This is a genomic window from Mesorhizobium sp. B2-4-17, from assembly GCF_006441275.1.
Lineage (GTDB): Bacteria > Pseudomonadota > Alphaproteobacteria > Rhizobiales > Rhizobiaceae > Mesorhizobium.
Window position 1 is genome coordinate 173,015 of the sequence record NZ_VFUX01000001.1, and the last position, 115,343, is coordinate 288,357.

Consider the following 115,343-nt stretch of genomic DNA (forward strand, 5'->3'; position numbering starts at 1 on the left):
AAGGCGCTCGAAACGGCCATTGTGCGCGGAGACGAGCGGAACGACGATTCACAGGCGCTCGAAGCGCGCATGAGCGAAGCCATCGCGACGCTGAAGCGGACGAGCGGCAAGCGCAACTTCCTCTATGATATTCCCTGGTACATCATCATCGGCCCGCCAGGCGCCGGCAAGACAACGGCCCTGGTCAATTCCGGGCTGAAATTTCCGCTTGCGGGCTCCGGCAATGCCCAGCCGGTGGCCGGCGTCGGCGGCACGCGGTCATGCGATTGGTGGTTTACCGATGAGGCGGTGCTGATCGACACGGCCGGCCGCTACACGACGCAGGAATCGGACCGCGAGCGCGACAAGGCAAGCTGGCTTGCTTTCCTCGGATTGCTCAAGAAGAACCGCACCAGGCAACCGATCAACGGCGTGATCCTCGCCATCAGCCTCGCTGATCTCATTGGCCTCGACGACCAGCAAATCGAGGCGCATGTCGCCGAGATAAGAAACCGCCTGCGCGAATTGCACGAGGTGCTGAATATCCAGTTTCCCGTCTATCTGCTTTTCACCAAAGCCGATCTCGTCTCCGGCTTCATGGATTATTTCGGTGAATTCGACGAGGCGCGCAGGCGCAAGGTGTGGGGCGCGACGTTCCAGACCGCCGATCGCACAAGGAACATGGCCGGCGAGGCACCGGCCGGATTCGACGGGCTGGCGAAGCGCTTGGCAGAAGAAGTTGTCGATCGCCTGCAGGAAGAGGCCGACCCTGTGGCGCGCATAGCCATCTTCGGCTTCCCGGCGCAGTTTGGCGCACTCAGGAACCGGATAACGCATTTCATCGGCAGTTTGTTCGATGCCTCTCGATTGCGGGTGAATGTCAGCCTGCGGGGTCTCTATTTCTCCTCCGGTACTCAGGAAGGAACACCGTTCGACCAGGTGTTGGGCACAATCGGCCGCAGCTTCGGCAGCGCCGCGCAGGCGCATCTTTCCGGCACCGGCAAGAGCTTCTTCCTGTACGATCTCCTGACCAAGGTGATCTTCGCGGAATCGGGCTGGGTATCCTTCGACCGGGCGGCCGAGCGGCGCGCCAGGCTCGCGAGACTTTGCGGGCTCGCCACGATAGCGGTGGCGGCCTTGGCGGCGCTCGGCGTGCTCGGCCTCAGCTTCTTCGCCAACAAGTCGCTGATCGCCTCCACCAGGCAAGCCATGGCGCACTATCGCGACAGCGCGGATTCGCTGCTCAAGAGCACGACGGTGACCGATGTCGACCTGGAAAACGTCATCGGCCCGCTCGACCAGCTGCGCAACCTGCCGGCCGGGTTCGAGAACGGCGATCAGGGAAAGCCGATCGAGGAGACGTTCGGGCTTAGCCAGCGCGAGAGGCTGCTGTCGGCCTCCAGGGCTGCCTATCGGCAAGCGCTCGAGCGGACATTCCGCTCCCGGCTCCTGGTGCAGGCGGAGCGGACCATCCAAGCCAGGATGGCCGATCCCATCGCGCTCTACGAGCCGCTGAAGATCTACCTGATGCTGGGCGGCAAGGCTCCCAAGGTCGATGAAGAGCTGATCGTTTCCTGGATGAGGCAGGATTGGGAAGAGAACCGCTATCCCGGCGAGAACAACCGCCAGGGCCGCGCACAGCTCGAAAAGCATCTGCGCGCAATGCTTGCACTCGACGACGCCTATGATCCCGTCTTCGAACTCAACCAGCCGCTGATCGAAGCCGCGCAACGCTCGCTTGGGCGCATGAGCCTTGCCGACCGCGCTTCGGCGCTGATCAAGTCGGCGATCTACGCCGCAAGGCTGGAGAACTTTTCCGTCGAAGCGAAAGCCGGCCCTGAGGCGCAGCTCCTGTTCGAACGCGTGGATGGCAGCGACCTCGCTGATCTCAACATTCCCGGGCTTTACACGCGCGCCGGCTTCAACCGCTTCTTCCTGCCGCAACTCTCGCGCATCGCGCAGATGCTCGTCAACGACCAGTGGGTGCTTGGTGGCGGCGGCGAGCAGGGCGGCATCGATCAGGACCTGCCCAAGCTCGGTCCCGAACTGATCGACCGCTACGGCAAGGAATTCTCCTCCGCATGGAACGGCGTACTCGACCAGCTGAAGTTCAAGGCGTTGCTCAAGGACAGGCCTCAATATCTGGCGCTTTCCGCCCTCGCCGCGCCGGACTCGCCTCTCGATCAGCTCTTCACGGCGGTCGCCGATGAGACCGCATTGACGAAGGACAGCACCATGGCCGAAGGCGAGAGCAGCGCGGCGCGGGAGGACCCCGCCAGCATGGCCAAGGGTCTGGCACGCATCGGCCTGCAGATCGCCAGTGGCAAGTCACAGGGCCGTGCCGGCTCTGGCTCGGCTGTTGCGCAGAATGCCGGCGCGAGCGTCGAGGCACAGTTTCGATCGTTCCAGTCCCTGGTCAGCGGCGCCAGCGGACGGCGGCCGCTCGATGCGTTGACGCGGAATTTCCGCGACATCTTTCAAAGCCTGAAGCTGTCCGCCGATGTCCCTTCACAGACCGAACGCTTCAACGCCAACCTGCAGCTGCAGATCTCCACGCTGCGCGCCAATGTCTCGCGCCTTCCGAAGCCGCTTGCGCACATGATCAACGCGGCAGCGGACGAGTTTGAGGGCAATGTCGCCGAAGCCTCGGTGGCCAACCTCAACAAGAATCTCGACCAGACGGTCACACAAGTCTGCGAGCAGGTGGTCAACGGTCGCTATCCCTTCGCCAGCGACGGCACGGAAGAGATATCGATAGGGGATTTCGCCAAGCTTTTCGCGCCGGGCGGGCTGATGGACCGCTTCTTCGCGCAGAACCTTGCGCCGCTGATCGACATGACCGGCCAGGAATGGACCTGGAGACAGGATGCCCGCACCAGCCGCGACCTGGCGAAGTCGACCCTGAAATCATTTGAGTCGGCCGCCGAAATCCGCAGCGCCTTCTTCCCTTCCGGCGGCTCGGCGCCGTCGGTTTCGATCACCATCACGCCTTTTTCGCTGAATGGCGACGCAGACAACGCGGTTCTCGATATTGACGGCCAGACCGTCCAGAGCAGCCAGACGGGGAACGCGCCAGGCACAGTGACGTGGCCGAACAGCACGGCCTCTGCTTCCGCCAGTCTCACCCTGTTGCCGGAAATGCCAGGCCGCGACTCCGCTCTTAAATTCGAGGGACCGTGGGCCTTGAAGCGCCTGTTGGACAAGGCGACCATCACCGCCAATGGCGCCAACACCGAAGCCCGCTTCGTGATCGGCGGACGAGATGTCGCTTACACGATCCAGGCCGGACCGGGGACCAATCCCTTCCTGCTGCCAGCCCTGTCCAGCTTCAGCTGTCCGAAGGCGTTCTGACAGGCCTGTGTTCCAGCGCACCGCCAGCTTCAGCCTTCATTTTGGTACTCTAATCTATGCGGTTGTGGCAAAGTAGCGTGGGCGCGCTGCCCATGCTTGGTCGCAGAGGACGCTCGCGAAGCGCTTGGTGGCAAATTGAGCACTGCCGTCCTTCCCATCGAAAGCTTCGGCGTGAGCCATAAGGGCTGCGTGCGCGAGCACAACGAGGACAACTACCTGATAGAGCCGCAGACCGGTCTCTGGGTGGTGGCCGATGGCATGGGCGGGCACGAGGCCGGCGAGGTCGCGTCGGCCAGCATCGTCGATCATCTGGCGACGATCGGCATCGCGAGCTCGGCACCGGACCTTCGCGCGCGCTTCGAAGACCGGATGAGCCGCGCCAATTCCGAGATCCGCAACATCTCTCGATCCCGCGGCATCACCATCGGCTCCACCTTCGCGGCCTTGCTTGCCATGGACGGACGGTTCGCCGGCCTGTGGGCCGGCGACAGCCGCATCTATCTGGTCCGCAACGGCGTGATCCTTCAGGTCTCGAAGGATCACACCGAGGTCCAGGAACTGCTGGACCGCGGCATGATCAGCGCTGAGGAAGCACTTACCTGGCCGCGCCGCCATGTCATCACCCATGCCGTCGGCGTCAGCGATGAGCTCGAGATCGATTTCCAGCAGGGCGAGCTGATGCCGGGGGATGTTTTCGTTCTGAGCACCGACGGGCTGACGGCGCATGTCAGCGATGCCGAGATCGAAGCCGCAGTGAGATCCGCAACACCGCAGGCGGCGTGCCGGCACCTGCTGGAGACTGTGCTGGCGCGCGGCGGAACCGACAATGTGACCATCGTACTCGTGAAGATCGGCGGCGGGCGCAACGATGCGCCCCATTCGGATCAGCCCGGAGCGGAGAGCCTGGCGAGATGAGCGACGACGACAAGACCCGGATATCGACGGACGTCACCTATGCTGGCGTCGGCACGCAGCTCAGCGGCATTTACGAACTCGACGAGAGGATCGCATCCGGCGGCATGGGAGAAGTCTACCGCGGCCACAACATCCAAACCGGCGACCATGTGGCGATCAAGATCGTATTGCCTGAATTCGCCCGCGACCAGACGATCCTGTCGCTGTTCCGCAAGGAAGCCTCGATCCTCAACCATCTGTCGCATGACGCGGTGGTGCGCTATCACGTCTTCACCATCGATCCGAGGATTGGCCGGCCCTATCTCGCGATGGAGTTCGTGGACGGCCAATCATTATTCGACGTAATGCGTCGCGGGCCGATGCCGGGGGAAGAAGTGCGGCGGCTTTGCCATCGCCTGACGTCGGGGCTCGCCGCGGTGCACCAGGCGGGCGCGGTTCACCGCGATCTCTCGCCGGACAACATCATCCTGCCTGGCGGGCGGGTGGAACGTGCCAAGATCATCGATTTCGGCATCGCTCGGTCGGCGGCCGCAGGCGGTGAAACGCTGATCGGCGGAAAGTTCGCTGGCAAATACAATTACGTTTCGCCGGAACAGCTCGGCCTCTATGGCGGTGAGGTTAGCGAGCAGTCCGATATCTATAGCCTCGGACTGGTGCTCGCCGCCGCGTTGCGCGGAAAGCCGCTCGATATGAGCGGCACGCAATACGAGGTCATCGAGAAACGCCGGACCGTGCCGGATCTGTCCGACATCGATCCCGATTTCCACGAGCTCATCGGCGCGATGCTGCAGCCGGATCCGCGCGATCGGCCGGCCAGCATGGCCGAGATCGCCAGGGCAACGCGTAGCGAGGATGTCGACGCGACATTGCCGCCGGCATCGTATGGTTCGCGTGAACGCTCGGGCTTGCCGCGCGCCGGCTGGACGGCGCTGTCCGAGTCCAGGCCCCAGCCTTCGGCGTCTCCGGGCGAACAGCGCTTCGTCGAACATGTGCGGCCGGCGCATCTGTCGCAGCCAAGGCCCGCGCCAGCGCCCGCGCCGGCCAGCCCGCCAGTGCCGGCCGCGCCGCGAAAGTCCTCGCGGATGCCGGCTATCGCTGGCGGCCTCCTGACGCTGGCGCTCCTGTTGGGGGGCGGCTTTTACTTCAGTGGGATCCTTGCGCGCCCGCCGGCCGAACAGAGACCCAAACCGCTGACGCCGAAGCCGGTGCCCGAACCCGCTGTGGAGGCCCCCAAGCCGGTGGCCCAAACGCCGCAGCCGGAAACATCGAAACCTCAGCCGCAATCACCGATACAGCCTCAGCCAGAGCCGTCAAAACCTGACAACGCTGCCCCTGTCGAGGCAATGAAGCCACCTGCCCTACCGGATGCACAGGTGAAGTCCCCGAACCAGGCGGACGCGGCGGGCGAGCAGAAAACGGGGGCGGCCAAGCCCACCGAAATCGCCGTGCCGACCTCCACGCCCGAGGTGCCGCCCGCAACAGAACCAAAACAGCCGGCCAGCAAGCAGGAGCCTGTCGCGCCGCCCGTAGGGAGGCCGACGCCGGCGGCCCAGCCCGAATTCACGGCCAACAACAATCAGGCGCAAATGCCACCGGTCGAGATCAAGCCTGCCCAAACGCCGCCCGTGTCGGTGCCGAAGGCTGGGGAAAGTGCAAACCCGCCGGCGACAAAACCCAGCGCAACGGATCTCGTCGACATGCTTTCCAAATTGGCCAAGCCTAAGGCTTCCTCGCCGCCGACTTCGGAGAGCCAGTTGCCGGCGCAGCCGACCAGCCCGCCGGCTAGACCGGCGGCTTCGACCCCGACCGCCAGCCAGCCGACGCAACCAACCGCGCCACCAGAGCCGGCACCCACAGCGCAGCCATCCCGGCAGCCGCAGCCGCAGCCCCTGGTGACCACGCAGCCCGGAAATACCGAAGTCGCGATCAATATGCCCAAGCCGGTGCTTCCGCCGGCGAAAGCGGCCGACGGGACGGCGCAACGCGCTTCATGGGTGCGCGATTTCAGCGGCGGCGACTGTTTCTATGCGTCGCTGACATCGGCAACAGACAGCTCCGCCGCTATCGAAGGCTTTGCAACAGCCGTGCAGCCCTTCGAGCAGATGCTCAATGATTTTAAGACGAGGTTTCATCTCGAGCCGGACATCAGCGTCCGTCTCATCGAGCAGCCCCAGTGTGAAGTGACCAACTTTCTGCGCTTCCTCGACCGGAACCAGGTGGAAAGGCCTGAGCTCGTTCTCGACCGGACGTCGGTGGCGGATGGCGCGCCGATCACCGGCGCGCTGGTAACGCATGGCGGGCTCGTTTCCAACGTCATGCTGATCGACCACAGGGGCATCGCCTTCAACCTCGATGACCGCATGGTGGCGCAAACCGACAAGGCGACCTTCAGCATCCCGATCGGTCTAGGCGCCGCCGACAAGGCGGCCGGAAAGGCCCTGCCGCAGATCATGCTGGTGATCACCGGGCCGCGGGACATCCAGGCGGCAATGTTCTCGATACCGACACCGGCCTCCGAGCTTTTGCCAAAGATCCTCGGGGAGATCGAGGCCGACGGTTCGCAGTTTTCCGCCACCGCCAAGTATTTCCGGCTCGGCGGATAGATATAAAACGCCGATGGACCCTCGCTACCTGCATTCATTTTGCCAGGCTTTGACGCGCATAGACTGGTTTCGATTCTTGCTGGGCTTCTCCGCCCGCGTGGCATTTTCCGCGCTGTTCGGCGCGGCGCTGCTCTTTATCCTCTCGACCAACAGCGCGCACGCCGAATTCACCGTCTGCAACCAGACGCTCGATGTCGTCAATCTCGCCGTTGGACAGAAGGTCGACAATGCCGACCAGACCGACGGCTGGTGGACCATCGGCGCCAACCAGTGCGTGAACGTCATCCGCGAGGAGCTGACCAACCGGTACATCTACCTGTACGCGACCGATGTGTTCGGCCATGCGATCCTCGACGGATCGACTGAGATGTGTGTCGATCGGCGCCGCTTCTCTATCCGTGGCATCGAAGAGTGCTGGCAGCGAGGTCATATCGCGGCGCGTTTCGTCGAGGTCGATACCCTCGAGCAGGTGCGCTGGACCTATTTTCTGACCGGAAACAGCCCGTGACGCACAGCATCGACACGAGCTTCAAACAGAAGAAGCTGGCGCGCCAGAGCGAGCGCAGACGCAAATTTTGGCGCCGCTTTCTTGCCGGCATTGCTGCGCTCACCATCATCGCGATCGCGACCGGCTTCTATCTGACCAAGGATGACTGGTCGTTCGGCGACGAGGATGAAGACCTGCATCCGGTCGAAGGTATGGAAGACGTGCCGCCCGACGCCTCGGTCTATGTGCCGGCCATCATCGACCTTGCCGGCGACCCGATGTGGATCACGCTGGCGCCCGATGCCGACACCGCCTCGAAGGGCCATACGGTTGCGCGCCCGGCCGAACTCGACACTTCCGGGGCTTCGCCGCAAATCGAGATTCTGTCCGACGTGATGCTGAGCACCAGCGAGAAATTCATGACGACGATCCCCTCAACGCAGGAGGATTTTGCCTTTTTCCAGGCGCAGCGGCAGGCTGCTCCGAAGCCTTCCGCCGCAGCACCGGACGAGCAGCAACCGACTTCGCCCGCACCTGCCGTGGCGCCCAACGATGAACGAAGCGATCTGGCGAACGACCTGCAGGCGCCGCCGGAAGGGGGCGAGATCCCCGCCAGTTCCGCACCCAAAGCCGACGCAGACGATCCTGAGGCCGGCTGGGGCGAGACCATCGACCAAGGCGAGGCAGCGCTCCCCGCCTTCAAGAAAACCGCGATCGAGAACAACACCACCGTCGAGACCGTCATCAGCGAATATCAGCGCTTCGAGGCCACGGAGGATACTTTCGTGAAAATCCTCAACGACCGCAGCCTGGATGGCGTGGTGCTCGACGCCCATTTCTCCGCGGACGATGCCAGGCTTGCGGGCGAGGCGCTGAAAGCGCTGTTCAACCGCGACGGACTCGAACCCGGTTTTGTGGTCGCGTTGCGCGGTTTCCGGCCGAACCGCGAGACGACGACCATGTCGCTGATGCAGGTCTCCGTCTACGCAAGGAACGTCTATGTCGGTACGCTGACGCGCAATGCGGCCGGCGCCTTCGTTTCAGGCGTCGACCCCTGGGTCCGCGAAGACCTCTTCAACTATTCCGGTGCCTCGGATCAGGGCGGGCCCAAGCGGCAGTATCGCCTGCTCGACGCAATCTACTCGACCGCGGCGCGCAACAAGGTGCCGACCAGCGTGATCGGCGAAGCGATCATGTATCTGTCGAGAGGACAGGATCTGGACGCTTTCGCCAGCGAGGACCAGCGCTTGGTGCTGATCTACTCGCAGACACCGCGCGGCCAGGGCGATATCTCCGGACGGGTGCTTTACGTCGGCGTCCTGGGTAAGGACAAGAACCTCGACTGCTTCGTCTTCCAGCAAAGCGACGGTCAGTATGCCTGCGTGACCGGCGATGATCAGGTTCGTTCGCTGACCGTCATCAACGGCATGGTCACGCCGGTGAGCGGGGTGATGACGTCGACCTTCGGCCCCCGTAAGCATCCGATCCTCGGCACGGTTAGAATCCACAATGGCGTCGACTGGGCGGCTCCAATCGGCACGCCGATCCTGGCCGCCTTCGACGGCGAGATCAGTTTCCAGGGCGATGGCGGCAGCTATGGCAATCTGGTCAAGATCGCCCATTCAAACGGGCGCGAGACGCGCTACGCGCACATGCAGAAATTTGCCATAGCCAGCGGCGTCGGCACCAAGGTGAGGGCCGGCGACGTCATCGGCTATATTGGCACCACCGGGCTCTCGACCGGACCGCATCTGCATTTCGAGCTTTATCAGAACGGCGAAGCGATCGATCCCCTCGGGACGGTCACCACGGTTGCCAGCGCTGATTCCGCCAATCCCGGCGGGGCCGGCAGCTCTGGCGATTCTGCCGTCGAGACGCTAACCGACCGGATCGTGCATGTCGAAAGCGGCGGCAGCGCCCGTGCCAAGAACCCCAACTCGTCAGCAACCGGCGCCGGCCAGTTCATCACCAAGACCTGGATCCGGATGATGAACACCTATCGTCCCGATCTTGCCCGTTCGCTCTCGACCGCTGACCTGCTCGCGCTTCGCTATGACTTGACTTTGTCGCGCGAGATGGTGCGTAACCTCGCGCGCGAAGGCGAGGCCTATCTGCGCGCCCGCGGCCACCAGATAACGGCAGGACGCCTTTACCTCTGCCACTTCCTTGGCATGGAGGGAGCGCACCAGGTGCTGGCCGCGCCCGGCTCGTCGCAATTGAGCGCCGTTCTGGGCTCGGCCGTGATCGAGGCCAACCCGTTTCTCATCGGCAAGACCGCCAGCTATGTCGTTGACTGGGCCGAACGGAAGATGGGACAGAAAGCGCCGCGCGTTTTGACGGATGTAAGCCAGCCGGCGACGACCACGACCGAACTCAGGCAGACATCGCCGGAGTTCGAAAAATACAAGCAGGCAATAGCGACCCTGCTCAATTCAATCCAGGATACGCCTGGGCCAGGCTAGCGCATTTCACCGCTTCGAGGAAACGGTGAACCGCTCTATCTCTTTGTTTTGAGGCAACTCCCAAGGGAAGGCGCGATGCGCTTTTCCCGGGAAAGCCGTTTCACGATTTTCCTGGAGTTGGACTCCCGTTTGACTGTATCGCCTTTAACGGATCGGCCTGGCGCCAGTCGCCTATTCGGTCCTGATGCGCATTTCCACGCGGCGGTTGACAGGATCGTAAGGATTGGCGACGCGCGGATGCGATTTGCCAAGGCCGATTGCTTCGAGCCTGGTAGATTCCACGCCGTTCGCCGTCAGGAAGGCCGCCACCGACTGCGCCCTTCGCTCCGAAAGGTCCTGGTTATAGCGATCCGAGCCGGTTGCATCGGTGTGACCTTCAACGACAAAGCTGAACGTTTTCAGCCGATTGTCCTTCAGCGCCTTGGCGAACTCGTCGAGTTCGGTGCGCGCGATCTGGTCGAGTTGCGCGGAATCAAGGGCGAAATTGATCATCATGTCGAGACCGGTTTTTTGTGAAGCCGAGCCAGTCTTCTCAGCCTTGCTCTTGCACTCTTCCTCCGTGCCGACGCAGATGCCCCGCGAGGCGCCCAGATTGCCTGGCTGGCCGGCGAAGAACTTCACGATGTCTTCCGACTTCTGAAGCGGATCGGCGGAGACGTGCGTTGAAAGAAGCATGGCCGCCAATGCCAAGGCTGAACTGCCCCATCGCATGACCGTTACTCCTGTCCGAGAGGATTTCGCTGGCGCGTACCATATCAAATCGGCAAGCGATTGTCTGCGAACAAACGCGTGCTGCTCGCGGCTGCCGACCTGCCAACACTGACGCTTGACCGGCGCCCGGCCACAGGCTTCAGTGCTATTCCGCTGGCTTTCGGGGTGTGGCAGCCATGGCCAATGAACTCGGATACAGAACGGCACGGGATCTGTTTCTTGCTTGTCCCGCCATCGCCAGGGACATGAAATCGCTGGCTACCGGTCAGCCGCCGCTTGATTTTTGCCGTGCCTTGCTTGCCGGGCGGGTGCCGGAAGAAGCCGTCACGTTCTGCGCCTATCTCCTGCCCGAGCGAGCCGCCGTCTGGTGGGGACATGAATGCCTGAGCAATCTTGTTGAGCTCCTCGCGGAGCGGGATCTCGAATTGCTGGCGCTTGTCCACGACCGCGTCGGCGAACCCGACAATCCTCACCATCAAGCCGCCCTGAGCAATGCCTTGGACCTGCCGCCGGCGACGCCGGCCGCCTGGATCGCTTTGGCAGCGGTGTGGCGTGAGCCGACCCTCAACATGGTGTCGACCGGATTTCCTGCCGCCCATGCCGTCAATGCCGGAATTCTGGCCGGGCTCGCCCGCGCCTCGCAGGCAGACCGGTTTACCGTGCTTTCCGCCTTTGTCGAAATGGGCATCCAGATGGCGGAAATGGAGGCGTAACGGCTTTCGCCGATCCGCCGTCATCGCTGGCATCGGGCCAGCATCACCGGCAACCGCCTTGTGCCCATCTGGCCAGAGCGACCTTGAAGCGGGTACCGAGCGGATGCTGCAGGCGCAGGACCGAGACGTCGTTGGCGGCGAAATTCTTCGCCTGCTCGCACAATCTTGCTTCGTTCCACTCATGGCAGGTGTCGCAATGCTTGCCTTCCCAAACCGACTTGTCGAGGCCTTCCACCGGACTGAAAAGTGGTTCGCTCCTGATCAACTGGGCGATGCTCTTGCCGTCGATCGCCGGGTCGCCGAACTTGACGGGACGATCGAAAAGAATCGGGCCGTCAGTCGCGAGCTTAGGAATTTTCGCGCGTAGAAGATCGAGCGCAAGCTGGTCGTCGGCCTGGCCGGACGACGCGCCGGTGTTGCGGGTTCCGGAGCCGGCTTCAGCCGGCGGAACGCTGGCCTCGCCGACGATCAGCGGCGCGTTGAGATCGACCTTGTGCAGGACAACCTCGGTGGTCAAAGAAACATTGATCCAGGGCCGTTGCTTGCCGGCGGTCGCCTTGAAGACGTCGCTGGTCACCCTGTTCATCGCTTCGGTGATGGAGACATTTGATTCTCCAATGTGCTGGAGCAATGCCGTCGTGAAGGGCGAGTGGTCGCCGGAGCCATCATAGGCGAGCTGGTTGGGACTGGCCGCGAAGGCGACAAGCGTTCCCGCGCCGCCATTCTCGATCGGAATTTCCGCAAGCCCGCTGCTTGCACCTTTGATGCCCGCGGTCTTTGCCAGCACATCGGCCAGGGGATTGTCGCGGCATGCGTCCAGGAACACCAGCCTTATGCTGGTCTCACGAGACATCTGGCGCAGGATGAAATCGACAGACACGGTCTCAAAGTCGAGCGAGGTCTCGTCCTCGAGCGCGGCATCCACCGGAAGCAGATAGTTCTTACCTGAAACCTGCAAGCCGTGGCCGGCATAGAAGAAAAGCGCCACATCGGCGCCGCGCACCTGCTTGGCGAACTGGGCGACCGTGGCCTGGGTCTGCTGCTTGGTAAGGTCGAAGCCGGAGATCACCTCGAAACCAATGTTCCGCAAGCGCTCGGCCATCGCCTGGGCATCGCGCACAGGGTTGGCGAGCGGCGCGGCGTGCTGGTACTGCGAGTTGCCGAGCACGAGCGCGACCCGGCGCTCGGCGCTGGCGACCGTCAAAGTCAAAAGCAAGACAAGGGCGGCAAGACCAGCGCCGCGAAGCAAGCCGGCGCAAAACGCGATTGGACGGGAGCCCACCCCGACCTCAGTTCGCGAGCTTCGTGGCGGAGAATTCGATCCGCCGATTGAGCGCCTTGTTCTTTGGCGTGTCGTTGGCGGCAACCGGCCGATCCTCGCCATAGCCGGCGGCACTGATCTGGCTGCGCGGCACGCCGTCGGCGACCAATGCATTGGCAACCGCCTGGGCGCGCCGTTCCGAAAGCGTTTTGTTTGCCTCGGGCGATCCATCGGAGTCGGTGTGGCCGGACACTTCGACCTTGAGCGTCGGACACTTGCCGACGACACCTTCGACCTCCGCCAGCAGCGGACGGCTCTTGGCATCGAGCCTGACGCTTGCCGGGCGGAAGTAGATGGCGCCGGTGCGCGACAGTACGGCAAACCGGTTGAGGCACTCCTCATCGCTGAAATTGGTCTTCGCGGCATCGGTGGCCACCGGACCGACATCGGCGGCGCCGGCAGCGACGGTCTGCACCGCAGCCGGCTTGCTGCCGTCGGCAATGAAGACGAAGTCAAAGGACACCGAGGCGGTGGGCACTATGTTCGTCACATTGGCAGCCTGCTGCAGCTTGTCGACGTTCGGCAGCAGGCCGAAGTCCTCGACATGCACCGCGACGGGAGCCTCGGAAGCAACGGAGACCTGAGTGTCGCTGATCATGGTCACGACGACGCTCGCCTCCAGGTCCTTGTCGACACCGTGCAGGCTCAGCCGGAATGGCAAGGTCGCCTTGATCCGGCGTTTGACCGGCAAGTCGGCAAATGCGGCCGGGTCCACCTTGGCCGTCAGCTCGGCCGTCGGATACTTGAATGTCTCGAAGAACAGGAAGCGCATGCGCACATTGCGGAGATCGACACCCGTGTCGACGGAATTGAGATCGAAGCTGATCTTGGCGTCACCGGCGGAACTCAGCGTGCCGGTGATGTTCCTGATCTTGTTGGTCTCGACGATCGTGTTCTTCTTGACCGACTGGTAGGTGAGCACCGAGGCGGCAGGATCGAGCGTCCAGTTCGCCGCGGCGCTTGCCTTTGCCGTTCCGAAGACCAGCAATCCAACGATCGCTGCAGCGATCAGGCCAATGTGCTGTGCGGCAGTCCCCGCCCGCACCTTACGCCAAAATGCGACGACTTCGAACATGGAACGCCCCCGCAGGACAACCCTATCTCGATACCGGCACGAGCCGGAACAATAAAGCACTTGCATCCGCTTGGCGAGCGGTTCAAGGCGAAGTGAGAGCGGACCAACTATTTTGCAAGATCGACGGTCTTCATGACTCTCGTCACCAACTGTGACCGCTTCCTGCAGTGCCGCCGCCTCCTCCTCCTCCTAAAGGCGTAATGACAGGCGGAGTTTCATTCTGAACGGGTTTGATCAGTTTCTTAACGGTCACCTGTTTCCGTCTGATGACCTTTGGCGCGGTCGTCGTACGAACGACCTTGCTTCGATGTTTCGTTGTCGATGCCGGCTCAACCGTAGGGGTCACGGTGGTGCATCCAGTGGTCGCCAAAACACCGGATAGGATCGTTGCGATGATTGCCTGTTTCAATGCCCTGCCCACCACCTTATCTCCCTATTGATCAGAACAAGTCCCGACGCGGGTTGGCTTGCTCCCAGACAGCTCTCGCCGCCTTGATCAATTGGTCGTCGACCGAGCCGCCCGCCGGGATTTTCGATTTGAGTTCCGAGCGCAACTGCTTGAGGGCAGCCGTCTTCGGCTTTGCGCCAAACTGCGCCAATGTTGTCTGTGCACTCGGCAGCTCATCACGAAGATCTAGCCCGACCGCGAATGCGAGATACCGGACAGCTACAACCTGGTCGGCCTTGTTGCCCTTCTGCATCTCAAGAGCTGCACGATCATACGCACCGGAGTAGTCCCCTCGGGCAGTAGCCAATTCGAACAATCTTTGCGCTTCTGCAAGATCCTGCGCCACACCAACACCATCCCGGTACATGCGTGCAAGACTGGCAGGAGCATAGGGCTGACCAAGATCCATCGCCTTCTGGAAAAGCGCCTGCGCCTGTTTCGGATCCTTTTCTACGCCCCTGCCGGTGAGATAGTTGCGGCCCAAAAGGTTCATCGAATACATGTCCTGCCGCTCGACGCCCGCCTTGAGAAAGGCTACCGCGCGAGCATAGTCCGCAGGCACGCCATGGCGGCCATCCGTGAAAATCGAAGCGAGCTCGTTCATGGCATAGGTGTGCCCCATCGCCGCGCCCTTGAGCAGCAAGTCCAATCCCTTGCTCGTATCACGCTGCCCCCCGAAACCATTGAACAGAGCGCGGCCCCACGCGGTCATCCCGTAAGGATCTCCCTTGTCGGATGCAGCGGAATAGAAGACGTTTGCTTTCGTTGGATCGACAGCCGATCCTATTCCCGTCGCGTTGAGGTAGCCAAGCTCGAACACCGCGCGGACGTGCCCCTTGTCGGCAGCCTCCTGGATCGCCTTCTTGGCCTCATCGACCTTGCCGACCGCAAGCAGCGCCCGACCGAGCTGGTAGCGGAAGCGCGCGACGTCCGGATAGGCTTTCACCGCCGCTCGGCAGACGTCAACGGCGTTGCTGCTGATTTCGTTCGGCAGCAGGCCGGGGACGACGCCCTGCAGGTCGAGAGGCTCACCGGCCTCTCTGTCGCAGGGATCGACGGTTGGTGACAGCTTCATCGTCGCCGGTTTCGACGACGTGTTGTCAGCCCTGATTTCGAAGCCGACTATCAGTGGTTTGACGGCGCCAATCTGGGGTTCGTAGCGCAAGTGGTCGACTTCATCGGCCATCAGGCTCGAATCCGGAGACAAGGTCCGATCCGGCAGGGACAGTGTCCCGGTTGCCGGGTAGCTCGCAAGCTTCAGGCTGACCGCGGGATCCCTGGTCGGGAAATCCAGCTTCAACGGAACCGGGCCTACGCCGACGGGAACCTGTACGTCACGGTTTTCGATCGCTTCGGCGGCGCCGGTAATGTGAATGCCCCGTTCCACCACTTCCTGTTTCTGCTCGGACTCGAGCGAGGCCACGAGTTGCTTGCCCTCGGCACCCTCCCCATTCTTGACCCGGAACACCAGGATGCCTTGCGATTCGCCGCCCCAATTGTCGCGCGTTGCATAGGCCAGCATATCGACTTCTTCCTGGGCGCCAGCACCCTTGGGCACCTCCATCTCCAATCGCGGAAGATCTTTGCCGGAGATCGGCTCACCCGCCGCAACCGGCTTGCCATCCAAGATCAGACGCCCCAACGCCGGCGGTCTCTCGATGCTGACGGTGACCGCGCCGCCGTCGACATCGACCGGCTCCGGGAGGTCGAGCGCGACAGGCCCAACGCCGGACGGCACGACCTTTTCCAGCACCGGCGGCAGTGCGGGCCGGCTGGTGCGACGCATAAGGACGACCTCGTCGATCAGCGATGAGTTTTCCCAAGGCACCTGCTTGCCAGCCGTAGCCTCGACCACATCACGGCGAACGGCCGCCATCACCGAGCGTATCTCCTGGTTCGGCGCCAGCGCGCGACGGGAGAAGGCGGAGGAAAAAGGACTGAGATCGCCACTTCCGTCATAAGCGACAGCACCGGGTTCGGTGGCGAAGGCTATAAGCGTGTTCAGCGAACTTTTCACCTGCGCAAGACCGGTGTCGCCGGCAGTGATCAGCTGGTCTCGCAACCAATAGTCCTTGCGTGGAAACGGATTGTTGCGGCAGGCGTCGAGGATGATCACCTGGATCTTCGATTTCGCGCGCAACTGCTGCAGCACATCGTTGAGCTTTACGGCCTGCACCTCAATGTCAGCCGCGTTCCTGAGCGATGCATCGACCGGGATCAGGAAATTTTCACCGCCGATCTGAAACCCATGGCCAGAATAGTACACGACCGCAAGATCAGCGCCGTCCGCCGCCGCAAGGTAGTTGCGGAACTGCTTTTCGAACTCAATTTTGGTGAGATCCTTAGCGACGAACACGTCGAATCCGGCCAGCCGGAAGGTGTTCGACACATCGTCGGCGTCCTTCTCCGGATTCTTCAGAGCCGGAATTTCGCGGTACTCGGAATTGCCGATGACAAGCGCAACCCTTCGATCGGCGCAAGCTTGGAACGCCGTGAAGCTCGCGAGGATCAGGGCCGCAATGAAAGCACAACATCGCAGCATGGCTCATCCTTAACTGCTAGTGACCTGTCGGGTCACAAGACACAGCTTGTGACGCCGCGGTCCGTTAAAGACTTCACATCCGCCGAAACGGCAAGGCACGAAAGGCATCCGCAATGGCTGGCAGATGCCGCACCCAATCAACTGTTAAAATAGCCCAGTGGCGTGGGTACCGCAATAAGCTGGGCGAATCGACGCCTCGGATTGCAACGGCAAGCGCAATGAGATTTCGGCGGAGCTCGAGGACATGAAGATCATGTTCGACGGTATTCCGCTGGCCATTGAAGCTGGCGATCCGGCCCTGGCCGCGAAAGGATGGCTGCCGGCATGGAACGCATCTGCGGGAAACGCAGCTGGTGATTCCCAATGAAAAGGCACTTTTCGATTTTGGCGCGCGGACAAGAAAACGGATACCGTCAAAAAGACCGTCAGAACGGTCCTTTTGCACGCGATCGTTCGCGATCGACGGGCGAAGATTTCTGCTTATTAAACCAGTCGTTTGTAGGGCTATTCCGATAGCACGCGATAGTGCGCGAAGGCCCAAAATCATTCCCACTCGATCGTGCCTGGCGGCTTTGACGTCACGTCGTAGACGACGCGGTTGATGCCGCGCACCTCATTGATGATGCGTGTGGCGGCGGCACCCAGGAAATTCATGTCGTAGTGGTAGAAATCGGCCGTCATGCCGTCGACCGACGTGACGGCGCGCAGGGCGCAGACGAATTCGTAGGTGCGCCCGTCGCCCATCACGCCAACGGTCTGCACCGGCAGCAGCACGGCGAAGGCCTGCCAGATGGCGTCGTAGAGGCCAGCCTTGCGGATTTCGTCGAGGTAGATCGCGTCGGCCTCGCGCAGGATCTCCAGCTTCTCGCGCGTGATGCCGCCCGGGCAGCGGATGGCGAGGCCGGGGCCGGGGAACGGATGGCGGCCGATGAAGCTTTCGGGCAGGCCGAGTTCCTTGCCCAGCGCCCTCACCTCGTCCTTGAACAGTTCGCGCAGCGGCTCGACCAGCTGCATGTTCATGCGCTCGGGCAGGCCGCCGACATTGTGGTGCGACTTGATGGTCACCGACGGGCCGCCGGTGAAGGAGACGCTCTCGATGACGTCGGGATAGAGCGTGCCCTGCGCCAGGAAATCGGCGCCGCCGAGTTTCTGCGCCTCTTCCTCGAACACCTCGATAAACAGCCGGCCGATGGTCTTGCGCTTCTTCTCCGGGTCCGACTCGCCTTCCAGCGCCGAGATGAACTTGTCGGAGGCATCGACCAGGATCAGCGGCAGATTGTAATGCTGGCGGAACATCGAAACCACGCCCGCCGCCTCGTCCTTGCGCATCAGGCCGTGGTCGACGAGGATGCAGGTCAGCTGGTCGCCGACTGCCTCGTGGATCAGCAGCGCGGCGACCGAGGAGTCCACGCCGCCCGACAGCGCGCAGATGACCTTGCCCTTGCCGACCTGCTTGCGGATCGCCTCGACCGCGTGCTCACGATAGGCGCGCATTGTCCAGTCGCCCTCGATGCCGGCGATGTTATGGACGAAATTCCTGAGCAGCCTTGCACCGTCGGGCGTGTGCACCACCTCGGGGTGGAACATGATGCCGTACATCCTGCGCTCGACATTGCCGAAGATGGCGAAGGGCGAGCTTTCCGACTTGCCGAAGACCTCGAAGCCCGGCGGCAGCGCGACGACGCGGTCGCCATGGCTCATCCAGACCTGATGGCGCTGGCCGGTGGCCCACAGGCCCTCGAACAGCGGGCTATCCTTTTCGATCTCGACGAAGGCGCGGCCGAATTCACGGTGGTTGGAGCTTTCGGCGACACCGCCCATCTGCACGCACATCGCCATCTGGCCATAGCAGATGCCGAGCACCGGTACGCCGGCATCGAAGACGATCTGCGGCGCGCGCGGGCTGCCGATATCGCTGGTCGACGCAGGGCCGCCTGACAGGATCACGGCTTTCGGATTGATGCGCTGGAACGCCGCCTCGGCCGACTGGAACGGCACGATCTCGGAAAACACCCCCGCCTCGCGGATGCGGCGGGCAATGAGCTGCGTAAACTGGCTGCCGAAATCGACAATCAGGACGGTGTCGGGATGATTGGCTGTTGTCATGGCGAGCGTTTAGAGAAAGAAATGAGTCTGCGCAATGGGTTGCGTAGCCTGACGTTCAGAGCGGTCTCGGCTCGTCACGGGGCGAATCCGTCCGCAGCGTGCCCGACCCGATCGCCTGTTCGAGGCGCGTGACGGCGTCGGCCAGCTTCTCGTCGATGACATGGAGGTATTCGGTCCAGTCACCGACATGCCTGAGATCGACCGCGCCGTCGGAAATGCCGCGCAACCCGATCAAAGGCACATCGAACAGCTGGCAGGCGCGCAGGCAGGCGAAGGTTTCCATGTCGACCATGTCGGCCGCGATCGTGTCGTAGGCCGCGCCGGTGATGATCGCGCCACCGGTCGACAGCGTGGCCTCCTTTATCTCCGGGATGCGGAACGGCAGCGGCGCGGTCACCGGCAGGTCGAGAAACGGCGTCGCGCCTTTCTCGAAACCGAGCGGCGACGCATCGATGTCGCGATAGCTGACGGAGATGGCCTGATAAATTTCCGTCTGTTCCAGGCTCCGGCTTCCCGCAGACCCCAGTGAAACCACCAGATCGGGCAGCGCCTTTTCCGACTTCAGCCAGGACAGTTCGGCGCCAAGCCTGACGCCCGCTTCAACCGGGCCGACACCCGTCATCAGTGGCGTGAACAACCGTTGCAAATGCGGCCCGTATTCGGCCTGCGCCGCCATGACGAAAAGGACGTCCTTGCCACCAATCCGCACAATGTTACCCATCGGATCACCCTGCAATCCCATCACGCCCAACCATCGTCATCATCGTCCCCGTCATGGTGGCGATCAGCTTGGCCTCGCCGTCGGCGGCGAAGGCATAGGCCTGGCCGTCGGCAACGATAATGGTGCGACCGGGCTTGGTCACCGAGCCACGGAAGAGAAAGCGCTCACCCCTGCCCGGCGCCAAAAGGTTTACCTTGAACTCGATGGTCAGCACGCCGGAATTCTCCGGCATCAGCGAGAACGCCGCATAGCCGCAAGCCGAGTCCAGCGCGGTCGAAATGACACCCGCATGCAAGAACCCATGCTGCTGGGTCAGTGCTGCCGAATAGGGCATCTCGATCTCGATGATGCCAGGCGTCACAAGCGTCAGTTCGGCGCCGATGGTCGCCATCGCCTGCTGGCGCGCGAAGGACGCCCTGACGCGATCCTCATAGTCTGGAGCCGGTACGATCTTTGCCGCCATCACGATTGCCTTCAGGTTTGCCGGGAAACTTATCGCAGAGGCATGTGCGGCAAGCAAATGCTTTTGCTGCACTGCAGCATTAGGCCTCGGCCGAGCAGGGAAACTCCTTTCGGAATGAGGGCACTCCGTGCGGTTCAACTGGCCCTGCGCATGGCACAGAAATAGAATCCGTCAGTGCCGCTCAGCGCCGGCGACAGCGAAACATCCCCGCCAGCGCCGATCCGCGCGGCCGCCTCATGGCCTGGAAAACAGCTGTTCCAGAGCGCACGGTGATCGACCGGAGCAAAGCCGCTGTTGCGCTCGCGGAATGCCGCGACCTGTTGGCCATTCTCGTCGTCGAATACCGAACAGGTGATGTAGACCAGCAGGCCGCCGGGTTTGACATAGGCGCGTGCCGCGTCGAGGATCGCCGACTGCTCGCCTTTGCGGGCGTCGAGCTGTCTTTGCGCCAGCCGCCATTTGGCATCGGGACGGCGCCGCCAGGTGCCGCTGCCGGTACAGGGCGCGTCGACCAGCACGATGTCCATATGGTTGGCGAGCGGAGCGAGTTCGGCCGGCTTGGTGACGACCTGCACGTTGCGGTTCTCCGAGCGGCGGATGCGGTCGAAGATCGGCGCCAGCCGCGCCTTCTCGGCGTCATGGGCAAAGATCTGGCCCCGATTTTCCATCGCGGCCGACAGCGCCAGCGTCTTGCCGCCGGCGCCGGCGCAGAAGTCGAGCACCTGCATGCCGGCCGTCGCGCCGGCAAGCGCTGCGGCAATTTGCGACCCCTCGTCCTGGACCTCGAACCAGCCTTTCTGGAAGGCCGGCTCGGCCTGCACGTTAGGGTGCCTGCCGTCGCCGTCGATGGGCGGGATTCGGATGCCCTGTGGCGCGATCCGTGCGGCGCTGGCCCCGGTCTGCGCCAGCTCGGCCAGCACTTTGGCGCGGTCGGCCTGCAACGTGTTGACCCGGATGTCGAGCGGCGGGCGGGTGGCCAGCGCGGCGCCCTCCTCGACCCATGTCCCGCCGAAGGCCCGTTCGAAAAGCGGTTCGCACCAATCGGGTATGTCGGCGCGAACCGCGGGCGGCGCGTCGGCAAGCCTGCGCTGTGCGATTGCCTGGAGTTCCGTGGCGCTGAGCAGCGGCGGCGCGAACTTGTCGCCTTCGAGCACGGTGTTGAGTGATTGCGCCGTCTGGCCCCATTCGAGCAGCAGCGCCCCGAAGCCGATGGCACGCGGCGTATCTTCGCCGAGCAGCCAGCCGGCGGAGCGTTTGTGGCGCAGCGCGTCGTAGACGATGTTGCCGATCGCGGCGCGATCCCCGCCGCCAGCGAAACGGTGTGAGAGCCCCCAATCCTTCAGCGCATCGGCCACCGGCCGGTGACGCCGGCCAATGTCCTCCAGCACTTCGATGGCCGCAGCCAGCCGTCCGCCCAGTCGCATTCGTTATTCCATCAAATCGAGCACATTCATCTCTCGGCCTGCTCTTAGAGCCTTTCACGTCCGGATTGAACCCCGCTCCGACTCGCGACGAGGCAGCAGCCCGACCGTGGCCTGCCAGAACTGTATGATCAATAAATCATCCGGGTCGGCACCAGCAGAGCGACCAGTAAATGAAAGATCTCTAATGTTCGTAACTTGGTGAGCGCAAGCATCGTACATGGCGCAACAGCTCTGATTTCCAAGTTTTTCGGTTGGGAATACTCTTCCAACCATGATTCGCGGCGCGGAAAACGCGGACCGGCGGATCGTCACGAGGAGAGGGCAATGAAGACTTATCTGGCGGAAGTTCTAGGCACATTTCTGTTGGTATTCATCGGCACGGCGTCGGTGGTGACGGGCGGCTTCGGCGGCGCGCTGCCTCTTGGTCAGGAAGGCATTGGCCTGGCATTCGGCATCGGTCTCATCGCGGCGGCCTATGCGATCGGTCCGATTTCGGGCGCGCATCTCAATCCGGCGGTGACGCTCGGCGTCTTCCTTGCCGGCCGGTTGCCGGCCAAGGACGTCATTCCCTACTGGATCGCGCAGATCATCGGCGCCATCCTGGCTTCACTGGCGTTGTGGATCATCGTTTCCGGCCAGGCCGGCGGCCACATAGGCGGCTTCGGTGCCAATGGCTGGGATGAGGCGAAATGGGGCGTGAGCTCGGCATTCCTGTGGGAGCTGATCGGCACCTTCACCTTCGTCACGGTGATCCTCGGTGTTACCGCTGAGAAGCACTCGACGGCATTTGCAGGATTGGTCATCGGCCTGACGCTCGCGGGCATTCACTTCGCCATGATCCCGGTCACCGGGACCTCGGTCAATCCAGCCCGCTCCATCGGCCCGGCGCTGTTCTCGGGCGGTGCAGCGATCAGCCAGCTCTGGCTGTTCATCGTCGCGCCGCTGATCGGCGGCGCCGTCGCCGGCGTCGTGGCCAAGGCGCGTGTCTTCGAAAAGGACTGATCTCGAAGGCCTGAATGAAGAAAGGCGCGGACCGTGGCCCGCGCCTTTGTTAAGTGAATATCTGCCTCGATCAGCGCGCGATGTCGAAGCGGTCGGCGTTCATCACCTTGGTCCATGCCGCAACGAAATCCCGGACGAATTTCTGCCCGGCGTCTCCCGATCCATAGACCTCTGCCAGCGCACGCAGTTGCGCATGCGAACCGAAGATCAGGTCGGCACGGGTGCCGGTCCATTTGACCGCCTTGGTCTTGCGGTCGCGAGCCTCATACACCTCCTCCGAGCCTGGGACGGAGCCGGCAGCCGGCTCCCAGACCGTGTTCATGCTGAGCAGATTGACGAAGAAGTCGTTGGTCAGCGTGCCCGGCCTGTCGGTGAACACGCCGTGCTTCGACTTGCCGGTGTTGGCGCCGAGCACCCGCAGACCGCCGACGAGCACCGTCAATTCCGGCGCCGTCAGCGCCAGCAACTGTGCCCGGTCAACCAGCATCGCTTCAACCGACATGGGCTGCTTGCCCCTGACATAGTTGCGGAAGCCGTCGACCTTCGGCTCGAGCGCGGCAAAGGAGTGCACGTCCGTCTGCTCCTGCGAGGCGTCCGTGCGGCCGGGCGTGAACGGCACCTTCACCTCATGGCCGCCATCCTTGGCGGCTTTTTCGACCGCGGCGACGCCGCCAAGCACGATCAGGTCGGCGAGCGAGACCTTCTTGCCGCCGGCGTTGAATTCGCTCTGGATGCCTTCAAGCTTGGCAAGCACCTTCGCCAGTTCAGCCGGCTGGTTGACGTCCCAGTCCTTCTGCGGCGCCAGGCGGATGCGGGCGCCGTTGGCGCCGCCGCGCTTGTCGGAATTGCGGAACGTGGAGGCCGAGGCCCAGGCGGTCGAGACCAACTCGGAAACCGACAGACCCGATGCAAGGATCTTCGCCTTCAGCGACGCAATGTCCTGCTCGCCGACCAGTTCATGATCGATCGCCGGAATCGGATCCTGCCAGATCAGTTCTTCCTTCGGCACCAACGGGCCGAGATAGCGCGCGACCGGACCCATGTCGCGATGGGTCAGCTTGAACCAGGCGCGGGCGAAGGCATCGGCGAACTGATCCGGATGCTCGTGGAAACGCCGTGAGATCTTCTCATAGGCCGGGTCGAAACGCAGCGCGAGGTCGGTGGTCAGCATCGCTGGCGCACGACGCTTGGAGGGATTATGCGCATCCGGCACCGTGCCGGCGCCGGCGCCGCCCTTCGGCGTCCACTGATGGGCACCGGCCGGGCTCTTCGTCAGTTCCCATTCGTAGTTGAAGAGGTTGTCGAAAAAGTTGTTGCTCCATTTGGTCGGCGTCGTGGTCCAGGTGACCTCGAGACCCGAAGTGATGGCGTCGCCGGCAATGCCGGTGGCATACTTGCTCGACCAGCCGAGGCCCTGCGCCTCGATGCCGGCGCCTTCCGGCTCTGCCCCCACCAGCGAGGCGTCGCCGGCGCCATGGGTCTTGCCGAAGGTATGGCCACCGGCGATCAGCGCCACGGTTTCCTCGTCGTTCATCGCCATGCGGGCGAAGGTTTCCCTGATGTCGCGCGCCGCGGCCAGCGGATCGGGCTTGCCGTTCGGGCCTTCCGGATTGACGTAGATCAGGCCCATCTGTACGGCGCCGAGATGGCCCTGAAGCTCGCGGTCGCCGGAGTAACGCTCGTCACCGAGCCACTTGGTCTCCGAACCCCAGTCCACATCCTGTTCGGGCTCCCACACGTCGGCGCGCCCACCGGCAAAACCGAAAGTCTTGAAGCCCATCGATTCCAGCGCGACATTGCCGGTGAGGATCAACAGGTCAGCCCAGGAGATCTTGCGGCCATATTTCTGCTTGACCGGCCACAGCAGGCGGCGGGCCTTGTCGAGATTGGCGTTGTCCGGCCAGCTGTTGAGCGGCGCGAAACGCTGCTGGCCAGCTCCGGCGCCACCACGGCCGTCACCGATGCGATAGGTGCCTGCGCTGTGCCAGGCCATGCGGATGAACAAAGGGCCGTAATGGCCAAAGTCGGCCGGCCACCAATCCTGCGAATCCGTCATGACGTGGCGGAGATCCTTGATCACCGCATCGAGATCGAGACTCTTGAATTCCTTTGCATAGTCGAAGTCCTCACCCATCGGGTCCGACAGGTTGGACTGCTGATGAAGAACGGCAAGATCGAGCTGGTTCGGCCACCAGTCACGGTTGGTCCTGCCGGCGGATCCATGCGCCACGGGGCATTTGCCAGCGCTGTTGTCGTCGGTTTTCGCGTCCATCTTATTCTCCAATTTTTGCCGAGGTTTCCCAGGCAGCCGAGGCCCACCATTCTGGAATGATTCCAGACTAGGCCGCATTCGCGATAAAAACAAATTGCCTTTCCTGTTCATTTCAATAGGATTTTCTTATGATAGGCTTGACCGTCCGGCAGATGCATTATTTCGACGCGTTGGCGCAGACGCTGCATTTCGGACGCGCGGCGAAACTCGCTGGCGTCAGCCAGCCGGCGCTCTCCTCGCAGATCGCGGAAATGGAGCAGCGCCTGAACTGCCGGCTGTTCGAACGCGGCGGCAGGTCGGTCCGAATGACCGACGAAGCGATCGCGCTCTTGCCGCGCATCGAGCGCATCCTGGCCGACATACGTGACGTCGAGACGACGGCGCGGCACGGTCGCACGGCCATGGAGGGGCGTTTCCGGCTGGGTATCATTCCAACCGTCGCCCCCTATCTTCTGCCGCGCGCCCTGCCCGAACTGAAGAAGCATTTCCCGGCCTTGCTGCTCGAATTGCGCGAGGCGGTCACCACCTCTTTGGTCGAGGACACCGCATCGCGCAAGCTCGACGCCTTTATCGCGGCACTTCCGCTCGACCATCCTGGGCTGATCACCGAAGCGCTGTTTTCCGACCGGTTCTTCCTGGCCGTGCCATCAGGCGATCCGGCCTTTGCCTCGCCGCCGGTTCCGCCCGAAAGCCCGGCACTGGAGAGGCTGATGCTGCTCGAGGAAGGGCATTGCCTGCGTGAACAGGCGTTGGCGGTCTGCGGCAATGTGCGGCCGGTGGCGATGGCAAGCTATGGCGCTACCAGCCTGACCACGCTTCTGCAGATGGTGGCGCACGGGCTCGGCGTCACGCTCATTCCCGAAATGGCGGCTGGACCGGCCGGCGCCATCCCCGACCTCAAGATCGTGCCGTTTCAGGAGCCGATGCCGCAACGGATGATCTGCCTTGCCTGGCGGCGCAACAATGCCCGCCACGGCGAATGCGTGGAACTCGCCAAGATCATCCGAAGCCTCGGTGCGGCGGTGCTGGCAGCCTGAGGAGCGGTCAGACCGGCCCTCACAAAACCCGGGACAGGAACTCGCGAGTGCGCGACGATTGCGGGTTGGCGATCATCTCGCGCGGCGCGCCACGTTCGACGATCACACCACCGTCCATGAAGACGAGCTGATCGCCGATCTCGCGGGCAAAGCCGATCTCATGGGTGACAACGACCATCGTCATGCCGCTTTCGGCGAGATCGCGCATTACCTGCAGCACCTCGCCGACCAGTTCCGGATCGAGCGCCGATGTCGGCTCGTCGAAGAGCAGCACCTTCGGCTTCATGGCCATGGCGCGGGCGATCGCCACGCGCTGCTGCTGGCCGCCGGAAAGCTCGCGCGGATAGCGGTCGACCTTGTCGGCGAGGCCAACGCGCCGCAGCAGGACTTCGGCCTCTGCCTTGGCCTGGTCGGCCGGGATGCGCCGCACCTGCGTCGGCGCCTCGATCAGGTTCTCCATCACCGTCATGTGCGAGAACAGGTTGAAGGACTGGAACAGCATGCCGATTTCGGCCCGGCGCCGGCACAGGAGGTCGTCCTTGACCTCGTAGAGCTTCTCACCCTGGAGGTCGTAGCCGACGAACTGGCTGTCCACCAAAAGAATGCCGGCGCTGAGCTTTTCCAGATGGTTGATGCAGCGCAGGAACGTGCTCTTGCCGGATCCCGACGGGCCGATGATGCAGGCCACCGATCCCTCAGAGACATCGAGATCGACGCCCTTCAGCACCTCTAGCGGGCCATAGGATTTTCGCACGCCGCGCGCGAACACCATGGAGTTGGCCGGCACGCCGAAGCGGGCACGATTTTCAGACTTCACATCACTCATCGGGCAACGCCGCGCAGGCTGATGGCGTTGCGCAGGGCGCGCAGCGTCAGGGGGTCTCGGCGCGTGTCGCTGCGGCCGAAATGGCGTTCGAGGAAATGCTGTCCCACCGACATGATGCTGACAACCGCGAGATACCAGAAGGCGACCACGATCAGCAGCGGGATCGTCTCGAAGGTGCGCGCATAGATGCTTTGCGCCGTGTAGAACAGGTCGTCGACGGCGATGAACGTCACCAGCGAGGTCATCTTCAGGAGATTGATCGCCTCATTGCCGGTCGGCGGCAGCACGAAACGCATGGCTTGCGGCAGGGTGATGCGCTTCAGGATCATGCGGTAAGGCATGCCGAGCGCGCTCGCAGCCTCCGACTGGCCTGATGGCACCGATTTGATGCCGGCACGGATGATCTCGGCCATGTAACCGGCCTCGCAGAGCGAAAGCGCGACGACGGCGGAAAGGAATGGGGTCATGAAATCATTGGTGCGCACGGAGAAAAGCGTGCCCAGGAAAGGCAGGCTGAGCGAAATCTCGCGCACCAGCAGCGAGAGGTTGAACCAGAAGATCAGCTGGATCAGGGCCGGGACACCCCGGAAGAACCAGACATAGACGCCCGCGAAGCCACGCAGCACCGGACTTGGCGACACCCGCATGATGGCGATGACGGTGCCGACCACGATGCCCAGCACCATGATGATGACGGTCAGCATCAGCGTGTTGCCGAGACCGCGCATGATCGAGGGATGGAACAGGTAGCCGGCCGCCGTGCCCCAGGCGAAGGCGGGATTGCTGGCGAAGGCGCGGATGATCAGGAAGGCCAGCAGCAGGGCGAACGCCGTGCCTACCCAGATGCCGTAGCGGCGCTGCGGCACGACGGTCAATCGCGACACGGCAGCGGCAGCGCCCGGCTCGACGCCGATCTCGGTCTGGTGGGCCACGCCCATCAACAGTCTCCTGGTTGCTGGCCGACGCCTGATTGAGGATCAGGCGCCGGGTAATTTCATTCGGCGCGGAGCGCGTCCATGGACCCGACGAAGTAAGGTTCCTTGATGGCGTAGGCGCCCATGCCGTACTTCTCGAGGATAGCCTTGTAGGTGCCATTCTTGAACAGTTCGGCAAGTGCTGCCACCATCATGTCGGCAGTCTCCTTGTCGTCCTTGGCGATCGCCAGGCCGAGGGGCGCAACCTCGTAAAGCGTCGGCAGCACCACCAGTTGCCCCTTGCTCGTCACCTCGAAATAGCTCGACGCGGTCGCATCGTCCATACGGGCGTCGACGCGATCGGACAGTACGGCCTGGACGATATCGGTCGAGGAGTTGAAGACAGACTTCTCGATGGCTGCCTGACCCTTGTCGGTGCACTCCTTGCCAAGCTTGTCGACCAGGAAATCCGAGGCGCTGCCGGCCGAGACGCCGATGCGCTTGCCGCAGAGCGGGGCGTCGCCGCTGAAGCTCGCCTTCTTGTCGGGCGACGTCGAGACGGCCAGCCCAGCCTTCAGGAACATGACGAAATCGACCTGCTTCAACCGCTCGGGCGTGGCCGAGAACGTCTCCCAGGCGATCTTGAAGCGGCCGGCGGCAAGCCCGGGTATCATGGAAGGAAACGGCGTGCGCTGCACGTCGAGCTTGGCGTCGACGAGCTTGGCCACCTCGCCGGCCAGTTCGATGATGATGCCGGTCTGCTTGCCGTCGGCATCGAGATATTCGAACGGCGCGAAGTCCAGCGTGTTGGCGACGGCAAGCTTTCCGCTCTGCTTGACGTCGGCCGATTTCGGCACGTCGGCGGCCTTGGAAATCCCACCCCAGGGCGTCACGGAGATCGCCAGCGCAAGGCCGGTCATTCGCAGATATGCATTCATTGCTGTTCCCCTTTCTTTTGCTTGTTTGCTATCTTCATCAGGCAAAACCACGCAAAGTCCGGGCCGGTCTCCGTTCGGAACCGGACCGGGCTCGGCATTCGCTTACGCGTTGGCCGCTTCCGCCGCCTTCTTCTTGCGGTAATGGTAATTCTTGTCGATGCGCTCCATCAGGTAGTCACCGTAGAGCACCGGCTCGTATTTCGGCTGCGTGCCGGCCGGCACGCAGACCGGCAGCGCCTCGATCGTCTCGTCCATGGACGGATCGAAGAAGAAGGGCTGGGAATAGCGCTCGCGTCCCGAGCGGTTGATGACACGGTGCGGCGTCGAGACGAACTGGTCGTTCGACCAGCGCGCCAGGATGTCGCCGACATTCATGACGAAGGAATCCGGGACCGGCGGTGCCGGCACCCAGTCGCCGGCCTTGTTCTTGACCTCCAGGCCGCCGACATCGTCCTGCGCCAGCAAGGTGATGAAACCATAATCGGTGTGCGGCGCCGAACCGAAGAGCCCTTCTTCCTGGGGCTGCGTCGGATAATGCAGCAGCCGCAGGAAGGTGGTCGGCTGCTCGAAATAGCGGTCGAGGCTGTCGGAGGGCAGGCCGAGCGAGAGCGCGATGGCGCGGACCATCTTGCGGGCGAGCGTGCCCATCTCGTCGACATAGCGCTCGATCGTCTGCCTGAAACCCGCAACGGCAGCCTCGTCCGGCCACTGGTTGGGGCCTTGCAGCGGCTTTTCGGCCAGGGCCCTGGGATCTTCGGCGCCGACCTCGTGCATGAAGAAGATCGACTCGCTCTGGTTGGGCTTGCTGACGGTCGCCACCGACGAGGTCACGATGGTCGAGCCGGCAAAGGGCAGGTAGCCGCGGAAATTCTTGTCGATCTTCAGCTTCGCCTTTTCCCTTTCAGGCAAGGCAAAGAAGCGCTTGCTGGCTTCGCGGACGGCTTCGACATCGGCGCGCGGAATCGGATGACCCGTGACATAGAGGAAGCCGATCGTCTCGAGATAGCGGCGCAGCGTCGCCGCCGTGGCCCGGATCGCGCCCTCGTCGTCGCCATAGAGCGCCGAGACGTCGAGGATTGGAATTTCGGAAAAATCGCCGCGCTCTTGTGCATCCATTTTCGAACACCCTGTCTTGAACATAAGATACAGTACTGTATTTCTACACATCCGAGCGGCCTCATCAATAGGCTTTCGATCGCAAAAGGAAGGACGCGGCATCATGGCACCACGCAAGATCATCATCGACACCGATCCGGGCCAGGACGACGCGTTCGCGATCCTCTTCGCGCTGGGATCCCCGTCCGAGCTCGAGGTGGTCGGCATCACCACGGTCGGCGGCAATGTGCCGCTTGCGCTGACGTCGAAGAACGCGCTGAAGGTGGTCGAGCTTGCCGGACGGCCGGATGTGCCGGTCTATGCCGGATGCGCGGCGCCGATGGTGCGCAAGCTGATCACGGCCGAATATGTGCATGGCGAAACCGGCCTCGACGGTGCCGACCTGCCCGAACCGGTGACGCCGCTCAAGAGCGAACACGCCGTCAACTACATGGTGCGCACGATCATGGATGCGGCGGAGGGCGAGCTGACCGTCTGCACGCTCGGGCCGATGACCAACCTTGCCATGGCCATGACCATGGAGCCGAGAATCGTGCCGCGCCTGCGCGAAATCGTGCTGATGGGCGGCGGCTTCTTCCAGGGCGGCAACGCCACGCCTGCCGCCGAGTTCAACATCTTCGTCGACCCGCATGCGGCGCACAAGGTGTTCGATAGCGGCGTGCCGGTGACCATGGCGGGCATAGACTGCACCTACACCGCGCTGATGACGCCCGAGTGGCTGGAGCGCCTGCGCGCAACCGGCAGTCGCGCCGCGATCGAGGCCGCGAACCTCGCGGACTTCTACCGCCAGTATGGCACCCACAAATTCGAAACGCCGGCGCGCCCCATCCACGATGCCTGCGTCACCGGTTATCTGCTGGCGCCGCAGCTCTATGAGCAGCGCCAGTGCGCGGTGACTGTCGACATCGTCTCGCCGGAGACGATCGGCATGACCGTGGTCGATTGGTGGCACGTGACCGGCCGGCGCAAAAACTGCAACGTCCTGCGGCGCATCGATCCGGCGCCGTTCTTCGAGCTCATGCTGGAGCGGATCAGCGCATTACCCTGAGCTAAGAGCCTTGTTTCTGTGCAATTCCGGACGGAAAACCACTTTTCCTGGAATTGCTTTGGCCTTCCGCGATAGATGGACTCTGGAGAATCGCGAAGCGCATCGAAGCCGGCGAACGGGTTGGAGGCGTCGCGCATGGCGATGAAGGTCTTGACCACATGAAAGCGGACAGCGCCCCGGCCAAAGGCAAGAGACCGTCCAAGGCCGCCCCGGGTCAGAAGGCGGCGCGGCAGACGCTCAGCCGCGAGGCCTGGATCGCGGCGGCGCGCAAGGTGCTGGAGAAGCGCGGCATCGCAGAGGTCAAGATTGATCGCCTTGCGCACCAGTTCAAGGTGACGCGCGGCTCCTTCTACTTCCACTTCGCCAGCTTGGCCGATCTTCGCGACGGCCTGCTGCAGGAGTGGCGCAACATCAATTGCGCGCCCTTCTGGGCCATGCGCGACATGCACGATATCGATGGCCTGCAATTCTTCACCGACATCGTGCATGTCTGGGTGGATGAAGCGCCGTTCAGCCCATTGCTGGATCTGGCGGTGCGCGACTGGTCGCGAACGTCGAAGAAGCTGACGCAGGAAGTCAAGGACATGGACAACCTGCGCATCGAACTCCTGATCCGCTCGTTCCGCGCCATGGGCTATCCCCCGGATGAAAGCCTGGTCAGGGCCCGCATCACCTATTTCCACCAGATCGGCCAGTACGCGCTGTCCTTCAAGGAAGACCCGGCGGTGCGCAGGAGCTACCAGCCGCTGTTCGGTGAAGTGCTGCTCGGACCGCTTGTGCAGGAGCCCGGGACAGCGCCACGGCCGTCGGAGATGAGGGGCGGACGGCGGTAGGGAGGCGGCTTTCGGGTAAGGAACGACCAAAGACGCCTTCGTGAGGCGATAATGGCGGGGCGGCTTTGTGCCTCATCGATGGATTGCGCTGACCACCGGGACGCTGTGGACTGATGGTCTTATCGGTATCGGCTGAGCCGCGGATCTGTGCTAGGCAGCTGCCCAACCAATCAGAGGACGACACCCGTGAGCGAATTGACCGTGGCCGAGGCGACCGAAAGTATCTACGCTTCACTGCGAGCGGACAATGCCGATATCGACGCACATATAGCGACGCTCAAGGCAGCGCTGACACGGGAGGGGATAAAGCAGGCAGTGTTCGATCCGACCAGGTTGGCGCAGAACAACCGCTCGGGTCGCAAGTTGATGCAGGCTTATTTTCGGCAGCGCGGAGTGAGCGTGAAGTTTTCGGACTAGCAGAACCGGGCGCGGGCGACCTCAAGAGCAAGGCTGGGATGCTCGGCCCTTGGCTTAGAGCGCAGGCATCATCTGAAGATTGCCCCTTTTACGCCGTCTTCTGCGTCACCAGGCCCAGTTCTTCCACCATAGCCTGGCGCATCAGGAATTTTTGCGGCTTGCCGGTCACCGTCATCGGCAATTCGGTGCGGAAGCGGATGTGGCGCGGCACCTTGTAGTGGGCGATCTGGTCGGCGCAGAAGGCCTTGATCTCCTGCTCGGTGGCGATCTGGCCGGGTTTCAGCACGATCCAGGCGCACAGCTCCTCGCCATATTTGGCGTCGGGAATGCCGAACACCTGCACTTCCCGCACCTTGGGATGGCGGTAGAGGAATTCCTCGACCTCCCGTGGGTAGACGTTCTCGCCGCCACGGATGACCATGTCCTTGACCCGGCCGACGATGTTGCAATAGCCCTCTGCGTCTATTGTTGCGAGGTCGCCGGTGTGCATCCAGCCGTCGCTGTCGATCGCCTCGCGGGTCTTGGCCTCGTCGTCCCAATAGCCCTTCATCACCGAATAGCCGCGCGTGCACAATTCGCCCGGCGCCCCGACCGCAACGGTGACGCCATCGGCATCGACGGCCTTGACCTCGACATGGGGGTGGACGCGCCCGACGGTGGAGACGCGCTTTTCCAGCGGATCGTCGACGCCGCTCTGGAACGACACCGGACTGGTCTCGGTCATGCCGTAGGCGATGGTCACCTCCGACATGTGCATCAGCGACACCACCTTCTTCATCACCTCGATCGGACATGGCGAACCGGCCATGATGCCGGTGCGCAGGCTGGTAAGATCGAATGTGTCGAAATCCGCGTGGTCGAGCATGCCGACGAACATGGTCGGCACGCCATAAAGGCCGGTGCAGCGCTCCTGCGAAACGGCATTCAGCGTCAGGCCGGGATCGAAGCCCTCGCTCGGGAAAACCATGGTCGCGCCCTTGGAGACACAGCCCATCGTGCCCATCGACATGCCGAAGCAATGATAGAGCGGCACCGGGATGCAGAGCCGGTCGTCGACGGTGAGCTTGATCGCCGAGGTGACGAAGTTGCCATTGTTGACGATGTTCGAATGGGTGAGCGTCGCGCCCTTGGGTGCGCCCGTCGTGCCTGAGGTGAACTGGATGTTGATCGCCTCGTTCGGCTTCAGCCCCTCGGAGATGCGGTCGAGGCTGTCATGCTCATCGCGGCCGGCCATGGCCAGCACGTCGCCGAAATTGAACATGCCTGGCGAATTGTCCTCGCCCATGCGGATGACGATCTTCAGTGACGGTAGTTTCGTTGCCTCGAGTTTGCCCAGCGTGGCCGTTGCGATCTCCGGCGCCAGCGTCTCGATCATGCCGAGATAGTCCGACGTCTTGAAGCTGGCGGCGGTGACGAGCGCCTTGCAGCCGACCTTGTTGAGCGCATATTCCAGCTCGATCAGCCGGTAGGCCGGGTTGATGTTGACCAGGATCAGGCCGATGCGGGCCGTGGCGAATTGCGTCACCAGCCATTCCCAACGGTTGGGCGACCAGATGCCGACGCGGTCGCCCCTTTCCAGGCCCAGCGCCAGGAAGCCGGCGGCCAGCGCATCCACCGTGTCCGACAGTTCGCTCCAGGTGAAGCGCTTGTCCTGGCCGACAAAGACGGCGGCATCGAGCGTGCCATATTTGCTGACGGTATCGGAGAAAAGCTCAGGGATGGTTTTGTCGAGCAGCGGTACCTTGCGCTCGCCCGAGACATGCGCCTTGCCGTCGACGGGTGCGATAAAGACGCTGCCGGCGCGCGCGCCGCGTCCGCGCAGATTGGTGGCGTTCTTCAGTTCGTCAAGATTGACCGGCATCGCTGTGTCCTCCAGCTCAGTGCCGAGCCTATCAGCCTGCCGGGACGGTGGAAACTGGGTATTCCCTGCCCTTGAGGGGAGGGTGGACAGCCGCCGAAGGCGGATGGACGGGTGGGGTCCTTGCGGCGGTGCTCGACGCGAGACGACCCCATCCGCCTCGCTTCCCTCGGCACCCTCCCCTCAAGGGGGAGGGAGAGCGCTCATTTTCGTGACGATGTCGCGCAGGATGGCTTCATCGCTGGCGGCGCGGGCCTTCTTCGATGCCACCAGACAGGCCTTCGATTTGAGGACGACGCCGTCGCTCAACACCTTGAGATGGTTGGCACGCAGCGTCGAGCCTGTGGTGGTGATGTCGACGATCACATCGGCAAGCCCGGCGGCCGGCGCGCCTTCGGTGGCGCCGAGGCTCTCGACGATGCGATAGACCTGGATGCCGTGTTTCTGCGAGAAAAATTGCTGCGTCAGCCGCCAGTATTTGGTGGCGATCCTCAGGCGTCGGCCATGGCGCTGGCGGAAATCGGCGGCGACGTCGTCGAGGTCGGCCATGGTGTCGACATCGAGCCAGATTTCGGGCACCGCCACCACGACATCGGCATGGCCGAAGCCGAGGCGGGCCACGATCTCGGCGCGGACCTCCCAATCGGCGAGATTTTCCCGCACCAGGTCCTCGCCGGTGATGCCGAGATCGACCGCGCCCTGGCCGATCTCGCCGGCTATCTCGGAAGCCGACAGGAAGGCGACCTCGACATTGTCCAGGCCCTCGACGCGGGCGTGATATTTGCGTTCGTCGCCGGGCAGGCTGATGGCAAGGCCAGCCTTGGCCAGCACCTCCAGCGCCTGCTCTTTCAGCCGGCCCTTCGACGGGATCGCCAGCGTGATCATCGTGCCGTCTCCCGCAACGCTTCGATGCGGTCGAGCCAGACGGAAAAGCCGACACCGGGGATCGCGGTCCTGGCGCCGAGCAGTGTCAGCAGCCGGTCGTAACGGCCGCCACCGGCCAAGGGACGCTCGCCATCCTGCGCGGCGATCTCGAAGACCACACCGGTGTAGTAATCGAGCGGACGGCCGAAGGCGGCGTCGTAGCGGATTTTTCCCGCGGGCAAACCATGCGCCTCGATCGCCCTGGCGCGGGCAGCAAACTTTTCAAGCGCGGCGCCCAGCGAAAGCCCGGCGCCGTCGGCGAAGGTCTCCAGCGCCCGCGCCGCGCCATCGAGCGGCACGTCGATCGCCAAAAATCCCTTCAGCGCCGCGAAGGCCTCGTTCGACAGCCGCACACTGCGCAATTCGGCTTTCTCGATCAATCGCCGCGCAATGTCGGACGGCGAACGGCCGGCCGATGCCGACAGCCCCGCCTCCTCCATGCCACCGGCAATGTGCGCCGAGAGGCCCTCGAGATCACCGTCGAGGACAAGTGCGGCGACCGGACCGGAAAGCTGGCCGTTACGCGGCGGGTTGGCGAGATCGGCAAGGGCTGCCTGCAACATCGGCGCCGAACCGAAGGCGCGCGCCAAGCGCATGCGCCAGCCGCGCGGCAGCCCGAGGGCGGCGAGCACCGCCTCGAAAATGCCCTGGTCGCCGAGCGTGACCGCTAGCGACTGTCCGGGCAGGACCAGTGAGAGCAGTGCGTGCGCGTCGGCCACGGAGCGGGCGTCGGCTTGCGCCGTGTCGCGGTCGCCGAGATCCTCGATGCCGGCCTGGAAGAACTCGTTGCCGCCTTCGCGGCGCTGGCGAAAAACTTCGCCCAAATAGGAATAACGGCGCGGCGTGCCGGCCTGCGAGCGGATATGGTCGAGGCAGACGGGAATGGTGAATTCCGGTCGCAGGCACAGCGTCTGGCCGGTCTCGCTTTCGGTGAGGAAGATGCGGCGGCGCAAATCCTCGCCGGCCATGTCGAGGAAGGGGTCCGCCGGTTGGAGGACCGCGACCTCGACCGCGTGCGTGTCGCGGGCGGCGAAGAGGTTGGTGATGTCGGTTGAGATGGCGGGGTAGCGGGAGGTCATGGAGCGCGCCCTCGCATCGCACGACCCTTTGGTTTGAGATCAGTGGGTCGACCGAAGGTCGGCGCTCCACGGCGCCCCCCTCTGTCCTGCCGGACAGGGGGAGATGTCCGGCAGGACAGAGGGGGGCGCGACAGAACGCGGCCTCTACTTGCCACGTGCCCTCTCCTCGGCCTGCGCCGCTAAAATCTTCTTCACCTCCGCAACCAGCTCACCCTCCGCCACAGTCACCTGCGCCGGCCGCGCCGCGCGCCATTCGGCATTATCGGTAATCTCGGCCGACATGCGCGCGCCTTCGATCAGGTCCTTGATCTGCAATTCACCTTTGGCGCGCTCGTCGCCGCCCTGGATGATTGCGACCGGGCAGCCGCGCCGGTCGGCATATTTGAGCTGCGCCTTCATGCCGGCGCCACCAAGATACATTTCGGAACGGATGCCGGCGGCGCGCAGCTCGGCCACCATTTTCTGATAGCGGCCGAGGCTTTCCGTGTCCTTGTCCATGACCAGCACGACCACCGGCGCGATCACATCGGTGCTGTCGAGCTTGCCGAGGTTCTTCAGCGCCGTCATCAGCCGCGAAACGCCGATGGAGAAGCCGGTCGCCGGCACCGGCTCGCCACGGAAGCGCGAGACCAGACCGTCATAGCGCCCGCCGCCGCCGACCGAACCGAAGCGCACGATCTGGCCGTCCTCATTGGGGATTTCCGCCAGCAGTTCGGCCTCGAAGACGGGGCCGGTGTAATATTCGAGGCCACGCACAATCGAGCGGTCCATGGCGATACGGTCCTCGCCATATCCCGCGGCCCTGACCAGGGCTTCAATCGTCGCGAGTTCGCCAACGCCCTCCTGGTAGGTCGTGTTCGCGCCGACATTGGAATCCTGGCGAGCCTGGCCCTTTGCTGTCGCAAGAAGAACGGCTTCGGCCTGTGCGTCGTTCAACCCAGCGCCCTTGGCGAAGTCGCCTTCGCCTTCCTTGCCGCCATCCCAGCGCCCCGGGCCAAGCAGGAGCCGCACGCCTTCCGGCCCCAACTTGTCCAGCTTGTCGATGGCGCGCAGCACCGTCAACCGGCGTCCCGTATTCTCGTCGCCACCAAGCCCGATCGCCTCCAGCACGCCGTCGAGTACCTTGCGGTTGTTGACGCGGATGACGTAGTCGCCGCGCTTGATGCCGAGCGCTTCCATCACGTCGGCCATCATCATTGCCATTTCGGCGTCGGCGGCGACGCCCGGCGTGCCGATCGTGTCGGCGTCGAACTGCATGAACTGGCGGAAGCGGCCGGGGCCGGGCTTCTCGTTGCGGAACACCCAGCCGGAGCGGTAGCTGCGGTAGGGTTTGGGCAGGCGCTCGAAATTCTCGGCGACGAAACGCGCGGTCGGCGCGGTCAGGTCGTAGCGCAGAGACAGCCACTGATCGTCATCGTCCTGGAAGGAGAACACGCCTTCGTTCGGCCGGTCCTGGTCGGGCAGGAATTTTCCCAGCGCATCCGTATATTCGATCAGCGGCTGGTCGGCGGGTTCGAAACCATAAAGCTCATAGACCGAGCGGATCGTCGCCATCATCTTCTCTACGGCGCGGATGTCCTCGGCGCTGCGGTCGGCAAACCCGCGCGGCAGCCGCGCTTTCGTCTTTTCCGATTTGTCGGCCATGAGATGTTTGCCCGGTGTTTCGTGATGTTTGCAGGTCAACAATGTTGCGATTTTCGCAATGCGCGTGTCCTAACCGATGCTGATTGGTGCGGCAAGGCTGGCGACGTATGTGCGCATCTACGCCCTGCCAACACCCATATTCACAAGATGACAAGCCATGCGGCGGGCCCATTCGAGCCGACATCCGGTGAAGTCGCCGGGCCCACCATGCGCGATGCGCTAGTGACAGGACTGCTGGTGATCTACCCTGCCCTTGCCATCGTGGCGGCCATTTTCGCCGGGCTTTACATGTCCAGAACCATCGGCGCCTGACAGGCCGGCGCCGGGGCGTAGGCGCCGCCGCTATTTCGGCCGCTTGAAAGCCTTCCGTTCCTTCTCGACCTCCTTGCGGCAGACGCAGCCTTCGAGATGGTCGTTGACGAGGCCCATGGCCTGCATGAAGGCGTAGACCGTGGTCGGGCCGACGAAGCTCCAGCCGCGCTTCTTCAGTTCCTTCGAAATCCGTACCGAGACCGCCGTGGTCGGGTTGGCGCGCAGATGGGCGAGGTCGACGATCTCGGGCCGCTCCTCCTTGCCGGGTTCGAACTTCCAGAACCAGGCGGCCAGCGAGCCGAATTCGTCCGCCATTTCGCGAGCGCGCTTGGCGTTGTTGATGGTCGAGACGATCTTGCCGCGATGGCGGATGATGCCGGCATTGCCGAGCAGGCGCTCGACATCCTTGTCGGTGAAGGCAGCGACCTTGTCGAAGTCGAAGCCGGCGAAGGCCTCGCGAAAATTCTCGCGCTTGCGCAGGATGGTCAGCCACGACAGGCCCGACTGGAAGCCCTCGAGACAGATCTTTTCGAACAGCCTGCGGTCATCGGCCACCGGCCGGCCCCATTCATGATCGTGATAGTGCAGATAGTCGGGCAGATTGCCATGCCAGAAGCAGCGCGCGACACCGTCGGGACCGGCGAGCAGGCCGGTGTTTTCTTGTTGCATGGCTGAAATCCATTCCTTAACGCGCTTTTGCGCTGCTTTACCGTGGCTTTACCAGATTCCTGAACGCGGCGGTAACCACACCAAAAGGTTTACTGACAGTTCGGCATTTTACGCATTCCGATTCATGTTTCGGTTGCTACTGGCGCGCCAATGATCGCCGAACCGGGGAGCGTTTCCACCCGGTTGTATCAGACGATCAAGGTGCGTTCCCGATGAAGAGAGTCCTGTTTCCCTTGCTCGGCGCCGTGGCTGTGTTTGCCGCCGGCGTCACGCCGTCCACCGCCGGCGGCCGCTATGCCGACAGGCCGCCCGTGATGGTGAGCCCCGACCTTTCTGCCCCGTGGGTGCTGCAGCTTGGCCATGCGCCCGGCATCGTGCGGCAGAACCGTTCGGTCGCGCAGCAGCAGCCGCGCCTGCGCTATGCGCAGCCGCAAGCACAGCCCGACCGCGTACAGACGGCCGCCGTGCAGATGCCGGCCAAGCGCATGGTGATGCGCCCACAGATCAACCCGATCTACCTGCCGCAGGAAGTCGACTATGACGGTGGGCAGAAGCCAGGCACGATCGTGATCGATACGACGCAGAATTTCCTCTATCTGGTCGAGAAGAACGGCAAGGCGCGGCGCTACGGCGTCGGCACCGGCAAGCCGGGCTTCGAATGGTCGGGCACGCACAAGATCACCAACAAGCGCGTCTGGCCGGACTGGCGCCCGCCGGCGCAGATGATCAAGCGCGAAGCGGCCAAAGGCCGCTACCTGCCGACCTATCTGGCTGGCGGCATCGAGAACCCGCTCGGCGCCCGCGCGCTCTATCTCGGCACCACCGAGTATCGCATCCACGGCACCAACCAGCCATGGACGATCGGTGGCGCGGTGTCGTCGGGCTGCATCCGCATGCGCAACGAGGACGTCGTCGACCTTTATGAACGGGTCAATGTCGGAACCACGGTCGAGGTGATATAATTTCGCGAATCACCTGATCCGGAGACGCATCGTTTTCCGGGGTCGGAAGAAATAAGGGGGACGGGCCGTATGGGGATGCGGTCGGTCAGGAAGGGCAGTGCGGGGAACCGCGCTGCCCTTTCCTTTTGGTTGGGCAGGAGGCGTTCCGCGGCGTTGCGTCGCGCAAAAGGCATCGCGGTTCGCTTTCATGCTGACATTTCCGATGTTCTTTTGCTATGTCGGCGCCAACGAGAGAAAGAGTCCACCCATGTCCCTGTCCGACGACAGCCGCTATCTCAAGGGCGGCCCGGTTGCCCAGCGCATCATCGCCGCCGTGCGTCAGGATGCGGCGATTGCCAAAGCCGAGGGTTTTCCGCCCAAGCTGATCTCGATCACCGTCGGCGACACCGATGCCGTCGATGTCTATGTCCGCAACCAGCGCGCCAAGGCTCAGCTCGCCGGCATCGATTTCGAGGAAAGGCGCTTTCCCGCCACTATCACTTCAGGCGAGCTGGAAGCGGCAATCCATGGCCTGAACGCCGATCCGCGCGTCACCGGCATCATCATCCAGCGGCCGGTTCCCGCCCATATCCCGATCAAGACGCTGCAGGCGGCGGTGCATCCGCTGAAGGATGTCGAGGGCATGCATCCGGCCTCGATCGGCAACATCGTCTACAACCAGCTCGATCTGGCGCCCTGCACGGCGGCCGCCTCGGTCGAGTTGCTGAAGGAGACAGGCCTCGATCTCAAGGGCCTGGAAGTCGTGGTCGTCGGCCATTCGGAAATCGTCGGCAAGCCGATCGCCTTCCTTCTGATGAGCGAAGGCGCGACCGTCACGGTCTGCCACCACATGACGCGCTCGGTCGCCGCCCATGCACGCCGCGCCGATGCGCTGTTCGTCGCCGTCGGCAAGCCGCGGCTGATCAAGGCCGACATGGTGAAACCAGGGGCTGCCGTCATCGACATCGGCATCAATTCCGAAATCGGGCCGGATGGGGCGAGCCGCATTGTCGGCGACGTCGACACCGAAAGCGTGCGCGAGGTCGCCTCCTGGATCACGCCTGTGCCAGGCGGCGTCGGCCCGATCACGGTGGCGATCCTGCTGCGCAACACGATGGTGGCGCTCAGCCGGCAGCGCGCGCTCTACGAGGCGACTTACGGTACGGCGGACAGGCTCGCGGCGGAGTAGGCTCCCGGTCCTCATTCTGCCGCGACGAGGCTGTCCTCGAGCACACCGTCTGGCTTCGGTCCGCCATAGGCCCAGTCGAGCAATTTTACCGTGTGCACCACTGGCAGCTTCGCGGCGGACGCAATCTGGGTGATGCAGCCAATGTTGCCGGTGGCAATGATCGAAGCGCCGGTCGCCTCGATGTTCTTCACCTTGCGGTCGCGCAGCCTGGCCGAAATCTCGGGCTGCAGGATGTTGTAGGTGCCGGCCGAGCCGCAGCAGAGATGCCCTTCATGCGGCTCGCGGACGATGAAACCGGCCTTGGCCAGCAACTCCTTCGGCTGGCGGATGATCTTCTGACCATGCTGCATGGAGCAGGCGGAATGATAGGCGACAACGGTGCCCGGCTTGCGCACCGGCTCGGGCAGATCGATGGCGGTGAGATACTCGGTGATGTCCTTGGCCAGCGCCGACACACGCGCGGCCTTGTCGGCATAGGCCGGATCCAGCCGCAGCATGAAGCCGTAGTCCTTGATCGTCGTGCCGCAGCCTGAGGCAGTGATGATGATGGCATCGAGACCGCCCTGTTCGATGGCGCGTGTCCAGGCGTCGACATTCTGCCTTGCCGAAGCAAGCGCTGCCTCCTCGCGTCCCATGTGATGAACCAGCGCGCCGCAGCAGCCTTCGCCCTTGGGCACCACGACCTCGACGCCGAGCCGCGTCAGCAGAGAGATCGTCGTGTCGTTGATGGCGGGGTCGAGTACCGATTGCGCACAGCCGGTAAGGATGGCGACGCGCCCCTTTTTCGTGCCCCGCCCGACATGAATGCCCGGCGAGGCCATCGGCGAAGCCCCGGGGATCGATGCCGGGGCCAGCTTAAGCATCGCGCCGAGCGGCTTCAACGCCGGGATCTTCTCGAACAAGCCAATGAACGGCTTGCCCAGTTTCGCCAGTTTGAGCGCGGCGCGAAAGCGTTGAGGGTAGGGCAAGACAAAGGCCAGCATGGAACGGGTCAGCCGGTCGAGCAGCGGCCGCTTGTAGGTCTCCTGGATATGGGCGCGGGCGTGGTCGACAAGATGCATGTAGTTGACGCCCGATGGACAGGTGGTCATGCAGGCCAGGCACGACAGGCAGCGGTCGATATGGGTGACGATCTCCTTGTCGGCGGGACGGCCGTTTTCCAGCATGTCCTTGATGAGATAGATGCGCCCGCGCGGCGAGTCGAGCTCGTTGCCAAGCGTCACATAGGTCGGACAGGTGGCGGTGCAGAAACCGCAATGCACGCATTTGCGCAGGATCTTTTCCGATTCAGCGACATGCGGATCGGCAAGCTGGGCGGATGAGAAATTCGTCTGCATCTGATGTCCTAGGCCATGCGGCCGGGATTGAGGATGTTTTTCGGGTCGAATTCCTGCTTCAGGCGCAGGCTGAGCGCGGCAAGCGCCGGCGCCTGTGGTTCGAACACCGGCAGCGCCGTGCGATGGGCGGGCGCCGCGCGCGCCAGCGTCGCGTGGCCGCCGCCATGTTTGCGCAAAAGCCCCCGTAACAGAGCCGCTTCCGGGTCGCCCTCTTCCATGCGCAGCCACACCAGTCCGCCCTGCCAGTCATAGAAGGCGCTGACAGCGGCCTGCATGCGCAAGGTCAGGACCATCTGGTGCGCTTGCGAAGGCACCATCGACACGCGCCAGACCGGTTTCTCGCCGCCATCGGCGAAGGGCCTGATATCGCGTATGTCGCGCCAGATCAGCCGCGAGGCCTCACCGGAAATTTCCTCCAGCGGCCCAGCCTTGCCAAGCAGCGTCTTCAGCGCTGCAATACGGTAGGCAACGGACGGGCCAAAGCCCTCGACGCGCAGCAACGTGGCGGCGTCACTGCCGAGCGCGCCGCCGGCGACGCGCGCGGCAATGCGCTCCGGCAAATAGGCAGCGCTCGACACTTCCGCGCTGCAGCCGAGTGCCATCGCCATCGCGGCGGCCGCCGCATCATCAAGCAATCCTCTGATCGCCAGGGTGACTTCGGCTTCGGCCGCAGGCAGTACCTTGAAGGTGACATCGGTGAAAACGGCCAAGGTACCCCAGCTGTTGGCCATCAGCTTCGATAGATCATAACCGGTGACGTTCTTGACCACGCGGCCGCCGGATTTGAAGGCTTCGCCCCGGCCGGAGACCCCATTGATACCGAGGATATGGTCGCGTGCCGCACCGGCCTTCAGCCGCCTCGGACCGGACAGGTTCGCGCCGAGCACGCCGCCGATCGTGCCTTTGCCCGGCTCGCCGCCCAGCAACGGACCATAGTCCATCGGCTCGAACGCCAGTTGCTGGCCGTTCTCCGCCAGCAGTTTCTCGATCTCGGCCAGCGGCGTGCCGGCTTTCGCTGACAGCACCAGTTCGGCGGGTTCATAAAGTGTCACGCCGGTGAGCCTCGACAGGTCGAGCGTGTGCTCCGTCTGCAGCGGACGGCCGACGCCACGCTTGGAGCCATGGCCCAGGATTTCGAGCGGCGACTCTTCCGCCGCCGCCCAGGCGACGGTGGAGAGGACTTCGTCTGAGGTGGAGGGGGTGAAGGTGGTCAAGGTGCTGCACCAACAGCCAGCCGCTTCCAGCGGCGAAAAGCGAGCGCCACTTCCTTGCGCGCGATCCTGTCGAGCGAGAATTGTTTGAACAGCAAATCAGACTTCGGCAGAGCTTGGGTTCCTCGCCCCCGCAAGGCGGGGGAGAGGTGGCTCGGGCGGAGCCCGAGACGGAGAGGGGCAATCATAGAACGTCGCCCCCAATCTTCTTGGGCGCGAAAACAAACCTCAGATCTGTGGCGACCACGTCTTCGGCTATTCGCCCCTCCAGTGCCGCGAGAATGGTCTCGCAGACAATCCGGCGAGTTTTGAGAATGTCGACATTCCAGAAACGCAGCACCGAAAATCCCTCACCGCGCATGAACTCGTCGCGTCGCCGGTCATAGGAATTCTCGGAGTGCTGACTTCCGTCAAGTTCGACGACCAGCTTTTCGCTACGACAGGTAAAATCGGCGAAGTATGGTCCGATCGGCATCTGCCGTACGAATTTGTACCCGCCGAGCCTTCTGGCCTTTAGCTCGGTCCAGAGTAACGCTTCAGCCTGATTGTCGCCGTGACGAAGTGTGCGAGCACGCGCAATCTTCTCAGGCGAGCGGCGGCTTGGTGCGGGCGTCACCCTCTCCGACTCGGGCTGCGCCCGAGCCACCTCTCCCCCGCTTTGCGGGGGCGAGGAACCCCTATTCTGAGACGACATCACCTCAAAACCTCGGAATGTCGGGAAACGCCACCTGCCCGCGATGCACGTGCATGCGGCCGAGTTCGGCGCAGCGGCGGAGCTGCGGGAAGACTTTTCCCGGATTGAGCAGGTGGTTGGGATCGAAGGCGCATTTGACGCGCATCTGCTGGTCGAGGTCGATCTGGTTGAACATTTCCGGCATCAGGTCGCGCTTCTCGACGCCCACGCCATGTTCGCCAGTGAGGACGCCGCCGACCTTGACGCAGAGCCGCAAAATGTCGGCGCCGAAGCTTTCGGCCTTGTCGAGTTCACCCGGCACGTTGGCATCGTAGAGGATCAGCGGGTGCAGATTGCCATCGCCGGCGTGAAAGACATTGGCGACGCCGAGCCCATATTTCTGCGACAACTCGCGCATGCCGTGCAGCACGCGCGGCAGTTCCTTGCGCGGGATGGTGCCGTCCATGCAGTAATAGTCGGGCGAGATGCGGCCGACCGCTGGGAAGGCTGCCTTGCGGCCGGCCCAGAAGCTCAAGCGCTCCTGCTCGGACTGCGAAATGCGGCAGGTGGTCGAGCCGTTGCGGATGGCGATCGCCTCGACCGCGGTGATGAGATGATCGACCTCGACGACAGGCCCGTCGAGCTCGACGATCAGCAAAGCCTCGACATCCAGCGGATAGCCGGCATGGACGAAATCCTCGGCCGCACGGATGGCCGGGCGGTCCATCATTTCCATGCCGCCTGGAATGATGCCGGCGCCGATGATGTCGGCGACGCACTGGCCGCCCTGCTCGCTGGTCGGGAAGCCGATCAGCAGCGCGCGCGCCGTCTCCGGCTTCTTCAGGATGCGCACGGTGACCTCGGTGACGACGCCGAGCAAGCCTTCGGAACCGGTCATGACGCCAAGCAGATCATAGCCTTCCGCATCGAGGTGACTGCCGCCCAGCCGCACCACCTCGCCGTTCATCAGCACCATCTCGATGCCGAGCACATTGTTGGCGGTGAGGCCGTATTTCAGGCAGTGGACGCCGCCGGAGTTTTCCGCGACATTGCCGCCGATCGAGCAGGCGATCTGGGAGGATGGATCGGGGGCGTAATAAAAGCCCTCCTGCTCGACGGCGGTGGTGATGCCGAGATTGGTAACGCCCGGTTGGGCAACGACGATGCGATTGGGATAGTCGACCTGGAGGATGCGGTTGAAGCGGCTCATGACCAGCAGCACAGCATCTTCCAGCGGCAGTGCGCCGCCCGACAGCGAGGTGCCGGAGCCGCGCGGTACGACACGGATGTTGCGGTCGTTGCAGTATTTCAGCACGCGGGACACCTGCGCCACCGTTTCAGGCAGCACCACGACCAGCGGCAATTGCCGATAGGCGGTGAGGCCATCGCTCTCGAAGGCCCGCATGGCGTTGGCAGCATCGACCACGCCCTCGCCCGGCACGATGATGCGCATGTCGGCGACGATCTCGTCGCGATGGCGCATCGTGGCATCGTCAGGTTGCGGCATGGCCAAGCCGGACATCAGCAGCCTCATTCTGGTTCACTGGTCAAAATCTTTTACCAGTCCGGCACGCCCGTTGCAAATCCTGCTTTGGTTGAGACCGCAAGTCGAGGCCGAGACGAGCTTCCGCAGCGGCAATCTGCCGCTACCCTCCTCCCTTGAGGGGGAGGTGGCCGCGAAGCGGCCGGAGGGGGTCGTCTCACCTAGATCGCCGACTTCATCTCTGGCGCGAAACGAGCGCTGGCGCTCTACGCGAGGCGACCCCCTCTGTCGCCTTCGGCGACCTTGAGGGGGGAGATTGCGAGCCTATTCGCCGGCGTGCTTGCCAGGCTCGGAATGCATCCGGCGCACACGGCGCACGCCCCACCAGACCAGCAGGATGGCGACCGGCACCGAGGCGGCGGTGACGATCTCCGGCGCGAAGGCATGACCGAAGATCGAGGCGCCCTTGGCGACATAGCCGATCAGGCCGACGACATAATAGGAGACGGCGGCGACCGAGAGGCCTTCGACGGTCTGCTGGAGCCGCAGTTGCAGGCGGGCGCGGTTGTTCATCGAAGCGAGCAGGTCGCGGTTTTGCTTCTCGACCTCGACATCGACCCAGGTGCGCAGCAGCGTGGTGGCGCGGGTGAGTTTTCGCGACAGGTTGGCTTGCCGTTCTTCCACCGAGCGGCAGGTCCGCATCGCCGGCGCGACGCGACGCTGCAGGAACCCTTCCCAGGTGTCGTAGCCGGGCACGGCTTCCTCTTCGAGTGCCTCCAGCCGCTCGACGACGATGCCATCATAGGCGCGGCTGGCGCCGAAGCGGTAAAGACTCGAGGCCGCGTCCGCCTCCAGTTCCGCGGCAAGTTCGGTCAGGTCGGCGAGCAGCGTCTGGCTGTCGCGGGTCTCGGCGACCTTCATTTCCAGCGTGGTCAGAGCCAGCCTGTCCTCGATACGACGGGCGCGACCCGACAAGGTCAGCGCCAGCGGCAGGCCGAGCATGGCGAGCGTGCGGTAGGTTTCGATGTCGATCAGCCGCTGCGACAGCGCCCCGGTGCGCGCCGGCGTCAGGCCGCGATCGAGCACCAGTATGCGGGTCATGCCGTCACCATCCTGGCGGAAATCGGTGACGATTGCCGCGTTGCCGCGCTCGACCAGCGAGTAGCACAGGCTGGTAGGGTCGAAATCGGCGATCAACCGCTCGCTCACCTGTGTCCATTTGCGGATCTCGAGCCGGATGCCCGAAATGACGGTGCCCGGCGGCGAAAAGCCGTTGCCGAACGGCGAATCCTCCTGCCCCCTGCCGTTTTCGGAAAGCGGCCCTTCCCACAGATAGGTCGAGAATTCCGTATGCCGCTCCCAGCGCAGCGAGCCCTTGCCCCACTTCATGGCGTGGTGACGCGCCTGGCGGTCGGGCGCGGCAATGCCAAGGCGCCGCGACAGTTCGGAAAGCACGGCATGATCGACGCTGGAACCGCCTTCGGTCATGAAGGCGAGTTGCACCAGGACGCGCGGCTTTTCGATCAGCGGATGCGGCCGGGCATGCACCTCCCCCAGTGCGCCGGGCCGGCCCTCATGCGCGGGGAAGCCCATGACGCTGCCCTTGGCACGCGGCTGGAATTCGAGATTGGACGGGTCGTCTGACACGGCTGGTCCCCCGGGGTTTCCTTGACCCTCTTGCAGTCGCGTCCCTCTAGGGCCAATCGCCTGATGACGCAAACAGCAAAGTTTAGCCGAAGGTTGATGGAACAGCGCGCGGCAATGCCGGCCCACCCTGACCAATTGGATAAATAATTTGACCAGTTGGCGACGCAGGCTTTATCGTGCGTGATACCGGTTCACCTTCCAGGCAATCTGTTGAGCGATATTTTTTCCAGGATCGAGCATTCGCGCACCGCCGACGAGGTGGTGCAGCAGATCGAGAGCCTCATCCTCGAAGGCGTGCTGCGCACGGGTGACCGGTTGCCGGGCGAGCGCGAGTTGGCACGCCAGTTCGACGTGTCGCGGCCGATCCTGCGCGATGCGCTGAAGGCGCTCGAAGGGCGCGGCCTGCTGACCACGCGCCCAGGCGGCGGCACGCATGTCGCCGACATCATCGGCCAGCTGTTCACCAAACCGGTGGCGGACCTGATCTCGATGCATCGCAAGGCGGTGACCGACTATCTGGAATACCGCCGCGAGATCGAAGGCATAGCCGCCGAATATGCGGCGCGGCGCGCTACCCCCGAGGATCTTGCGCTGCTCGACCGCATCATGGCGCGCATGGATGAGGCGCATCGCACCGGCGATTTCGACGACGAGGCCGAAATCGACGTCGAATTCCATCACGCGATCTGCGAATGCGCGCACAACATCCTGCTCCTCCACACGCTGCGCTCCTGCTACCGGCTGCTGTCGGAAGGCGTGTTCCAGAACCGGCTGCTGGTGTTCACCGTGCCCGGCGCGCGCGAGGCGCTGCTTGCCCAACACCAGGCGATCCACGCCGCGGTGAAAGCCGGCGATCCGGCCGGAGCCCGGCAAGCGGCGATGGACCATATGACCTATGTCGAGCGGTCGATGGCGGAAGCCGAGCGCAGCGGCGAGTGGCAACGCGTGTCGCGGCTCAGGCTGCGGCAGCGTTCGGAAGCCGGCGACACCGAACCGGCACGCAGGCGCTCCTAGTCAATTCGATTCAAGCGGGGACCATCATGAGCGACATTCTCACCATCGCAGACCTCAAGGATCTCGCGCGCCGACGCGTGCCCAAGATGTTCTTCGACTATGCCGACTCCGGTGCCTGGACTGAGAGCACCTATCGCGCAAACGAGGAAGATTTTCAGAAGATCAAGTTCCGCCAGCGCGTGCTGGTCGACATGAGCAACCGCTCGCTGGAATCGACCATGATCGGCCAGAAGGTTTCGATGCCGGTGGCGCTGGCGCCGACCGGCCTGACCGGCATGCAGCACGCCGATGGAGAGATGCTGGCGGCGCAGGCGGCCGAGGAATTCGGCGTGCCCTTCACCCTGTCGACAATGAGCATCTGTTCGATCGAGGACGTCGCCTCGGTGACGAAGAAGCCGTTCTGGTTCCAGCTTTATGTTCTGCGCGACAAGAATTTCGTGCTCGACCTGATCGACCGCGCGAAGGCGGCGAAATGCTCGGCGCTGGTGCTGACGCTCGACCTGCAGATCCTCGGCCAGCGCCACAAGGATGTCCGCAACGGGCTTTCGGCGCCGCCCAAGATGACGCTGACCAACATCATCGACTTGGCTCTCAAACCGCGCTGGTGCCTGGGCATCGCCGGCACCAAGCGTCGCACCTTCCGCAACATCGTCGGCCATGCCAAGGGCGTCGGCGACGTCTCTTCTTTATCGTCCTGGACGACAGAGCAGTTCGATCCGCAGCTGTCGTGGAAGGACGTGGCGTGGATTAAGGAGCGCTGGGGCGGCAAGCTGATCCTGAAAGGCATCCTCGACAAGGAAGATGCGCTGATGGCGGCCAAAACCGGCGCTGACGCCATCGTCGTTTCCAACCATGGCGGGCGTCAGCTCGACAGTGCGTCATCGTCGATCATGGTGCTTGAGGAAATCGCCGATGCGGTCGGCGATCAGATCGAGGTCCATATGGATGGCGGCATCCGCTCCGGCCAGGACGTGTTGAAAGCGCTTTGCCTCGGCGCCAAGGGCACCTATATCGGCCGGCCATTTCTTTACGGCCTGGGCGCGCTCGGCAAGGAAGGAGTTACCAAAGCGTTGGAAATCATCCGCAAGGAGATGGACATAACGCTGGCGCTGTGCGGAAAGCGGCTGGTGACGGACGTGGGCAAGGACCAGCTTCGGCGCTAGGACCGTTCATTCGTTGGCCGTAGCTTCCACGTGACGGCCCGATCATGGAGACGACGCCAGCCTTGACGCAGAGCGGCATTCATTTTCTCGACGCGCGTGGACCGGACGGCATGCGGCTCTACGCCATCGGCGATGTGCACGGGCGATATGACCTGCTCAGCGCCATGCATCGCCGGATCGAGAACGAGCTGGAATACGCGCCGTCGTCCGACTGGCGCATCATCCATCTCGGCGACTATACCGACCGGGGGCCGGAGTCCAAAAGCGTCATCGATTTCCTGATCGAGGCGCAAAAGCGCGATCCGCGCAATTTGATGCTCGCCGGCAACCACGACATCGGCTTCCTCGAATTTCTCGACGTTCCCGAGCCGGACGGCCTGTTCATGGGCAATGGCGGCATCCAGACGGCGCAGTCCTATGGCGTGACGCTTTCCGCTGGCAATGGCTGGTTCGGCAGGGCCGAGGCGGCACTACGGCAGGGCCACGCGGCACTGGTCGACGCCGTGCCGCAGAGCCATATCGACTTCCTGCGCTCGCTGCCGTTTTCAGTGACCTTCGGTGACTTCTTCTTCTGCCATGCCGGCATAAGGCCGGGCGTTCCGCTCGACCAGCAAAGCCCTGCGGATCTGATCTGGATCCGCGACCTCTTCCACCACCATTCCGGCCTTTATCCCAAGATCGTGGTGCACGGCCACACGCCGGTGCCGGAAGCCGAAGTGATGGTCAACCGCGTCAATGTCGACACGCTTGCCTGGCAGTCAGGCAAGCTTACCGCGCTCGTCGTGGACGGAGCGGACAAGCGCATCCTGGAAATGGCGATAAAGGAAGCTTGAGCGCCGCGCGTTAGAGGACGCGAGGGAGCCTCCGGCTTTAGCGAAGCGAGGCGGTGACGCCGTAGCCGTCGATGGCGTTGTGGTTGTTGGCTGCATCTGCGGTATAGATACCCAGACCGCAAAGCACGATGGCCGACAGCATGGCAAAGGACAGAAGCGCTGCTTTCACGGAAGTCATCTCTTGTTGAGCTTTCTGCATCTGTGCATGGGTCAGTTACCAATGCGTTGAAACGGAGAATTCGCTTCAAATTTTCGGCGATTTCGCGCTGCTAGGCATTTTCTGTATCGGAGGTGTGTCGCACGGGTCACACAAAAGGTTCATCGCGGTTGCACAGCCGATGCAGGGCGCGCGCCTTCTAGGATAGCGGGCGGACACAAGCCAAGGATGAAAGGTGTTTTCCCCAGACGGATTCAGGGCCGCGTGCCAATTATGTCACGCGGCGGGCTGCGGAGGGCGGATGCTCAGATGGTCGCGACCCAGGCGCGAGCAATGGCAAGGCCGGCGGCATCCGCGTCGGGGCCGTTGCGTGCCATTTCGCCGTCAAGCTTGCCGGCCCAGTCGGGATGGCGCGCGGCGATAACAGGCGCGAAGGAGGAACTCCAGTCCTTGACCATCGGCCGGTCGGCCTCGAAATGGAACTGGAAGCCGTAGACTGCGCGGCCGACCCGAAACGCCTGATTTTCGGCGACGTCATTGCCGGCGAGCCGCACGGCGTTTTCCGGCAGTTCGAACGTGTCATCGTGCCACTGGAAGATCGGGAACTTTTCCGGCAGCGCGGCCAATACCGGATCGGCCTTGGCGTCCGGCGTCAGCGAAACGCCGTGCCAGCCGAATTCGTTGGCGCCGCCGATGCGGTTCTCGCCGCCGAAGGCACGGGCGACAAGTTGGCTGCCGAGGCAGATGCCGAGCACCGCGCGGTCCTTGCCGGCGAAATCGCGGGTCAGTTCGAGCAGCGCGGGGAAATAGGGATATTCATCATCGGCCAATGCATTCTGGCCGCCGCCGAGCACCACCATGGCATCGTGCCCGGCTGCATCGTCAGGCAACGGATCGCCCTTGTAGGGCAGGCGCACATCGAGATCGGCACCCGCTTCCGCAAGGGCGGCACCAACCTGGCCGAGGCCGGTATTGTCGTAGTTCTGGACCACCAGCACCCGCATCCGCAAACCCTGCTGACATGAAAATGATGCGAGGAGCGATACCATGCCGCCAGCGTTGCGGCCAAGATGCGTATCCTGGGAGAGAACTATGCCACTGCAGAACCGGGTCGATCCGTTCGGCGCCATCCGCGCCGTGCCAGAGCGCGGCCTGTTCACCGGCAATCGCGGCATCATCCATGATCCCGAAACGAAGACCCTGTTGAAGAAACGCTGGGCCCTGCAGGCCTGGATCATCTGCGTGTGCCAGTTCCGCAACGTACGGCGCGAGCCGATGGGCCGCAACCGGCCGGGTGGCAAGACCGGCTGGACCGAGCTGTTTTTCCTGGACGAGGTCACGGCGTTGGCTGCGGGGCACCGGCCCTGCTTCTTCTGCCAGCGCGAACGGGCCAGGGATTTTGTCGGCCACTTCGGCAAGGCCTTCGGCATTGCCGAACCGCGCGCCCCGCAGGTCGACAAGCGGCTGCATAGGGAGAGACTGGCGTCGGGCGGCAAGCCTCCAGCGATCGCCGCCGATGAGCTTGCCGGCCTCCCTGACGGTGCGATGATTGCCGACGGCGGCAATGCCTATGGCTTGCGCGCCGGCAAGGTGTTGGACTGGTCGTTCGCTGGATATGGCCAACCGCAAGGTTTCAGCGGCCTCGCCGGCCGCCCACTGCGGCTCCTGACGCCGCCGACCACAATCTCGGTGTTGAGACAGGGCTTTCGGCCGGTATGGCATCCGTCCGCCGAGGCTTGACGCCGGCGGCCGGGTCCCCCATTCCTCGGCCATGCGCGCCAATTACAAAATGCAACGTCTGTTCGTGTCCGACGATCTCGGGTCGAACATCGAGCTTGAGCCCAGCCAGCAGCAAAGTCACTATCTGATGCATGTGCTGCGGCTCGGCGAAGGCGCGGACGTCCTGCTGTTCAATGGCCGCGATGGCGAGTGGTCGGCTGCGATTGCCGCCAAATCAAAAAAAGCGGTGCGGCTGAAAGTGCTGACGCTGCAACGGCCACAGCCGCCGCTGCCCGATCTCATCTACTGTTTCGCGCCGCTGAAGCAGGGCCGCCTCGACTATCTCATGCAGAAGGCAGTCGAGATGGGCGCAGGTATTTTGCAGCCGGTCGTCACCCAGCATACTCAAGTGGCCAAGCCGTCAATCGATCGCCTGCGCGCCAATGTCGTCGAGGCCGCCGAGCAGTGCGGCATCCTGGCGGTGCCGGAGCTTCGCGAGGCGGAAAAGCTCGAACGCCTGCTGACCGGGTGGGACAAGGAGCGGCGGCTGATCTTCTGCGACGAGGACGCCTCGACCAACAATCCGCTGCCGGCCTTGCAGCAGGTGAAGGAGAAGAAGCTGGCGCTGCTGGTCGGGCCGGAAGGCGGCTTTTCCGATGACGAGCGCAAGATGCTGCGCGCCCTGCCCTTCGTGACCGCCATTCCGCTCGGGCCGCGCATCCTGCGCGCCGACACGGCGGCCGTGGCCGCACTTGCCGTCATGCAGGCAACGATCGGAGATTGGTGAGGCTCTTCTTTCTCCCTCCGAGCAAGAAGGCGCGCTCTTCAATTCCTCTTGACCTCTGGCTCAGGATTTTTCGCTTGATCGGCTGCTGACATTTCGTCCATTTACCGCCGGCGGCCCTCCGGCTGCTATTGAGGGCTTGATCATGGCGCGCGACACAACGGATTTCCGGCCGATCGAAGGCGTCGACGAACTCGTCGAGCACCTGGCCGAGGGCAACAAACCACGTGACAAGTGGCGCATCGGCACCGAGCACGAGAAATTTCCGTTCTATATCGATGGCAACGCACCGGTGCCCTATGGCGGCGAACGCGGTATCCGCGCCATCCTCGAAGGCATGCAAAACAAGCTCGGCTGGGACCCGATCATCGATGACGGCCGCATCATCGGCCTGGTCGAGCCGACGGGACAAGGGGCGATATCGCTCGAGCCCGGCGGCCAGTTCGAGCTTTCCGGCGCACCGTTGGAGACGATCCACCAGACCTGCCGCGAGGGCAATGCCCATCTGGCGCAGGTGCGCGAGATCGCCGAGCCGATGGGTATCCGCTTCCTCGGCCTTGGCGGCAGCCCGAAATGGTCGCTGGCCGAGACGCCGAAAATGCCGAAGTCGCGCTATGAGATCATGACGCGCTACATGCCCAAGGTCGGCACCAAGGGCCTCGACATGATGTACCGAACCTGCACGATTCAGGTGAACCTCGACTTCGAGAGCGAAGCCGACATGCGCCGCAAGATGCAGGTGTCGCTGAAGCTGCAGCCGCTGTCGACGGCGCTGTTCGCCAACTCACCTTTCACCGAGAGCCGCCCAAACGGCCTGCAGAGCTGGCGTGGCGACATCTGGCGCGACACCGACAACCAGCGCTCCGGACTGCTCGAATTCTGCTTCTCGCCCGATTTCGGTTTCGCCGATTATGTCGAATGGGCCCTCGACGTGCCGATGTATTTCGTCATTCGCGACGGCCGCTATCACGATATGACGCACATCACCTTCCGCCAGTTCATGGCCGGCGCCGCGCGCAATGAAGTGCCCGACGGTCTGCCGACGATGGGCGACTGGGCGAACCACCTGTCGACCCTGTTCCCCGATGTGCGCCTGAAGCGTTTCCTGGAGATGCGCGGCGCCGATGGCGGGCCGTGGCGGCGCATCTGCGCGTTGCCGGCTTTCTGGGTCGGGCTGCTCTATGACCCGGCGGCGCTCGACGCGGCGGAGGCGCTGACCTCCAGCTGGACCTACAAGGAAGTGCTGGCAATGCGCAACGCCGTGCCGGAGTTGGGTATTTCCGCGCCCTTCCGAAACGCCACGCTGCGCGACATGGCGCGCGACGTGCTGGCCATTTCGCGCCTGGGGCTGAAGAACCGCGGCAAGAAGAACCGCGACGGCTACGACGAGACGTCGTTCCTCAACACGCTCGACGAGGTCGTGGCGCGCGGCACCACCAGCGCCGAGGAGATGCTGTCGGCCTACCACACGCGCTGGGGCGGCTCGATCGAACCGGTGTTCATGGAATACGCCTACTGACCCCACGCGTTGAGGAGCGGCAAAACCCGCTTCAATAGAGTGATGAAACGAACTAGGCTCTCAGCTGGGGATTCCCCGGAGGAGAAGCCGATGCCCACCTTGTTCGACATGCTGACGCAAGCCCAGAACGGCAACGGCATGCAGGCGCTTGCCCAGCAATACGGGCTTTCGATGCAGCAGACGCAGGCGGCGGTCGCCGCGCTGCTGCCAGCTTTTTCGCAAGGGCTGCAGCGCAACACCGCCGATCCCTACGGGCTCGGCGCCTTCATGACCGCGATGGCCAGCGGCCAGCACGCCAAGTATTTCGAGGATGCGACGCGCGCCTTCTCGCCGCAAGGCGTCGACGAAGGCAACGGCATTCTGGGACACCTGTTCGGCTCGAAAGAGCTTTCGCGCGCCGTCGCCAGCCAGGCAGCGCAAGCGAGCGGCGTCAGCCAGCAGATCCTGCAGCAGATGCTTCCCGCGATCGCCTCGATCGTGATGGGCGGCCTGTTCAAGCAGACGACGGACCAGTTGACGGGAGGTCCGATGCAGCCCGCAGGCGGCTTCGGCGGCGGCAACAATCCGCTCGGCCAGATCATCGAGCAGATGATGCGGCAGGGCGGCGGCATGCAGGCGCCGCCGCCCCAGGCCCCGATGGACAACCCGCTTGGCAAGGTCTTGCAGGATATGTTTGGCGGCACGCCGCAAACGCAAGGCCGGCCGCAGCCGGCTCCCAATCCCTATGGCGACAATCCGCTCGGCAAGGTGCTGCAGGACATGTTCGGTGGCGCTGCCCAGCAACCACAGAACCGGCCGCAGCCGCAGCAGACACAGAGCCCCTACGGCGACAACCCGCTGGGAAAGATGTTCGAGGAGATGCTGCGCGGCGGGGGTGGATTTGGCGGCGAACAGCCGGCGTCCGAGGCCCCGCAGCAGCGTCAGGCACCACAGCCGCAGACCAACCCGAGCGGCAGGCCGAGGAATCCATTCGACGATATCTTCGGCAAGATGTTCGAGACCGGCGCCCAGCAGCGCGACGAGTACCAGAAAGGCGTGGAAACGATCTTCGACCAGTTCAAGCGGGACATGGACCGGCGGTAGGCGCCACGCTAAAGCCCACCATTTCCGGCAAGCCGAAAAGAAAAGCCCGATCCTTGGGAGGACCGGGCAATTTGCAGGCAGGCCGGCGGGGAACCGGCAGGGAGTGGGGAGCCTGCAGAACCTTGGTCGCGCTGACCTCTCAAAAGGTTCAACGGGGACCGACACTGAACCAATCAGGCCACCTTGCGGGCGATGTCCTCGATCGTTTCGACGCGATCGCTGGCAATTTCACGCAAGATCACCGTCGGGTCGCGGCCAAACGGCACGTCGATGGCGACATGCAGGTCGGCGCGCGTCAGGCCGATATCGGCGAGCTCGGCATCCGACATCTCGCCAAGGCGATAGAAGGCGCGGCGATTTTTCCAGGCGCGGTAGGCGCTGGAGACTGTATTCGCCACGCGCGTCGCAACGGCCGGACGCGTGATGATGCGCGAGGTCTCGGTGGCGAAATCGATCATGGTCATGTCAGCCTCCTTCGGAGTCGAGCGGACGAAGCCGGGCAAGCGGCGCCTGTCACAGGTGCCGCTCCGGTCTCGATTCACATGCTTTCATGTGGACAATGCCAATTTGCCATCGACCGATTGATTAATCCAACGAATGTTTCTAATCCTAGGCATCAACATCAATGATGGATCATCTCGATGAAAGCGCCACTCGATCTCGATCAGTTGCAGACCTTCATCTCGATCGCCGATACCGGCAGTTTTACTCGCGCGGCGGAAGAAGTGCATCGCACCCAGTCGGCCGTGTCGATGCAGATGCGCCGGCTGGAGGAGCGGATCGGCAAGCCGCTGTTCGAGAAGGACGGGCGCAGCAACAGGCTGACGGAGGAAGGCGACAAGCTGCTCTCCTACGCAAGACGGCTGCTCTACCTCAACCGCGAAACACTCGCCGCCTTCGATGACCAGCGGCTCGAAGGCACGATCCGCATCGGCACGCCGGACGACTATGCCGACCGTTTCCTGCCGGAGATCATGGCGCGCTTCACGCGCTCCAATCCGCGCGTCGAACTGACCGTGATCTGCGAGCCGACGCCGGGGCTGGTCGAGCATATCAAGCGCGGCAATCTCGACCTGGCGCTGGTGACGCACAATGATGTCCGCGGCCAATCGGAAGTCGTGCGGCGCGAACCGCTGCTGTGGGTTTCTTCGGCCAACCATGCGACGCACGAGCAGGAAATCCTGCCGATGGCCTTTGGCCGACCGAACTGCATCTGGCGGCGCGCCGCCGTCGATGTGCTGGACCAGCAGAACCGCGACTATCGCATCCTGTTCACCAGCTTCTCGGCAACCGTCATCACCGCCGCGGTGCTGTCTGGCCTGGCGATATCCGTGCTGCCGGAATGCGCGCTCAGGCCCGGCATGCGCGTGCTGGGCGAAGCCGACGGCTTCGGCGCCCTGCCCGACTGCCGCATCGGCATCATGCGCGGCCAGACGTCGCGGCCGGAGATCGTCGACGCGCTTGCCCGTCATATCTCGGAAAGCCTGGACAATATCTCGGTGCCGCTCGGCGAGGAGACGGGAACCTTCGACTTCGCCGCCCTTGCCTTCGCCAAGATGAAGCGGACCAGGCCGAACCAGATCCTGCCAGGCTGGTAGAAAGGGTCAGGCACCAGGTCATGAATGGCTGGCCTGACATGGGCGTCTTGACGTGGGGCGCCAACCAGCCCCCAATCGGCCGATGAGCGAAGCAGCATCCGAATCACGCACCAATGCCACCGAATACACGGTGAGCGAAATATCCGGTGCCTTGAAGCGCACGGTGGAGGACGTCTTCGGCAATGTGCGGGTGCGCGGCGAAATTTCGGGCTATCGCGGACCGCACTCCTCCGGCCATGCCTATTTCGCGCTGAAGGACGACCGCGCCCGGCTCGACGCCGTGGTGTGGAAAGGCACGATGAGCCGGCTGAAATTCCGTCCCGAGGAAGGGATGGAGGTGATCGCCACCGGCAAGCTGACCACCTATCCCGGCAAGTCCAACTACCAGATCGTTATCGACAATCTCGAGCCGGCCGGCGCCGGCGCACTGATGGCGCTGCTGGAGGAGCGCAAGCGCCGGCTGCAGGCGGAAGGGCTTTTCGACCCGGGCCGCAAACGCCGGCTGCCGTTCATGCCGTGCGTCATCGGTGTCGTCACCTCGCCGACCGGGTCCGTCATCCGCGATATCATCCACCGCATCAAGGACCGCTTTCCGCTGCATGTGCTCGTCTGGCCGGTGCGCGTGCAGGGCGAAACCGCGAGCGCGGAAGTGACCAATGCCGTCACCGGCTTCAACGCGCTGGCATGGGATGGCCCCATCCAGCGCCCCGACCTTTTGATCGTCGCGCGCGGCGGCGGCAGCCTGGAAGATCTGTGGGGCTTCAACGACGAGGCACTGGCGCGGGCAGTTTCCGCCTCCGGCATTCCGGTGATCTCGGCGGTCGGCCACGAGACGGACTGGACGCTGATCGACCTCGTCGCGGACGTGCGGGCGCCGACACCGACGGGTGCCGCCGAAATCGCCGTGCCGGTGAGGGCCGACCTCGAAGCGACGCTTGCCAGTCTCGGCGCGCGGCTGAAGGCCGCGGTGCTGCGCAATTTCGAGCGCAAGCGGCAGGCAGCCCGCGCGGCGGCGCGCGCACTGCCCTCGCCCGATCAATTGCTGGCGCTGCCGCGCCGGCGCCTCGATGATGCGACGAGCCGGCTCGGCCGCGGCCTGATGGTGTCCACCGAACGCAAGCGGGCACGATTCTTCGCCGTAAAATTGACGCCGGCGATGCTGTCGCAGAGGATTGCCGAGGCGCGGCGCACCAACGATCGGAACCTTTTGCGGGCGCAAGGGGCGCTGCGCGCGCTGACGAGGGCACGGCGCGCTGAACTGAACCGCGCCGCCGATCAGTTGCCAAAATGCGCCAAGGCGTCGTTGCAGCGTCACAGGCAGCAGTTGGCATTATTGCAGGGTCGCATCACCATCGAGCCGACGGCACGGCGGCAACGTGTGCAGAGGGATTTGCTGACGACACTGACCAGACGTGGCAGCCAGGCGGTACTGCTCAGGCTGGAGCGGCTGCGCGGCCGCATTGGCCAGGCCGACCGGCTGATGGCGACGCTTTCCCACAAGGCCGTCCTGGCGCGTGGCTTCGCGCTGGTGAAGGACGCCGACGGCGCCGTCATCAAGCAGGCGGCCGACGTGGCGTCGGGGATGGCGCTGTCGTTGGAGTTCGCGGACGGCACGGCGGATGCGGTGGCAACCAGCGGGACCGCTCGGCCAAGGCCGGCTGCCAGACCGGCGGCCAAGACCAAGGAACCCGGCAAACAGGGATCGCTGTTCTGAGATCATGACCGACAATCCGCATCATCATTTGGCAACGCCGTCAGGCAAGCCGCGCGCGCGAAGCATCGGCATCGGCTTTGACGGAACGCCCGGGCCGTTCAATGCGATCACCGACGTGCCCGGTGTCGCGGTCGGCTATTCGACGCTGATATCGGGCGATGGCGCGCTCGTCGTCGGCAAGGGGCCGGTGCGCACCGGCGTCACCGCCATTCTGCCGAGGCCGCGTGCCGAATTGGCCGCGCCAGTTTTCGCCGGCATCTTCAGCCAGAATGGCAATGGTGAGTTGACCGGCTCGCATATCGTCGAGGAAACCGGCGCTTTCAACTTCCCGATCACCATCACCAACACGCATTCCTGCGGGGTTTCGCGTGACGGCACGCTGCGTTGGATGAACCAGGCGCTGCCGGCCGCAATCGACAGTGCCTGGGGCCTGCCGGTGGCGGCGGAGACCTATGACGGGTTCCTCAACGACATAAACGGCCACCATTTGACGTTTGCGCATGTCGCCGAGGCGCTCGATGGCGCGGCGGGCGGCCCGGTCGAGGAAGGCAGCGTCGGCGGCGGCACCGGCATGATCACTTTCGGCTTCAAGGCCGGTTCCGGCACGGCGTCACGCATCGTCGCATGGCAAGGGCGCAGCTACACGGTGGGCGCCTTCGTGCAGTCGAATTTCGGCAAGCGGCGCAATTTTACCCTTCGTGGCCTGCGTGCCGGACCGGACCTTATCGAGCCAGCTGTCCGCGAGGGAACGCCGCGCGCCGAAAAGGGCTCCATCATTGCCGTCATCGCCACCGACGCGCCGTTCCTGCCGCACCAGATGAAGCGGCTGGCTCGCCGTGTGCCGCTCGGCGTCGCCATGACCGGCGGCTTCGGCTATCACAGCTCGGGCGATATCTTTCTCGCCTTCTCGACAGCCAATCCCGACGCGGCGCTGGCGCCATCGGGCCGCATCGCCAATGCCGATTTCATCCCCGATACGGACATCGATCCGTTTTTCGACGCGGTGATCCAGACCGTGGAAGAATCGATCCTCAACGCCCTTGTCGCCAATGACGACATGACCGGGCGCGACGGCAATTTCGTGCCGGCACTGCCGAAGGCGTGGCTGAAGGAAAAGTTCGGCTGAGACGAAACGCGGGCCAGATGGCCCGCGCATTCAGGCAGCTTCGACCCTCAATTTATTCCGCGGCCTTGCTGGAAGGCTGCTGGTGTTCATCGGCCTCGGCGGCTTCCTCGAGCCTGGAGGCGATCAACTCCTGAATATCGCCGACTTCCTCCTGGATGTCCTCCAACGGGATGCCGACCTCGGCCGCCTTGGCGGCGCATTCCTTGGCCAGTGTCTCGGCCTGCTTCTCGATCCTGGCATGGGCTTGGCAATGGACCTTTTCGCCGATCCATCCCCGCAAGAATTCGATCGCGTGTTCACTCATATTGCTGTTCCCTTGCGGCAAAGCCGGTTGGTAATCATAAACGTCGGCATCCAACAAAGGATGCATGCTCCCATTCCAGCCGAGTCGCGGCCAGCCGGCAAGTCGATGCCGTCCAAGGTCCACAGAGCCGAAGGAAATCGAGAGATGAAGAACATTTTCTGGTTCTGAAGGACTGTACCGTTGGCGGGATCGGTCCCGCTCCGAGCAATTGCTTCTATCTTTTTACGGCTTTCAGTCCGTTTCGCATCTCAATGGCTGTCGCTACAGCCGCCTTTGGACGTTGCGCTTCAAGGCGCGAGCCCGCGAGGCCGCCGCTATATAGTGACATCCTCATGCAATGTCGACTCCTCTGAACCGAGCCCGCAGGACGCTCGGAAGTCGCACATTGCGCCAGTCCTGTCAGAAGGTCTCAACCCAGGGCCTGAGTTCCATTTCCCAGGTCCAGGCGCTGCGGTGCTGGCGATGGATGGAGAGATAGGCCTGCGCGATCGCATCGGGTGACAGCCGGCGATCCTGCGGCTCGGAATCCTGCCCGGACGCGGCTGAGCCAATGGCGCCATCGATGATGAAATGCGCGACGTGGATGTTCTTCGGCGCCAGTTCACGCGCCATGGACTGCGCCAGCCCGCGCAAGCCGAATTTGGGCATTGCAAAACCGGCGGAGCCCGCGAACCCCTTCACGCTTGCCGTCGCTCCGGTGAAGAAGATCGAGCCCGCCCCCTGGGCGAGGAGCCGGTGGGTCGCCTCCTGGCCGACCAGGAAACCGCCATAAGCCCCGACCAGCAAAGCCCTGCCGGACGGTCTCGGGATCGAGCTCGGCGATCGGTCCACGGGCGCGTCCGCTGGCGTTGAAGACCACCAGCGAGAGCGGACCGGCCTTGTCGGCGACATCGAACAGACGCGCCACCGACGCGGGGTCGGAGACATCCGTTGCCACAGCCTGCGCGCCTGTCTGCGCCTGCAAGGCTTCCAGCTTTTCAACGTTGCGGGCAGCCAGGACCACATGGAACCCCTCCTTCGCGAAAAGACGCGCGAGCGAGGCGCTCAAGCCGGAGCCTGCACCGGCGATGACGGCGACTTTGGATGTCATGAGACCTCTCCTTCTTTCCACCGATTGCGGCCAATGGCTGGCGCATGGCCTTTATTGAAGCTTGCCCGATCAGCGCGGCGCCGGCAACGTGCACGGCGCCCAGAAAAATGGCCGGGCGCGAAAGCGGCCCGGCCAAAAAGAAGGTCATAACCTTCAGAGGGGAACACCGTCCGGCGAAATGGGAGGAAAACACCGAACGGATTTTTCTCTTTTGGACCGATTTCCGGCCGGATACGGCGAATGATTTTCTAAAGATCTGACGATACTGCGAAAATCCTGTCCTTTCCGGTAGAAAGTCAGCCGCCCCGGATTTCCGGCTCCAGCAGATCCTCGTAGTGACGGCCGTCATTGCCCGCAAGTCTCATCGACTTCAGATTGCCGGGAAGGAAAAATCAGCCCTTCGTTGCAGCCGCAACGGGATATTTCTTTCCACTCGCGAGGGAAAGCTGATCGCGATCATGCCGCGCTGGTCTCGCGGTTCGTCAGGGTCGGCCAGCATGTCGACATCCTGGCAGAGGCCAGTCAACAAGCGAGGTCTAGAGCGACGGCCCCAACTGGATCGGGCTGCCATCGCTGAACCGGGATAGACGGAACCTGTGAAGGCTGTGTCCTGTCTCGTTGCCCTGGATCAAATCGGACAGGATACGGCCCATGCCAGGGCCTATGCCGAAGCCGTGGCCACTCATCCCTGTCGCGATTACGAGACCCGGAACCGCGGCCGCGCGGTCGACAACAGGCACGACATCCGGCATCGCATCGATCATGCCGGCCCAGCTCGCCTTGAGCGGCACCGCGTCGAATTGCGGGAAAAGTCCCCTGAAGCCGGCATCGATGGCGCGAAGGGCCCTGGCCTCGGGAACAGGATTGAGAACGCGCATCTTTTCGAACGGGCTTTCCTTGTCCGCATCCCATTTGCGTGGGGTCGACCAGGCGTCCGGATATGCACGGGGTGCCGCCGGCCGGTAGCGCGTGCCGAACGGATTTGCCTTCAGGGCGGGCAGATATTTCGGTGCGTGGCGAAAAGCGTCCGGCCCAACATAGAGCAGATGGCTGCCTCCTGCCGCCAGCGTGTACCCGCCATCCTTTCTGCGCCGGAATGCGATGTGTTCGTCCGCGGCGGCGCCTGCGTAGATTTCCGGCATCGGCGCGGTCGCCACGACGGTCGTTCGGACACTGAGCTGCGGGATCGAAACTCCGTGCGCGCGCAGGAATAGCGATGTCCACGCGCCGCTGGCGACAAGCACGCTCGACGTGGCGATGCGGCCTCGTTCGGTCCAGACGCCGCTGACGCGCCCGGCGGAGATATCGAGCATGCGTGCGGCACAGTTCTCGATGATGGTGACACCCTGGCGAGCGGCCAGGCGGGCAAGCGCCGGCACAGCGACCCAGGGCTCGGCACGCATGTCCGACGGCGTGGTCATGGCGCCCTTGAAGGAGCGTGACATGGTCGGGATCAGCCTCGCGGTCTCACCCTGGTCGAGAAGACGCGTGTCGACGCCATGAGCTTCGGCTATCTTCAGGAATTTGGCGAAACCGGCCATTTCCTTGTCGGTACGCGCAAGATAGGTAACGCCCGTCTGTGTCAAGCCTATGTCTTCGCCGCTTTCCTCGGCCAGTTGCCGCCAGAGACGCTGCGCTTCGATGACGATGGGCAGTTCGTCTGCGTCGCGGCCCTGCTGGCGTATCCAGCCCCAGTTGCGCGAGGACTGCTCGGCGGCGATGCGCCCCTTCTCCAGCAAAGTCACCGGTATGTTGCGCCGCGCCAGGAACAGCGCCGCGGTCACGCCGATGACGCCGCCGCCGACAATCACCACATCCGACGTCTTCGGCAGCGGCGCCTGAAACTGGATTGGAGTGGCTTCAGTGAAGGGGAAGGTCGTCAAAGAGCATTGTCCTTTTGGTATGCCACGGCCCTGCACCGATGGCTGGTCCTGACTGACGGCGCGAGAGTCGCTTCCCTGGGACGCCGGCACGCGTGAAGAGAGCGCTGGTCAGCACTACACCGCCGAACTCGGAAATTTGCGTGCCAGCACAATGAAATTGTTGGCCACCGAGCCAGGCTGAGCACGATCCGGAAGGGAAATCTGGGAAGATCGGGATGGAACAGGCTGGCCAGAGAAGCAGACAACAGCCCGCTTCGCTATGGCTCACGCCAGCCCGAACCGCTCCACGGCGCGCATGATGCCGCGCAGTTCGGCGAGACCCTTGAGCCGCCCGATCAACGAGTAGCCGGGATTGATCTTCTTCTTGCCGATATCGTCGGCGAGCAGATGGCCGTGATCCGGCCGCATCGGGATTTGCCAATCGGCACGGCCTTTCCCGCGACGACGCGTCTCTTCCTGCATCAACGCAAGAATGACGTGCGCCATGTCGGTGCCACCTTCGAGATGCTCAGCCTCGTAGAACGAGCCGTCCTCCTCGATGGTGATGTTGCGCAGATGCACGAAATGGATGCGCTCGGCGAATTCCTTGATCATGGCGACAATGTCGTTGTCGGCACGCGTGCCGTAGGAGCCGGTGCAGAAGGTCAGCCCATTGGCCGGGCTGTCGACGGCATTGAGAATGAAGCGCGCATCCTCCGCAGTCGAAACGACACGCGGCAGGCCATAGAGCGAGAATGGCGGATCGTCGGGATGGATGCACATACGCACCCCCTCGTCTTCGGCCGCCGGAATGATCTCGCGCAGGAACCAGGCAAGGTTGTCGCGCAACTCCGTCGGTCCGATCGCATCATATTCGGCCAAGGCCTCGCGAAAACTGTCCCTGTTATAGCTGCGCTCGGTCGCCGGCAGGCCGGCGATGAGGTTGCGCTCGATCTGGTCGATCTCTTCCGGCGTCAGCACCTTCAGCCGCTTCTCAGCCTCGGCGATACGGGCCGGCGTATAGCTGGTGGCGGCGTTCTTGCGCTGCAGCACGAAAAGATCATAGGCGGCAAAGTCGATGGCATCGAAACGCAGCGCGTAGCCTGTCGTCGGCAGACGATACATCAGGTCGGTGCGGGTCCAGTCCACCACCGGCATGAAATTGTAGCAGATCGTCTTGATGCCGGCCCTGGCGAGCGCGCGGATGCTGTCACGATAATAGCCGGCATAGCGCTCGCGTTCGGGTGCGCCGATCTTGAAGGAATTGTGGACCGGGATGCTCTCGACAACCGACCATGTCAGGCCGGCGGCCTCGATGATGCGCTTGCGCTCGAGCACATCGGCTTCAGGCCAGGCCCTGCCATCGTAGATGTGGTGAAGTGCTGAAACCACGCCGGTGGCGCCAGCCTGCTTGATGTGCTCAAGCGTCACCGGATCATCCGGCCCATACCAGCGCCAACACTGTTCCATTGCCACTTTCCTTTTTGCGAGAGACCGGCAACCTATTGTTTGATCACGATGAGTGTCAAACCAAGAACCGGTTTCCCATAGCGCATGAAGGAGCTGCCACGATGAAGGATTTCGACGGTAAGGTGGCATTGGTGACGGGGACGACCGGCATTGGCCTGGCAACCGCCAGACGCCTTGCGGCTGGAGGTGCCGCGATCATCGCCTGCGGCATCGACCGGGCCGCGAACGCGGCGATGAAGGCGGAACTGGAAAGCTTCGGACCCGGCGCGCGAATCCTGGACGCCGATGTCTCGGTTTCCGATCAGGTTCGCGACGCGATTGCCGACGGAGTCGAGCGGTTCGGCGGCCTCGACATCATCGTCAATTCCGCCGCGGTCCATCCCTACGGAACCGCGACGACGACCGACTGGGAAACCTGGAACCGGGCGATGACGGTCAATGTCGGGTCGATCTATCTGACCGCGCATTTCGGCATCCCGGAAATGATCAAGCGCGGCGGCGGCGCCATCGTCAATGTCGCCTCGGTACAGGGCTTCGCCTGCCAGCAGAACGTTGCCGCCTATGCCACGACGAAGGGCGCCATCCATACGCTGACACGCTCGCTGGCGCTCGACTACGCCGCGGCCGGCATCCGGGTCAATTCGGTGAGCCCGGGTTCGATCCGCACGCCGATCCTCGAGAAAGCCGCGCGTGGAGAAAACGGCAGCGATGCCGATGTCGAAGAGGCCTACAGGCGCTTCGGCGCCGCCCATCCGCTAGGCCGGATCGGCGAGCCGGAGGAAGTGGCGGAACTCATCGCTTTCCTGTGCTCGTCGAAGGCAGGCTTCTGTACCGGCGCGGACTACAAGATCGATGGCGGCCTGACCGCCGGGATCGGCGTGAAGTAGACTTACGAAGATCGGTCCTGGCCGGAGATCGTTCGCCCCGGACGATTCCGCTTGGCCGTCAGGCTCAGCTGTCTCGGGAACGCAATGTCCGCAAGGTGATCGAATAGCGGTGCTCGGCGAGCGGCGGGATGCTGTGCTCCCATTCGGTGCGCGAAGGCCCCGTCATGAGATAGGCCGACCTTGGCTCGACCAGGATGGTCCGGCGGTCCCATCCGTTACCGTTCTTTCGGCGAAGCCGGAAGCTGCAGGGCGCAAGCAGCGAGACGCCAGCGACATCTTCGAAATGCGGCTTGTCGCGATGCCAGCCGATGCCGGCACCAGGCCGGTATTCATTGATCAGCACCTGCGCGAAGGCCTCGGCAGGCCAACGCGCAAAGGCCGCGACCTTCTCGCGCAAAGGCAACAGGAAGTCGGGGATCGGCGGCGCTTCGACGACTTCGCGCCGGTCATAATCGTAGCGCAAGCCGAACCCGACGACGCGCCGGTTTGCGAGGTGGCCATGAAAGTCGAACGCCTGGAAAGGCAGTTCTTCCAGATGCCGGGCGAGCTGTGTCTCTTCCTGCGGCGTGATTAATCCCGCCTGATAGGCAAACCCCTCCGGCAGATCCGAGGCATCGCCAAAGAGATCGTGCTGGAGTGCGACGTTGCGGGCGGTAGCTTTCGATTTGAGCGGCGACATCCCGCCTAGATGGTGAGGAGCGGACCACGAGGCAATACTGGCTCGCGCTTGCCTGCGTGACGGATAGCTGGGCGCAGCGCGGCAGGGAACCAGACCATGGCTTGCGGATTTATCTGGCTGAGCCGTCAGGTTGCCAAGATGCCGTCGACCGCAATCCGAAACATACAATACGATCCCGCGACCAGGATCCTCTCAGTCTGGTTCGTGCCCACCGGCCATCGCTACGACTATATGGACGTTGCCGCTGCGACTTATGCCGCGTTCAGGACGTCTTCCTCCAAGGGCAGCTTCTTCAACAAATTCATCCGGGATCACTATAGGTATCGTCGCGTGGCATGACGCGATGCGTCCGACGCTACTTCCCTGTCTTGTCTCGCTCGGCGGGCGTCTTGTCCGGCGCCGGCTCCCAGCCAAAGACACTGCGGCCGCCAAGCAGATGCGACTGGTCGAATTCGCCGGCGACAATCTCCTTCAGGCTGGGGCCGGTGACATACCGCTCGACCTGCCGCGACTGATCGTCGAGCCGCCTCAGAGCGCCGATTTCCTCTTCGCGACCAAGCTTGGCCTTCTGCACGGCCGACTTCAGCACACCTATCGTCTCGTCATAGACCTTGAGCGGAACAGGAAACGGGTGCCTGTCCTTGCCGCCATGCGCGAGCGAGAAACGGCCGGGATCGGAAAAACGGCACGGCGCGCCATGCACCACCTCGGCCACGAGCGCCAATGCGCGCACCGTACGCGCGCCCACACCGGGCACCAGCAGAAGCTCGGAAAAATCCGCCGGGCCGCGTTCGGCCGCCGCCGCCATGTTTCCATGCAGGCGGCGCATGACGACATCGCTTTCGCGAACATCATGGTGAGCCGGCATGACCAGATGCGGCAGCAGCGGCTGCTCCGGAGCCGATGTGGTGCCAGAACTCAGGGCAGCGAATTCCCGCAGGATGCGGTCCGGGCCGAGGTCCTGAAGCAAATCCAGCTGGCCCAGACGCGAGGCCTCGGCACGATGGTCGGTCAGGTTGACGATCTCGCCCTGGTTGGCGCCCTCGATGGCGGCGTGCGGCTGATCGACGAAGCTCTTAAGGCCTTCGGAGAGCCAATGGTAGCGGCGTGCCACCTTGCTGTCGCCGTTCATGCCTTGCTGCACCACCACCCAGTCGCCGTCATCGGTGACGATAAAGCCGTGCAGATAGAGATCGAAACCATCCTGGACCGCGGCGCTGTCCACCTTGGCAACAAGCCGGCTGGCGGTCGCCAGGCGTGTCCCGTCGAAGCCGATGCGCTCGCCGATCGCGGCAAGTTCATGCGGGGTCTTGCGCGAATGCGCGCCACGGCCGCCGCAGACGTGGATGCCGAGTTCGCCAGACAGCGGCATGAGGCCGCGTTTCAAGGCGCCGACAACGCTGGTCGTGATGCCGGACGAGTGCCAGTCCATGCCCATGACGGCGCCGAAGGACTGGAACCAGAACGGATGCGCCAGCCGCCGCAGCAATTCGTTGCGGCCATAGTGATGGATGATCGCCTCGCACATCACGGCGCCAAGATGCGTCATGCGGTCGCCCAGCCATTTCGGCACACGTCCGCCATGAAGTGGAAGATCAGCACTGCCCGATCGTTGCGCCACGCCTGTTGCCCGTTCCGGTGTCTGTCCCGACAGATAAGTATCCCAGGCCGCAGAGGGAAGCATTGAGTGCTCGCGTCTCAAGTGGTCGATGGGCCAAAACGGTTTTCGGCCGGTCCGCTGGCACGGCGTTCCGGCTATCTCACCACGCGTTTCTCGAGCTTGCGGGCCAAAGTGCGCCGGTGCAGGCCAAGCCGGCGCGCCGTTTCGGAGATGTTGAAACCGGTCTCGACGAGCGTTTCGTGGATGCGCTCCCATTCGAGGTTCTTGATCGAGGTGGGACGGCTGCTCAGCGAAACGGAAACGTCGCCTTCGGCCCTGCCGAAGGCGGCTTCGATGTCATCGGTGTTGGCGGGCTTCGCCAGGTAATGGCATGCGCCAAGCTTGATCGCCTCGACCGCGGTGGCGATGCTGGCGAAGCCGGTCAGCACGACAATCCTCATCGAAGCGTCGCGGGCGCTCAGGAGCTTGACGCATTCCAACCCGGAGCCGCCGGCTCCCAGCTTGAGATCAACGACGGCGTAGGCCGGAACAGCGGTTTCGAGGGCGCGAGCCAAGTCTTCCCTGCCGTGGCAGACCGTGACGTCGTAGTCGCGCTTTTCGAAGGACCGCTTCAGCGTTTTCGCGAAGGTCGCGTCGTCCTCAACGATAAACAGGGATCGATCAGCCTTCATGATCATCTCCATCGGTCAGCGCCGCAAGCGGCAGCGAAAGGGTGACACAAGCCCCCTGCTCCATGTTGCGCGCCGAAAAGTCGCCTCCCAGCTTTCGAACCACATTCATCACCAGGAAAAGACCAAGGCCACCGCCCGGCCGTCCCTTGCTCGACATATAGGGCTGGCCGAGCGCCGCCAGAATACCCTCGTCGAAACCAGGCCCGTGGTCGCGCACGGTAATCATCAGTTTCTCGCCCTGCCGCTCGGCGGTGACGCCGACCCAATCCTGCGATGCTTCCTGGGCGTTGTCGAATACGTTGAAGACGACCTGCTTCAGCGCCGTGTCGGACACGATCTGCTCGTCAGGTTCGAAATCGTTCCTGTAATCCAGATTGAGCGGCTGGCGGCTGACACGCCATTCCTGGACAAGATCGTCGAGGAAATGGCGGATGCTGGTGCGGATCGTGCCCTCGCCCCTTGCTTGCCCCGAAGACATGAGGATGCCCGACACGATGCTTTTGCAGCGCTCGATCTGCGCCTGCATTTCGGCCACGTCGCCGGCCAGCTCGCGGTTGCGGGTGACGCTTCGCATCTGGCGCCAGTCGGAGAGGATGACGGAGATGGTCGAAAGCGGCGTGCCCAGCTCATGCGCGGCACCTGAGGCCAGCAGGCCCATGCGCACGATGTGGTCCTCCTCGGCCGATCGCTGGCGCAGATCGGCGAGATAGGCATCGCGCTCACGCAAATTTCGGTTGATGCGGGTCATGAAGATCACGATCAGGCCGGCCGCCAGCACGAAGCAGATGAACATGCCGCGCAAATGCAAGGCCAACAGGTCGCTGCCGCCGTGATGCGGGATCGCGATCGGCAGGAATTGGAAGATGAGGAAGACGAAGCAGGCGGAGGCGGCCACCACCAGGATCCAGGTGGACCAGGGTGTCAGCAGCGCGGCGCCAAGGGTGATCTGCAGCAGATAGAGCGACACGAACGGGTTCGAGGCGCCGCCGCTCAGGTAAAGCTGGATCGTCAATGCCGCCATGTCGAAGATCAGCGCGACGAACAACTGCGCGTTGCTGATCGGCCGCTGGCCACGCAAGACCAGGAGGCTGAAGATGTTCAGCCCGACCAGGAAAAGCACGACGCCGGCCATCTCCGGCAACGGCAGCGGGATGGCGAACCAGTATTCCGTCACCAGAATGGTGAGCACCTGCCCCGCCACCGCCAGCCAGCGCAGTTGGATGAGCAGGAGCAGGTTCTTCCTGTTCGCCGCATCGGGATTGGCGGCCGTGCCGCCCTTGTTGGCAGGGGACACCGCCGCGAAGGACTTGTCGTTGCGAGGCGCGTGCGTCGCGATGCTCATCTTGCCGGTCCTTGCCGCCAGCGGCAGCCGATCATCGGCGCGGCCAGGGCGACGGCAAGCATCGCAGCGAGCGTGAACCAGGTCAAAGCATAGACCAAATGACTGTTGCGGAAATTCACGACGGTCAAACCGCCGCGCGGCCAGCCGTCCGTGCCGGACGCTCCCGCATCGACAAAATAGGGCGCGACGTCAGTCAGGCCGCGCGCGGTCGCGATGGCGGCAACGTCCCGCGAGTACCAGCGATTGTCCGCGACGTCGTTCTTGCGCAGGAAGCCGCCGCCGGGCTCGCTCATGCGCAACAGCCCGTCAATGACGACCGGCGCGGTGAAGCCATCACCGCTCTCCCGCTCGAACTCGGCCTTGCGCTCCACGGGCACGAAACCGCGGTTGACCAGCACGACGAAGCCGCGGTCGGTCCGCATCGGCGTCAGCACCCAGTATCCGCCGCCAAGCTCCGTCACCGCCTGCACCAGCGTGTTGGCGCCACTCAGAAAGCGTCCGGCCAGTCGCACATGGCTGTACTCGGACCCGGCCGCGGTCAAGCCGTTCCAACTCACCGGGCCAGGCGCATCGACAACGGGAGCATGGATACGTTGATCGACGCGGGCGATCAGATCGAGCTTCCAGACACGCCTTTCCAACTGCCAAATGCCAAGGCCAACAAACACCAGCACGCCGAAGATCCCGAGCAGCAGGAGAGAAAGACGCGACGCGGGCGATCTGCCCGCGTCCTTGCGTGACGCGGTGCGCAGACGGATGCCAGCTTGGCCGTCCCGTGCCTCGATAGTGGTCCTCCCCGCGCCCGGCGGCGGGCTCATGGCATCTCGCGCATGTCGTGAAGCCCCGGCATCATGTTGGCGTTGAGGTGGTACATCACCCAGAGCGAGCCGGTCAGCACGATGACGACCAGGATCAGCGTGAAGATCAGCGCCAGCATCGACCATCCGCCTTCCGAGGCGGTGTTCATATGCAGGAAGAAGACCATGTGGACCACGATCTGCACCGCCGCGAAAGCCATGACGACGATGGCCGTGGCCTGCTTGTTATCGATGGCGCCGGTCATGACCAGCCAGAACGGGATGGCGGTGAGGATCACCGACAGGACGAAACCGGTCAGGTAGGTTTTCAGCGTTCCGTGCGCGGCGCCGCCATGCGCGTGGCCGTGATCGGCGGCGTGATCGTGAGCGTTCATCGCAACATCCCCATCAGATAGACGAAGGTGAAGACGCCGATCCAGACGACGTCGAGGAAGTGCCAGAACATCGAGAGGCACGTCAGGCGGCGGCGGTTCGCCTCGATGAGGCCAAATCTCGCGACCTGTACCATCAGCGTCACCAGCCAGATCGTGCCGAAGGTGACATGCAGGCCGTGCGTTCCCACCAGGGTGAAGAAGGACGACAGGAAGGCGCTGCGCTGCGGCGTGGCACCCTCATGGATCATGTGGGCGAATTCGTAGAGCTCGATCGACAGGAAGGCCAGGCCGAACAGGCCGGTGACGGCGAGCCAGGCCTGTGTCGCGGCCACGCGGCCCTTGTCCATGGTCAGCATGGCAAAGCCATAGGTGATCGAGGAGAAGAGCAGCATGGCGGTGTTGACCGCCACCAGATCGAGATCGAACAGGTCCTTGGGCGCGGGACCGGCCGCGTAGTTGCCGCCGAGCACGCCATAGGCGGCGAACAGCATCGCGAAGACGAGGCAGTCGCTCATCAGGTAGAGCCAGAAGCCAAGCATGGTGCTGCTGCCTTCGGCATGCGCATGCTCTTCTTCCAGATGAAAGACCGATTCGGTGCCGGCCGTGATTGTCCTCGATAGCATGCTCAAACCCTGGACTGAGCGGCGAGAAGCGTCGTCCTCGCCTCTTCCGTTTGTGTGACCTCGGCCGCCGGAATGTTGAAGTCGCGGTGATAGTTGAAGGTGTGGCCGATCGCTGTGGCGATCAGACAGACGAAGCTCAGCGCCGCCAGCCACCAGATGTACCAGATCATGCCGAAGCCGAGCGCGACGCTGAAGGCCGCCAGGATGATGCCGGTGCCGGTGTTATCAGGCATATGGATCGGCCTGAAGCCGGAAAGCGGGCGCCGATAGCCGGCCTTCTTCATGTCCCACCAGGCGTCATTGTCGCGGATGACCGGCGTGAAGGCGAAATTGTAGGCCGGCGGCGGCGAGGAGGTGGACCATTCGAGCGTGCGACCGCCCCACGGATCGCCGGTGACATCGACGAGTTCGGCACGCCTGCGGATGGAGACGAAGATCTGGATCAGGAAAGCGGCGATGCCGAAGGCGATCAGCACCGCGCCGAAGGCGGCGATCACAAACCATATCTGCAGCGAAGGGTCGTCGAAGACGCGCATGCGGCGCGTCACGCCCATCAGGCCCAGGATGTAGAGCGGCATGAAGGCGAACCAGAAGCCGACCACCCAGCACCAGAACGAGACCTTGCCCCAGAATGGATCGAGCTTGAATCCGAAGGCCTTGGGCCACCAGTAGGCAATGCCGGCGAACAGGCCGAACAGCACGCCGCCGATGATGACGTTGTGGAAGTGCGCGATCAGAAACAGGCTGTTGTGCAACACGAAATCCGCCGGCGGCACGGCCAGCAGCACCCCGGTCATGCCGCCGACGACGAAGGTGAGCATGAAGGCCACCGTCCACATCATCGGCAGTTCGAAGCGGATGCGGCCGCGATACATGGTGAACAGCCAATTGAAGATCTTCGCCCCGGTCGGGATCGAGATGATCATCGTGGTGATGCCAAAGAAGGAATTGACGCTGGCGCCGGAGCCCATGGTGAAGAAGTGATGCAGCCAGACGAGATACGACAGGATGGTGATGACCACCGTGGCGTAGACCATCGAGGTGTAGCCGAACAGGCGCTTGCCAGAGAAGGTCGAGGTGACCTCGGAAAAGACGCCGAACAGCGGCAAGATGAGGATGTAGACTTCCGGGTGACCCCATATCCAGATGAGGTTCACATACATCATCGGGTTGCCGCCGAAGTCGTTGGTGAAGAAGTTGGTGCCGACATAGCGGTCGAGCGACAGCATCGCGAGCACCGCCGTCAGCACCGGGAAGGACGCCACGATCAGCACGTTGGTGCAAAGCGACGTCCAGGTGAAGATAGGCATGCGCATCATCGTCATGCCGGGCGCGCGCATCTTGATGATCGTGCAGATCAGGTTGATGCCCGACAGCGTCGTGCCGACGCCCGCCACCTGCAGCGCCCAGATGTAATAGTCGACGCCGACGTCAGGACTGTAGCCGATGCCGGAGAGCGGCGGATAAGCGAGCCAGCCGGTGCGGGCGAATTCACCGACGAACAGCGACGCCATGACCAGGATAGCGCCGCCGACCGTCATCCAGAAGCTGAAATTGTTGAGGAAGGGGAAGGAGACGTCGCGCGCGCCGATCTGCAGCGGCACGACGAAGTTCATCAGCCCGGTGACGAAGGGCATCGCCACGAAGAAGATCATGATCACGCCATGGGCGGTGAAGATCTGGTCGTAGTGATGCGAGTTGAGGTAGCCCTCGGAGCCGTTGAAGGCGATGGCTTGCTGGAGCCGCATCATGATGGCGTCCGAGAAGCCGCGCAGCAGCATGACCAGTCCCAACACCATGTACATGATGCCGATCTTCTTGTGGTCGACGCTGGTGAACCACTCGCGCCAGAGATAGCCCCACAGCTTGAAATAGGTGATCGCGCCGAGAAGGGCGATGCCACCGAGCGCGACCGCGACGAAGGTGGCGACGACGATCGGCTCATGCAGGGGCAGCGATTCCCAGGTGAGACGGCCGAAGATGAACTTGGTCAAAGAGTCGGGCATCGGCTATCTCTCACAATTCGCGCCGCAACAGGCCGAGCGGCGGCGTACCCGCTTCGGCGCGGCGGCTCTCGGTCCCGGGGCGCAGCAGCCCCGCCCCGCGTAGTGGGGAAAGATCCTTCGCCGGCCAGTTTGTCGGCATGGCATCGCCGGCGGCGCGCGCCGCCGCGGCAGCCTCCTCCGCCGTGCAGATGCTGGCGACATAGGACGGATCGTTGCCGAATATCGCGCCGCGCCGGGCGAGCTTGTCATATTGCAGCGGCTGCGTGTTGCGGACGCCCGCGAGACCAAGGCCACCCTTGGCGTCGATCGACATCATCTCGTTCATGCACATTTTGCCGCGCTCGACGCACAAATTGAGGATGGCGCCATAAAGGTCGGGATCGACGGAAGCGTAGTGGCGGACCGGTTCGTTCTCGCTCGGCTTTTCGAGTTCGAGATAGCTGTCGCGGTTGAGCGCCGCCGACGCGGTCCTGGTCTGCGCCACCCATTGGTCGAAAGCCTGGTCGGACAGACCGTGGAAGGCGAAACGCATCCCCGAAAAACCGGCGCCGCTGTAGTTGGCCGAGAAGCCGCTATAGGTGCCCGGCTGATTGATGACGGCGTGCAGCTTCGTCTCCATGCCGGGCATGGCATAGATCTGTCCGGCAAGTGCCGGAATATAGAAGGAATTCATCACCGCCGACGAGGTGATGCGGAAATCGATCGGCTGATTGACCGGCGCCGCCAGCTCGTTGACGGAGGCGATGCCGTAGTCCGGATAGATGAAGAGCCATTTCCAGTCGAGCGCCACGACCTCGACCTTGAGCGGCTTGTGGTTTTGTGTGACCGGCTGGCCGGACCCGATCCGGTCGATCCGGCGGTATGGATCGAGCAGGTGCGTGCCAAGCCAGGTGAGTGCGCCAAGGCATATGATGATGAGCAGGGGGGCGGCCCAGATCACCAGTTCCAGTTTCGTCGAATGATCCCAGTCCGGCGTGTAGGTCGCCGACGCGTTGGATTGCCGGTAGCGGCAAGCGAAAAAGACAGTCAGAGCCATGACCGGTACGATGATGACCAGCATCAGCAGGGTCGAGACCACGAGCAGGTCGCGCTGCTGGGCCGCGACGTCGCCCGCGGGCGCCAGCACAACCAGATCGCAGCCGCTCAACAGCCCGGCCAGGGGAAACAGAAGCAAGGCTCCAAATCGTTTCATCAAACGCTGCCCACTCATGTTGCATTGCGGTATCGATCAAAGGGCTACTGCCGGCGGCCGCGCGGTGACATTGGACAATTTGTCCAGTGCCCAGCCGGGGTGGCTTTGGCACAGTGTGCGGCGCACGATAGGATCCCGGGAATTAGGTCCCTGACACCTCATTCCACTCAGTGACGACGGACAAATGGCTCAGACTTCGAGTGCCGAAACGAACAGCGGGCTGATCGGCTCGGATCATGGCCAGGTCAGCGCGGGCGATATCGCGGTCGGCGTGATCGTGGGCAGGACGTCGGAATTCTTCGACTTCTTCGTCTATGCGATCGCCTCCGTCATCTTATTTCCCAAGCTTATGTTTCCGGCTCACGATCCGCTCGTCGGCACGCTCTACTCATTCTGCATCTTCGCGCTGGCCTTCGTCGCGCGCCCATTCGGCTCCGTGCTGTTCATGGCGGTCGATCGCGCCCATGGCCGCGGCGCGAAACTGACGATCGCGCTGTTCCTGCTCGGCACGTCGACCGTCGCCATCGCGTTTCTGCCTGGCTATGGCGACATAGGTGCTGTCGCCGTCTGGCTGCTGGCGCTGGCCCGCATCGGGCAGGGGCTGGCGCTTGGCGGTACATGGGACGGGCTGCCCTCGCTGCTGGCGCTGAACGCGCCACGGAACCGGCGCGGCTTCTATGCCATGATCCCGCAACTGGGCGCGCCGATCGGCCTCATCGTGGCGAGTTCCCTTTTCGCCTTCTTCGTCGCCAACCTGTCGGCCGACGACTTCTTCTCGTGGGGCTGGCGCTATCCCTTCTTCGTCGCCTTCGCCATCAATGTCGTGGCCCTGTTCGCCAGGCTGCGCATCGTCGTCACACCCGAATTCGCAAGATTGTACGAGAGCGGGGATTTGCAGCCGACCCGGATCAGGGACACGATCAGGGCCGAAGGCCGCAACGTCGTCGTCGGCGCCTTCGCACCCCTGGCGAGTTTCGCCCTGTTCCACATGGTGACGGTGTTTCCCCTCTCCTGGGTATTCCTGTTCACCAATGAGGGACCGGCGCGTTTCCTGGTGATCGAGGCGGTGAGCGCGCTGTTCGGCATTGCGGCCATCGTCGCATCGGGGCCGCTGGCCGACCGCGTCGGACGCCGTGCACTGCTCGGCGGCTCGGCGATCGCAATCGCGACATTCAGCGGTTTTGCCCCGCAGCTTCTCGATGGCGGCACCATCGGCGAGGCCCTGTTCATGGTGCTGGGTTTCATCCTCCTGGGGCTGAGTTTCGGCCAATCGTCCGGCGTCGTCGCATCGAGCTTTTCCCGGCGGTATCGCTATACCGGCTCGGCGATAACCTCTGATCTGGCATGGATGTTCGGCGCCGGCTTCGCGCCGCTCGCAGCCCTGCTGCTGGCCGGCAATTTCGGCCTCATCGCCGCCGGTGCTTATTTGCTCTCGGGCGCGGGCTGCACATTGCTTGCCCTGTGGATCGACGGGCGGCGCCCAGTCGCGGACCGTCGGGCCGACTGACACGACGACGGACGTTGGCCCCGGATCAGAGCCTTTGGGCGTGCCACTTCAGATGGTCGTCCATGAACGTCGAAATGAAGAAATACGAGTGATCATAGCCGTCCTGCATGCGCAGTGTCAGGGGAATGCCGGCCTTGGCGCAGGCTGCTTCCAGGAGCCACGGCCTCAGCCCATCATTGAGAAATCCGTCCGACTTCCCTTGATCGACGAGGAACTCCGGGAAGCGGTGACCGTCCTCGATGAGCGAGGTGGCATCGCAGTTCCGCCATGACGCCTCGTCCGCGCCGAGATATTTCTCGAAGGCCGGCCTCGACCAGCCGGCGGTGCTTGGCTGCACGATCGGCGCAAACGCCGAGCAGCTCTTGAAGCGCTCGGGATTTTTGAGCGCGATCGTCAGCGCGCCATGCCCACCCATCGAGTGGCCAAAGATCGCCTGGCGCGTCATGTCGGCCGGAAATTCCTGCGCGATCACCGCCGGCAGTTCCTCGGTGACATAGGAATACATGCGATAGTTCCTGGCGTAGGGCGCTTGGGTCGCATCGACGTAGAAGCCGGCGCCGCTGCCGAACTGCCAATTCTCCTTCTCGTCGGGGATATCGGCGCCGCGGGGGCTGGTGTCGGGACAGACGACGATCAGGCCAAGCTCTGCGGCCATCCGCCTGTACTCGCCCTTGTCCATTACATTGGCATGGGTGCAGGTCAGGCCGGAGAGGTACCATACGACCGGACAAGGTTTTTCACGGGCCTGCGGCGGCACGAAAACGGCAAAAATCATGTCGCAGGAGCAGGCATCGGAAGCGTGGGAATAGACACCCTGCACGCCGCCATGCGACTTGGCAGAGGAGATGGTCTTCATCCGGTCCGACATGTGGTTCTTCTCCGCCTTTGGATTGTTCACGGGCGCCTGTCTAAGGCATTGACCCGGATCACGGCAAGGCTGGTGGATTGGACCATGACCGGCGGCGCGGGCATCTTTTAGCGCCGCCGCTGTTGCGATCTTGCATGTCCTGAAGTGGCCGCAACGCGAGGGGCCCGGAGGCTACCGGCTGGGCCTTCCCTGCACGATCCGATCGATGATCATGGCGCAGAGCAAAATCGCGAAACCCGCCAGCAGCCCCTGCCCCACCGCCGCATATTGAAGGGCGTTCAAGACGTCCTCGCCAAGTCCCTTGGCACCGATCAGCGAGGCGATGACGACCATGGACAGGCACATCAATATGGTCTGGTTGATGCCGGCCATGATCGAGGGCATCGCAAGCGGCAGATCCACCCGCGTCAGCAGAAACCACCTTGTGGCGCCATAGGCTTGCGCGGCTTCGCGGACGGCCGGCGGCACACCTTGCAGCCCAAGCGCCGTCAAACGCACCACGGGCGGCGTGCCGAAGATCAAGGTGGCGATCACGCCGGGGGGTTTGCCGATGCCGAACAAAGCGATCACGGGGATGAGATAGACGAAGGCGGGCATGGTCTGCATGAAGTCCAGCACCGGCCGCAATGCCGTGTAGACACGGGGCCTGCGCCCACACCAGATGCCGAGCGGAATGCCGATGGCCAGGCAAAGGACCGCGGCGGTGCCCAGCAAGGCCACTGTCTCCAGGCTTTTTTCCCAGAAGCCAAGCACGGCGAGATAGGCCAGCGCGGCTGCGGTGAAGATGGCGACGCGCGGCCCCGCCAATTGCCAGGCAAGGACGAGGATGATCGCCATCGTCACCGGCCAGGGCATTCCCGTCAGCGCATAGGCCAAGCCGTCGAGAACCAGGGATATCGCCCCCGTGACCACGCCGAACACGCCTTCTCCGCTATGCGATATCGCCGCCATCAAGCCATCCAGTCCGGAGGACAGGGCGGCCTGCCAGTCATGATTGGACGGCGCGACGGTGAGCCAGGCGGCCGGTGCCGCGACGGCGAAGCGATAGACGGAAAGCCCGTAGGCGAGGAGACAGAAGACGAGCGCTCCCGTGGCGAGCGGAAAATCGAGCCCGTGCCGCAGCGTGGGCTGCGAGCGCCATCGCGCGAACCGCCGCTCAAGCATCCTGTTGGCGAGAAACCCGGTGATGAGCTTGGCAACAAGCAGCGTGAGGAGACCCGCTCCGATCAGCAGCGGCACTTTCGCCCTCGCCGTTTCCACCTGCTGCCGGGCGGCGCTCGCGGCCTTCTCCAAGGCCGCCGCGGACGATTTCAGGCCTTCGGCATTGTCGGCTCCCGCCGCCGTCGCGGCTTTCGCCTGCTCGGCGCGTGCTTCGGCCTGCTTGGTGAGCCGTTCGGCCCGTGCCATCTCCGCACCGCCCAGATTTCCGGCTGCGCCAACGCCGATCTGAACCACCGCCAGCATCTCGAGGAAGAAGGCGATCCAGAACAGCACCATTGTGCCACGGGCGGCCGCCCACACCGGACCCAGCAGCGCCGCCGCGACGTTGAACGGCCAGACGGCCTTTCGCGCGTCCCTGATGCGGGCGAACATCTCGACGTAATAGGCCGAATTCTGGACCACGAAATCCCGGACAAGACCTTCTTCCGACGACAGGTCGTGCCCGACCATCGGCTTGGCTACCGGATCATGAGCGTTCACGGTCGTGCGCCCTTTCTCAAACCCTCGAGGAGAGCTTGCCTGTCGACGATGCCGACAATCCCGCCGCCATCGGTTACCGCCAGTGGAGCGGCATCCTGGGCGGCGAGTTCGACAAGCTCGGCCAGCGGCTGCTGCGAGGCGACCTTGCGCAACCGATCGATATCCAGCATTGAGCGATCCCGTGCCCTGAAGCTCTCGACGGGTTCCATGATGCGCCGCGCGGTGATGACCGTCAGGCGCGAAATGTCGGCGACGAACTTTGCCACGTATTCGTGCTTCGGCGCGGTGACGATCTCCTCGGGCGTGTCGATCTGGATGATGACACCATCCTTCATGATCGCGATGCGGTCGCCGATGCGGATCGCCTCGTCGAGATCATGCGTGATGAAGACGACCGTCTTGCCTATCGATCGTGACAGGGCGAGGAATTCGTCTTGAAGCTGCCGCCTTATCAGCGGGTCAAGCGCGCTGAACGGCTCGTCCATCAAGAGAATCGCCGAATCCGCGGCCAGCGCCCGAGCCAGCCCGACGCGCTGCTGCATGCCGCCCGAAAGCTCATGGCAATAGCGATCGCCCCAGCCGGACAGGTTGACCTTGGCGAGCGCCGCCTCGGCGACGTCGAAGCGACGCTGCTTGCTTGCCGCCTGGATTTCCAGCGGCAGGGCGACATTGTCGCGAACCGTCCGGTGTGGAAGCAGGCCGAAGCTTTGAAACACCATGCCGATCTTGCGGGACCGCAGCGCCCTGAGTTCGGACGGCGTCTTGGCCATGATGTCCTCGCCGTCGACGAAAATCTTGCCGGCCGACGGTTCGAGAAGACGGTTGATATGGCGGATCAGCGTCGATTTCCCGCTGCCCGAAAGCCCCATGACGCAGAAGATCTCCCCTGGGGCGACCGAGATGCTGACGTCGGCCACGCCGACCACGCAGCCGAAGCGCTTGACCACCTCGTCCTTGTCGAGATGCTCGCGCAGGATGGCCGTCATCGCCTCCGGCGCCCGGGCGCCGAAGACTTTCCAGACATCTTCCATGACAATGGCGGCGGGACCGGCGGCGGCGTCCACGTCTATCGATCCCGCCTGGCGGCCAACAGGTGGTGAAGGCAGCCAACCGTGCGCCGGGCGACCGTCAGTGGCCGAACCACTTCGCCACGTCCTGAGGATGGGCCTTGATCCATTCCTTGGCCACATCGTCCGCCGGCTTCTTGTCGACGATGATTGCATAGGCCCATTTGCTGATGTCGTCCGGGTTGAAGGCGATGCGCTCCAGCGCCGCGGTCAGGTCCGGTTGGCGTTGCGCAAGCGAGGCAGCATAAGCAACGTGCACGGTTGTGTCAGCATAGGCGGATGAGACTTTCGACTTTTCGAACCATTGCGGGTCGTCATTGGGCTGCACGACGACAAATTTCGCCGGATCGTTTTTCGGCTCGGTCAGGAAGGCGAGCTTATAGCGGGCGAAATTCTGGTGCGGGCTGTAGCAATAGCCGACCCATGGCTTGTCGGCCTTGGCGGCGCGGTCGAGCGAAGCCGCCGCCACCGCTTCATCGGTTACCTGAAGGTCGAAGAAATCGGCAAAACCGTAATCGCGCGCCCGAACCTTCTCGATGTTGGTCGATTGCCAGCCTGATGCGCCGATCCAGATTTCACCCTTGCCGTCACCATTGGTGTCGAAAAGCTTGGCATTGTCCGGGTTGGCGAGATCCGAAACATCCTTGATACCATATTTGTCGACGGTGACCTGGGTGACGCAGTAGCCCTGCTTGGCCTCGTAGCCATTTTGCGCAAGCTTCACGGTGCCGGCGCCCTTCACATATTTGTCGACGAGGCCCTGCTGGTTCGGCAGCCAGACGTCCGGCCAGATGTCCACCTCGCCCTTATTGCGGCTCATCGCCTCCCAGATCACCGGGACGGCGGTGGTGGTCACCGTCGAAACCTCCAGCCCCAATTCCTGTTGGGCGGCGTCCTTGATGACGTTCATGACCGCTGTCGCGGTGGCGTAGTTCGGATCAGGCATCGTCACGTCCGCGGCGAGCGCCGAAGACACCGGCATCAGCAACAGAGCGCCGAATGCCGTTTCGAGTAGATAGCGTTTCATGATGTTCCCCATTGCGCTGATTTCGTTCAGTCTATCCATCAGGTTAGCGGAACGCGCGGCCAATCCATCCCAAAATTCCTCGCATTAGGAAAAACGATGAGCCGCATAAGGTCACCCCCTCGCAGCCGCATGCTCCAGACCGAATGGCACCAGATCAGGATGACGTTTCGCCATCCTGATCTGTCTCTTCGCCAGAGCATGATCTTTCCCGAAAACCGGTTCCCACTTTTTGGGGATCATGCTCTAGAAATACGCCTGATCCGGCTCGCTGGCCTTGCGGCCGGCGATGAAAGCCTGCAGCGCCTCGTCGATGGCCGGATCGAGGCCCGGATCCTGATACTCATCAAGCAGCCGTTTCCACTGCCGGTTGGCGCGCTGGGCGGCGTCGAGGCGCCCATCCTCGTTCCATTGTTCGAAGGAGTTGTTGTCGCTGCTGGTGGACCGGTAGAAAGCCGACAGGAAATTGGACTGCGTGTGCGCACTGCCGAGGAAATGCGATCCCGGTCCGACCGCTTCGATCGCCTCCATCGCCTGTGCGTTGGCCGATAGATCGATGCCCTCGAACAGGCTGGCGACCTTGCCGCAAAGATCGGCGTCGATGACCGTCTTCTCGAAGCCGGTGACCAGTCCGCCTTCCAGCCAGCCGGTGGCGTGGTTGATCACATTGGCGCCGGCAAACATCGACATCAGGATCCCCCAGGTCGCTTCCTGTTCGGCCTGGGCGTCGGGAAGCTTGGATGCCGACAGTGAGCCGACAGTGTGGAACGGCACGCCGACGCGACGCGCCAGTTGCCCGCACGCCAGCACCATCTTGCCTGCTTCCGGCGTGCCGAAGGTCGGCGCACCGCTCTGCATCGAGATGGTGCTGGCAAAGCTTCCCATCAGGCAGGGCGCTCCCGGGTTGATCAGTTGCACAAGGCTGAGACTAGCGAGCGCTTCCGCCAGCACCTGCGCCAGCGTGCCGGCGACAGTGCACGGGCTCATCGCGCCAGCCAGAGTCCAGGGCGTGCAGGCTACCGGCTGGTTGTTGCGGGCATAGACCTTCAGCGAGCCGGACATGTTGGCGTCGAGCACCAGCGGCGCATTGGTGTTGGACACGTTGTAGAGCACGGCGTTGTTGGCGACGAACTCTTCGCCGAACACGATCTTGGCCATGTCGACGGCGTCCTGTGCCCGCTTCGAACCGATGAAGGCGCCCATGAACGGCCGGTCGGAATGGCGGATATGCGTGTAGAGCATATCGAGGTGGCGCTTGTTGGCCGGCAGATCAACAGGCTCGCAAACCACGCCGCCCGAATGATGCAGATGCGGGATCATCTGGTGGATCTTTACCAGGTCGCGAAAATCGCCGATCGTGGCATAGCGACGACCACGATCGAGGTCGTGGACGAAGGGCGGTCCCCAGGACGGGCACAGCACGGTATTGTCACCGCCGATCATCACCGTGTTGGCGGGGTTGCGGGCATGCTGCCTGAATTGGGAAGGTGCCGTGGCGCGGATGATCTTGCGGCACATGCCCGGTTCGAAGCGTACCCTCGTGCCCTGCACGTCGGCGCCCGCCTCACGGAAGATGTCGAGGATTTCCGGGTCGTCATGGAACTCCATGCCAATCTCCTTGAGCAGCCGGTCGGCATTCGCCTCGATCAGGCTCAGCCCTTCCTCGTCGAGGATGTTGAAGGTGCCGATCCGGCGGCTGATGTAGGGACGGCGCGGTGCCTGCTGCGCCATGCGCTGGCCCTGCCTTCCAGCCCTGCCCCCGGTTCGCGGTGCGTGAGCTTCGGTGGTGATTGTCGCGTCCGTGTTCATCTTTTTCTCCGACATCAGGCAAGCGTGAAGGCAACGGGTTGCGCGGCATGGACGCCACGCGGGCGCAGATTGCCAGGATCGTAGGGGGTTTCGCGGAGTTCCCGCGCAGCCAGTTCTTTTCCGAGGATCGAAACGCTCAGCCCTTCGGCAGAGACACCAGGGCGCAGATAGGCAAGGGCAATGGTCTTGCCAGTGCGGAAGCCGTGGGCGCCGGAGGTGACGATCCCAACCGGCCGGCCCGCCTGCAACACCGCATGGGCGTAGAAAGGCAGCCTTTCGGCGTCATCATCGATCTCGAGAAGCACCATTGTCCAGGTGCTATCGCCGACGCGTGCAAGCATGGCCTCGCGGCCGATGAAATCCCGCCCCTCGGTTTTGACCAGGGCATCCAACCCCGCTTCCAGCGGTGTCCGCTCCGTCGTCAGGTCGGCACCCCAGGCACGATAGCCTTTCTCCAGCCGCATCGCGTTCAGGGCGTGGATGCCGAACGGGCGCAGGTCGAAACGCCGGCCAGCCCTGGTGACCGCATCGTAGAGCTTGCCGAATTGCGCCAGCTGGACGTGAAGCTCCCATCCCAGTTCGCCGGCATAGGACACTCTGAGCGCCGCCGCCTTGATGCCGGCGACCCGGATGATCTGCGCGGAAAACCAGGGAAATCCCGCGTTGGACAGATCGGCCTCGCTCACCGTTTCGAGCAGATCGCGGGCGCGGGGGCCCATGATGGCGAGCACGCCGCGCCTTTCGGTGACATTGTCGATTGTTACATTCGCAAAGGCCGAGGCGCGGGAGCGCAGCAGGTCCTCGTCATGCCGCTCCGCCACAGCGGCGCTGGTCAGGTAGAACCAGTCATCACCGAGGCGGGTCACCGTGAATTCCGACGCGACGCCGCCCTTTGCCGTCAGCACATGAACGAGGCCGATGCGGCCCTGGCGTGTTGGCGGACGATTGGCGCCAAGCGAGGCCATGAACGCGCTCGCCTCGGGGCCGCCAACTTCGAACTTGGAAAAGGCGGACAGATCGATGGCGCCGACACCATCGCGCACGGCGAGACATTCACCGCGCGCCGCTTCAAACCAGCCGGGCCGGCGAAAGGTCAGCGGCGGATTGCGATCGACCCCGCCGATGGCAAACCAGTTCGGCCGTTCCCAGCCATAGGCGGCGCCCAGCACCGCACCCTGGCTTTTCTGGAGGTCGAGCGCCGGCGTGGTGCGGCGCGGACGCCCGGCTTCGCGCTCTTCATAGGGATAGTGGATGCCGAACTGCAGGCCGAACCCTTCGACCGCCCTGTCGATGCGATAATCCCGATCGGCATAGTTGCCGAACCTGCGTGGATCGATGGCAAGCGCATCGCTTGGTGGCGTACCATCGACGATCCAGTCGGCGAGGAAGCGGCCGGCGCCCCCGCCTTCCATCACTCCCATGCTCGAGCCGGTCAGCAACCAGGCGTTATCAAGGCCGAATGCTGGACCGATCAGCGGGTTGGCATCCGGGGTGAAGGTGATGGGCCCGTTGACCACCGTCTTGATGCCGGCATTGGCGAGTGCCGGGACGCGCTCCATAGCCAGCGCGATGATGTGCTCGACGCGGTCCAGGTCCGGCGGCAGCAACTCCATGCCGAATTCGGGCGGCACCCCATCGATTGCCCAGGGCTGGGCCGACTTTTCATAAGGGCCGACGATATAGCCGTCGCGTTCCTGACGTAGATACCAGCTTTCTTCCGGATCGCGGATGATCGGCAGTTCGCTGGCGCCGGCGGCGATGCGCTCGGCAATCTCGGAAACGGTGTCGGTCACGACGTACTGGTGCAGCATCGGCACGACCGGCAGGTCGAGACCCATCATCGCGCCGATCTCGCGGCACCAGGTGCCGGCGGCATTCACCACATGCTCGGCCACAATGTCGCCCTGCGTCGTGCGGACGAGCCACTCGCCGGATGCCTTGCGTTCGATCGCCAGAACGGGATTGTGGCGGACGATCTCGGCGCCGCGCGAGCGCGCGCCGGCCGCCATTGCGTTGGTCGCCAGTGTCGGGTCGACATGGCCGTCATTGGGCTCGTAGATCGCCCCGATAATGCCGTCGGTCAGGCAGAGCGGATAGATCTGCTTGAGTTCTTCCGGGCTCAGGATGTGGAATTCATGGCCCACGAACCGGCCGAGCCCCTGCACATGGCGGAATTCATCCATGCGATCCCGAGAGCGGGTGATGCGCAGCGCGTCGCTGGCATGGAAACCTGTCGGCAGCCCGGTCTCGGCGGTCAGGATTTCCCGATAGAGCCGCACCGAATGCGCACGCATCTCCATGATCGTCGCATTGTGGGCGAAATGCGTGCAAAGGCCGGCGGCATGCCAGGTGGAACCGGCGGTCAGCTCATGCTTCTCGACGAGGACGACGTCGCTCCAGCCGCGCTTGGCCAAGTGGTAGAGCAGGGAAACGCCCATGGCTCCACCACCGATAATAACGACACGGGCATGCTGCCTCATGAAACTGTCTCCTCGCAGCCGCGCATCCGCGCTCCAGTTGGGTCATAGGGCGGTTTGTCGAGCGCCCTCAGCGTATGGCGCGTGCCGGCCACCGCGATCTCGTAATTGGAAGCCTGTAGCTGTGCTTTCGTCTCGCCCGGCTCGCAGGCGACATAGCCAAGACAAAGGCTCAGGCCGGTTCGCGAACCAAGACCGCCCGACGTGGTCAGGCCGGCAAGTTTGCCGTCCCGATAGATCGGCTCATCATGAAGCAGAAGCGGATTGGCGCCGTCGACCGCGAAGTGCACAAGCCGGCGGCTGACGCCCTCGGATTTCTGCGCCAGCAGCACGTCGCGGCCGATGAAATCATTCTTCTTCCAGGAGACCGCGAAGGACAGGCCAGCCTCCAGCGGCGTGTCCTTCGGCCCGATATCGTGCCCCCAATGGCGATAGCCCTTCTCAAGGCGGCAGCCATCCAGCGCATAATGGCCGCAGAAGACGAGGCCGTGGGCGCTGCCCGCCGCGGCTATCGTGGCGAGCAGGCTTTGCGCGCATTCGACCGGCACATAGAGCTCGAAGCCGAGTTCGCCGACGAAGCTGACGCGGGTGGCCCGGACACTGACCATGCCGATGTCGATGCGGCGCGAGGTCGAGAACAGGAAAGCGGCGTCGGAAAGATCCGCGTCGGTCAGGCTTTGAAGCAGGTCGCGGGATCGCGGCCCCATGACGCCGAGCACGGCTTCCGAAGACGTCGCGTCGAAGACCGAGACATCGAGGCCAAGATCCTCAGCGTGGCGCCTGATCCAGGCAAGATCCTTCTGCCTTGTCGCCGCACCGGAGATCACGCGGAACGCGTGGTCGCCGTCGCGGGTCACGGTCACGTCGGCCTCGATGCCGCCCCGAGCATTGAGCATCTGCGTATAGACGGCCCGGCCTTCGGCGACATCGACGTCATTGGCGCAAAGCCTCTGCACCAACGTCGCTGCGTCGCGGCCAACGATATCGAGCTTGGTGAAAGGGGAGAGCTCGAACAGGCCGACGCCCTGGGCCATGCGGCCGGCTTCCGCTTTCGCAGCACCCCACCATGGCTGCGCGCCGACCGAATAGCGGACCGCTCGCGCAGCCTCGTCCCGGCCGAACCAGAGCGGCCGCTCCCACCCTGTCGGCGCACCGAAAACAGCGCCGGCAGCCGCGAAAGTCTGGTGAAAGGCAGAACACCTGACGTCGCGCCCCGCACTCGCCTGCTTGTAGGGCCAGTGCATACGGAACAGATCGGCGACCGCTTCCTCCATCCTGGCGCCGACAAAGCATCTTGACGCGGCGGACCGGTCGAAGCGGGCAATGTCGAGCGCCCACAGATCAAGGCCTGGTTCGCCGTCGACGATCCATTCGGCCATCGCCTTGCCGGCACCGGCCGAAGACATCATGCCGGTGGAGTTGAAGCCGGCGGCGACATAGAAGCCGCGCAGGTAGGGCGACTCCCCCATGAGCGGCCGCGTATCGGGCGTGAAGCTCTCGGGACCGTTCATGAAGTGCCTGATGCCGGCTTGCGACAGCGCCGGCAGAAGTTTAAGTCCGGCCGACATGAACGGCTCGAACTGCTCCCAGTCCTCCGGCAGTTCGAGGAATGGCCTATCGCCAGCCGGTCCGCGAACGTCGAAAATCTTGGCGTTCGGTTCGAACCCACCCAGAACCAGCTTGCCGGAATCGCCCTTGACGTAGATGCCCTCGTCGAGATCGCGCACGATAGGAAACGGATCCTGCAGGCCGGCAATCGGCTCCGTCACCACATACATGTGCTCGACGGCCTGCAGCGGCACCGGAACGCCGGCCAGAGCGCCGATGTCGCGCGCCCAGGCGCCGGCGCAGTTCACCACCGTCGCGCAATCGATGGTGGCGCCCGACGCCAGCTTGACGCCGGCGACCCTGCCGTTGTTCGTCACGAAGCCAGTGCAGACGGCCCCTTCCAGGATGCGGATGCCGGCGGCGCGAGCGCCCTTGGCATAGGCCGCGCAGATGTCGACCGGATTGGCCTGCCCATCCTCTTCGACCCACAGCGCGCCCTCGACGCCGTCCGGGACGATGCCGCGCACGCGCCCGGCAACGCCAGCGCTGTCGATCATCTCGACCGTCAGGCCACAGACATCGCCCATATGCGCGATACGCTTCAGCTCGTCCATTCGCTCCGGCCTGCGCGCGAGCCACAGGCCGCCGGTCCGCCGATATCCCGAGGCCTGGCCGGTCCGCTCCTCCAGGCGTGGAAACAGTTCGGTCGCATATTGCGCAAGCCTTGTGAGATTGAGGCTGGCGCGCAGCGGACCGACGATGCCAGCGGCATGCCAGGATGTGCCGCTGGTCAGTTGGTGACGCTCCAGCAGAACGACGTCGGTCACCCCGAGTTCGGCGAGATGATAGGCTATGCCGAGGCCAATGACGCCGCCGCCAATGATCACGATGCGTGCGCTGTCATTCACCGGGCAAATACCTTTGTTGGGATCGAACGGCGCGATCTTTTCCCGGCAAGCCTCTTGCACTCAATCGAATTTTTGCAACATTAGGAAAACTTATGAAGATATCGCGCACTGGAGTTAGCGGGTGAAGAGCGGCAGTTTCGATTTCAATCTGTTTCGATCCATCGAGGTCTTTGCGGCCGTCGTGGAAACAAGGCATGTCACCCAGGCGGCACAAATGCTGGGCATGACGCAGTCCGCCGCTTCGCAGCACCTGAAGAACCTCGAGACCGCGCTTGGCGTCAGCCTGATCGACCGCAATCTGCGCCCGATCGAACTGACCAAGGCAGGCATCGCATTGCATCGCCGCGCCATTGCCATCCTGGCCGAGGTGGAGGGGCTGCGCACCGACGCGCGGCGGGTCAATGCCGCGCCGCTGCCGCTGCTGCGTGTCGCGCTTCTGGCCTCGATCGCGACGACGTTGGCGCCGGCACTTTCCGTGCTGGCTCGAAACACTTTCGGCATTCCCGAACTCAGTCTCTTCGCCGGCCTGGCGACCGATCATGTCGCGCTGTTGCGGGCCCGACGCGCCGACCTTGCCGTCACCTCTGGCGAGCTTTTCGAGATCGAGGGGCTAACGCGTTATCCAATCATGACGGAGAAGTTTCTGCTGGTAACGCCGAAGGGCTTCGCCGGCGATGTCGGCGACATCGTCAAGCTCTCCAAGAAGCTGGCCTTCGTGCGGTTTTCCAGGGAAACGCCGGTCGGCCTGCGGGTCGACCAGCATCTGAGCCGGCTGCGCATCGAAATCCCGCGCACCATGGAAGGCGACCGTTCGAGCGTGGTCATGGCGCCTGTCGCCGCCGGGATGGGCTTTGCGATCCTGACACCGACCTTGCTCATCGATGGGCTGGCGGAAGGCATGGAGATCGACGTGCACGCTTTGCCGTTCACCGGGCTGTCGCGCAACATCCTGCTGGTGGCGCGGGAACGCGAACTGGGCAACCTCCCGGAAGCCTTCGCCACGCGCACCGCCGAGGTGCTGACGAATGCGATCCGTACGCGCCTGCCTGGCCTTCCTCCCGATTGCTATGTGGTCGACCGCCCCGCATTGCACGACTAATCGGCCCCATAATTTAAACTGATGGATATCTTTGGCGGTTCACACATCCCTCATTCAGTGCTCAATCCCTGTCGGGTTCCCAACACAGGAGACGGGCATGAATGCTCCTCACGCTCATTCGAATCTGGAGATCGACTGGTCGAGCGAGGCGATCGTCGACCGGCGAAACCGCTTCTATGCGGCATCGCAGCGCAAGTTCGTTCCTTACAAGGACCCGCTGATCATCAAGCGCGGCAAGGGCCAGTATGTCTGGGATGACAAGGACCGCAAATACATCGACCTGCTCGGCATGAACCTCTGCATTTCTGTCGGCCATGCGCACCCGCAGGTGGTGAAGGCCACCACCGAGCAGCTCGCCGAACTCACACATTGCACGACGATGTTCTATCACCCGGTTCCCGCCCAATATGCCGAGGAACTGGTGGCGACGATGCCAGCGGGCCATGATTGGGTGGTGCATTTCACCAACAGCGGCGCCGAGGCGATCGACCTTGCCTTGCTGATGGCCCGCAGCCACACCGGCAACATCGATATGCTCGCACTTGCCTCAAGCTATCATGGCGCCACCTTCGGAGCGCAATCGCTGACGGGAATATCGGGATTTCGCCATCCCGTCCCACAGCTCGGCGGGGTGACCTTCGTGGCCGAGCCCAACCAGTATCGCGGTATCCACGGCGAAGGCGTCGAGCCCTATTTGAACGAGGTCGAGCGGGCCATAGCCAGTTCGACCAGCGGCAGGTTGGCTGGCATGATCATCGAGCCGGTACAAGGCTATGGCGGCATCGTGCCGATGCCCCACGGCTACATTTCCGGCGCGTTCGAGCGCGTGCGCGCGGCCGGTGGTCTTTGCATCATTGACGAGGTGCAATCGGGCGTCGCACGCACTGGCGATGCCTTCTGGGCATTCGAGTCGCACGGCGTCATTCCCGATATCGTCGTTGTCGCCAAAGGCGTCGGCAATGGCATCCCGCTTGGCGCCGTCATCGCCAAACGAGACGTCGCCGAATCCATGGCGGACAAGTTTCTTTTCCATACTTACGGCGCCAATCCCGTCGCCTGTGCCGCCGGGCGCGCGGTTCTCAAGGTGATCCGCGAAGAGCGCTTGCAAGAGAATGCGCGAACGGTCGGCGCCGCACTGAAGACGAGGCTGCAGGAGCTCAAGAACCATTCTCGCCTGATCGGCGACATCAGGGGGGAAGGTCTCATGCTTGCCATCGAGTTGGTGAAGGATCAGACGACGAAGGAACCCGCACCCGAGGCCACACTCGCGATCTTCGAAGAAAGCCGGCGCAACGGCCTCGTGGCGAGCCGATCCGGACCTTATAGAAGCGTCATCAGGATGTGCCCGCCGCTTTGCCTGTCGATGGCGGACGTGGACGATGTGATGGAGCGATTTGTCAGGAGCTTCCAGAGCATCACGGCTTGATGATCAACCGTTCGCCGTCGTCCGGCGGGATGAGAACGCACGCTCCCTCCGTGTTCCAGCCTGTCGCGCGAGGCACCAAGACCAAGGGGCCTGCCATCGGCGTTATCCTTACGGAACACCGTGCGGGCCGCTGACGAGGAGCGCCGAGGCATGTCCAAGAGCGATCAGGACTTCCTGATGGAGAAATGCGAAGAAGCGGCGAGGAGCAAGCCCTACGCTCCATTCTGCGAGAAGGTCAGGGTACTCCGCGGCGCCAACAGGTAGCGCCCCTGGAAACGATCTCCACAGGGCGAAGAGGCCTGCCTCGGCTCCAGCCGGGGCGGGCCAGCATTGACGTGGTGGACTTCGGATGGGCAATGCCAGGGCCGAGGGGAGGCAGCGCCACATCGAGAATTGCACGAAGGCGGATCCCGACTATGGCGCGGCGTCCTCATTCGACATGTTGCCCGGACCTCGGCGGCACATTGGCCAGCAGCGGCCCAAGTCCCTCGGCGATCGTCAGGTGCGTGATGGCGGCGTCGCGCAGCTTCGGATAGGGCAGGTTCGCCAGCATCGCCGTCTGCACCGTCGCCAGAACCTCGCCGGCCTCGGAGCCGATCATCGTGAAGCCGAGAATGCGGTCGTCGTCGCCGCCAACGACCACCTTCATGAACCCCTGCGTTTCGTCCGTCGCCTCGGTGCGCAGCACAGCGCTCATCGGCAGCCTAGCGACGCGCACGATGACGCCCTGGCGTTGCGCCTCGCCCTCGCTCAGGCCGATGCGGGCGAGCGGCGGATCGGTAAACATGGTGTAGGGCACCAGCCGGTCGCGCGTGCTGCGGTGTCCGCCGGCCAGATTATCCCTGATGATACGGAAGTCGTCGACCGATATATGCGTGAACTGCGGACTGCCGGCGCATTCGCCGAGCGCCCAGACATCGGGTGCGGCCGTCTCCAGCCGTTCGTTGACACGGATAAAGCCACGGGCGTCCAGCATGACGCCGGCCTTGTCGAGGCCTATGCCGGTGGTGTTCGGGATGCGACCGGCGGCAACGAGCAGATGGCTGCCCTCGATTGTCCGCTCGCCCGAAGCGGTGCGCACCGTCACGCTGACCTCTTCGCCGGAGCGGCCGCGCACCGCAAGAGGTTCGGCGCCAACATGGAACTCGATGCCCTCGCCCTCGAGAAGCCGTTGCATCTCCTCGGCGATGTCGCGGTCCTCGCGGCCGACAAGCTGAGGTCCGGCTTCGATCACAGTCACCCGGCTGCCGAAGCGTCGATAGGCCTGCGCCATTTCCAGCCCGACATAACCGCCGCCGAGCACGATGAGATGCGGCGGCAAGGCGTCCAGCTCAAGGGCACCGATATGGGTGAGCGGCTGGGCTTCCTCGATTCCGGGAATGCTGGGGATCGCCGCATGCGTACCGACATTGATGACGACCTTGTCGCCAGTGAGCAGGCGCATGCCGCCTTCGTTCAGCGCAACTTCGATCGTCTTCGGGCCGACGAAGCGCCCGCTGCCCATGATCAGCTCCGCGCCGCTGGTCTTGTAGGCATCGAGATGAAAGGCGATCTCGCGCTCGACCATCTCCTGCTTGCGCCGGCGGACCTTGGCCATGTCGGTCGAGACGGGACCGGTCGACGTGCCGAACTGAGCGGCGTTGCGCACGAGATGCGCGACCCGTGCGCTCCACACCTCGTTCTTGCTGGGCAGGCAGGCGACGGCGGGACAAGAGCCGCCGACCCAGCGGCGTTCGACGACCGCAACGCGCTGGCCGGATCGGCCAAGATGCCAGGCAAGCGCCTTGCCGCCCTGGCCGCTGCCGAGGATCAGGAAATCATAATGTTCTGGATGGGACATGAGCTTTCTCCGCTGCATTCCGGAAAGGATAATGGCACATCCGACGGCAAGCGGACGAGTCCGCTCGCCTGCCGCCGCTCTTCGCGCTAGATGCCGGGCTCGCCAGGCAAGCCGTCAGCGCTGCCCGCCGGAGGCGGTGATGCGTTCGCCCGTCAGCCAGGCGGACTGGTCGGAGGCGAGGAACACGGCCACGCGTGCGATGTCGTCCGGCTGTCCAAGCCGTCCCATCGGCAAGCTCGCGCCGATGGTCCTGGCGGTCTCGCCCTCGATGCCCGCGACCGCCAGGCCTTCGGTTTCCGTCATGCCCGGGGCGATCGCGTTGACGCGGATCTTGCGGCCGGCGAGTTCGTTGGCGAGCGCCTTGGTGATGGTGTCCACCGCACTCTTGGAGGCCGAATAGACGACCGAATTCGGTACTGGGTTGGCACTCGAAATCGTACTGAGATTGATCACGCTGCCGCCATGGCCGTCAAAAGCCCTTGCCGCTTCCTGCGTCGTCAGGATCGTGCTCAGCACGTTGGTATCGAATTGGCGATGAAATTCCGCTTCCGTCACCTCCTCCAGCGGCCCGAAACGGTATACGCCGGCATTGTTGACGAGGATGCTGGGCGTACCGAAGGTGGCCTTCGTCTCGGCGAAGAGCCGCTTCACGTCGGCGCCCTTGCTGACATCGGCCTGGATCGCAACGGCCTTGCCGTCGTCGCGCAGGATGTCGCCAACCACCCTGTCCGCGTCTTCCTTGCTCGAGCCGTAGTTGACCACCACCGCAGCGCCCGCCTTTGCGAATTGCCGGGCGATTGCCGCGCCGATCCCTTTCGAGGCGCCGGTGACGATCGCTACCTTGCCTTTCAACTCATCCATGATCTTTCTCCTTCCTGTGAACCGCCGCCAATCGGCGTGTTGGTCAGGAGATAAATCATGCATCAGGCAGCGAGTAGCGCCGCTCGCATCATATGATATATACGTGTCCAGTATGAATGATCGGCTTCAGCAACTTGCGATTTTCGTCCGCACGGTCGAGACCGGAAGCTTTTCCAAAGTGGCCCGCGAGTTCGCGTTGTCACAGCCTTCCGTCTCGCGCACGGTGGCGGCGCTCGAGGAGCGGCTCGGCGTCAAGCTGCTGACGCGGACCACGCGCCAGCTCTCTCTCACCGATGCAGGCGAAGCGCTGCTTTCCAGGGCGCGCGAGGCGCTTGCGGGCGTCGAGGAAGCGGAAAACGCCGCGCGCGGCGCGGACAGGCTGTCCGGCGTTCTGCGTGTGGCGCTGCCGGCGACCTTCGGCGCCAGGCAGATCGTGCCGCTTTTGCCTGGTTTCCTCGATCGGCATCCCCAGCTCAAGATCGATCTCATGATGTCCGATCGCTACGAGAACCTCGTTGCCGAGGGCGCCGACATGGCGCTTCGTCTCGGCAATCAGCCGGATTCCAGCTTCGTGGCGCGCAAGCTTGCCACCGCCCGTCGCCTCTTCGTCGCTTCGCCCGACTACCTTGCGCGCCGTGGCACGCCGAGGACCCTTGCCGATCTTGCTCAACATCATCTCGTCGGCGGCCCGGGCGACGGCGGCGAGCAGAATTGGACGGCCCATCGCGATGGTGTGATCGAGGTCCACCCGGTCGATCCGCGGGTGCGGACCCGTTCGGCGACAGGCGCAGTTGCCTCCGCGAGCGCCGGCCTCGGCATCGCGATCGCCTCGGCATGGATGTGCGCCGAAGAACTCGCCTCCGCGAGATTGGTGGAAGTCCTGGCCGATTATCGGCTCGAGCCTACAACCGCATATGTGGTCTTCCAGGCAGGGCGGCGCCCTTCGCAGAAAGCGCGTGCATTCAGCGATTACCTCGAGCAGGTGCTGGTGGCCGAACGGTAATCGAACCGCTCGCTGAGACCACATTGCTGTGCCAGTCAAGCCGGAGAGATGCGAACACGTGCATTGCTCCCCGACCAACGAGGCCAATGCGGCACCATGGTTCTGGGTGGCGATCGCCTTGTGCCGGGCTGGCCAATCGTCGGGCGGTCCCCATATAGTGCCTCCATCGTAGCTTGCGGTTAGCGGGCGTGGCGGGCAGATGGATTATCTTCCGACGGGAGACGCACGCGCCCGTCCGGAGCCTCAACGAAGGGAGAAGACCTTGTCGTCTGCCGATGATCTGGAACGCTGGCCGGACCTGCCTTACGCAGCCTGGAAGGACACTTACGAGACCCTCCACTTATGGACCCAGATCGTCGGCAAGATCCGCTTGATGCGCGAGCCCTGGCTGAACCATTCCTGGCATGTGCCGCTTTACGTGACCGCTCGCGGCTTGACGACCTCGCCGATCTCCATGGGTGGGCGAGCATTTCAGATCGATTTCGATTTCATAGACCATCTGCTGTGGCTGAGGACGAGCGAGGGTCACATCCGGCAAATCATGCTCGCACCCAAAACCGTGGCGGAGTTCTATGGCGAAGTAACGCTCGCGCTGGACGAACTCGGGCTCGCCACGCCGATCTTCACCCAACCGTCCGAGATCGCCGACGGCATCCCGTTCGATCAGGACCGTGTTCATGCCGCTTACGACCGCGACTATGCCAACCGCTTCTGGCGCATCCTGCTTTCGACGCACGCGGTCTTTTCGCGATTTCGCACGGGATTCCTGGGCAAAGTCAGTCCCGTGCATTTCTTCTGGGGCGGTTTCGACCTCGCGGTCACGCGCTTTTCGGGCAGGCGGGCACCGCTGCATCCCGGCAGCGTGCCCGGCCTGCCGGACACGGTGGCCCGCGAAGCATATTCGCACGAGGTGTGCAGCGCCGGGTTTTGGCCGGGTGGCGGCCCGATCGACTACCTAACCTTCTATTCCTATGCCTATCCGGCGCCGGAAGGCTATGCATCGGCTGCTGTCCAGCCACCACAGGCGTTCTTTTCCAAGGAGTTCGGTGAATTCCTCCTGCCCTACGATGCCGTGCGCCGGGCGCGGGATCCGGAAGCCACGCTCATGTTGTTTCTGCAGAGCACCTACGAGGTGGCGGCCGACCTCGGCAAATGGGATCGCGACGCACTGGAATGCTCCGTCGGCGTGCCCTGTCGGCCGCGCCCGCTGTAGATTGGTGGCGGCCATGCCTTGCGCAATCACGCGTCCAGGCACCGCCGCCAGGGGCGACCGACAAAGGAATGGCGTGAAGGACGTAAACTTTTTTGTCCGACAGGCGTTGTTCGTTCTCCAGACCGGGAGACAGCCATGCCAGATGAAATCGCAAATCGCCGGCTAGGCCGCCAAGCAACGCCAGCGCAACAATCGGTACTCTTTGATCCGTCGACCAGCAGCCTGTCGGCGTGCGGCCGTGAAAGGTCGGTGAGATGTATTTCATAGGCTTGGCGACGGATTACGACGGCACTCTTGCATATAACGGGACTGTCTCAAAAAAGACCATCTCCGCGCTCGAGCGGCTGAAAAAGACCGGTCGAAAGCTTATCCTGGTCACCGGCCGCGAATTGCCCGACCTCAAGCAGGTCTTTCCCGAGATGGCGCTGTTCGACAAGGTCGTCGCCGAAAATGGGGCGTTGGTCTATACGCCGGCCAGCGAAGAAGAGCGCACCATTTCACCGGCGCCCTCGCCCGACTTTGTCGCCGCGCTGAAGAAGGGCGGCGTCAAGCCGCTTTCGGTCGGGCGCTCGATCGTAGCCACCTGGGAGCCTCACCAGGCAACGGTGCTCGAGGTCATCAAGAAACTGGGACTGGAACTCGAGATCATCTTCAACAAGGGCGCGGTGATGATCCTGCCGAGCGGCATCAACAAGGCGACCGGGCTTGCCGCCGTGCTGGAGGACCTTCGCCTGTCGCCGCTCAATGTGGTGGCGGTTGGCGATGCCGAAAACGACCACGCCTTCCTGAAAGCCTGCGGCTGCAGCGTCGCCGTCGACAACGCGCTGCCGGCGGTGAAAGACACCGCCGATCTCGTGACGCGCGGCGCACGCGGCAAGGGCGTCGAGGAACTTATCAGCAAACTGATCAAGCAGGATCGCGCTATCGTGAAAGAGGGCCGCGACGGCATCCTGCTCGGAACGGCAGGCGGCAAGGACATCCATCTGTCGCCGACCGATACGGTGCTGATCGCGGGCAGTTCCGGCATCGGCAAATCGACGCTGGCCACGGCGCTCACCGAACGGTTCGTCGAGGCCGGTTTTCAGTTCTGCATTTTCGATCCGGAAGGCGACTATGACGGCCTTCAAGGTGCGGTCGGGCTGGGCGACGGTTCGAGCGTGCCGACAAAGCAGCAAGTGCTCGATCTGATCGAAAAGCCTGACACCAATGTGATTGTCAACGGACTGGCTCTGCGTGTCGACGAACGCCCCGACTTCTTCGCCGACCTGCTGCCGGGCCTGGGCAATTTCCGTTATCGAACGGCAAGGCCGCATTGGCTGGTCATCGACGAAGCGCACCATCTTCTGCCCAGCCGGCGCGACGATACCCGTGCCGTGCTGTCCCTGGAATTGCCGGGCACGATCCTCATCACCGTGCATCCGGAGGCGGTCTCGGCGGATGTTCTGAGCCTGGTGACGGCGGTGATCGGCGTTGGCCCAACAGCCAAGAGCGTCATCCAGACATTCTGTCGTGAAACGAGAACCGAACCGCCAAGGCAAATGCCTTCGCCAAAGGGCGACCGCGTGCTGTTCTGGCGCCCGCAAATGGGCAAGAAACCAATGACCGTGAAGGTGATCGAACCGCGCCAGTCGCTCAGGCGACACAGCCGCAAATATGCCGAAGGCCAACTCGACGAGGCCGGCAGCTTCTATTTCAAAGGTCCCGACAATGCGATGAACCTGAGGGCGCACAATCTGATGATTTTCGCCCAGATGGCGGAGGGCATCGACGACAAGACCTGGGACTATCATTTACGCGCCGGCGACTATTCCGAATGGTTTCGCCATCAGATCAGGGACAAGGACCTGGCGCGCGAAACGGCCGCCGCTGAAAAGGATAAGACGCTATCGCCGCAAGAGAGCCGCAAGGTCGTGCTCGACGCGGTGCGCCGGCGTTACACCGCTCCAGCCACAGCGCCGGAAGAGTAGGTTCAACCGCTCATCCGCGTGCTGCCACGGATACGAGCCGGCAAGGCATGCCAATCCGGCATCGTGGTCAAGTGATAAGGTCCTCGATCCTGATCGGCAGGTCGCGAATGCGTTTTCCCGTTGCATGATAGACGGCGCTTGCCACGGCGGCCGCGGTTCCAACATTGCCGAGCTCACCCAGTCCCTTGACACCGGCCGGATTGACCTCGTGATCGATTTCCGGAACCAGGATCACCTCCACCTCCTTGATGTCGGCGTTGACGGGGACCAGATAGTCTTGCAGGTCGCGGTTGACGTAGCGCGCGTGGCGCTGGTCGATCTCCGTCGCTTCGTGCAGGGCCTGACCGATGCCCCAGATCATGCCGCCCATCAATTGGCTCCGGGCGGTTCGCGTGTTCATGATGCGCCCAGCGGCAAAGGCGCCGACCATTCGAGGTACCCGAACTTCCCGCGTATAGCTGTTGATCCGAAGCTCGACGAACTCCGCGCCGAAAGCATATTTCACCGAATCCTTGTCCTGGTCGCCGCCGTGGAACTCCGACTCCCCGGCATAGAGTTTTTTAAGTGCCTCCGGCGAGGAACCCCGTGGCGCGAATTCCGCATATTCCTCGATCGCGCCGATCTGCATGGTCTTGAAGACGTCCGACAGAGCTGCCGACTTGCCGTCGTCGGCAACGATCTTTTCTCCTGCCATGTCGAGCTTCGCATTGCCGGAACCGGCCAGCGGACCACCCTCGCCCACGGCGGCCGCAAAAAGTTTTTGACGCACCGCATCGCACGCCTTGAGAACCGCGGAGCAGACACTGGCGGTGGAGATCGAGCCTCCCGACACCGGTGCTGGCGGCAGGGCACTGTCACCCATTTCGACGCTGACCTTGTCCAAGTCGACGCCGAGACGTTCGGCGGCCATCTGGCCGGCCACGGTGCGCACGCCGGTGCCGATTTCGTGCGAGCCGCACTGCACCCGGACCTGGCCATCCGCGGTCAGGCGAATGCGGGCTGCACATGGAGCGACAGCAGTCGGGTAAATGGCGGTCGCGCATCCCATGCCGACCAGCCAGTCCCCGTCGCGCATCGAACCAACCGTTCCCTCGCGCCTCGACCAGCCGAACGCCCCGGCGGCCTGGTCGTAGCATTTGAGCAGCGACCGGCTGGAAAAGGGTTTTCCGCCGATCGGCTCTTTCTGCGGCTCATTGATGCGTCGGAATTCGATCGGATCCATGCCAAGCGCCACCGCCATTTCGTCCATGGCATTTTCCAGCGCATAGACATAGGGCGTCTCGGGCGGCGATCGCATGTAACCCGGCGTGTTCCGGTCGGCATGGACCAGCGAGACATGCGTCAGCACCGAGCCATAGTTGTACATGCGGGCAGTGGCAGAGGCGCCGCCGACAACGTAGGGATCGGGCCGGGACGTGACCTCCCAGCCCTCATGCGCGAATGCGGTGATCTGACCGTCCTTGCCTGCTCCGATGCGAATGCGGTGACGGGTTTCTGCCCGATAGGTCTGCGTGCCGAAAGCCTGCATGCGGCTGACCACGCAGCGCACCGGCCGCCCCACACGACGAGCCGCGACCGCCACGATCGCCGTACGAGCCGTCATCGGTCCCTTGGAACCGAATGCACCGCCAACATAGGGGCTGATAATACGCACATTGGCCGGATCGATCTTCAGCTGCCTCGCCAGCTCGATCTTCCAGCCGGTGACGTTCTGGCTGGGTTCATGCACGGTGAGCTGGTCACCCTGCCACCATGCCGTAGTTGAAAAGAGCTCGATAGGATTGTGATGTTGGGTGGGTGTCGAATATTTCTGGTCGATCTTCACTTCGGCCGAGGCATAGGCGGAATCGAAGTCGCCGACCTTGGCGTCCTCCTTGTACATCGGGCTTTTGCCGGCGGCCGGTTCGATCATGGTTCCTTGGGAATCGAAGCTTGCGCTCGGGCTTTCCCGCACGTAGTCGGCCTCAATCAGCATCGCGGCCTCTTCGGCTGCCTCGAAGCTCTCGGCGACCGTCAGGGCAATGATCTGGCCGTCATGGAAAACGGTCTTGTCGTGCAACGGACCGATCGAACTAGCGCCGGTATTGCCGAATTTCGGCTTTTCGAACCGATCCATGTCGCCGATGCTGACGATGTCGAGCACGCCGGGGACGGCTCGAGCCCTGTCAAGGTGAAGAGCCTGGATCGCGCCTTTGGCAATCGTGCTGGTTGCAAGCGCGGCATAGGCGACATTCCCGGCGGCAAGGTCGGCGGAATAGCCGGCCTGGCCGGTCACCTTCAGACGGGCGTCGATACGGGGAGCCGGCTGGCCCATATTCTCCTTCGGCGCGGGAGCGGCTTGGTTCATGGTCAGACCTTCATATCGCGTGTTTCGAGCAGCGCCCGCACCAAAGTGCGTTTGCCAAGTGGTATCTTGAACGCGTTGTATCGCCTCGGCTTCGCTTCCACGAAAGCGGCGTCGGCGGCCGTCTCGGCCACCTCCTGATCGAGCGTTTTGCCCTGCAGCGCCTCTTCCGCGGCTTTTGCCCGCCAAGGCACCGTCGCCACGCCGCCCAAGGCTATTCGCGCATGCCTGATCATGTTGCCATCCAGATCGAGGGCGACGGCCGCCGAAGCCAAGGCGAATGCATAGGACTCGCGGTCGCGTATCTTCAGATAGTGCGAGCGGCGTGACCATGCCGCGAAAGGCACCTCGATGGCGACGATGACGTCGTCCGGCGCAAGATTGGTTTCAATGTCGGGCGTATCGCCGGGAAGACGATGAAGCTTGGCGAACTCCATTCTGCGCGCGCCGCGTTTTCCCTCGATCTCGACGGTGGCATCGAGCGCAATCAACGCCTGGGCGAAATCGCCGTGATAGGTGGCGATACAGTCATCGCTTGTGCCGAGCACGGCATGCTGGCGGTTGAACCCTTCCATTGCCGCACAGCCGGAACCTGGATCGCGTTTGTTGCAGGGCCAAGAGGTCTCGCGGAAATACTCGCATCGCGTTCGTTGCAAGACGTTGCCCGCAAGGCTGGCCATATTGCGGATCTGACCGCTGGCGGCGAGTTTCAGGCTTTCGGAGAGCAGAGGGCAGATTCGTCTGACATCGTCGTTGTCGGCTGCCTCACCCATTCGAACCAATGCCCCGAAACGGATGATGCCGTCACCGATCTTGATCTGTCGCAAGGTCGGTTCTCTCAGGGCGTTCAGATCGAGCAGCCGCTTGGGCGTGGCAACGCCGAGTTTCATGTAGTCCGCAAGGTTGGTGGCGCCGGCGATGAACTGAACGTCGGCTTTCGTCGGCTGATCCTGCTGGTCAGCAAAACGCGAAGCGACCGCAACCGCGGCGGAGACGTCGGCAGGTCTTTCGTAGACGAAGGGCCGCATGTCAGGACCTCCTCGTTTCGTCCCGCGCCTGGACAATGGCCGCGACGATGTTCGGATAGGCGGCGCACCGGCAAAGATTGCCGCTCATATATTCGCGGATATCATCTTCCGATCCCGCATGGCCTTCGTTGACGCAGCCGATGGCGGACATGATCTGGCCCGGCGTGCAATAGCCGCATTGGAAAGCATCATTGTCGATGAAGGCCTGTTGCATCGGATGCAGACTGCCGTCGGCGGCGGCAAGCCCCTCGATGGTGGTAATGTCGCGGCCTTCGTTCATGACCGCGAAGCTTAGGCATGAGAGCACCCGCCTGCCGTCGACAAGAACGGTGCAGGCACCGCATTGACCGTGGTCACAACCTTTCTTGGTACCAGCAAGTCCGGCATGGTCGCGCAGCGCGTCCAGCAGACTGGTGCGATTGTCGACGGCAAAGTTATAGGACTGCCTGTTGACGCGCAACGAAACCGCCGCAAGCGCGCGCGCGTTGTCCTGACCGACGGATGGCGGCTCCTCGGCTTTCGCCGACTGGGCAATGATCGGCATTGTCGCCGCTGCAAGAACGGACCCGCTCATGAAGCTGCGCCGGCTGACTTTCGAAACGGTGGAAGTGCCGGTTGATATGACCTTGGGCATGGCTGGCTCCCGGCTGGGCGGCTGGCTTGAGCGGCCCGAACCAGCGAGATGTCACAAGGTTCCCCGCCTCACGTCTCTGTGATTGAATTCCTCTCTGGCAGGCCTACTCCGGCGGGAACCTCCTTCCCTCTGCGGCGGTTCTGTGCCGAGCAGGAGGCGAGTATGAACGACCAAGAAACCCGCCGAGAGAACGAAGGACCGATCTTTTCCGCGCAAGACGCCCGGCAAGGCGAAATCATCCTGAGGACGCGCACACGTCGGATCATCTTCATCGCCGGGCTGGTCGGCATCGTGGTGCTGGCAATCGTTCTGCGCTTTGCGATCGGTTAGGCGCTGAGCGCAGGACGCCCTTTGAACAGGAACCTTTTGCCGGGACGCATCGTTGATTTGCGTCCGCCTCTGGCGTCGACGAAGGCATCGGTAGCCCGAAGGCTGTTCCCTTGGACACAAAAATCGAAAGAGCTGAACGAAAAGCTGAGCGCGTTGATGAGACGCGGGCCGCGCCAGACCAGGTGCGCGAGAAAGGACCTCGCGATGGCGGTACGGCAAAGCCGGATGCTCCGCCGCAGGACACCAGTCTGCGCGGCTTTCCCAGGCGCCATCCCTATGCGACGGCCGCCATTTTCCTCGTGCTGCTGCTGATCGTAGCGGCAGGCATTGTCTGGTGGCTCAATGCCCGCCAGTACGAATCCACGGATGATGCTTTCATAGATGCCCGCACAGTCACCGTCAGCGCCGAAATCGCCGGGCGCATCACCGATGTGGCCGTCACCGACAATCAGCCGGTGCGCAAAGGTGATGTCCTGTTGCGCATCGACGACAGCGATTACCGCGCATCGCTCGACCAAGCCGACGCCGGCGTGGCCGCCGCGCAAGCCGACATCGCCAATGTCGCGGCCCAGATCGAGGCGCAAAACGCCAAGATCGACGCGACGCAGAAGCAGGTTGCCCAGGCGCAGGCGGCGGTCGACTTCGCCAAAGCGGAGGACCAGCGCAATCGCGAATTGCTGGCCAAGGGAACAGCGACGCAACAGCAGGCACAGCAGGCGGCATCGACGCTGCGGCAGGACCAGGCAACGCTCGACAGCACGGTGGCCGACGTGGCCGCGGCGAAGAGCCAGGTTTCCGTGCTGCAGGCGCAGACCAAAACCAGCGAAGCCAAGCTCCGGCAGGCAGAAGCCACCCAGAACCAGGCCCGTACGGCGTTGGCACGCACCACCATAGCCGCGCCTGTCGCCGGACGGGCAACAAACATTTCGGCCGCCATCGGCACCTATACCCAGCCGGGCCAGGTGCTGATGATGTTCGTTCCCAACGAGGTCTGGGTGAAGGCGAACTTCAAGGAGACCCAACTCGATCTGATGCGGGCCGGACAGCCGGTCGACATCGACATCGACGCCTATCCCGACAAGACGTTCCATGGCCATGTCGACAGCATCCAGGCCGGCAGCGGCACCGCCTTCAGCCTGTTGCCAGCGGAAAACGCCACCGGCAACTTCGTCAAGGTCGTGCAGCGTGTGCCGGTCAAGATCGTCTTCGACAATGCGCCTGACGTGCTCCTGGGCCCCGGCCTTTCGGTGGTGCCGACGGTCAAGGTGCGATGACCGGCGAAGCGACGCGCAGGCAAGACGAGAGCCGCTCCGCCGCCGGCGGCCGCAATCCCTGGCTCATCGCCATCGTGGTCTCCATCGCCACCTTCATGCTGGTGCTCGACACCTCCATCGCCAATGTGGCGCTGCGCAACATCGCCGGCAGCCTGGCGGCCGGCGTGGATGAAAGCACCTGGATCATCACGACCTACCTTGTCGCCAATTCCGTCATCATTCCGGTCAGCGGCTGGCTGGCCAGCGTTGTCGGCCGCAAGCGCTACTACATGTTTTGCGTCGCGACCTTCACGCTCGCATCGCTGCTGTGCGGACTGGCCCCGAATCTCCAAATGCTGATCCTGTTCAGGATCCTGCAAGGCCTCGGCGGCGGGGGCATGGCGCCAAGCGAACAATCCATCCTGGCCGACACCTTTCCACCGGAAAAGCGCTCGCAGGCATTCGCCCTCTACGGTATCGCCGTCATCGTCGCGCCGACGGTCGGACCGACCCTTGGCGGCTGGCTGACCGACCATTTCTCCTGGCACTGGATTTTCTTCATCAACGTGCCGTTCGGCATCCTTTCGGTGGCGCTGGTCCAGTGGTTGCTGGTTGAGCCTAAGGTACTCGAGGACGAACGCCAGGAGAGGCTGCGCGGCGGCCTGAAGATCGACTGGGTCGGATTCCTGCTGGTCGCCCTGGCGCTTGGCTGCCTGGAAATCTTTCTTGACGAGGGGCAGCGCAACGACTGGTTCGCATCGACCTTCATCACCATTTTCGCCGGGATCTCGGCGATCTCCTTCCTGCTGCTCATCCCATGGGAACTGAGCCGCGACGACCCGATCGTAGACATACGGCTGCTCTTCAGCCGCCAGTTTGGCACATCGTTCCTGGTGATGATGGCGGTCGGCGCCGTCCTGTTCTCCACCACGCAGTTGATGCCGCAGCTGCAGCAGACCGCCTTCGACTACACGGCGACGCTGTCGGGCTTGTCGATGATGCCGGGCGGCATCGCCATGCTGGTGCTGATGCCGGTTTCGGGGTTTGCCGCTGGTATCGTCCAGCCCAAATACCTGATCATGTTCGGCATGTCGGTGGTGGCGGTCGCGCTATGGCATATGACGTCGCTGACGCCGGACGCCAGCTTCCGTTTCTTCGCCTTCGCCCGCGTCTTCCTGATGATCGGATTGCCCTTCCTCTTCATTCCGATCTCGACCGCGTCCTATGTCGGCCTGCGGCCGCAGCAGACCAACCAGGCCTCGGCCCTGATCAACGTCGCCCGCAACATCGGCGGCAGCGTCGGCGTGTCGTTGTCCAACACCGTAATCGCTCAAAACGCGCAATTGCATCAATCCGATCTGATCGCCCACACGGCACAATCGTCCGCGACGTATCAACAGGTTCTTCGCCAGGTGACCGACCATTTCGTCGCCCAGGGCTCGCCCTTGGTCGAAGCCAAGCAGCAAGCCATCGGCTGGATCGGCCAGCTCATCGCCCGCCAGGCGTCACTGCTCGCCTATGTCGACGTCTTCCGTTATTGCGCTGTGGCGACGGCCTTGCTTGTTCCCCTGGCGCTTTTGCTCCGATCTCCCAAGCCGAAGCCTCAAGGGCACTAGCCTGGAGGGCGCAAACAGCGCCGGCGGCGTAATCGGGGTGCACCTCGATGACGCCGCCGGTTGACGCCGGGCTTTGGGAACACGCTGACCTGGCCGGGAGGCTGGAGGTCCGCGAAAAGCCTTGGCGTTTCCGTGACTATGTCCGCAGGCGCCGGACTTCCTGGCCGTCCATCGGGCCCGGAGGCAATCGTAGGATTCGAGCCGGTCCTGGCTGGCGGCGTGTGGCTGTCTTCAGTAAACGACGACGCTTCGGATCGATTTGCCCTCATGCATGAGGTCGAACCCCTTGTTGATGTCCTCGAGCTTCAGCGTGTGGGTGATCATCGGGTCGATCTGGATCTTGCCGTCCATGTACCAGTCGACGATTTTGGGCACGTCGGTGCGGCCGCGCGCGCCGCCGAAGGCGGTGCCCATCCAGCTGCGGCCGGTGACCAGTTGGAACGGCCGCGTTGAGATTTCCTGGCCGGCGCCGGCGACGCCGATGACGACCGACTTTCCCCAGCCGCGGTGCGAGGCTTCCAGCGCCTGGCGCATCACTTTGGTGTTGCCGGTGCAGTCGAACGTGTAGTCGGCGCCGCCGATCTGGTCGGCACCGCGCTTGGTCATGTTGACGAGGTGGGGCACGATGTCGCCGTCGATCTCCTTCGGATTGACGAAATGCGTCATGCCGAAGCGCTCGCCCCATTCCTTCTTGTCGTTGTTCAGGTCGACGCCGATGATCATGTCGGCGCCGGCAAGTTTCAGGCCCTGGATGACGTTGAGGCCAATGCCGCCGAGGCCGAAGACGACGGCGGTGGCGCCTTGCTCGACCTTGGCCGTGTTGATGACGGCACCGATACCGGTGGTCACCCCGCAGCCGATATAGCAGATCTTGTCGAAGGGGGCGTCGGGGTTGACCTTGGCCACCGCGATCTCGGGCAGCACCGTGAAATTGGAAAAGGTCGAGCAGCCCATATAGTGGAAGATCTTGTCCTTGCCGATGGAAAAGCGCGACGAGCCGTCCGGCATCAGGCCTTGTCCCTGGGTGGCGCGGATGGCGGTGCAGAGGTTGGTTTTCCTGGACAGGCAGGACGGGCACTGCCGGCATTCAGGCGTATAGAGCGGGATGACGTGGTCGCCCTTCCTGACCGAGGTGACGCCCTTGCCGACATCGACCACGACACCGGCGCCCTCATGGCCGAGAATGGCCGGGAAGATGCCTTCGGGATCGGCGCCCGACAGGGTGAACTCGTCGGTGTGGCAGATGCCCGTCGCCTTGATCTCGACCAGCACCTCGCCGGGCTGAGGACCGTCGAGGTCGACCTCCATGATCTCCAGCGGCTTTCCGGCAGCGACAGCGACAGCGGCGCGCGTTCTCATTCTTCCATCTCCCAAACTACATTTGCCAGGCCGTGCCCGGACTCTTCTGAAAACGATTATGCTGCGGCCCTGGCCGGTCCTGCCGGGAACACGCCCGACATAACGGTAAATCCCTTGATGCGCTTGACGCGATCGCACCAGCGGCGGATCGCCGGATAATCCTGGCGCGGGATGCCCCCCTCCTCCGACAGGATGATGTAGGGGAAGCAGGCGATATCGGCGATGGTCGGATGACCGGCCGGGCAGATCCAGTTGCGGCCTTGCTGCTCGCCGAACCATAGATGCTCGTCGAGGATGCGGAATAGCCGATGCGCTCCGGCGCGCGCGGCATCGATGTCGAAATCGTAGAACAGCGCATCATGCAGGCGGGCGGCAGAGGCCGTTGCGGTGATACTGTCGGCAAAAGCCAGCCACTGGCTGACTTCGCCAAGCAAGTCCGGATTGTCTCGCGGGTACCAGGTGCCGGACGGATCGTATTTCGATGCGAGATAGATCAGGATTGCCTGGGCGTCGCGTAGGATCAGTCCACCATCCTCGATGACTGGCAGTTGCCCGAGCGGATTGAGCTTCAGGAACCATTCCGACTTGTGCTCGCGGCCCGGATAGAAGTCCACCGGCACGGTTCTGTACTCAATGCCGAGGAAACTCATCAGCAGGCGCAATTTGTAGCAATTGCCAGAAAGTTCGTAGTCGTAAAGCGTGATCATCGGCACCCCCTAGATGTCCAGCACGAGGCGCGCGGACTTCGCTCGCGACACACAGGTCATGATCTTGGTCCCTGCCTTCCTCTCGGCGTCGTTGAGATAGACGTCCTGATGGTCGGGCTCACCTTCGATCACCGTCGCCACGCAGGTGCCGCAGGCGCCCTGCTCGCAAGATGACGGCACCTCGATGCCGTTCTCGCGCATGACCTGCATGATCGTCTTGCCGGCCGGTACTTGCAGCGTGACGCAGGACCGCGCCAAAGCGATCTCGAAGCTCGAGCTGTCGTCGATCTTGTTGGTGTTCTTGAAGTACTCGAAATGCACTGCCGTATCCGGCCAGCCTTGCTCGGCCGCGATCTTGCGCGCGGCTTCCAGCATCGGTCCGGGGCCGCAGATGTAGAGATGCATGCCGTTCCGGTAACCGCCGAGAATCTGTCGAAGTTCGGCGCCGGTCGCATCCGGCGACAGCCCGAGATGCGGCTTGAGCGCATCGCCGAGTTGCTTCAGCCGGTCGGCAAAAGCGAGATGCTCTTCGCCTTGCGCGAAATAATGCAGCTCATGCGTCAGGTCCTGGTTCTTTAGCGCCTGCGCCATGGCGAGCAGCGGCGTGATGCCGATGCCGCCGGCGACGAAAATCGTCCTGATGGAGTCGCGGCGCAGCGGGAAGTTGTTGCGCGGCTCCGAAATCGCCAGCACATCGCCCTCGCGCACAGTCTCGTGCATGCATTTCGAACCGCCCTTCGAATCCCGTTCCAGCTTGACGCCGATGACGAAACTGTCGGTCTCGCCGGGCCCATTGGTAATCGAATATTGGCGGACCTCGCCATTTGGCATGTGCACGTCGAGATGCGCGCCGGGCTGGAAAGTGGGCAGAAGACCCTTGATCGGGCGAAGCTCGAAGCCCGCGATCCCATCCGCCGCCGGCCATTTCCTCGCCACCGTGACGCGCAGCGCCGCCTTGCGGCCATGCGTGGTCAGTTCCGGCATTTCGGCAAGCTCGGCCGACACCCTTTCATAGACCGGTTCGAGCGGCGCGGGCGTCAACGCGTTCGCCGCCTCGCGCTCCGCCTCGTCGCGCAGTTTCGACAGCCGTTCATTATGGTGGCGCAGGATGGCGATGCGCGCAGCCCCCTCCGCATCCTGATCGAGCACGCCGCGGATGACCGAGCGGTTGGAATCGACCGGCTGAACAAAGAAGACGCCAAGTGTCTCGGCGCCGCCATCGCGCGAACGCAACGCCACGGCAAAATCCTGCGCGGCCTCGACCAGGGTTTCGCCACCATCGCCATCGATCGCCCCATTCGGCTGAAAGCGGTAGGCCTTCAGCCGTTCGACGACCCGGTCGGCCGGCGCGTTGACCGGAATTCCACGCAATGCAAGAAGCTCGCCCTCGGGGAGGCTGGCGATGACAGGCACTTCGCCGCGCGGCTCTTCGGACGACCAGACCAGGCCATAGCGCTCGACTGCTGGAAAGGTGCGGTTGGTGATGGTGCGGGCCGGCGCGTCGGCCGGATGTGCGGGGATATAGGTGCAACCGGCTGTACGGTTCGAATAGCGCCAGCCATGGTACTGGCATTTCAGCTCGCGGCCGTCATTGATGCCGATCGACAACCTGACGCCGCGATGCAGGCAGCGGTTCTCCCAGATGTTGACGTAGCCGTCATCGGCACGCCAGACCGCGAATTCCCGGCCGAGCAATTGGCCGTGGAAAACATGGCGGTAGGGCAGGTCATGGGCGGCAGCGATCGGATGCCACTGGCTCTTGGCTACTTCCAGCATTCGTCGTCTCCAAAGAATTTCTTGTCAGGCCGCGGCCGGAATGACCCCGTAGGTCACGCCCTTCTGGCTGAGCCAGCGCCGGTATGCGATGGCGGACTTGTCGGCACGGATCGGGGTTTCGGCACGCGGATCGAGCGGCAGGCGTTTCGGCACCTGGTTCTCGAGGATCGGCTTGTCCTGGCCGAAGATCGTCTGCTGGAAGCGCTTGATCACCTTGTCTTCATTGTCCTCGTCGAGCACGCAAAGCAGCATGTGCGCACGTACATGCTCCTGATCGACCGGCTGCAGGAAGATGGCGATCACGTCGCGCCGGGCCTCGTCGACCGGGCTCGATTTGTAGAGCACCGAGCAATAGGGGTGCGGCACGCGATAGACATAATCCACGTCGGCGCCACCATCGGAAGCAGTCGAAGCCATCGGCTGGAAGAAGCGGCAACGGGTAGCCAGGATCTCGTCACGATCCACCGAAATCTCGACGTCGTATTCCTTCACTTCGGTATGCGGTTCGACGCCGAGAATGTCGGTGTGCACATAGGGAAAATGGCCCATGTCGAGGAAATTTTCGATGGCGCGGGGCGCCGAGACATTGACGCCAAAGGTTGCCGCGTTGAGCTTGCGGCGATCCGGCTCGCCATATTCGGGGATCGGGAACAGATCGGCTGGCGGCGACCCAAGCGAGGTCCAGACGTAGCCATAGGCGCTCCTTGCCGGAAGCCTGTCGACGCTCGGAACCTGATCGGCCCAACGCAGATCATCCGGCCGCGAGCGCCAGACGACGGGCTCTCCATTCGCCTCGACCGCGAAACTGAGGCGCTCCTCAAGCAAAACTGTTTCTTGGATAACCCCAGGAGCGGCCTCGGCGATCGCACCGACAGGATGCCAGAGATTGAGAATCACAGGATCCGAACATTTTGTCATCGTCTTTCCTTTGAATGGCGTTGGACGTCATCAGGCTTGTGCCGGTATGGCGCCGTAGGTGACGGCCCGATCGCGCAGCCAGCGCCGGTATGAAACCGAGACGGCGTCTGCTCGGATCGGCGTTTCGGCGCGCGGATCAAGCGGCAGGCGCTTGGGTACCTGGTTTTCCAGGATCGGCTTGTCCTGGGCGAAGATGAGCTGCATGAAGCTACGCACCGTTGCCGCCGCCATGCCTTCCTTGAGATAGCAAAGATAGGGATGGGCGATGCAGTTCTCCTCGTCGACCGGCTGCACGAACAAAGTGATCACATCGAGCCGGTCCTTCTGGATCGGGTTGCTCTTATAAAGCGCCACTGTATAGGGCCGGATCACCTTGTAGATGTAGTCGACGACAAATCCTTCCCTGGCAGTCGGCGAGGCGATGGGCTGATAGAATTTGCATTCGGTCGCCAGCACCTCGTCCTGGGCGGTGATTTCCACCTTGTAGGGAGCCACCTCCGTATGCGGCTCTTCGCCAAGCCAGCCGGTGTGGACGAAGGGGAAATGGCCCATGTCGAGAAAATTCTCGACGGCCCGAAGGCCGGACACCTTGACCGCGATCGACCCGCCACTGACGAGATGGCGGTCGGCCTCGTCGGCCTCGGGAATGTAGATGATGTCGCGCCAGGGCTTGTCGAGACATGCCCAGATGAAGCCGTAGCGTTCAGCGCTCCCCAGCGCGGCGCCGGTATCGGTGCGCACGACATCAGTCCTGTCGCGATGCCTGCGCACCTCGAGGTCGACCCCCAGCAGACGTGTCGGAAATGGCGTATCCTGGCTAAGCGATTCCTGGTCGGCGACGATATGCCAGTCGTTCAGAAGCTCGCGATCGACGCAGCGGGTTGCCATCGGCTTCCCTCCCAACTCGGCTAGCCCTTCACCATGAACCTAGCCCGGCGTTTCGACATGACGAAATCACAAGATTGGATATCAATCAATAATTTTTTGTCGGCCAAATTCGTTTTTTGTGTTGACAGATTTCGGTGATTGACTTCCGATGCATGAAACTCTGAAACCGGGATATGTCGCATCCCAACGAGGCACGTCGTCACCACGGAAAGCCTGCTGATCATGTCCTCGAAATGGCGGAGAGCCGCGCCTTGACCAGCCGTTCCCAGACGATCGCGGACACACTGACACGCGCCATCATCGATCACCGTCTGGTTCCGGGATGCAAGCTCGGCGAGCGCGAGCTCGCGGAAATATTCGACGTCAGCCGCATCGTGGTACGCCAGGCCTTGATACGGCTTGCCGACGACGGACTGGCCCAGATCGAGCGCAATCGCGGCGCCTTCGTCGCCAAGCCGAGCATGCAGGAGGCGATGGAAATCTACGACGCCCTGACGCTTGTCGAGCAGGGCGTGGCCGCCCAGCTCAGCGACCGCCTTGGCCCGGCCGGATGGGCGGAATTGCGCCAGCATGTCGAACGTCAGCGCCAGGCGGTTGCCGCCGGCAACGATGCGTTGGCGGATGTGCTCGGGCAGGAATTCCACATCGTTTTCGTACGTCTCAGCCGCAACAAGGTGATGCAGGAAATCCATGCACAGCTCGTGCGCCGCACGACGCTGCTGCGCTCGCTCATCACCGCGGATTTCGACTATTGCAATCTGCTCGACGACCATTCGCGGGTCGTCGACCTCCTGGAAAAGGGCCGCCTGAAACAGGCCATGGACCTGATCGACACGCATCACCGCACCGTGGTGCGCGGCTACATCATGGACCGTGAGGTGTTTGCGGAGATGACGCCGGCCGAGGCGCTGGCGCCTTACCTTGACGGCAAGGCCGATGGGGCGACCCTGGTTCCCTCAAGGAAGCCAGCAAGGACATCCGGAAATGGCGACAGCGCGGGGCACGTGCACGTCCATCTCCCCAAAACAGACCGGGCATCGACAAGCCGGGCATCAACCAAAAAAACCAACAGAGGGTTACCAACATGAACGACCTGACAAGACGCGGATTCCTCAAATACAGCGGCGCGATCGGCGCCGCGATCGGCGCTGGAGGACTGAGCACCATCGCGCGGGCCCAGGAGGTGCTCAAGATCGGCGTCGTCTATGTCTCGCCGGTTGCGGAGATCGGCTGGACCAAGCAGCACAGTCTTGGCGTCGACGCGATCAAGTCGCAATTCGGCGACAAGGTCGCCCTGACCGTCATCGACAACATCTTCATGCCACAGGACGCGGAGCGCATCTTCCGCGAGCTCGCCAGCGCCGGCAACCAACTGATCTTCGGCACCAGCTTCTCGCACGGCACGCCGATGCAGAAGGTGGCGCCGCGCTTCCCCAAGATCGCCTTCGAACATTGCTCGGGCATCGTCCATCTCGCCAATCTCGGAACCTTCGAGGCCAAGTACTACGAAGGCACCTTCGTCGCCGGAGCGGCGGGCGGCTATATGTCGAAATCGGGCAAGATCGGCTTCATCGGCGGCTTTCCGATCCCCGACATTGTCGGCCCCGCCAATGCACTCCTGCTCGGCGCGCAAAGCGCCAACCCGAACGCCACCTGCAACGCCATTTTCCTCAATTCCTGGTTCGATCCGGGCAAGGAGAAGGAGGCGGCCAAGACGCTGCTTTCGCAAGGCTGCGACGTTATCTGTTCGATGACCGATACCGCGACAGGCGTCCAGGTTGCCGGCGAAGGCGGCGCCTGGTCGATCGGCTATGCCAGCGACATGGCCAAGTTCGGCTCGGGCAAGCAGCTGACCTCCTTCGTGCTGGACTGGACCAGCGACTATGTTGGTGCCGCCAAGGCTGTCGCCGCCGGCAGCTGGAAGCCGGAAGTGCGTTGGGACGGACTGGCCGCCGGCGTCGTGAAGATGGCGCCCTACAATGACGGCATGCCAGCCGACACCAAGGCCAAGCTCAAGCAGCTCGAAGCCGACATCGGCAGCGGCAAGGTGCATCCTTATGCCGGCGAGTTGAAGGACCAGGACGGCAAGGTCAAGGTCGCGGCGGGATCGGTTTTGACCGACGACGGCATTCGCGGCATGAACTGGTTCGTCAAGGGGATGATCGGCAAGCTAAGCTGATCGCCATCGCAGAGCCGGGAGACGCCGAAGCCTGACCTTCGGCGTCTCCATACCTGGTTCCCGTCCAACCTCGCCTCACGCCACGGCAGGACCCGCCATGCATCCGCGACTAGAATTGCGCAACATCTGCAAGCGCTATCCGGGCGTCATCGCCAACGACGACGTCTCGCTGTCGATCCAGCCCGGCGAGATCCACGCCGTGCTCGGCGAGAACGGCGCCGGCAAATCGACGCTGATGAAAATCATCTATGGCGCGGCGCAAGCCGATTCCGGCGAGATTTTTTGCGATGGCAATCCGATCACCGCGCACAATCCGGCGGTGTCGCGCGCGCTCGGCATCGAAATGGTCTACCAGCACTTCGCGCTGTTCGAATCCGTCTCTGTGGTCGAGAACATAGCGCTCTCGACAAGCAGCGCCTTTCACCTGCCCTCGCTTGCCGACAAGATCCGCGAGCTTTCGCTTCGCTATGGCATGCCGATCGACCCGGACCGCCAGGTGCACGACCTCTCGGTCGGCGAGCGGCAGCGCGTCGAAATCGTGCGCTGCCTGCTGCAGTCGCCGAAGCTTCTGATCCTCGACGAACCGACGTCCGTGTTGACGCCGCAGGCCGTGGTCAAGCTGTTCGAGACGCTCCGGCAGCTCGCGGCCGAGGGGTGCAGCATCGTCTATATCAGCCACAAGCTCGACGAGGTGCAGGAGCTCTGCGACACCGCCACGGTGCTGCGGAACGGCAAGGTCACCGGCACCGCTCGTCCGAAGGAAACGACATCGCTCGAGCTCGCCCGCATGATGGTCGGCTCGAAGCTGCCGGAAATGCATGTCAGCCCCTCTGTCCCAACCGAGAAGCCGGTGCTGGAAGTCAGGAACCTGTCGGCGAAAGCGAGGGACCATTTCGGCGTTGACCTGGAGGACGTGTCCTTCGCCGTGCATGGCGGCGAGATCGTCGGCCTGGCGGGGGTTTCGGGGAATGGCCAGGCCGAGCTGATCGCCCTGCTCAGCGGCGAACGCACGCATGAGCAAAGGGATGCGATCAGGATTGGCGAGACGGCTGCCGCCCGCCTGCGTCCCGACGAACGCCGCAAGCTCGGTCTAGCCTTCGTTCCGGAGGAGCGGCTCGGGCGGGGTGCGGTGCCATCGCACACATTATGGGAAAACACGGTGCTGACTGCACATCGCTTCGGCACCGTCCGCAACGGATTGGTCAACCGGCGCAAGGCCAGTGGTTTCGCCGCCGGCATCATCGACAGGTTCAAGGTCAAGGCCAGCGGCCCGGGAGCGACCGCGCAGAGCCTGTCCGGCGGCAATCTGCAGAAATTCATTGTCGGGCGCGAGATCGCGCTGGCGCCGAAACTTCTTATTGTTTCGCAACCGACCTGGGGTGTCGACGTCGGTGCAAGCGCCTTCATCCGCCAGACCATCCTCGACCTCAGCCGCGCCGGCGCGGCGGTGCTCGTCGTGTCGGAGGAACTTGATGAGCTGTTCGAGATTTGCGACCGGCTTCTGGTCATCTGCCAAGGACGGGTTTCACCACCGCTGATGCGCAAGACGACCGATCGTGAAGAGATCGGACTGCTGATGACTGGCAGAACGATGAGCATGGATACGATGGCAGGTGGGAGTAGCGACGTTGCGCTTCAGGATTGAACAAAGACCCGAGCCTTCCGCACCGATGCGCATCGCCGCGCCGCTTGTGGCGGCGGTTTTGACGCTGGCCGTCGGCTCGATCTTTTTCGCCTCCCTCGGGCACGATCCGCTGCTGACGCTCTATGCCTTCTTCGTCGAGCCGCTGAACTCGATGAACGGCTTGTCCGAATGGCTGCTCAAGGCTTCGCCGCTGATCCTGATCGCTTGCGGGCTGGCGGTCGGCTTCCGTGCCAATGTCTGGAACATCGGCGCCGAAGGCCAGTTCACCATGGGCGCGGTTGCCGCCAGCGGCGTCGGACTGTTCTGGCCGAACCCGGAGAGCGCGCTGCTGTTGCCGCTGATGTTCGTGGCCGGCATGGGGGCCGGCATGGCATGGGCCGCGATCCCGGCCTTTCTGCGCGCGCGCATGAACACCAATGAGATCCTGGTCACGCTGATGATGACCTATATCGCGACGCTGTTCCTGTCCTACCTCGTGCATGGACCGTGGCGCGATCCGGCAGGCTTCAACTATCCGCAAACCGCGCTGCTGCCGGCGGCGGCGATGTTCGGATCCTTCGATCCGGCCTATCGGCTCAATCCTTCGATCTTCGTCACCATCGTGGCTGTGTTTCTGATGTGGCTGTTCACGGACCGCAGTTTCCTCGGCTATAAGATGTCGGTCAGCGGCGCGGCCCCCCTTGCCGCGCGCTATGCAGGCTTTCGCGAGTCCTCCGCGGTGTGGATCGGCCTTCTGGCGGGAGGTGCCGCGGCCGGCGTCGCCGGCATGGCGGAAGCCGCCGGACCGCTCGGTCAGCTCTCACCGCAGATTTCGCCGGGCTACGGATTTGCCGCCATCATCGTCGCCTTCATCGGACGGTTGAACGCCTTCGGCATTGTGTTGGGCGGGCTGCTGATGTCGCTGCTTTTCCTGGGAGGCGAAGGCGTGCAGATGACGCTTGGCCTGCCCTCGGCGCTGACGCGCATTTTTCAGGGCATCCTGCTGTTCTTCCTGCTCGCCGCCGATTTCTTCATTTTTTACCGCGTTCGCCTGGTACGGCCGGCCCGAGATGCGCATGCACTCGAGATGGCACGATGAGTGAATTTCGGTTTGCGCAGGAGACAGCCTGATGGATCTCTTCATCGCCATCTTCACCGGCACCATCATCGCCGCCACGCCGCTGATATTCGCAGCGCTTGGCGAGCTCGTGGTCGAGAAGTCCGGCGTGCTCAATCTCGGCATAGAAGGCATGATGCTGATGGGCGCCGCCCTCGCCTTCTGGGCCGTCACCGCGGGCTATTCCATGCCGGTCGCGATCCTTGCCGGTGCGTTGGCAGGCGCCGCCGCATCGCTGCTGTTCGGCGTGCTGGCGCTGACTTTCCTGACCAACCAATATGCGGCCGGTCTGGCGCTGGCGATTTTCGGCTCCGGCGTGTCCGCCTTCCTCGGGCGCGGCTTCGGCAGCGAACCGATCGAAGCGCTGCACGGCGTCAGCATCCCGGTTCTGTCCGACCTGCCGCTGGTCGGGCCGCTGCTTTTCCGCTTCGACCCGATGGTCTACCTGGCCCTGCTGATGTTCGTCGCCATAAGCTGGTTTCTCTACCGCACAAAAGCCGGCCTCGTTCTGCGCACGATCGGCGAGTCGCCACAGACGTCCCATGCGATCGGCTATCCCGTGATCAGGATACGCTATATGGCGGTGCTGTTCGGTGGCGCGATGGCCGGCCTGGCCGGTGCTTATCTTTCGGTCGCGTACACGCCCCTATGGGTCGAGAACATGACCGCCGGCAAAGGCTGGATCGCGCTGGCACTGGTGGTCTTCGCCACATGGCGGCCGGTCCGCGTCTTGCTTGGCGCATGGCTGTTCGGCGGCATGACCATCCTCCAGCTGCAGGGACAGGCGCTGGGACTGGAGGTGCCGTCCGAACTGTTGTCGGCCCTGCCGTATCTGGCGACGATCGTCGTATTGGTCCTTATTTCGCGAAATCGTCAAATGCTTGCACTGCATTTTCCAGCCTCGCTCGCGAA

At 63.4% G+C, this 115,343-nt stretch carries 97 protein-coding genes and 1 pseudogene (2 of these 98 running past the window's edge); 41 read left to right on the plus strand and 57 right to left on the minus strand.

Annotation, left to right across the window (positions count from 1 at the left end; genetic code table 11):
- The 5 genes from tssM to FJ548_RS00750 form a co-directional block, all read left to right on the plus strand.
- On the plus strand, positions 1-3,330 hold the 3' portion of the coding sequence (gene tssM, locus FJ548_RS00730) for a type VI secretion system membrane subunit TssM (RefSeq protein ID WP_246678534.1). Its footprint begins 174 nt before the window's first position; 3,330 of the gene's 3,504 nt are visible here — the last part of the coding sequence; its start codon lies off the left edge, out of view; it ends in the stop codon at positions 3,328-3,330.
- A gap of 135 nt (positions 3,331-3,465) precedes the next feature.
- The gene (locus tag FJ548_RS00735) at positions 3,466-4,245 is read left to right on the plus strand and encodes a protein phosphatase 2C domain-containing protein (RefSeq protein ID WP_140776251.1); all 780 of its coding nucleotides are present in this window, start codon (positions 3,466-3,468) and stop codon (positions 4,243-4,245) included.
- Positions 4,242-6,848: a serine/threonine-protein kinase gene (locus FJ548_RS00740; RefSeq protein WP_140776253.1), complete on the plus strand. Its 2,607-nt coding sequence runs from the start codon at positions 4,242-4,244 to the stop codon at positions 6,846-6,848. The genes FJ548_RS00735 and FJ548_RS00740 overlap by 4 nt, the downstream gene beginning before the upstream one ends.
- Positions 6,849-6,861: 13 nt before the next feature.
- Positions 6,862-7,356, plus strand: coding sequence for a DUF1036 domain-containing protein (locus FJ548_RS00745; RefSeq protein ID WP_181165553.1), 495 nt, complete (start codon positions 6,862-6,864; stop codon positions 7,354-7,356).
- Positions 7,353-9,797, plus strand: a complete 2,445-nt coding sequence (locus FJ548_RS00750) for a M23 family metallopeptidase (protein ID WP_140776255.1) — start codon at positions 7,353-7,355, stop codon at positions 9,795-9,797. The genes FJ548_RS00745 and FJ548_RS00750 overlap by 4 nt, the downstream gene beginning before the upstream one ends.
- Positions 9,798-9,968: 171 nt before the next feature.
- Here the strand turns inward: FJ548_RS00750 and FJ548_RS00755 are convergent, their stop codons facing one another.
- Entirely contained in the window at positions 9,969-10,472 is a 504-nt protein-coding gene (locus tag FJ548_RS00755) for an OmpA family protein (protein ID WP_140776257.1), read from the minus strand.
- Positions 10,473-10,684: 212 nt separating this feature from the next.
- On the opposite strand from FJ548_RS00755, the gene FJ548_RS00760 reads away from it, so the two are divergent.
- Positions 10,685-11,221, plus strand: coding sequence for a hypothetical protein (locus FJ548_RS00760; protein ID WP_246678524.1), 537 nt, complete (start codon positions 10,685-10,687; stop codon positions 11,219-11,221).
- A 43-nt stretch (positions 11,222-11,264) separates the two neighbouring features.
- Here the strand turns inward: FJ548_RS00760 and FJ548_RS00765 are convergent, their stop codons facing one another.
- The 3 genes from FJ548_RS00765 to FJ548_RS00780 all read right to left on the minus strand — a co-directional run bounded on the left by FJ548_RS00765 (position 11,265) and on the right by FJ548_RS00780 (position 16,607).
- Entirely contained in the window at positions 11,265-12,503 is a 1,239-nt protein-coding gene (locus FJ548_RS00765; protein ID WP_140776261.1) for a caspase domain-containing protein, read from the minus strand.
- 7 nt (positions 12,504-12,510) lie between these two features.
- Positions 12,511-13,617, minus strand: coding sequence for an OmpA family protein (locus tag FJ548_RS00770; protein ID WP_140776263.1), 1,107 nt, complete (start codon positions 13,615-13,617; stop codon positions 12,511-12,513).
- Between the two features lie 440 nt (positions 13,618-14,057).
- On the minus strand, positions 14,058-16,607 hold the full coding sequence (locus FJ548_RS00780) for a caspase family protein (RefSeq protein ID WP_140776267.1): 2,550 nt from the start codon (positions 16,605-16,607) through the stop codon (positions 14,058-14,060).
- A gap of 244 nt (positions 16,608-16,851) precedes the next feature.
- Here FJ548_RS00780 and FJ548_RS30655 point away from each other — a divergent pair, with 244 nt between their 5' ends.
- Complete coding sequence (locus FJ548_RS30655; protein ID WP_281407038.1) at positions 16,852-16,974, plus strand: hypothetical protein; 123 nt, start codon at positions 16,852-16,854, stop codon at positions 16,972-16,974.
- 176 nt (positions 16,975-17,150) lie between these two features.
- Here the strand turns inward: FJ548_RS30655 and guaA are convergent, their stop codons facing one another.
- The 4 genes from guaA to FJ548_RS00800 all read right to left on the minus strand — a co-directional run bounded on the left by guaA (position 17,151) and on the right by FJ548_RS00800 (position 21,321).
- Entirely contained in the window at positions 17,151-18,713 is a 1,563-nt protein-coding gene (guaA, locus tag FJ548_RS00785; protein WP_140776269.1) for a glutamine-hydrolyzing GMP synthase, read from the minus strand.
- Between the two features lie 55 nt (positions 18,714-18,768).
- The gene (locus FJ548_RS00790) at positions 18,769-19,434 is read right to left on the minus strand and encodes a 5'-methylthioadenosine/S-adenosylhomocysteine nucleosidase (protein ID WP_140776271.1); all 666 of its coding nucleotides are present in this window, start codon (positions 19,432-19,434) and stop codon (positions 18,769-18,771) included.
- Between the two features lie 4 nt (positions 19,435-19,438).
- The gene (locus FJ548_RS00795) at positions 19,439-19,897 is read right to left on the minus strand and encodes a PaaI family thioesterase (RefSeq protein WP_027146613.1); all 459 of its coding nucleotides are present in this window, start codon (positions 19,895-19,897) and stop codon (positions 19,439-19,441) included.
- Between the two features lie 134 nt (positions 19,898-20,031).
- Positions 20,032-21,321, minus strand: a complete 1,290-nt coding sequence (locus FJ548_RS00800) for an RsmB/NOP family class I SAM-dependent RNA methyltransferase (protein ID WP_140776273.1) — start codon at positions 21,319-21,321, stop codon at positions 20,032-20,034.
- A gap of 324 nt (positions 21,322-21,645) precedes the next feature.
- Here FJ548_RS00800 and FJ548_RS00805 point away from each other — a divergent pair, with 324 nt between their 5' ends.
- Entirely contained in the window at positions 21,646-22,323 is a 678-nt protein-coding gene (locus FJ548_RS00805; RefSeq protein ID WP_140776275.1) for an MIP family channel protein, read from the plus strand.
- Positions 22,324-22,393: 70 nt separating this feature from the next.
- Here the strand turns inward: FJ548_RS00805 and katG are convergent, their stop codons facing one another.
- Positions 22,394-24,595 carry a catalase/peroxidase HPI gene (gene katG, locus FJ548_RS00810; protein ID WP_140776277.1) on the minus strand — a complete coding sequence of 734 codons (2,202 nt, stop codon included), beginning with the start codon at positions 24,593-24,595 and terminating at the stop codon, positions 22,394-22,396.
- A 128-nt stretch (positions 24,596-24,723) separates the two neighbouring features.
- Here katG and FJ548_RS00815 point away from each other — a divergent pair, with 128 nt between their 5' ends.
- Positions 24,724-25,632, plus strand: a complete 909-nt coding sequence (locus tag FJ548_RS00815) for a hydrogen peroxide-inducible genes activator (RefSeq protein ID WP_140761823.1) — start codon at positions 24,724-24,726, stop codon at positions 25,630-25,632.
- A gap of 19 nt (positions 25,633-25,651) precedes the next feature.
- On the opposite strand, the gene FJ548_RS00820 is transcribed toward FJ548_RS00815, so the two are convergent.
- The 4 genes from FJ548_RS00820 to FJ548_RS00835 all read right to left on the minus strand — a co-directional run bounded on the left by FJ548_RS00820 (position 25,652) and on the right by FJ548_RS00835 (position 29,426).
- Positions 25,652-26,458, minus strand: a complete 807-nt coding sequence (locus tag FJ548_RS00820) for an amino acid ABC transporter ATP-binding protein (RefSeq protein WP_140776279.1) — start codon at positions 26,456-26,458, stop codon at positions 25,652-25,654.
- On the minus strand, positions 26,455-27,396 hold the full coding sequence (locus FJ548_RS00825; RefSeq protein WP_140776281.1) for an amino acid ABC transporter permease: 942 nt from the start codon (positions 27,394-27,396) through the stop codon (positions 26,455-26,457). Before FJ548_RS00825 ends, FJ548_RS00820 begins: the two co-directional genes overlap by 4 nt.
- 56 nt (positions 27,397-27,452) lie before the next feature.
- Positions 27,453-28,310: an ABC transporter substrate-binding protein gene (locus FJ548_RS00830; RefSeq protein WP_140776283.1), complete on the minus strand. Its 858-nt coding sequence runs from the start codon at positions 28,308-28,310 to the stop codon at positions 27,453-27,455.
- A gap of 102 nt (positions 28,311-28,412) precedes the next feature.
- Positions 28,413-29,426 carry a 2OG-Fe(II) oxygenase family protein gene (locus FJ548_RS00835; protein WP_140776285.1) on the minus strand — a complete coding sequence of 338 codons (1,014 nt, stop codon included), beginning with the start codon at positions 29,424-29,426 and terminating at the stop codon, positions 28,413-28,415.
- Between the two features lie 103 nt (positions 29,427-29,529).
- Here FJ548_RS00835 and FJ548_RS00840 point away from each other — a divergent pair, with 103 nt between their 5' ends.
- The 3 genes from FJ548_RS00840 (at position 29,530) to FJ548_RS00850 (ending at position 31,724) form a co-directional block, all read left to right on the plus strand.
- On the plus strand, positions 29,530-30,474 hold the full coding sequence (locus tag FJ548_RS00840; protein ID WP_140776287.1) for a nucleoside hydrolase: 945 nt from the start codon (positions 29,530-29,532) through the stop codon (positions 30,472-30,474).
- A gap of 158 nt (positions 30,475-30,632) precedes the next feature.
- Positions 30,633-31,307, plus strand: a complete 675-nt coding sequence (locus FJ548_RS00845) for a TetR/AcrR family transcriptional regulator (protein WP_140613475.1) — start codon at positions 30,633-30,635, stop codon at positions 31,305-31,307.
- A gap of 186 nt (positions 31,308-31,493) precedes the next feature.
- Complete coding sequence (locus FJ548_RS00850) at positions 31,494-31,724, plus strand: hypothetical protein (RefSeq protein ID WP_140613476.1); 231 nt, start codon at positions 31,494-31,496, stop codon at positions 31,722-31,724.
- A gap of 88 nt (positions 31,725-31,812) precedes the next feature.
- On the opposite strand, the gene FJ548_RS00855 is transcribed toward FJ548_RS00850, so the two are convergent.
- The 5 genes from FJ548_RS00855 to FJ548_RS00880 form a co-directional block, all read right to left on the minus strand.
- Entirely contained in the window at positions 31,813-33,585 is a 1,773-nt protein-coding gene (locus tag FJ548_RS00855; RefSeq protein ID WP_140613477.1) for an AMP-binding protein, read from the minus strand.
- A gap of 180 nt (positions 33,586-33,765) precedes the next feature.
- Positions 33,766-34,467: an ATP phosphoribosyltransferase gene (hisG, locus tag FJ548_RS00860; RefSeq protein ID WP_140776289.1), complete on the minus strand. Its 702-nt coding sequence runs from the start codon at positions 34,465-34,467 to the stop codon at positions 33,766-33,768.
- A complete protein-coding gene (locus FJ548_RS00865) occupies positions 34,464-35,585 on the minus strand; it encodes an ATP phosphoribosyltransferase regulatory subunit (RefSeq protein WP_140776291.1) in 1,122 nt (373 codons plus the stop codon). Before FJ548_RS00865 ends, hisG begins: the two co-directional genes overlap by 4 nt.
- 144 nt (positions 35,586-35,729) lie before the next feature.
- Positions 35,730-37,229: a histidine--tRNA ligase gene (hisS, locus tag FJ548_RS00870; protein WP_140776293.1), complete on the minus strand. Its 1,500-nt coding sequence runs from the start codon at positions 37,227-37,229 to the stop codon at positions 35,730-35,732.
- A 342-nt stretch (positions 37,230-37,571) separates the two neighbouring features.
- A complete protein-coding gene (locus FJ548_RS00880) occupies positions 37,572-38,210 on the minus strand; it encodes a DNA-3-methyladenine glycosylase I (RefSeq protein WP_140766228.1) in 639 nt (212 codons plus the stop codon).
- A gap of 212 nt (positions 38,211-38,422) precedes the next feature.
- Between FJ548_RS00880 and FJ548_RS00885 the strand changes: the two genes are divergently transcribed.
- Positions 38,423-39,172: a L,D-transpeptidase gene (locus FJ548_RS00885; RefSeq protein WP_140776295.1), complete on the plus strand. Its 750-nt coding sequence runs from the start codon at positions 38,423-38,425 to the stop codon at positions 39,170-39,172.
- A gap of 247 nt (positions 39,173-39,419) precedes the next feature.
- Positions 39,420-40,340: a bifunctional 5,10-methylenetetrahydrofolate dehydrogenase/5,10-methenyltetrahydrofolate cyclohydrolase gene (locus FJ548_RS00890; RefSeq protein ID WP_140610926.1), complete on the plus strand. Its 921-nt coding sequence runs from the start codon at positions 39,420-39,422 to the stop codon at positions 40,338-40,340.
- An 11-nt stretch (positions 40,341-40,351) separates the two neighbouring features.
- On the opposite strand, the gene glcF is transcribed toward FJ548_RS00890, so the two are convergent.
- The 5 genes from glcF to FJ548_RS00915 form a co-directional block, all read right to left on the minus strand.
- Entirely contained in the window at positions 40,352-41,677 is a 1,326-nt protein-coding gene (glcF, locus tag FJ548_RS00895; protein ID WP_140776297.1) for a glycolate oxidase subunit GlcF, read from the minus strand.
- Between the two features lie 8 nt (positions 41,678-41,685).
- Complete coding sequence (locus FJ548_RS00900) at positions 41,686-42,891, minus strand: FAD-binding protein (protein ID WP_140610928.1); 1,206 nt, start codon at positions 42,889-42,891, stop codon at positions 41,686-41,688.
- 181 nt (positions 42,892-43,072) lie between these two features.
- Positions 43,073-43,582, minus strand: coding sequence for a DUF559 domain-containing protein (locus tag FJ548_RS00905; RefSeq protein ID WP_140776299.1), 510 nt, complete (start codon positions 43,580-43,582; stop codon positions 43,073-43,075).
- A 4-nt stretch (positions 43,583-43,586) separates the two neighbouring features.
- Positions 43,587-45,083, minus strand: a complete 1,497-nt coding sequence (locus FJ548_RS00910; protein ID WP_140776301.1) for an FAD-linked oxidase C-terminal domain-containing protein — start codon at positions 45,081-45,083, stop codon at positions 43,587-43,589.
- Between the two features lie 285 nt (positions 45,084-45,368).
- On the minus strand, positions 45,369-46,691 hold the full coding sequence (locus FJ548_RS00915; protein ID WP_140610931.1) for a DUF3422 family protein: 1,323 nt from the start codon (positions 46,689-46,691) through the stop codon (positions 45,369-45,371).
- A gap of 210 nt (positions 46,692-46,901) precedes the next feature.
- On the opposite strand from FJ548_RS00915, the gene FJ548_RS00920 reads away from it, so the two are divergent.
- The 3 genes from FJ548_RS00920 to FJ548_RS00930 all read left to right on the plus strand — a co-directional run bounded on the left by FJ548_RS00920 (position 46,902) and on the right by FJ548_RS00930 (position 49,701).
- Positions 46,902-47,705, plus strand: a complete 804-nt coding sequence (locus tag FJ548_RS00920) for an FCD domain-containing protein (protein ID WP_140610932.1) — start codon at positions 46,902-46,904, stop codon at positions 47,703-47,705.
- Between the two features lie 26 nt (positions 47,706-47,731).
- Positions 47,732-48,868, plus strand: a complete 1,137-nt coding sequence (locus FJ548_RS00925; protein WP_140776303.1) for an alpha-hydroxy acid oxidase — start codon at positions 47,732-47,734, stop codon at positions 48,866-48,868.
- A gap of 62 nt (positions 48,869-48,930) precedes the next feature.
- Positions 48,931-49,701, plus strand: a complete 771-nt coding sequence (locus tag FJ548_RS00930; protein ID WP_140610980.1) for a metallophosphoesterase — start codon at positions 48,931-48,933, stop codon at positions 49,699-49,701.
- A 37-nt stretch (positions 49,702-49,738) separates the two neighbouring features.
- Here the strand turns inward: FJ548_RS00930 and FJ548_RS30660 are convergent, their stop codons facing one another.
- Together FJ548_RS30660 and FJ548_RS00940 are read right to left on the minus strand one after the other, a co-directional pair.
- Positions 49,739-49,870 carry a hypothetical protein gene (locus tag FJ548_RS30660; RefSeq protein ID WP_264296538.1) on the minus strand — a complete coding sequence of 44 codons (132 nt, stop codon included), beginning with the start codon at positions 49,868-49,870 and terminating at the stop codon, positions 49,739-49,741.
- A 293-nt stretch (positions 49,871-50,163) separates the two neighbouring features.
- Complete coding sequence (locus FJ548_RS00940; RefSeq protein WP_140610935.1) at positions 50,164-50,862, minus strand: type 1 glutamine amidotransferase; 699 nt, start codon at positions 50,860-50,862, stop codon at positions 50,164-50,166.
- 88 nt (positions 50,863-50,950) lie between these two features.
- Here FJ548_RS00940 and FJ548_RS00945 point away from each other — a divergent pair, with 88 nt between their 5' ends.
- The 4 genes from FJ548_RS00945 to FJ548_RS00960 all read left to right on the plus strand — a co-directional run bounded on the left by FJ548_RS00945 (position 50,951) and on the right by FJ548_RS00960 (position 54,963).
- Positions 50,951-51,598, plus strand: a complete 648-nt coding sequence (locus FJ548_RS00945; RefSeq protein ID WP_140610936.1) for a hypothetical protein — start codon at positions 50,951-50,953, stop codon at positions 51,596-51,598.
- Between the two features lie 31 nt (positions 51,599-51,629).
- Complete coding sequence (locus FJ548_RS00950; RefSeq protein WP_140776305.1) at positions 51,630-52,364, plus strand: 16S rRNA (uracil(1498)-N(3))-methyltransferase; 735 nt, start codon at positions 51,630-51,632, stop codon at positions 52,362-52,364.
- A gap of 142 nt (positions 52,365-52,506) precedes the next feature.
- Positions 52,507-53,880: a glutamate--cysteine ligase gene (locus FJ548_RS00955; protein ID WP_140610938.1), complete on the plus strand. Its 1,374-nt coding sequence runs from the start codon at positions 52,507-52,509 to the stop codon at positions 53,878-53,880.
- 90 nt (positions 53,881-53,970) lie between these two features.
- Positions 53,971-54,963, plus strand: coding sequence for a DUF937 domain-containing protein (locus tag FJ548_RS00960; protein ID WP_140776307.1), 993 nt, complete (start codon positions 53,971-53,973; stop codon positions 54,961-54,963).
- A 173-nt stretch (positions 54,964-55,136) separates the two neighbouring features.
- On the opposite strand, the gene FJ548_RS00965 is transcribed toward FJ548_RS00960, so the two are convergent.
- Positions 55,137-55,427 (minus strand): DUF1127 domain-containing protein, encoded by a 291-nt coding sequence (locus FJ548_RS00965; protein ID WP_140776309.1) that lies wholly within the window; start codon positions 55,425-55,427, stop codon positions 55,137-55,139.
- 177 nt (positions 55,428-55,604) lie between these two features.
- Here FJ548_RS00965 and FJ548_RS00970 point away from each other — a divergent pair, with 177 nt between their 5' ends.
- The 3 genes from FJ548_RS00970 (at position 55,605) to FJ548_RS00980 (ending at position 59,401) form a co-directional block, all read left to right on the plus strand.
- Positions 55,605-56,561 (plus strand): LysR substrate-binding domain-containing protein, encoded by a 957-nt coding sequence (locus tag FJ548_RS00970; protein WP_140776311.1) that lies wholly within the window; start codon positions 55,605-55,607, stop codon positions 56,559-56,561.
- 82 nt (positions 56,562-56,643) lie between these two features.
- Positions 56,644-58,275, plus strand: a complete 1,632-nt coding sequence (gene xseA / locus FJ548_RS00975; protein WP_140776313.1) for an exodeoxyribonuclease VII large subunit — start codon at positions 56,644-56,646, stop codon at positions 58,273-58,275.
- A 4-nt stretch (positions 58,276-58,279) separates the two neighbouring features.
- Complete coding sequence (locus FJ548_RS00980; protein WP_140776315.1) at positions 58,280-59,401, plus strand: P1 family peptidase; 1,122 nt, start codon at positions 58,280-58,282, stop codon at positions 59,399-59,401.
- Between the two features lie 52 nt (positions 59,402-59,453).
- Here FJ548_RS00980 and FJ548_RS00985 read toward each other — a convergent pair whose 3' ends face one another.
- On the minus strand, positions 59,454-59,705 hold the full coding sequence (locus FJ548_RS00985; protein WP_140610982.1) for a DUF768 domain-containing protein: 252 nt from the start codon (positions 59,703-59,705) through the stop codon (positions 59,454-59,456).
- A 399-nt stretch (positions 59,706-60,104) separates the two neighbouring features.
- Positions 60,105-60,795 (minus strand): annotated as a pseudogene (locus tag FJ548_RS00990) (SDR family NAD(P)-dependent oxidoreductase).
- A 44-nt stretch (positions 60,796-60,839) separates the two neighbouring features.
- Here FJ548_RS00990 and FJ548_RS00995 point away from each other — a divergent pair.
- Complete coding sequence (locus FJ548_RS00995; RefSeq protein ID WP_140776317.1) at positions 60,840-61,055, plus strand: hypothetical protein; 216 nt, start codon at positions 60,840-60,842, stop codon at positions 61,053-61,055.
- Positions 61,056-61,165: 110 nt separating this feature from the next.
- Here the strand turns inward: FJ548_RS00995 and FJ548_RS30665 are convergent, their stop codons facing one another.
- The 3 genes from FJ548_RS30665 to uxuA form a co-directional block, all read right to left on the minus strand.
- Positions 61,166-61,294: a hypothetical protein gene (locus FJ548_RS30665; protein WP_281407039.1), complete on the minus strand. Its 129-nt coding sequence runs from the start codon at positions 61,292-61,294 to the stop codon at positions 61,166-61,168.
- 37 nt (positions 61,295-61,331) lie between these two features.
- Positions 61,332-62,678: an FAD-binding oxidoreductase gene (locus tag FJ548_RS01000; RefSeq protein WP_140776319.1), complete on the minus strand. Its 1,347-nt coding sequence runs from the start codon at positions 62,676-62,678 to the stop codon at positions 61,332-61,334.
- Between the two features lie 264 nt (positions 62,679-62,942).
- Positions 62,943-64,127 (minus strand): mannonate dehydratase, encoded by a 1,185-nt coding sequence (gene uxuA / locus FJ548_RS01005; protein WP_140776321.1) that lies wholly within the window; start codon positions 64,125-64,127, stop codon positions 62,943-62,945.
- 101 nt (positions 64,128-64,228) lie between these two features.
- Between uxuA and FJ548_RS01010 the strand changes: the two genes are divergently transcribed.
- On the plus strand, positions 64,229-65,014 hold the full coding sequence (locus FJ548_RS01010) for an SDR family oxidoreductase (RefSeq protein ID WP_140776323.1): 786 nt from the start codon (positions 64,229-64,231) through the stop codon (positions 65,012-65,014).
- 64 nt (positions 65,015-65,078) lie between these two features.
- Here FJ548_RS01010 and FJ548_RS01015 read toward each other — a convergent pair whose 3' ends face one another.
- Positions 65,079-65,693 (minus strand): alpha-ketoglutarate-dependent dioxygenase AlkB, encoded by a 615-nt coding sequence (locus tag FJ548_RS01015; RefSeq protein WP_140610948.1) that lies wholly within the window; start codon positions 65,691-65,693, stop codon positions 65,079-65,081.
- Positions 65,694-65,831: 138 nt separating this feature from the next.
- On the opposite strand from FJ548_RS01015, the gene FJ548_RS01020 reads away from it, so the two are divergent.
- Positions 65,832-66,032: a KTSC domain-containing protein gene (locus FJ548_RS01020; RefSeq protein ID WP_140610949.1), complete on the plus strand. Its 201-nt coding sequence runs from the start codon at positions 65,832-65,834 to the stop codon at positions 66,030-66,032.
- A 16-nt stretch (positions 66,033-66,048) separates the two neighbouring features.
- On the opposite strand, the gene FJ548_RS01025 is transcribed toward FJ548_RS01020, so the two are convergent.
- The 8 genes from FJ548_RS01025 to cyoA all read right to left on the minus strand — a co-directional run bounded on the left by FJ548_RS01025 (position 66,049) and on the right by cyoA (position 74,340).
- Positions 66,049-67,314, minus strand: a complete 1,266-nt coding sequence (locus FJ548_RS01025) for a DUF763 domain-containing protein (RefSeq protein ID WP_140776459.1) — start codon at positions 67,312-67,314, stop codon at positions 66,049-66,051.
- A 134-nt stretch (positions 67,315-67,448) separates the two neighbouring features.
- Positions 67,449-67,985: a response regulator transcription factor gene (locus FJ548_RS01030; protein ID WP_181165667.1), complete on the minus strand. Its 537-nt coding sequence runs from the start codon at positions 67,983-67,985 to the stop codon at positions 67,449-67,451.
- Positions 67,975-69,327: an ATP-binding protein gene (locus FJ548_RS01035; protein ID WP_140776325.1), complete on the minus strand. Its 1,353-nt coding sequence runs from the start codon at positions 69,325-69,327 to the stop codon at positions 67,975-67,977. The genes FJ548_RS01030 and FJ548_RS01035 overlap by 11 nt, the downstream gene beginning before the upstream one ends.
- On the minus strand, positions 69,324-70,145 hold the full coding sequence (locus tag FJ548_RS01040) for an SURF1 family protein (RefSeq protein WP_140776327.1): 822 nt from the start codon (positions 70,143-70,145) through the stop codon (positions 69,324-69,326). Before FJ548_RS01040 ends, FJ548_RS01035 begins: the two co-directional genes overlap by 4 nt.
- Positions 70,142-70,519, minus strand: coding sequence for a cytochrome o ubiquinol oxidase subunit IV (gene cyoD / locus FJ548_RS01045; RefSeq protein ID WP_140766249.1), 378 nt, complete (start codon positions 70,517-70,519; stop codon positions 70,142-70,144). The genes FJ548_RS01040 and cyoD overlap by 4 nt, the downstream gene beginning before the upstream one ends.
- Positions 70,516-71,142 (minus strand): cytochrome o ubiquinol oxidase subunit III, encoded by a 627-nt coding sequence (cyoC, locus tag FJ548_RS01050; RefSeq protein ID WP_140766250.1) that lies wholly within the window; start codon positions 71,140-71,142, stop codon positions 70,516-70,518. The genes cyoD and cyoC overlap by 4 nt, the downstream gene beginning before the upstream one ends.
- 2 nt (positions 71,143-71,144) lie before the next feature.
- Positions 71,145-73,148 (minus strand): cytochrome o ubiquinol oxidase subunit I, encoded by a 2,004-nt coding sequence (gene cyoB / locus FJ548_RS01055; protein ID WP_140776329.1) that lies wholly within the window; start codon positions 73,146-73,148, stop codon positions 71,145-71,147.
- Between the two features lie 10 nt (positions 73,149-73,158).
- Complete coding sequence (cyoA, locus tag FJ548_RS01060; protein ID WP_140776331.1) at positions 73,159-74,340, minus strand: ubiquinol oxidase subunit II; 1,182 nt, start codon at positions 74,338-74,340, stop codon at positions 73,159-73,161.
- A 184-nt stretch (positions 74,341-74,524) separates the two neighbouring features.
- On the opposite strand from cyoA, the gene FJ548_RS01065 reads away from it, so the two are divergent.
- Positions 74,525-75,847 carry an MFS transporter gene (locus tag FJ548_RS01065; RefSeq protein ID WP_140776333.1) on the plus strand — a complete coding sequence of 441 codons (1,323 nt, stop codon included), beginning with the start codon at positions 74,525-74,527 and terminating at the stop codon, positions 75,845-75,847.
- A 25-nt stretch (positions 75,848-75,872) separates the two neighbouring features.
- Here FJ548_RS01065 and fghA read toward each other — a convergent pair whose 3' ends face one another.
- The 7 genes from fghA to FJ548_RS01100 form a co-directional block, all read right to left on the minus strand.
- Positions 75,873-76,715, minus strand: coding sequence for an S-formylglutathione hydrolase (gene fghA / locus FJ548_RS01070; RefSeq protein ID WP_140776461.1), 843 nt, complete (start codon positions 76,713-76,715; stop codon positions 75,873-75,875).
- Positions 76,716-76,886: 171 nt separating this feature from the next.
- A complete protein-coding gene (locus FJ548_RS01075) occupies positions 76,887-78,416 on the minus strand; it encodes an ABC transporter permease subunit (protein WP_210242631.1) in 1,530 nt (509 codons plus the stop codon).
- The gene (locus tag FJ548_RS01080; RefSeq protein ID WP_140776465.1) at positions 78,413-79,447 is read right to left on the minus strand and encodes a betaine/proline/choline family ABC transporter ATP-binding protein; all 1,035 of its coding nucleotides are present in this window, start codon (positions 79,445-79,447) and stop codon (positions 78,413-78,415) included. The genes FJ548_RS01075 and FJ548_RS01080 overlap by 4 nt, the downstream gene beginning before the upstream one ends.
- Positions 79,448-79,544: 97 nt before the next feature.
- On the minus strand, positions 79,545-80,510 hold the full coding sequence (locus FJ548_RS01085) for a glycine betaine ABC transporter substrate-binding protein (protein WP_181168674.1): 966 nt from the start codon (positions 80,508-80,510) through the stop codon (positions 79,545-79,547).
- 243 nt (positions 80,511-80,753) lie between these two features.
- Positions 80,754-82,316 carry a trimethylamine methyltransferase family protein gene (locus FJ548_RS01090; RefSeq protein WP_140610959.1) on the minus strand — a complete coding sequence of 521 codons (1,563 nt, stop codon included), beginning with the start codon at positions 82,314-82,316 and terminating at the stop codon, positions 80,754-80,756.
- A 14-nt stretch (positions 82,317-82,330) separates the two neighbouring features.
- Positions 82,331-84,796 (minus strand): FAD-dependent oxidoreductase, encoded by a 2,466-nt coding sequence (locus tag FJ548_RS01095; protein ID WP_140776337.1) that lies wholly within the window; start codon positions 84,794-84,796, stop codon positions 82,331-82,333.
- Entirely contained in the window at positions 84,793-87,249 is a 2,457-nt protein-coding gene (locus tag FJ548_RS01100) for an FAD-dependent oxidoreductase (protein WP_140776339.1), read from the minus strand. The genes FJ548_RS01095 and FJ548_RS01100 overlap by 4 nt, the downstream gene beginning before the upstream one ends.
- 121 nt (positions 87,250-87,370) lie before the next feature.
- Here FJ548_RS01100 and FJ548_RS01105 point away from each other — a divergent pair, with 121 nt between their 5' ends.
- Positions 87,371-88,348: a LysR family transcriptional regulator gene (locus tag FJ548_RS01105; RefSeq protein WP_140776341.1), complete on the plus strand. Its 978-nt coding sequence runs from the start codon at positions 87,371-87,373 to the stop codon at positions 88,346-88,348.
- 97 nt (positions 88,349-88,445) lie between these two features.
- Entirely contained in the window at positions 88,446-89,774 is a 1,329-nt protein-coding gene (locus FJ548_RS01110; protein WP_140693787.1) for an aspartate aminotransferase family protein, read from the plus strand.
- Positions 89,775-90,204: 430 nt separating this feature from the next.
- Here the strand turns inward: FJ548_RS01110 and FJ548_RS01115 are convergent, their stop codons facing one another.
- Both FJ548_RS01115 and FJ548_RS01120 read right to left on the minus strand, forming a co-directional pair.
- Positions 90,205-91,614 (minus strand): mercuric reductase, encoded by a 1,410-nt coding sequence (locus FJ548_RS01115; RefSeq protein WP_140776343.1) that lies wholly within the window; start codon positions 91,612-91,614, stop codon positions 90,205-90,207.
- Positions 91,615-91,728: 114 nt separating this feature from the next.
- Complete coding sequence (locus tag FJ548_RS01120; RefSeq protein WP_140776344.1) at positions 91,729-92,475, minus strand: glucose 1-dehydrogenase; 747 nt, start codon at positions 92,473-92,475, stop codon at positions 91,729-91,731.
- Positions 92,476-92,587: 112 nt separating this feature from the next.
- Between FJ548_RS01120 and FJ548_RS01125 the strand changes: the two genes are divergently transcribed.
- The 3 genes from FJ548_RS01125 to FJ548_RS01135 all read left to right on the plus strand — a co-directional run bounded on the left by FJ548_RS01125 (position 92,588) and on the right by FJ548_RS01135 (position 96,658).
- Positions 92,588-93,478, plus strand: coding sequence for a LysR family transcriptional regulator (locus FJ548_RS01125; protein WP_140776346.1), 891 nt, complete (start codon positions 92,588-92,590; stop codon positions 93,476-93,478).
- A 262-nt stretch (positions 93,479-93,740) separates the two neighbouring features.
- On the plus strand, positions 93,741-94,691 hold the full coding sequence (locus FJ548_RS01130; protein ID WP_246671554.1) for a DUF5996 family protein: 951 nt from the start codon (positions 93,741-93,743) through the stop codon (positions 94,689-94,691).
- Positions 94,692-94,945: 254 nt separating this feature from the next.
- Complete coding sequence (locus FJ548_RS01135; RefSeq protein ID WP_140776348.1) at positions 94,946-96,658, plus strand: HAD family hydrolase; 1,713 nt, start codon at positions 94,946-94,948, stop codon at positions 96,656-96,658.
- Positions 96,659-96,725: 67 nt separating this feature from the next.
- Here FJ548_RS01135 and FJ548_RS01140 read toward each other — a convergent pair whose 3' ends face one another.
- From FJ548_RS01140 to FJ548_RS01150, 3 genes are read right to left on the minus strand one after another with little or no spacing between them, the layout of a single operon-like run.
- A complete protein-coding gene (locus tag FJ548_RS01140; protein ID WP_140776350.1) occupies positions 96,726-99,005 on the minus strand; it encodes a xanthine dehydrogenase family protein molybdopterin-binding subunit in 2,280 nt (759 codons plus the stop codon).
- Between the two features lie 2 nt (positions 99,006-99,007).
- Positions 99,008-100,030 (minus strand): xanthine dehydrogenase family protein subunit M, encoded by a 1,023-nt coding sequence (locus FJ548_RS01145; protein WP_140776352.1) that lies wholly within the window; start codon positions 100,028-100,030, stop codon positions 99,008-99,010.
- Between the two features lies 1 nt (position 100,031).
- Positions 100,032-100,664 (minus strand): (2Fe-2S)-binding protein, encoded by a 633-nt coding sequence (locus FJ548_RS01150; RefSeq protein WP_246678525.1) that lies wholly within the window; start codon positions 100,662-100,664, stop codon positions 100,032-100,034.
- A gap of 162 nt (positions 100,665-100,826) precedes the next feature.
- Here FJ548_RS01150 and FJ548_RS01155 point away from each other — a divergent pair, with 162 nt between their 5' ends.
- The 3 genes from FJ548_RS01155 to FJ548_RS01165 all read left to right on the plus strand — a co-directional run bounded on the left by FJ548_RS01155 (position 100,827) and on the right by FJ548_RS01165 (position 103,863).
- Entirely contained in the window at positions 100,827-100,994 is a 168-nt protein-coding gene (locus FJ548_RS01155; RefSeq protein ID WP_140693779.1) for a peptide ABC transporter permease, read from the plus strand.
- 110 nt (positions 100,995-101,104) lie between these two features.
- Positions 101,105-102,268, plus strand: coding sequence for an HlyD family secretion protein (locus FJ548_RS01160; protein WP_246678526.1), 1,164 nt, complete (start codon positions 101,105-101,107; stop codon positions 102,266-102,268).
- Positions 102,265-103,863, plus strand: coding sequence for a DHA2 family efflux MFS transporter permease subunit (locus FJ548_RS01165; protein WP_140610976.1), 1,599 nt, complete (start codon positions 102,265-102,267; stop codon positions 103,861-103,863). The genes FJ548_RS01160 and FJ548_RS01165 overlap by 4 nt, the downstream gene beginning before the upstream one ends.
- A gap of 231 nt (positions 103,864-104,094) precedes the next feature.
- On the opposite strand, the gene FJ548_RS01170 is transcribed toward FJ548_RS01165, so the two are convergent.
- Genes FJ548_RS01170 through FJ548_RS01190 form a run of 5 tightly spaced genes read right to left on the minus strand, consistent with a single transcriptional unit; the run spans position 104,095 to position 109,511 of the window.
- Positions 104,095-105,222: an S-(hydroxymethyl)glutathione dehydrogenase/class III alcohol dehydrogenase gene (locus FJ548_RS01170; protein ID WP_140776354.1), complete on the minus strand. Its 1,128-nt coding sequence runs from the start codon at positions 105,220-105,222 to the stop codon at positions 104,095-104,097.
- Positions 105,223-105,278: 56 nt separating this feature from the next.
- Positions 105,279-105,929: a glutathione S-transferase gene (locus tag FJ548_RS01175; RefSeq protein WP_140776356.1), complete on the minus strand. Its 651-nt coding sequence runs from the start codon at positions 105,927-105,929 to the stop codon at positions 105,279-105,281.
- Between the two features lie 9 nt (positions 105,930-105,938).
- Positions 105,939-107,705: a Rieske 2Fe-2S domain-containing protein gene (locus FJ548_RS01180; protein WP_140776358.1), complete on the minus strand. Its 1,767-nt coding sequence runs from the start codon at positions 107,703-107,705 to the stop codon at positions 105,939-105,941.
- A 24-nt stretch (positions 107,706-107,729) separates the two neighbouring features.
- Positions 107,730-108,623: an aromatic ring-hydroxylating dioxygenase subunit alpha gene (locus FJ548_RS01185; protein WP_140776360.1), complete on the minus strand. Its 894-nt coding sequence runs from the start codon at positions 108,621-108,623 to the stop codon at positions 107,730-107,732.
- A 30-nt stretch (positions 108,624-108,653) separates the two neighbouring features.
- The gene (locus FJ548_RS01190) at positions 108,654-109,511 is read right to left on the minus strand and encodes an aromatic ring-hydroxylating dioxygenase subunit alpha (protein WP_140776362.1); all 858 of its coding nucleotides are present in this window, start codon (positions 109,509-109,511) and stop codon (positions 108,654-108,656) included.
- Positions 109,512-109,762: 251 nt separating this feature from the next.
- On the opposite strand from FJ548_RS01190, the gene FJ548_RS01195 reads away from it, so the two are divergent.
- The 5 genes from FJ548_RS01195 to FJ548_RS01215 all read left to right on the plus strand — a co-directional run.
- Positions 109,763-110,599, plus strand: coding sequence for a GntR family transcriptional regulator (locus FJ548_RS01195; protein WP_140610419.1), 837 nt, complete (start codon positions 109,763-109,765; stop codon positions 110,597-110,599).
- The gene (locus FJ548_RS01200; protein ID WP_140776364.1) at positions 110,596-111,690 is read left to right on the plus strand and encodes a BMP family ABC transporter substrate-binding protein; all 1,095 of its coding nucleotides are present in this window, start codon (positions 110,596-110,598) and stop codon (positions 111,688-111,690) included. Before FJ548_RS01195 ends, FJ548_RS01200 begins: the two co-directional genes overlap by 4 nt.
- Positions 111,691-111,787: 97 nt before the next feature.
- Positions 111,788-113,335 carry an ABC transporter ATP-binding protein gene (locus tag FJ548_RS01205; protein WP_140776366.1) on the plus strand — a complete coding sequence of 516 codons (1,548 nt, stop codon included), beginning with the start codon at positions 111,788-111,790 and terminating at the stop codon, positions 113,333-113,335.
- Positions 113,319-114,413 (plus strand): ABC transporter permease, encoded by a 1,095-nt coding sequence (locus tag FJ548_RS01210; RefSeq protein WP_140610416.1) that lies wholly within the window; start codon positions 113,319-113,321, stop codon positions 114,411-114,413. Before FJ548_RS01205 ends, FJ548_RS01210 begins: the two co-directional genes overlap by 17 nt.
- A 31-nt stretch (positions 114,414-114,444) precedes the next feature.
- Positions 114,445-115,343, plus strand: partial view of an ABC transporter permease gene (locus FJ548_RS01215; protein ID WP_140610415.1) — the 5' portion only. 22 nt of this gene lie beyond the right edge of the window; the window shows 899 of its 921 coding nt (coding positions 1-899); it begins with the start codon at positions 114,445-114,447; the stop codon falls past the right edge of the window.

Coding starts and splice junctions, on each gene's coding strand:
- FJ548_RS00740 (WP_140776253.1), top strand. CDS start 4,242: ATGAGCGACGACGACAAGACCCGGATATCGACGGACGTCACCTATGCT.
- FJ548_RS00745 (WP_181165553.1), top strand. CDS start 6,862: ATGGACCCTCGCTACCTGCATTCATTTTGCCAGGCTTTGACGCGCATA.
- FJ548_RS00755 (WP_140776257.1), bottom strand. CDS start 10,472: ATGCTTCTTTCAACGCACGTCTCCGCCGATCCGCTTCAGAAGTCGGAA.
- FJ548_RS00760 (WP_246678524.1), top strand. CDS start 10,685: ATGGCCAATGAACTCGGATACAGAACGGCACGGGATCTGTTTCTTGCT.
- FJ548_RS00770 (WP_140776263.1), bottom strand. CDS start 13,617: ATGTTCGAAGTCGTCGCATTTTGGCGTAAGGTGCGGGCGGGGACTGCC.
- FJ548_RS00780 (WP_140776267.1), bottom strand. CDS start 16,607: ATGCTGCGATGTTGTGCTTTCATTGCGGCCCTGATCCTCGCGAGCTTC.
- FJ548_RS30655 (WP_281407038.1), top strand. CDS start 16,852: ATGAAGATCATGTTCGACGGTATTCCGCTGGCCATTGAAGCTGGCGAT.
- guaA (WP_140776269.1), bottom strand. CDS start 18,713: ATGACAACAGCCAATCATCCCGACACCGTCCTGATTGTCGATTTCGGC.
- FJ548_RS00790 (WP_140776271.1), bottom strand. CDS start 19,434: ATGGGTAACATTGTGCGGATTGGTGGCAAGGACGTCCTTTTCGTCATG.
- FJ548_RS00795 (WP_027146613.1), bottom strand. CDS start 19,897: ATGGCGGCAAAGATCGTACCGGCTCCAGACTATGAGGATCGCGTCAGG.
- FJ548_RS00800 (WP_140776273.1), bottom strand. CDS start 21,321: ATGCGACTGGGCGGACGGCTGGCTGCGGCCATCGAAGTGCTGGAGGAC.
- FJ548_RS00805 (WP_140776275.1), top strand. CDS start 21,646: ATGAAGACTTATCTGGCGGAAGTTCTAGGCACATTTCTGTTGGTATTC.
- katG (WP_140776277.1), bottom strand. CDS start 24,595: ATGGACGCGAAAACCGACGACAACAGCGCTGGCAAATGCCCCGTGGCG.
- FJ548_RS00815 (WP_140761823.1), top strand. CDS start 24,724: ATGATAGGCTTGACCGTCCGGCAGATGCATTATTTCGACGCGTTGGCG.
- FJ548_RS00820 (WP_140776279.1), bottom strand. CDS start 26,458: ATGAGTGATGTGAAGTCTGAAAATCGTGCCCGCTTCGGCGTGCCGGCC.
- FJ548_RS00825 (WP_140776281.1), bottom strand. CDS start 27,396: ATGGGCGTGGCCCACCAGACCGAGATCGGCGTCGAGCCGGGCGCTGCC.
- FJ548_RS00830 (WP_140776283.1), bottom strand. CDS start 28,310: ATGAATGCATATCTGCGAATGACCGGCCTTGCGCTGGCGATCTCCGTG.
- FJ548_RS00835 (WP_140776285.1), bottom strand. CDS start 29,426: ATGGATGCACAAGAGCGCGGCGATTTTTCCGAAATTCCAATCCTCGAC.
- FJ548_RS00840 (WP_140776287.1), top strand. CDS start 29,530: ATGGCACCACGCAAGATCATCATCGACACCGATCCGGGCCAGGACGAC.
- FJ548_RS00845 (WP_140613475.1), top strand. CDS start 30,633: ATGAAAGCGGACAGCGCCCCGGCCAAAGGCAAGAGACCGTCCAAGGCC.
- FJ548_RS00855 (WP_140613477.1), bottom strand. CDS start 33,585: ATGCCGGTCAATCTTGACGAACTGAAGAACGCCACCAATCTGCGCGGA.
- hisG (WP_140776289.1), bottom strand. CDS start 34,467: ATGATCACGCTGGCGATCCCGTCGAAGGGCCGGCTGAAAGAGCAGGCG.
- FJ548_RS00865 (WP_140776291.1), bottom strand. CDS start 35,585: ATGACCTCCCGCTACCCCGCCATCTCAACCGACATCACCAACCTCTTC.
- hisS (WP_140776293.1), bottom strand. CDS start 37,229: ATGGCCGACAAATCGGAAAAGACGAAAGCGCGGCTGCCGCGCGGGTTT.
- FJ548_RS00880 (WP_140766228.1), bottom strand. CDS start 38,210: ATGCAACAAGAAAACACCGGCCTGCTCGCCGGTCCCGACGGTGTCGCG.
- FJ548_RS00885 (WP_140776295.1), top strand. CDS start 38,423: ATGAAGAGAGTCCTGTTTCCCTTGCTCGGCGCCGTGGCTGTGTTTGCC.
- FJ548_RS00890 (WP_140610926.1), top strand. CDS start 39,420: ATGTCCCTGTCCGACGACAGCCGCTATCTCAAGGGCGGCCCGGTTGCC.
- glcF (WP_140776297.1), bottom strand. CDS start 41,677: ATGCAGACGAATTTCTCATCCGCCCAGCTTGCCGATCCGCATGTCGCT.
- FJ548_RS00905 (WP_140776299.1), bottom strand. CDS start 43,582: ATGTCGTCTCAGAATAGGGGTTCCTCGCCCCCGCAAAGCGGGGGAGAG.
- FJ548_RS00910 (WP_140776301.1), bottom strand. CDS start 45,083: ATGTCCGGCTTGGCCATGCCGCAACCTGACGATGCCACGATGCGCCAT.
- FJ548_RS00925 (WP_140776303.1), top strand. CDS start 47,732: ATGAGCGACATTCTCACCATCGCAGACCTCAAGGATCTCGCGCGCCGA.
- FJ548_RS00940 (WP_140610935.1), bottom strand. CDS start 50,862: ATGCGGGTGCTGGTGGTCCAGAACTACGACAATACCGGCCTCGGCCAG.
- FJ548_RS00945 (WP_140610936.1), top strand. CDS start 50,951: ATGCCACTGCAGAACCGGGTCGATCCGTTCGGCGCCATCCGCGCCGTG.
- FJ548_RS00950 (WP_140776305.1), top strand. CDS start 51,630: ATGCGCGCCAATTACAAAATGCAACGTCTGTTCGTGTCCGACGATCTC.
- FJ548_RS00955 (WP_140610938.1), top strand. CDS start 52,507: ATGGCGCGCGACACAACGGATTTCCGGCCGATCGAAGGCGTCGACGAA.
- FJ548_RS00960 (WP_140776307.1), top strand. CDS start 53,971: ATGCCCACCTTGTTCGACATGCTGACGCAAGCCCAGAACGGCAACGGC.
- FJ548_RS00965 (WP_140776309.1), bottom strand. CDS start 55,427: ATGACCATGATCGATTTCGCCACCGAGACCTCGCGCATCATCACGCGT.
- FJ548_RS00970 (WP_140776311.1), top strand. CDS start 55,605: ATGAAAGCGCCACTCGATCTCGATCAGTTGCAGACCTTCATCTCGATC.
- xseA (WP_140776313.1), top strand. CDS start 56,644: ATGAGCGAAGCAGCATCCGAATCACGCACCAATGCCACCGAATACACG.
- FJ548_RS00980 (WP_140776315.1), top strand. CDS start 58,280: ATGACCGACAATCCGCATCATCATTTGGCAACGCCGTCAGGCAAGCCG.
- FJ548_RS00985 (WP_140610982.1), bottom strand. CDS start 59,705: ATGAGTGAACACGCGATCGAATTCTTGCGGGGATGGATCGGCGAAAAG.
- FJ548_RS00995 (WP_140776317.1), top strand. CDS start 60,840: ATGGCCTTTATTGAAGCTTGCCCGATCAGCGCGGCGCCGGCAACGTGC.
- FJ548_RS30665 (WP_281407039.1), bottom strand. CDS start 61,294: ATGCTGGCCGACCCTGACGAACCGCGAGACCAGCGCGGCATGATCGCG.
- uxuA (WP_140776321.1), bottom strand. CDS start 64,127: ATGGAACAGTGTTGGCGCTGGTATGGGCCGGATGATCCGGTGACGCTT.
- FJ548_RS01010 (WP_140776323.1), top strand. CDS start 64,229: ATGAAGGATTTCGACGGTAAGGTGGCATTGGTGACGGGGACGACCGGC.
- FJ548_RS01015 (WP_140610948.1), bottom strand. CDS start 65,693: ATGTCGCCGCTCAAATCGAAAGCTACCGCCCGCAACGTCGCACTCCAG.
- FJ548_RS01020 (WP_140610949.1), top strand. CDS start 65,832: ATGCCGTCGACCGCAATCCGAAACATACAATACGATCCCGCGACCAGG.
- FJ548_RS01030 (WP_181165667.1), bottom strand. CDS start 67,985: ATGAAGGCTGATCGATCCCTGTTTATCGTTGAGGACGACGCGACCTTC.
- FJ548_RS01035 (WP_140776325.1), bottom strand. CDS start 69,327: ATGAGCATCGCGACGCACGCGCCTCGCAACGACAAGTCCTTCGCGGCG.
- FJ548_RS01040 (WP_140776327.1), bottom strand. CDS start 70,145: ATGAGCCCGCCGCCGGGCGCGGGGAGGACCACTATCGAGGCACGGGAC.
- cyoD (WP_140766249.1), bottom strand. CDS start 70,519: ATGAACGCTCACGATCACGCCGCCGATCACGGCCACGCGCATGGCGGC.
- cyoC (WP_140766250.1), bottom strand. CDS start 71,142: ATGCTATCGAGGACAATCACGGCCGGCACCGAATCGGTCTTTCATCTG.
- cyoB (WP_140776329.1), bottom strand. CDS start 73,148: ATGCCCGACTCTTTGACCAAGTTCATCTTCGGCCGTCTCACCTGGGAA.
- cyoA (WP_140776331.1), bottom strand. CDS start 74,340: ATGAAACGATTTGGAGCCTTGCTTCTGTTTCCCCTGGCCGGGCTGTTG.
- FJ548_RS01065 (WP_140776333.1), top strand. CDS start 74,525: ATGGCTCAGACTTCGAGTGCCGAAACGAACAGCGGGCTGATCGGCTCG.
- fghA (WP_140776461.1), bottom strand. CDS start 76,715: ATGTCGGACCGGATGAAGACCATCTCCTCTGCCAAGTCGCATGGCGGC.
- FJ548_RS01080 (WP_140776465.1), bottom strand. CDS start 79,447: ATGGAAGATGTCTGGAAAGTCTTCGGCGCCCGGGCGCCGGAGGCGATG.
- FJ548_RS01085 (WP_181168674.1), bottom strand. CDS start 80,510: ATGAAACGCTATCTACTCGAAACGGCATTCGGCGCTCTGTTGCTGATG.
- FJ548_RS01090 (WP_140610959.1), bottom strand. CDS start 82,316: ATGAACACGGACGCGACAATCACCACCGAAGCTCACGCACCGCGAACC.
- FJ548_RS01095 (WP_140776337.1), bottom strand. CDS start 84,796: ATGAGGCAGCATGCCCGTGTCGTTATTATCGGTGGTGGAGCCATGGGC.
- FJ548_RS01110 (WP_140693787.1), top strand. CDS start 88,446: ATGAATGCTCCTCACGCTCATTCGAATCTGGAGATCGACTGGTCGAGC.
- FJ548_RS01115 (WP_140776343.1), bottom strand. CDS start 91,614: ATGTCCCATCCAGAACATTATGATTTCCTGATCCTCGGCAGCGGCCAG.
- FJ548_RS01120 (WP_140776344.1), bottom strand. CDS start 92,475: ATGGATGAGTTGAAAGGCAAGGTAGCGATCGTCACCGGCGCCTCGAAA.
- FJ548_RS01125 (WP_140776346.1), top strand. CDS start 92,588: ATGAATGATCGGCTTCAGCAACTTGCGATTTTCGTCCGCACGGTCGAG.
- FJ548_RS01135 (WP_140776348.1), top strand. CDS start 94,946: ATGTATTTCATAGGCTTGGCGACGGATTACGACGGCACTCTTGCATAT.
- FJ548_RS01140 (WP_140776350.1), bottom strand. CDS start 99,005: ATGAACCAAGCCGCTCCCGCGCCGAAGGAGAATATGGGCCAGCCGGCT.
- FJ548_RS01145 (WP_140776352.1), bottom strand. CDS start 100,030: ATGCGGCCCTTCGTCTACGAAAGACCTGCCGACGTCTCCGCCGCGGTT.
- FJ548_RS01150 (WP_246678525.1), bottom strand. CDS start 100,664: ATGCCCAAGGTCATATCAACCGGCACTTCCACCGTTTCGAAAGTCAGC.
- FJ548_RS01155 (WP_140693779.1), top strand. CDS start 100,827: ATGAACGACCAAGAAACCCGCCGAGAGAACGAAGGACCGATCTTTTCC.
- FJ548_RS01165 (WP_140610976.1), top strand. CDS start 102,265: ATGACCGGCGAAGCGACGCGCAGGCAAGACGAGAGCCGCTCCGCCGCC.
- FJ548_RS01170 (WP_140776354.1), bottom strand. CDS start 105,222: ATGAGAACGCGCGCCGCTGTCGCTGTCGCTGCCGGAAAGCCGCTGGAG.
- FJ548_RS01175 (WP_140776356.1), bottom strand. CDS start 105,929: ATGATCACGCTTTACGACTACGAACTTTCTGGCAATTGCTACAAATTG.
- FJ548_RS01180 (WP_140776358.1), bottom strand. CDS start 107,705: ATGCTGGAAGTAGCCAAGAGCCAGTGGCATCCGATCGCTGCCGCCCAT.
- FJ548_RS01185 (WP_140776360.1), bottom strand. CDS start 108,623: ATGACAAAATGTTCGGATCCTGTGATTCTCAATCTCTGGCATCCTGTC.
- FJ548_RS01190 (WP_140776362.1), bottom strand. CDS start 109,511: ATGGCAACCCGCTGCGTCGATCGCGAGCTTCTGAACGACTGGCATATC.
- FJ548_RS01200 (WP_140776364.1), top strand. CDS start 110,596: ATGAACGACCTGACAAGACGCGGATTCCTCAAATACAGCGGCGCGATC.
- FJ548_RS01205 (WP_140776366.1), top strand. CDS start 111,788: ATGCATCCGCGACTAGAATTGCGCAACATCTGCAAGCGCTATCCGGGC.